57 protein-coding genes, 1 tRNA gene and 1 pseudogene (1 of these 59 cut by a window edge) are annotated in these 83,689 nt (G+C 71.1%); 17 read left to right on the top strand and 42 right to left on the bottom strand.

Going from position 1 to position 83,689, the window contains the following annotated elements:
- The 13 genes and pseudogenes from ACIOMQ_RS26600 to ACIOMQ_RS26540 form a co-directional block, all read right to left on the bottom strand.
- Window positions 1–181, bottom strand: a pseudogene (locus ACIOMQ_RS26600) (IS5/IS1182 family transposase); the annotation flags it as partial.
- 196 nt (window positions 182–377) lie between these two features.
- Complete coding sequence (locus tag ACIOMQ_RS26595; protein WP_362212814.1) at window positions 378–911, bottom strand: hypothetical protein; 534 nt, start codon at window positions 909–911, stop codon at window positions 378–380.
- A gap of 14 nt (window positions 912–925) precedes the next feature.
- Window positions 926–1,615 (bottom strand): NucA/NucB deoxyribonuclease domain-containing protein, encoded by a 690-nt coding sequence (locus ACIOMQ_RS26590; RefSeq protein ID WP_402190652.1) that lies wholly within the window; start codon window positions 1,613–1,615, stop codon window positions 926–928.
- Between the two features lie 312 nt (window positions 1,616–1,927).
- Complete coding sequence (locus ACIOMQ_RS26585) at window positions 1,928–2,431, bottom strand: hypothetical protein (protein WP_402190649.1); 504 nt, start codon at window positions 2,429–2,431, stop codon at window positions 1,928–1,930.
- Entirely contained in the window at window positions 2,428–13,050 is a 10,623-nt protein-coding gene (locus ACIOMQ_RS26580; protein ID WP_402190647.1) for a LamG-like jellyroll fold domain-containing protein, read from the bottom strand. The genes ACIOMQ_RS26585 and ACIOMQ_RS26580 overlap by 4 nt, the downstream gene beginning before the upstream one ends.
- 239 nt (window positions 13,051–13,289) lie before the next feature.
- Window positions 13,290–13,952 carry a BMP family ABC transporter substrate-binding protein gene (locus tag ACIOMQ_RS26575; RefSeq protein WP_402190644.1) on the bottom strand — a complete coding sequence of 221 codons (663 nt, stop codon included), beginning with the start codon at window positions 13,950–13,952 and terminating at the stop codon, window positions 13,290–13,292.
- A complete protein-coding gene (locus tag ACIOMQ_RS26570; protein WP_402190641.1) occupies window positions 13,949–14,308 on the bottom strand; it encodes a hypothetical protein in 360 nt (119 codons plus the stop codon). The genes ACIOMQ_RS26575 and ACIOMQ_RS26570 overlap by 4 nt, the downstream gene beginning before the upstream one ends.
- A gap of 221 nt (window positions 14,309–14,529) precedes the next feature.
- Complete coding sequence (locus ACIOMQ_RS26565) at window positions 14,530–15,312, bottom strand: HNH endonuclease family protein (RefSeq protein ID WP_401757363.1); 783 nt, start codon at window positions 15,310–15,312, stop codon at window positions 14,530–14,532.
- A gap of 571 nt (window positions 15,313–15,883) precedes the next feature.
- The gene (locus tag ACIOMQ_RS26560) at window positions 15,884–16,396 is read right to left on the bottom strand and encodes an Ig-like domain-containing protein (RefSeq protein WP_362199944.1); all 513 of its coding nucleotides are present in this window, start codon (window positions 16,394–16,396) and stop codon (window positions 15,884–15,886) included.
- A 168-nt stretch (window positions 16,397–16,564) separates the two neighbouring features.
- Complete coding sequence (locus tag ACIOMQ_RS26555) at window positions 16,565–17,581, bottom strand: IPT/TIG domain-containing protein (RefSeq protein WP_402190638.1); 1,017 nt, start codon at window positions 17,579–17,581, stop codon at window positions 16,565–16,567.
- Window positions 17,582–17,800: 219 nt separating this feature from the next.
- On the bottom strand, window positions 17,801–18,547 hold the full coding sequence (locus ACIOMQ_RS26550; RefSeq protein ID WP_401266572.1) for an IPT/TIG domain-containing protein: 747 nt from the start codon (window positions 18,545–18,547) through the stop codon (window positions 17,801–17,803).
- Window positions 18,548–19,240: 693 nt separating this feature from the next.
- The gene (locus ACIOMQ_RS26545; protein WP_362199935.1) at window positions 19,241–20,020 is read right to left on the bottom strand and encodes a GntR family transcriptional regulator; all 780 of its coding nucleotides are present in this window, start codon (window positions 20,018–20,020) and stop codon (window positions 19,241–19,243) included.
- Window positions 20,017–20,559, bottom strand: a complete 543-nt coding sequence (locus ACIOMQ_RS26540; RefSeq protein ID WP_402190634.1) for a GntR family transcriptional regulator — start codon at window positions 20,557–20,559, stop codon at window positions 20,017–20,019. The genes ACIOMQ_RS26545 and ACIOMQ_RS26540 overlap by 4 nt, the downstream gene beginning before the upstream one ends.
- 155 nt (window positions 20,560–20,714) lie before the next feature.
- Here ACIOMQ_RS26540 and ACIOMQ_RS26535 point away from each other — a divergent pair, with 155 nt between their 5' ends.
- The gene (locus ACIOMQ_RS26535; protein WP_401757367.1) at window positions 20,715–21,128 is read left to right on the top strand and encodes an ATP-binding protein; all 414 of its coding nucleotides are present in this window, start codon (window positions 20,715–20,717) and stop codon (window positions 21,126–21,128) included.
- Here the strand turns inward: ACIOMQ_RS26535 and mfd are convergent.
- Complete coding sequence (gene mfd, locus ACIOMQ_RS26530; protein ID WP_401757369.1) at window positions 21,106–24,636, bottom strand: transcription-repair coupling factor; 3,531 nt, start codon at window positions 24,634–24,636, stop codon at window positions 21,106–21,108. The two genes, ACIOMQ_RS26535 and mfd, sit on opposite strands and share 23 nt — an antisense overlap.
- Before the next feature lie 468 nt (window positions 24,637–25,104).
- Between mfd and ACIOMQ_RS26525 the strand changes: the two genes are divergently transcribed.
- Window positions 25,105–26,103, top strand: coding sequence for a LuxR C-terminal-related transcriptional regulator (locus tag ACIOMQ_RS26525; RefSeq protein WP_362200022.1), 999 nt, complete (start codon window positions 25,105–25,107; stop codon window positions 26,101–26,103).
- 69 nt (window positions 26,104–26,172) lie between these two features.
- On the opposite strand, the gene ACIOMQ_RS26520 is transcribed toward ACIOMQ_RS26525, so the two are convergent.
- Together ACIOMQ_RS26520 and ACIOMQ_RS26515 are read right to left on the bottom strand one after the other, a co-directional pair.
- On the bottom strand, window positions 26,173–26,466 hold the full coding sequence (locus tag ACIOMQ_RS26520; protein ID WP_389795634.1) for a hypothetical protein: 294 nt from the start codon (window positions 26,464–26,466) through the stop codon (window positions 26,173–26,175).
- Complete coding sequence (locus tag ACIOMQ_RS26515) at window positions 26,463–27,734, bottom strand: amidohydrolase (protein ID WP_401266563.1); 1,272 nt, start codon at window positions 27,732–27,734, stop codon at window positions 26,463–26,465. The genes ACIOMQ_RS26520 and ACIOMQ_RS26515 overlap by 4 nt, the downstream gene beginning before the upstream one ends.
- Window positions 27,735–27,949: 215 nt before the next feature.
- Here ACIOMQ_RS26515 and ACIOMQ_RS26510 point away from each other — a divergent pair, with 215 nt between their 5' ends.
- Window positions 27,950–28,126, top strand: coding sequence for a thiazolylpeptide-type bacteriocin (locus ACIOMQ_RS26510; RefSeq protein WP_073790073.1), 177 nt, complete (start codon window positions 27,950–27,952; stop codon window positions 28,124–28,126).
- A 218-nt stretch (window positions 28,127–28,344) separates the two neighbouring features.
- Here the strand turns inward: ACIOMQ_RS26510 and ACIOMQ_RS26505 are convergent, their stop codons facing one another.
- From ACIOMQ_RS26505 to ACIOMQ_RS26450, 12 genes are all read right to left on the bottom strand, one after another.
- Window positions 28,345–30,312, bottom strand: a complete 1,968-nt coding sequence (locus ACIOMQ_RS26505) for a TOMM precursor leader peptide-binding protein (RefSeq protein WP_362199923.1) — start codon at window positions 30,310–30,312, stop codon at window positions 28,345–28,347.
- Window positions 30,309–31,064: an ABC transporter permease gene (locus ACIOMQ_RS26500; RefSeq protein WP_362199920.1), complete on the bottom strand. Its 756-nt coding sequence runs from the start codon at window positions 31,062–31,064 to the stop codon at window positions 30,309–30,311. Before ACIOMQ_RS26500 ends, ACIOMQ_RS26505 begins: the two co-directional genes overlap by 4 nt.
- 70 nt (window positions 31,065–31,134) lie before the next feature.
- A complete protein-coding gene (locus ACIOMQ_RS26495; protein WP_362199917.1) occupies window positions 31,135–32,094 on the bottom strand; it encodes an ABC transporter ATP-binding protein in 960 nt (319 codons plus the stop codon).
- A gap of 23 nt (window positions 32,095–32,117) precedes the next feature.
- A complete protein-coding gene (locus ACIOMQ_RS26490; protein ID WP_402190631.1) occupies window positions 32,118–33,287 on the bottom strand; it encodes a site-2 protease family protein in 1,170 nt (389 codons plus the stop codon).
- Window positions 33,284–34,342: a lantibiotic dehydratase C-terminal domain-containing protein gene (locus ACIOMQ_RS26485; protein ID WP_362199910.1), complete on the bottom strand. Its 1,059-nt coding sequence runs from the start codon at window positions 34,340–34,342 to the stop codon at window positions 33,284–33,286. Before ACIOMQ_RS26485 ends, ACIOMQ_RS26490 begins: the two co-directional genes overlap by 4 nt.
- Window positions 34,339–37,056: a lantibiotic dehydratase gene (locus ACIOMQ_RS26480; protein WP_362199906.1), complete on the bottom strand. Its 2,718-nt coding sequence runs from the start codon at window positions 37,054–37,056 to the stop codon at window positions 34,339–34,341. Before ACIOMQ_RS26480 ends, ACIOMQ_RS26485 begins: the two co-directional genes overlap by 4 nt.
- Window positions 37,057–37,103: 47 nt before the next feature.
- Entirely contained in the window at window positions 37,104–38,678 is a 1,575-nt protein-coding gene (locus ACIOMQ_RS26475) for a SagB family peptide dehydrogenase (protein WP_401757373.1), read from the bottom strand.
- Window positions 38,679–38,692: 14 nt separating this feature from the next.
- Window positions 38,693–40,726: a TOMM precursor leader peptide-binding protein gene (locus ACIOMQ_RS26470; RefSeq protein ID WP_401942787.1), complete on the bottom strand. Its 2,034-nt coding sequence runs from the start codon at window positions 40,724–40,726 to the stop codon at window positions 38,693–38,695.
- Complete coding sequence (locus tag ACIOMQ_RS26465) at window positions 40,716–42,911, bottom strand: TOMM precursor leader peptide-binding protein (RefSeq protein ID WP_402190628.1); 2,196 nt, start codon at window positions 42,909–42,911, stop codon at window positions 40,716–40,718. The genes ACIOMQ_RS26470 and ACIOMQ_RS26465 overlap by 11 nt, the downstream gene beginning before the upstream one ends.
- Window positions 42,912–42,915: 4 nt before the next feature.
- Complete coding sequence (locus tag ACIOMQ_RS26460; RefSeq protein ID WP_362199893.1) at window positions 42,916–44,802, bottom strand: BTAD domain-containing putative transcriptional regulator; 1,887 nt, start codon at window positions 44,800–44,802, stop codon at window positions 42,916–42,918.
- Window positions 44,803–45,601: 799 nt separating this feature from the next.
- Window positions 45,602–48,187 (bottom strand): FtsX-like permease family protein, encoded by a 2,586-nt coding sequence (locus tag ACIOMQ_RS26455; protein ID WP_362199887.1) that lies wholly within the window; start codon window positions 48,185–48,187, stop codon window positions 45,602–45,604.
- A complete protein-coding gene (locus tag ACIOMQ_RS26450) occupies window positions 48,184–48,972 on the bottom strand; it encodes an ABC transporter ATP-binding protein (RefSeq protein ID WP_362199884.1) in 789 nt (262 codons plus the stop codon). The genes ACIOMQ_RS26455 and ACIOMQ_RS26450 overlap by 4 nt, the downstream gene beginning before the upstream one ends.
- A gap of 428 nt (window positions 48,973–49,400) precedes the next feature.
- Here ACIOMQ_RS26450 and ACIOMQ_RS26445 point away from each other — a divergent pair, with 428 nt between their 5' ends.
- From ACIOMQ_RS26445 to ACIOMQ_RS26435, 3 genes are all read left to right on the top strand, one after another.
- Window positions 49,401–51,005, top strand: coding sequence for an MFS transporter (locus ACIOMQ_RS26445; protein ID WP_401266538.1), 1,605 nt, complete (start codon window positions 49,401–49,403; stop codon window positions 51,003–51,005).
- A 300-nt stretch (window positions 51,006–51,305) separates the two neighbouring features.
- A complete protein-coding gene (locus tag ACIOMQ_RS26440; RefSeq protein WP_362199881.1) occupies window positions 51,306–51,770 on the top strand; it encodes a DUF485 domain-containing protein in 465 nt (154 codons plus the stop codon).
- Complete coding sequence (locus ACIOMQ_RS26435; protein ID WP_362199878.1) at window positions 51,767–53,386, top strand: cation acetate symporter; 1,620 nt, start codon at window positions 51,767–51,769, stop codon at window positions 53,384–53,386. Before ACIOMQ_RS26440 ends, ACIOMQ_RS26435 begins: the two co-directional genes overlap by 4 nt.
- A gap of 206 nt (window positions 53,387–53,592) precedes the next feature.
- On the opposite strand, the gene ACIOMQ_RS26430 is transcribed toward ACIOMQ_RS26435, so the two are convergent.
- The 3 genes from ACIOMQ_RS26430 to ACIOMQ_RS26420 all read right to left on the bottom strand — a co-directional run bounded on the left by ACIOMQ_RS26430 (window position 53,593) and on the right by ACIOMQ_RS26420 (window position 58,016).
- Window positions 53,593–54,486 carry a cellulose-binding protein gene (locus tag ACIOMQ_RS26430; protein ID WP_401266535.1) on the bottom strand — a complete coding sequence of 298 codons (894 nt, stop codon included), beginning with the start codon at window positions 54,484–54,486 and terminating at the stop codon, window positions 53,593–53,595.
- A gap of 180 nt (window positions 54,487–54,666) precedes the next feature.
- Window positions 54,667–57,033: an SUKH-4 family immunity protein gene (locus ACIOMQ_RS26425; RefSeq protein WP_402190623.1), complete on the bottom strand. Its 2,367-nt coding sequence runs from the start codon at window positions 57,031–57,033 to the stop codon at window positions 54,667–54,669.
- Between the two features lie 5 nt (window positions 57,034–57,038).
- Window positions 57,039–58,016: an SMI1/KNR4 family protein gene (locus ACIOMQ_RS26420; RefSeq protein WP_362199869.1), complete on the bottom strand. Its 978-nt coding sequence runs from the start codon at window positions 58,014–58,016 to the stop codon at window positions 57,039–57,041.
- 302 nt (window positions 58,017–58,318) lie between these two features.
- On the opposite strand from ACIOMQ_RS26420, the gene ACIOMQ_RS26415 reads away from it, so the two are divergent.
- Entirely contained in the window at window positions 58,319–58,843 is a 525-nt protein-coding gene (locus tag ACIOMQ_RS26415; protein WP_401757384.1) for a YwqJ-related putative deaminase, read from the top strand.
- Window positions 58,844–58,853: 10 nt separating this feature from the next.
- Window positions 58,854–59,387, top strand: a complete 534-nt coding sequence (locus ACIOMQ_RS26410; protein ID WP_362199863.1) for an SUKH-3 domain-containing protein — start codon at window positions 58,854–58,856, stop codon at window positions 59,385–59,387.
- A gap of 104 nt (window positions 59,388–59,491) precedes the next feature.
- Here the strand turns inward: ACIOMQ_RS26410 and ACIOMQ_RS26405 are convergent, their stop codons facing one another.
- Window positions 59,492–60,805, bottom strand: a complete 1,314-nt coding sequence (locus ACIOMQ_RS26405; protein ID WP_402190621.1) for a sensor histidine kinase — start codon at window positions 60,803–60,805, stop codon at window positions 59,492–59,494.
- Window positions 60,806–60,966: 161 nt separating this feature from the next.
- On the opposite strand from ACIOMQ_RS26405, the gene ACIOMQ_RS26400 reads away from it, so the two are divergent.
- The 6 genes from ACIOMQ_RS26400 to ACIOMQ_RS26375 all read left to right on the top strand — a co-directional run bounded on the left by ACIOMQ_RS26400 (window position 60,967) and on the right by ACIOMQ_RS26375 (window position 65,752).
- A tRNA-Gln gene (locus ACIOMQ_RS26400) sits at window positions 60,967–61,037 on the top strand.
- 109 nt (window positions 61,038–61,146) lie between these two features.
- Window positions 61,147–62,595 (top strand): bifunctional UDP-N-acetylglucosamine diphosphorylase/glucosamine-1-phosphate N-acetyltransferase GlmU, encoded by a 1,449-nt coding sequence (glmU, locus tag ACIOMQ_RS26395; protein ID WP_401986984.1) that lies wholly within the window; start codon window positions 61,147–61,149, stop codon window positions 62,593–62,595.
- Between the two features lie 120 nt (window positions 62,596–62,715).
- A complete protein-coding gene (locus ACIOMQ_RS26390) occupies window positions 62,716–63,690 on the top strand; it encodes a ribose-phosphate diphosphokinase (protein WP_362199854.1) in 975 nt (324 codons plus the stop codon).
- Between the two features lie 194 nt (window positions 63,691–63,884).
- Complete coding sequence (locus tag ACIOMQ_RS26385; RefSeq protein WP_362199851.1) at window positions 63,885–64,469, top strand: 50S ribosomal protein L25/general stress protein Ctc; 585 nt, start codon at window positions 63,885–63,887, stop codon at window positions 64,467–64,469.
- Window positions 64,470–64,587: 118 nt separating this feature from the next.
- Window positions 64,588–65,181 (top strand): aminoacyl-tRNA hydrolase, encoded by a 594-nt coding sequence (gene pth, locus ACIOMQ_RS26380; RefSeq protein WP_362199848.1) that lies wholly within the window; start codon window positions 64,588–64,590, stop codon window positions 65,179–65,181.
- A 100-nt stretch (window positions 65,182–65,281) separates the two neighbouring features.
- On the top strand, window positions 65,282–65,752 hold the full coding sequence (locus ACIOMQ_RS26375; RefSeq protein WP_362199845.1) for a hypothetical protein: 471 nt from the start codon (window positions 65,282–65,284) through the stop codon (window positions 65,750–65,752).
- A gap of 27 nt (window positions 65,753–65,779) precedes the next feature.
- Here ACIOMQ_RS26375 and ppc read toward each other — a convergent pair whose 3' ends face one another.
- Complete coding sequence (ppc, locus tag ACIOMQ_RS26370; RefSeq protein WP_362199842.1) at window positions 65,780–68,509, bottom strand: phosphoenolpyruvate carboxylase; 2,730 nt, start codon at window positions 68,507–68,509, stop codon at window positions 65,780–65,782.
- A 286-nt stretch (window positions 68,510–68,795) separates the two neighbouring features.
- Between ppc and ACIOMQ_RS26365 the strand changes: the two genes are divergently transcribed.
- On the top strand, window positions 68,796–69,797 hold the full coding sequence (locus tag ACIOMQ_RS26365) for an acyl-CoA desaturase (protein WP_362199839.1): 1,002 nt from the start codon (window positions 68,796–68,798) through the stop codon (window positions 69,795–69,797).
- Window positions 69,794–70,480, top strand: coding sequence for a TetR family transcriptional regulator (locus tag ACIOMQ_RS26360; RefSeq protein ID WP_401266518.1), 687 nt, complete (start codon window positions 69,794–69,796; stop codon window positions 70,478–70,480). Before ACIOMQ_RS26365 ends, ACIOMQ_RS26360 begins: the two co-directional genes overlap by 4 nt.
- Before the next feature lie 299 nt (window positions 70,481–70,779).
- Here the strand turns inward: ACIOMQ_RS26360 and ACIOMQ_RS26355 are convergent, their stop codons facing one another.
- Window positions 70,780–71,577: a trans-aconitate 2-methyltransferase gene (locus ACIOMQ_RS26355; protein WP_402190618.1), complete on the bottom strand. Its 798-nt coding sequence runs from the start codon at window positions 71,575–71,577 to the stop codon at window positions 70,780–70,782.
- Between the two features lie 87 nt (window positions 71,578–71,664).
- Here ACIOMQ_RS26355 and ACIOMQ_RS26350 point away from each other — a divergent pair, with 87 nt between their 5' ends.
- A complete protein-coding gene (locus ACIOMQ_RS26350; protein WP_362199830.1) occupies window positions 71,665–72,162 on the top strand; it encodes a MarR family transcriptional regulator in 498 nt (165 codons plus the stop codon).
- Here ACIOMQ_RS26350 and ACIOMQ_RS26345 read toward each other — a convergent pair.
- The 8 genes from ACIOMQ_RS26345 to ACIOMQ_RS26310 form a co-directional block, all read right to left on the bottom strand.
- Window positions 72,121–72,924 carry a response regulator transcription factor gene (locus ACIOMQ_RS26345; protein WP_362199827.1) on the bottom strand — a complete coding sequence of 268 codons (804 nt, stop codon included), beginning with the start codon at window positions 72,922–72,924 and terminating at the stop codon, window positions 72,121–72,123. The two genes, ACIOMQ_RS26350 and ACIOMQ_RS26345, sit on opposite strands and share 42 nt — an antisense overlap.
- A 313-nt stretch (window positions 72,925–73,237) precedes the next feature.
- Window positions 73,238–74,404: a galactokinase gene (galK, locus tag ACIOMQ_RS26340; protein ID WP_362199824.1), complete on the bottom strand. Its 1,167-nt coding sequence runs from the start codon at window positions 74,402–74,404 to the stop codon at window positions 73,238–73,240.
- On the bottom strand, window positions 74,401–75,381 hold the full coding sequence (galE, locus tag ACIOMQ_RS26335) for a UDP-glucose 4-epimerase GalE (protein WP_362199822.1): 981 nt from the start codon (window positions 75,379–75,381) through the stop codon (window positions 74,401–74,403). Before galE ends, galK begins: the two co-directional genes overlap by 4 nt.
- Window positions 75,378–76,421 (bottom strand): galactose-1-phosphate uridylyltransferase, encoded by a 1,044-nt coding sequence (gene galT / locus ACIOMQ_RS26330; protein WP_362199819.1) that lies wholly within the window; start codon window positions 76,419–76,421, stop codon window positions 75,378–75,380. The genes galE and galT overlap by 4 nt, the downstream gene beginning before the upstream one ends.
- Window positions 76,422–76,902: 481 nt before the next feature.
- Window positions 76,903–77,622, bottom strand: a complete 720-nt coding sequence (locus ACIOMQ_RS26325) for a LuxR C-terminal-related transcriptional regulator (RefSeq protein WP_362199816.1) — start codon at window positions 77,620–77,622, stop codon at window positions 76,903–76,905.
- 215 nt (window positions 77,623–77,837) lie between these two features.
- Window positions 77,838–79,886: a PQQ-binding-like beta-propeller repeat protein gene (locus ACIOMQ_RS26320; RefSeq protein WP_401757388.1), complete on the bottom strand. Its 2,049-nt coding sequence runs from the start codon at window positions 79,884–79,886 to the stop codon at window positions 77,838–77,840.
- Between the two features lie 133 nt (window positions 79,887–80,019).
- Complete coding sequence (locus ACIOMQ_RS26315; protein ID WP_402190614.1) at window positions 80,020–81,942, bottom strand: PQQ-binding-like beta-propeller repeat protein; 1,923 nt, start codon at window positions 81,940–81,942, stop codon at window positions 80,020–80,022.
- A gap of 363 nt (window positions 81,943–82,305) precedes the next feature.
- Window positions 82,306–83,689 carry the 3' portion of a PQQ-binding-like beta-propeller repeat protein gene (locus ACIOMQ_RS26310; RefSeq protein ID WP_402190611.1) on the bottom strand. It continues 506 nt past the right edge of the window, so only the last 1,384 of its 1,890 coding nucleotides appear in the window; the start codon falls outside the window, past its right edge; the stop codon is at window positions 82,306–82,308.

Raw genomic sequence — 83,689 nt, 5'->3', positions numbered from 1 at the left:
CTGCTGCGAGGCGGGCGTAGGTGTCGCCGCAGCGCAGGTGGGCCAGGACGAGCAGGGCCTGCCGGCCACAGGTGAGGCGACGCCACCGGGAGCCAGTCCGACGGCGGTGACCTGCGAGGAGACCGGAGAGGTGTTGCAGGACGCGGCTGGACAGATCGATACCGGACGGGTAGACAAGCACGCGAATGCTCCTGGCGGACTGGTGATCTTGGTCGTGAACCCGTCTACCAGGAGCTTTCTTCATGCCCGCCGTCGGGGTCACCCGTCCAACCACCCGGCAGGTTGGAATCGGCTCACTGTCGATGAGGGCTCGATCGCGCTCCTGCCAAATTTCGACAACGCACTTCTCGACCTATGGCAGGGCCGAGGCAGGGTAACTAGCCCACTACTTGCGCATACACCTCATCGTACAGATCCGGAGACATGGAAAACATGCCCTGGGAATTCACGAAGTAGGCCCCACTCTCGAAACAGCGATTGAAGAAAGTCACCATCTGTTCGATCGTCGAGAACTCGATCTCAGTTGGTTCACCGAGCAGGACCCCCGCAACCACGGCTTCCTCACCAGGAGACCAGACAGCCGCGTAGATGTCACCGCTACCACTTCCCAGGAGTGGCACCCAGTGATCCCCTAGCACCGAATCCCCTCTATAGGAGCCCATCATACGAACACCCTCTTCGATAGAGAGCGGACTATATCCGGGGATTACGTTGACATTGTCCTGGATCTGACCTCGAGCGCTGGCAACTCCATTACACCAGTGAAACCACCGGGCAACCGCGTTCGGAATGGGCTCACCAAGAACCGATGAAACGTGATCTGCTTCCGTTCCCGGCACCATCCACGCCAATACTGGCCTGTTCAGAGCCTCAAGATGGCCACCGAGACGCTCCAGCTCATTCTCCAGCATTCTCACCAAGCCTCCTAACGCACGTAGTAAGGATCACCGTTGTTCACCCCGTTATCACGAAGGAATGGCCACAAGGAATCTCGTCCATGCGTAGTGTTCTGAGTGCGGTTGATCAACCTCGTAGTCGCGCCAGCGCCACCCTGGGCCGTTGAGGCGAAAGGATATTCTTCCCAAGACAACAGCCCTCCATTCACGTCGGTCCCCAAACTATCAGGGCGTGGCAATCCCGCTTGCGCAGCGTTACGGTTCGACCTGATGTTGGCCCGACCGGTAAGGCGGTTCACAATCGGACTATTCCCATTGGCGATCGCGTCGTCGAAATTACTGGCAACATCCGGAAATCTTGCCCTGTCAATCGTATGGACCGGCATGGCAGTGGCTTCACCTGCGGAGTCGACCGTGAATATCCGTGGAGCGCCACATCCGCACGGCTTTCCGGCCGAGTTGTAACCAGTGCCACAGTTGTGAACCAGTACTGGAGTTTCCCCCGCCAGCACATAGTACGTGTGGAGGCCGTCGATGCTGAGGTCGTACGTGGTGCGACTTGCGGTGTATGCCTTGGTTGGGGCAAACCTCAGAACATCTCTGTCCCGTAGTCGGCGATAGCGCCAGGACCACACCACGGGGTTGCCGTGCTCATCAGTCGATACTGGAAGACTCAGCGCCCGTACACAGTTCCGACAGCAGGACGGGTGCCGCGCCATGCAGCACCTGTCCTCTGAGGTTGTCGTCACCTACAACTGCCGAAGTTCCCGAAGGTCCATCCGTCAGCGGAGTCCTTATCTACTGAACTGCATTCAGCCGCCGTCGCCGCCGAATTCAACGGCCGAGCACGCAAATCGCTCGGCTGGGGACCCCAGCCGAGCGTTTGCATAAACTACTCGCCGCCCAGCACAACCGATCGCCCGCCGCGACGATCTCTGAAAACAACCCCTTGCCGGACGGGGCTGCTTCAGTTCAGCGCGCCACTAGAGTTCCCAGTTGCGGAGAGCGAGCGATGTCACGGGGCACCCCTTTTACGCGTCTCCCAACTGACGCAACAGCTGCCACCACTGATCAGATTCCGTGGAACCCGTGATGCGCAGGTACCCCGGGCCGAGTCCGTACTCCGACACAAACTCGGCAAGACTGTCCGCCACTCGCTCGAATCGACGGCTCGCCCACCAGGAAGTCAGCATGTCGGGGTAGGTCCAGATCGAGCCATCTCGGCGATTGGCCAGCACAGGATTCTCGTTGACCTTCCCGACGACGAACCAGTTGCCTGGATCTTCGGGAACTTCGACCATGCCCGGCGAAATCAACGCCTGTGACTTCTTGGCAAACTTCCTGTCGAGGATCACCACTGACCCCATGATGGCTCCGTCGGCAGCCAGCAAGAAGTCCAGGTACTCCTCCGGAGCATCCAATTCCGGCCGCCGGGAGACGCCCGCCGGGACAGAATTGAAGATACTCCACTCCTCGCTGGAGTCGATGGCTTCACGAACCCTCGCGAGGGTCTGCCTGAACTCATCTGTAATCATTGGGGCCCCTGAATGTTGACAGATATGGGCGAATAGTCCGGCAGACGCATGATCTGCTGTCTAATCTGCCTACCTATGACTTGGTTGGTGGTGGCATCAAGCATATGGAGATTGCTCCGGATGTCGGGGCCGCCCAGCTGGAGTTCCCAGACATGATCCGGGTTCATGTCTCCGAAAATTCTCCTACGGGCCGCCGCAACGAATTCCGGGTTCTTGCCGTTGAACTGAGCGTAAACCCTCTTGAAGAAGTCTTGCTTGTAACCCTTCTCAATGCCGGCTCTCGCCGGAAGCGGATTGGGCGCCTTGACAAGCTTTCCTTCGTCGCCGAGTTGCTTGAGTGCGTCCGCCTTGAGCTTGAATTGAGACTTAGGCATTCCCGGCTCCCAGCTCACCGTGATGCTGGTCGGGCATACTTCGTTGTCATTGTGGACGAGCACCGGGACGCCGCCTGCCGCAACATAGTACGTGTGGAGGCCGTCGATGCTGAGGTCGTATGTCGTGCGATGTGCGGTGTAGGCCTTGGCGTCGAGCACCACGGTGGGTCCGCCGGAGGCGTTCTGGAGTTTCTGTCCGGCCTTGAGGTCGGCGGCCTGGGTCCAGGCGTCCTTCGTGGACTCGTAGAACTGGTGGTGCTGGGTGGTCTGGATCGTCTTCGGGCCCGACTTGGTGGCGACGACGACGTCGACGTAGTCGCGGTCGGTCTTGGTGACGATGACCGCCTTGACCTTGTGCTTCTCCTTCTTCTTCTTGCCGGGCTCGGCAGTCAGGACGTAGTCCCCGACCTTGACCTCGGAGATCGGCTTCGTCGTGGCGTTCGCCAGCAGCACCGGTGTCGTGCCGGTGAAGCTGTGCGGCGTGCAGCCCTTCCGGCCGAACCTGCTGGCCGCCGCACCGAACACGCCGCCCGTGACCGCACCCACCGCGGTGGCCTTCGCCGCGCCGCTGGCGCTGCAGCCTTCCTCGCTGGTCACGCACGAGACGCCGTAGCCGACCGCGCCTTCCGCCGCGCCGCCCGCCGCGCCCATCGCCGCGCCGTTCAGTGCCTTTCCGCCGACACCGCCGAGCAGCCGGCCCACCGCACCGGAGGCCGCACCGCCCGCCGCGCCGCCGAGCGCGCCGGTGGCCGCGCCCACACCGACCGCCAGGGCGAAGCCGCCCAGCGTCTTGGGGCCGTCACTCATCGCGTAGCCGACCGCGTTCGCCGCCGCGCCCGCCAGGGCACCGCAACCGATCACGCCGACGCCACCGGTCGCAGCTGTGCAACCCGCGAAGACCACGATCCCCGTGGCCACCGACGCGATCGTCGAGGCATGCTGCTTCACGAAGTTCGCGGTCGCCTTCGCTGCCTTCTTGACAGCTCTGCCGACCTTCTTGGCGGCCTTCACCACCTTCTTCGCCACATGGGCGGCGGCCTTGGCCACCTTCCTCACGGTCTTCTTGACCTGCTTGACGACCTTGTGCGCGTATTTCTTGACGCGCTTATACGTGCGTTTGACGTATCTCTTGACCTTCTTGACGCTGTCGGCCACGTAATGCACGGCCTTGCGAATGGTCCGCGTCGCCTTCTTGACGACCTGCTTGGCCGCCTTCTTCACCTTCTTCGCGGCGGCCTTGACCTTCTTCGCGACCGTCTTTACGGCCTTCTTGGTCTTCTTCCAGGCCGACTTGGCGACCTTCTTGACCTTCTTCTTGACCTTCTTGATGGCCTTGTCGATGAAGCTCGGCCAGTGACCGGTCGGGTCGGTGGCCGTCATCGGGTTCTGGTTCGCGTACGCGTATCGGTTCGCGGACACCGACGCCGGCAGCGGGTTGAGGCCCACCGTGTCCCGGCTGTTGAACTGGCCGGTCTCCGGCGAGTACCAGCGCGCCGCCATGTTCACCTTGGCGGTCTCCGGGTCCGTCCACCCCGACTGGTAACCGAGATGCCCCAGCATCCCCGTCGACTCCGACACCTTGCCGAACGGTGTGTACGCCGACGAACCGCTCAGCGTCTCCCCGCCCGCGGTGAACTGACCCACCACGTCGTCATGGATGTCGGTCAGCGCCAGCACCGACGAGACAGCGGACTTGACCCCCACCAACGAACCGTCGACATTCCGGCTGTACATCGCGGTGCCGTCGGATGCGACGTCATTGCCCGCCCCGCTGTACGCGAAGTCGTACACCGCACCGCCCTGGGCGTCCGTCGCCTTCAGCGTCCGGTCCAGACCGTCGTACGTGTACGTCCTCTCACCCTCGTTGATCACCCGGTTGAAGGCATCCGCCTTCAACGACGTCTGCACACCCGCCTCGTCCGTGACCGAACTCATCGTGCCGCGAGCCGTGTACCGGTACGTACTCTGCCCGTCCGACGTGAGCCGGTTACGGGCGTCGTACGTATAGGTGTCACCACCCACACGCGTCCGGTTGCCCGACGCGTCGTAGCCGTACTGCTCAGTCGCCGTCCCGTTGTTCCAGGACGTCAGACGGTTCGCCCAGTCATAGGTGTAGGTGTTGGTGCCCGCACCGGCCAGACCCGTCGTCGTCTTCGACGTCTCGTTGCCGTTGAGGTCGTAGCCGTAGGAGATCGACGACAGAGACTTGCCGCTCGGAGACGTCAGCCTGTCGGTCGACAGCTGCCCCAACGCGTCGTACGAGAACGTCCGCTGCGACTTGGAAGCCCCGTAGTCGATCGACGTGACATTGGACTCGATGTCGTAGCCGTACGTCATCGCCGCACCGGTGGCACCATCAGCGACCGTCTTCAGCCGGCCGGCGGTGTCGTAGCCGTACGTCGACGTGCCCGACGCGTCCTTGCGCGAGGTCATCGCCCCGTCGCCGTTGTAGGCGAAGGACGAGCTCCCGGACGGGCCGTTGGCCGACAACAGCAGGCCGCGGTCGTCGTAGGAGAAGGTGTCCTTCTCCTCACCCGCCCCCGCCACCGCGGTGACCTGGTCGTCTTCGTCGTAGGCGTAGGTGTGGTCGACCGTCTCGGCCTCCGCGCCCTTGCCGTGCTGACGGATCAGCCGGCCCCGGTCGTCGTACTCGTTGCTCGTGACCACACCGCCGGGCGAACGCTGCTCCTTCGGACGCCCGAGGGAGTCGTAGACCATGGTGAAGGTGCGGTCGGCGAGATCGGGGTGCGCCGGTGTGGACGGCTCGATCTCGGACTCCGGCATCCCCCACGCGTTGTACGTCGTGAGGAAGGCGTTGCCCCGGCCGTCCGTGAAGCGCGTCCGGTTGCCCGCCGCGTCGTATCCGAAGGTGGTCGTGATCGACTCGGTCGCCGATACCGGCTGCGCCGCCTTGGTGATCACCCCCGTCGCATCGGTGGTGAGCGTGACCGTGTGTCCCCGGTAGTCGGTCACCGAGGTCGGGTTGCCGACGCGGTCGTAGGTGGAACTGCTGGTGCGCAGCACCTTGCCCGTCGGGTCCAGGTCGCTGGTGGAGACCAGCTGCCCGAAGCCGTCGTAGGTGTTCTTCGTACTGCTGCCGTCCGGGTCGACCGAGGTGAGCGGCTGCCCGTCCATGTCGTACGTGAACCGGCTGGTCGAACCCGCGCCGTCGGTCACCTCGGTGGTCTCACCGAGTGCGTTGTACTTGTAGGACTCGCTGACGCCGGTCGGACTGACCGTCCGGGACAGTTCGCCGCCGGGAGCCTTGTACTCGTTGATGGACGTGTACGCCCGCTCGGTGGGCTGGCGCACGATGTCCGTGTCCGTCAGCGGCCGCCCGAGGTAGTCCCAGGTGGTCTCCTGACGGGCGCCGCCCGGCCGCACGGCCGAAAGCTGGTCACCGTTGGGGGTGTACGCGTACTTCGTCGTCGCCCCTCCCGGCTCCCGGACCGAGGCCAGGTCGCCGAGCTGGGTGTAGGTGTACTCGGTGCGCTTGCCCAGCGGGTCGACCTCCGCGGTGACCTGGCCGAGCTTGTTGTACTCGTTCCAGGCCGTGGCGGTGATGGGAGCGGTGGCTCCCGGCGGGGTGTAGTCCGGCATCGTCGTCGAGGACTCCTGGCCCTCGGCGTCGTATGCCGTCACGGTCACGTTGCCGAGCGGGTCGGAGGTTTCCGTGTCCTCGCCGAAGGTGTTGTACCCGGTCATCGACACCGGCCGGATCGCGACCGGCTTGCCGCCCGCGGACTCGCTGTCGACGGTGGGCTCGGTGACACTCGTCTGCTGGCCGGCCTCGTCGTAGCCGTAGTCGGTGGTGTCCCCGTTCTCATCGGTCATCGACAGCGGCAGACCGCGCTGGTCGAGCTTCCAGGTGGAGGTGCGGACCGAACTGCCCGCGGCCGGCAGCGTGCCGCCCTTGACCGCGGAGACCTGCGCCGCGGTCAGCGCCTCGCTGTAGACCTGGATGTCGCTGAGCGAGCCGTTGGTGTACTCGCCGTACTTGCCACCGGCCAGTCGGCGTCCGATCTGCAGCGGGCCCGTCGCGTCCCACGGAGTCCCGAACGCGGTGGAGGTACCGGCCTGCGTGCCGTTGACGTACAGCCTGATCTGGCCGGCGTCCTTGTCGTACACCCCGGTCAGATGTGTCCAGGTACCGGTGGTGACGGCGGCGGTGCCGGAAGTGGCCCGTGCGAGGACAGGCGTCGCGGAGTCGGCACTGAGCCGGTTGAACGTCCAGCCGTATGCCGTGGAGTAGTACAGCTGGAAGGCGCTGCCGATCTCACCGTCCTGTGCGACGAACGTGCTGTTGGCCGCCGTGGAGTTCAGCTTGACCCAGGCCGAGACGGTGAAGGAGCCGCCGGTGTTGACCGCGGCTTGCTTCGTCTGGCCGTAGGCGCTGGACGTGCCGTTGAAGACCGCCGCGCCGCCGTGCTCCGTGGAGCGGGTGACCGCGCTGCCCAGGCTGACTGTGGCGTTGCCGCCGGAGGAGTCGGCAGCCGTCGCCCCACTCGTCTCCGAGAGCTTCCAGCGGCCGACCGGGGCGGTGGTGCCGTCGTGGAGCGTGGAGCCGGTGACATTGCCCAGGTCGTCGTAGAGGGTGTCAGCGGTACTGGTACGGCCGTTGGCCGGGTCGAGGTCCGTCTCGGACACGACGTTGTCGTCCGGGTCGTAATCAACCTTGGTGGTGCGGGCGAGCCCGCCCGGGTCCATCACCGCCGACGTGGTGCGGTCGGCGGCGTCCACTGCGAGAGTGCTGGTGGTCTGGCCGTCGTTGGTGACCTGCTTGATCAGGTTCCCGGCCGCGTCGTAGGTGTTGGCCTCCTCGGTGAAGGAGGCGCCGGTCTGCGGGTCCTTGCGCACCACCGTGGCCGCGAGGCCGTCATCGGTGTAGGTGTACGCGGTGACCCAGCCCATCGCGTCGGTGATCGACGCAAGGCGGCCGGCCGGGTCGTAGGCGCGGGACTCCTGCACCAGGGTGGTCGGGGCCGAGGGGTTGTTCGGGTCGCCGGTGTACCCCAGCAGGTTGGTGGTGAGTGGCCGGCCCTCGCCGTCGAAGGTGTAGGTGTTGACGTTGCCGGCGGGGTCGGTCTCCTTGACCTTGTTGCCGTAGCCGTCGTACTCGAACGAGGTGGTGTCGCCGCCCGGGTCGGTGCGCGAAGCCATCCGGTTGTACGCGTCGTACGTGATCGACGTGGTGCGCGAGGCGTCGCCGCCGGTCAGGTCGGAGACGCTCTGGGTGAGGACGTTGCCGTCCGGGTCGTACTCCGTGGTGGTCCGCGCCGTGTGCACGGCCCCGGTGACCCGGTTGGTGACGGGCGGGTCGGTCTCGGTGAGGACCTGGTCGTCCTTGTCGTACGTGAGGGTCGTGGTCATGCCGCCCGGCTGGGCGTCCGAGACCTCGGTCCTGGTCAGCGTGCGGCCGAGGTTGTCGTACGTGCTGGACTTCTTGGCCCCGTTGGCATCCGTCACCGAAGCGAGGTCGCCGTTGGCGAAGTAGGCGTAGGTGGTCCGTCGGCCGCCCGGCGTGACCACTTCGGACACCAGGCCCGCCGGCGCCGTCGCGGTGCCGCCCTCCGCCGGGGTGGTGGCAGTGGTGTACGCGGTGGAAGCGGTCCTGCCCTTCGGGTGGCCCGGTACCGGAGGCGTCGTCACGGACGTGACGTTGCCTGCGGTGTCATAGGCGTAGCTGGTGAGATAGGTGTTGTCGGTCGGTCCGGAGGAACGGCCGTCGCGCTCGGTGAGCAGAAGGTCGTTGCGCGGGTCCATGGGCGGGAACGCCGTGGTCGCGTCCGGGTAGTAGGTGTAGTAGTCGGTGGCGCACTTGTCCGCCGCCGTGTCCTGGCACATGGTCTGGGAGACGGTGTTGCCGCGGATGTCGTGCCCGGTGATGGACCGGTTGCCGTTGGCGTCCGTCACCGTGTGCAGGAAGCCCGCGGTGTCGTAGCCGTACGTGGTCCGCTTGCCGTTGGTGTCGATCGCGGCCAGCAGACGGTTGCCCATCTCCGCGTCGTACACATAGGTCAGCGTCCGGTTCCCGGGGTCGGTGAGCTTCACCGTCCGCACCGGGGCTACACCCGCGGACGCCTTGTACGCGGACCAGTGCTGCTCGACCTGGTCCTCGGTGAGACCGCTCGCGTGCACGGCGACCTCGGCGATGGAGCCGGTGAAGTAGCTGGTGTCGGCGGGTGCGCTGATCCAGCCCTTGGCGAAGCCCGCACCGACGTAGGTGTGGGTGTTGGCCTGGTCGTTGGGCGCCCCCGTGACGTCGGCCTGCTTGACACCGTCGACGTACAGCGTCTGCGTGGTGCCGATGGCGGAGAGGACCGCGTGGTGCCAGGCGTTGTTGTCGACCTTGCTCTTGGAGCCGAAGTCCGTGCCGGCCGTTCCCGCACCGTTGTACCAGTGGCCGCGCAGCTTGCCGTCGGCCGCCACGTACAGGACCGGGCTGTAGTTCCCGCCCGGACCGGCCGGGTCGGTCAGGGACCGGGACTGGTCGGCCACCAGCACACCGGGTTTGGCTGTCTTGAACCACAGTTCGACGCTGCGGTCTCCCTTGCCGTGCCAGGGGCCGTAGGGGATCTCCGCGTAGGAGCTGGTGCCGTTGAACTGCGCGGCCGTGACATCACCGGTGCCGAACGGTCCGGCGCCCCCCTGGGTCACATTGCTGTACGTGCCGAATCCGGTGTGGACCTCGTTGGCGGCCTGCGGCGCGCCCTGGGTGTCGTCGAGGCGCCAGTATCCCGCCGGGGCGGTCCCCATCACCGCGGAGCGGTAGACCTGGGACGAGCCGGTGACGGTGGCCGGGTTGAGCTTCCAGGTACCGCCGTCACCGTCGGTGGCCTGGGTGACCAGGTCGTCGGTGGTGCCGTAGACGACGGCTGCCTGCGTCTTGCCGTTCGGCGTGGTGATCTTGTTCAGCAGGCCGGCCGACCGCTTGGCCGCCTGGTACTGCGCGGTGATCACCGACGGGTCGAGCGCCTCCGTGTAGATTGCGACCTCGGCGAGCTGGCCGGCGTAGTGGCCCAGCTTGTCGTTGGCGTTCATGGCGGGCCAGCCGTCGGTGTTCACGCCCGCGCCGAAGGAGATGTAGGGCTGCTCCCAGTCGTTGATGGTGCCGGCCAGGCTGCCCTGCTTGGCACCGTCGAGGTAGAGCGTCTGGCTGTTGCCCACACCGGTCAGGGCGACGTTGTGCCACTGGCCGTCGTTGACGGTGGAGGTGGAGGTGGTCGTGGTCATGCAGCCCGGCGACATGGCGAGGCAACCGCGCAGCTTGCCGTCCGTACCGACGTACACCGCCGGGGTGTTCTTCTTCGTGTTCGCAACCGGGTCGGCGTCGCTGAGCGGCTTGTCGCCGTAGTAGAAGAGGACGCCGCCGGCCTGGGTGGTCTTGAACCAGAGGGAGACCGTGGTGTACGAGGGCGTGGCACCGGGGGCACTGGGTATCTCGACGTACGACGTGGTGCCGTTGAACGTGGCGGCCTTCTGCGTGGACCCGGCCAGGGGGCCGGTGCCGCCGAGGGTCACGTTGCGGTAGAGACCGTTGTACTTGCCCTGGTTCAGGTCGACCGTGTCGGCGGCGACGGTGCCGCTGGTCTCACCGAGACGCCAGTATGCGTACGGGTCCGCGTCGAGGACGGTGGTGCGGTAGTGGTTGCCGGTGGCGTACCCGTAGACCGTGCACTTGGCCGAGTCCTGCGGCGGGCAGACCTTGGTGAGCTGGTCGCCGGTGTAGCCGTACTGCCACTTCTGGACGGTACTCGCGTCGCCCGCCTTCGCGGGGTCGGTGGTCACGGTGTCGACATGGGCGGCGGTGGCGCCGGACGGCGTCTGCCAGGTGAGGGTCAGCGAACGGTTGGAGGTCGTGTTGCTGACCTTGGTCAGCTTGCCCGACGTGTACGTGAAGGTCTCCGCGCGGTTCGCGTAGTCCTTGATCGCGGATATCGCGAAGGTGCCGGCCCGGCCCGTCACTGACTGCTGGAAGCTGTAAGCCGTGAAGTCCTTGTCGGTCAGCACGTATCCGCCGCCCGAAGCGGCCGGTGCCAGCCGGGCGTACCGTCCCATCGGCGGGACGAAGGTGCCGTCGGCGTTCCGCCCGAACGCGACCTGCTCGCCACCGGGATAGGTGACGATCACGCTGGTGAGCGTCCCGGAGCCGTCCTTGACCTCGGCGGCCTTCATGTCCGCGACGGTCGCCCAGCCCGCGCCGAACGCACCGTCGGTACGCGGATCGCGGCTGTTGTACGAGCGCTCCACGGACAGCGACGGGCCGACGACCTCAACCTCCGCGTCGGTGTCCTCGGTGGTGTAGTTGGCGTCACTGGGGTCGAATTCGTGGCCGTCGGTGTTCTGCGACAGTCCCGAGGTCACGGGTGGCTGAGGTACGGCCGTGGCGAACCGGCTGGCCGAGTACATCACCGAGTCGTATCCGTCGGTGACGCTGACGTACCAGGCGTAGTTCTTGCTCCACTTGAGCTTGCCGGCGGGTATCTTCCAGCTGCTCTTGGAGATCATGCCGGAGGTGGCCACGGGGGTTTCGCTGTCGCTGTCGGCGTCGTACACCTCGAAGGCGTAGGTCAGCGTGGCCATCGGCCACTTGTCGGCATCGCTCGCGTAGACCAGCAGTTCCGGCTGGAGGGTGTTCGCCTGGTAGTTCTCCGGCGGGTACTGGGCGTTGATCTGCGGGGGCTTGTTGGCCGTGTAGGTCAGGTCCAGGGCGGGCCGGAAGCCGGACGTGGTGCTGTTGTCGGAGTGGAACTTCTTCCAGTGCAGCCCGTCGGTGGTCGGTGCGGTCAGTGCCAGGCCGTAGTTGGCGCTGCCGGTGGCGACGGAGTCGAACCAGTCGGTGGAGAGCTTCACCGGCATCTTCACCCCGACCTTCAGGTCGTTGGTGCCGCCTGCGTTATTGGTGCAGGAGGCGCCGGGGGCGACCGTGGCGGTGCCGATGGCGGCGCCGTACGCCGGGCCCGGGTAGGCGGTGACGCCGGACGGGGTCCAGGACTTGGTCACCGGGTGCACCGAGAACGGTTCGGCGGTGCAGGTCGCGGACCAGACCGCGTACACATTGAGGGTGGCGGCGCTGACCCGCTGGCCCTTCAGCGTGGTGCCCAGCGAAGAGAACTGGAGGAACGAGTTCGCCTTGTTGGTGCCGGAGTCGTAGGAGCCGACCTTGATCTGATTCTCGGTGGAGTGGTCACCACCGATGGTGTTCTGTGCGTACGTCGAGTTGCTCGCGGCGATGGTCGGGTCCACGGTGACGGGGTAGACCCGGGCGGGGTCGTCCAGCCAGTCGCGGTCGGCGGTCAGCCGCAGCGCGGGCTTGTCGTCGTCGATGGTGGTCAGCTCGTATGTCACGGCCCGGGACAGCGCGGCGTCACCGGAGCGCGGGTCGACCTTCGAGTCCTCCATGAAGGCGTGCGGAATGGTGGCGGTCACCTCCCCGTCCGCGTCGGTGAACTGAACACTTCCGTCGTCCGCGATGCGCGGAGTGAGCCCCTTGAGGTCCAGCGGGAACAGCCAGGAGTTCGGCGCGTCGGCCGAGCTCAGCACGAGGCGTTCCTTGAAACCCTCGGTGAGCGGAGAGAACAGCAGGTCGGTGTCCGGCAGGACCTCCGCGTACTTCGCCGTGGAGTCGGCATCGACGGTGGGGACGACTTGCCGCGCACCGCGGAGGGAGTACGCCAGGCTACGGCCCGCGCCGAAGTCGACGGAGGCGAGCTGCTGGTCGTCGGCGGCGGGGGCGAACTCGACATCGAGCGAGTTGGCGCGCTGTTGGAGCCGCCCGCCGTCGCCCACGGCCAGCGCGGTGTCGATCGGCTTCCAGGTGCCGTCGGCGGCCTTGAAGTTGGACCGGCTCGCATAGTGCCGGACCGTGGTCGAACCGTCCGCGTTGACGTAGAAGTCCGAGGTAGCGGTGGACTTCTTCGCGTTCCGCTTGCTGGTCTTCTGGTTGAAGCTCTTGGTGGTGCCGGTGGCCGGATCAGTGACCGCGGTATCGGACTTGCCCTTGTACCGCTGGTAGGAGTCGAGTTCGCCCTTGCCCTTGCCGGGGCGGTGGCCGACGGCACGCTTGCCGCGGGTCTGCGCCGCCGACGCGGTGTGGCTCTTCCCGCGGGCGGTACCTCCCTCCTGGTCAGGAGTCCTCAGAGGGGAGGTGTCCAGCCACTTCCGCAGGCCCGACAGGGACATGCTCGGCATGGAGAGCGCCGGCAGAGTTTCTCCCGCTGCCACGGCCGTCTCGGTCGTCAGCATGCAGGAGAACGAGACGAGCACGGCAAGTGCCGTGCCTCGCGCCCTGCGACGCCCGGCGGGCCCGGGCGGAAATAGTCGGGGTGATCGGCGCCGTCTGGCACGCATCAGGGCTGTTCCTTCTCACAAGATTCACAAATAACCTCGCGAGATTGCCCTATGCCTCCACACAAGATCCACTCATCTCACACCGCGAGCAGCCTTATGCGACATTTATCTCATTGCATACATGTCAAACCAGGTCACGACGCAGCGGCCATGACTGCCTGTCTGATCGTCTCCGCGACGCTGTCCGGCAGCCCGTCGCCCGGCGCCAGCACCGTAACGTTGGCGTCTCCCTCGCCGCCCTTCCTGCCGGTCCGCGCGCCACCCGACTCGGCGCCCGGCGACGATTCTCCCGCGGGCCCGACCACCACGAACCGCGTCTTCGGATTGCCCTTTGCCACCTTCCGAACGGCCTCGGTCTGGCCCTGTCCGGTGGCCAGCACGATGTCGCACTGCCGCTGGATCAGTCCGTTCATGTGAGGCAGTGCGTTCGCCGTCGACTGCTCGCCCATCACCGGCACATGGGTGACCCGGGCCCGGGTATCGGCCGAGGCGCGCTGCATGCCCTGCCAGACGGGTGCGGCGGGCGTGCCCGCCGTGATGCCCCGGTCCCCGGTGAGCAGACAGGCATTGAAGTCCCGGTACTGGCGCGCCCGCGAGTCCGGCGGGCGCGCCGTGTCCTCGCCGCTCAACAGCCAGACGGCCACGAGCGCACAGGCCACTGCCAGCACCCCGCCCGCCGTCCAGGCGCCGCGTCGGCCGCGCAGGAGCGCCGCCGCCTCGGCGAACAGCTCGTGCGCGGGGCGCCGACGACCTGCCACGGCCGGTGCCTTCTTCCGCCAGGTACGACGGGTCTTCATTCCGCTTCCACCACATCGCCGTCGGGCCGATTCCGCGCCGGCCACGCGCACAGACTGTGTACGGCGGCTCCGAGCGTGGTGCCCAGCAGGAGCAGCAGGTCCACCGCGAACCCGGGCCCTTCGGTCTCGGCCGGGGTGAGTGCTATCCGCAGGCACCAGGCCGCACAGGCGACGGCGAACACCGCACACGCCAGCCAGTCGGCGGGGCGACGTCGCCGTGCGGCGATGACGAGGGCGGGGACGAACGCGAACACTCCCAGCGTGACCACGGGTACCAGGGCCAGCAGGACACGGGGGGCAACCGCCAGGGTCGCCGCCAGAGGTGAACGAGGGGGCGGGGCGGTATCGGCAGGCACGGCAGGCACGGCAGGCTGCACAGTCTTCTCCTTGCGGGGTTACGCACATACGGACTCAGTGACCCATAGGCGCCCGAGACCCGGAGGAATCCGGGCCTGCGGGATGGGCACTCAGTTAAATACCCGGACGAACGGGACGCCGTACGGTACATCGCGGACCTGCGGCAACGGATCGCCGCCGCATCGGAAGCTCCCGTCGGACGTGGTCTGCGTTGATGTGTTCAGCCGCCGCACTGCGCCAGCATCGCCTGCTTGTCCGCGCTGGTGACCGGAAGCGCGTACTTCAGCGAGACCTGCGCGAACCGCACCGCGTACGAGCAGCGGACCGGCTTGTACGGCGGCAGCCAGGTGGCCGGCCCCGAGTCCCGCTTGGCGTTGTTGGCCGGGCCGTCGACCGGGAGGAGATTGAGCGGGTCGTTGGCGATCTGCTGCCGCTTGGTCTCGTTCCAGTGGGCGGCGCCCATCTGCCAGTCGTACGACAGCGGCATGACGTGGTCGATCTGTACCTTGGTGGCCTGCTGCTTGCGCCAGTCGATGGTCGAGCCGGTGTACGGGTCCTTGAGGGTCATCGACACGACCACGCAGTCCGAACCGGAGCGGAACTTCACGTCCTTGCCGTCCCTGGCGAGGAGGTCGTTGCGGGTGTCGCAGCCGTTCCGCGCGAGCGGTATCCCGTCGATCGAGTCCTTCCAGGCGTAGCCGAACTTGTCACGCGCGTACCCGGTCTTCGGGCCCCGCCCCTTCGTCGCCACCTTCTCGATGATCTTCCGGCCGGCCGCCCGGTCCGCCTCGGAGGTGAGCGGCGCGAGCCCCGGCTTCGTACCGTCGGCGTTGTCGAGCGGGCTCGCCCCGAATCCGGTGACGGCCCGTCCGCCGCCCTGCGACCCGCCGCCCTTCTGCCCGGTCCCGGAGGACGTCTGCTCGGGGTCGCAGCCGGCCAGGGCCAGCACAGCCGCCACGCTGAGGGCGGGCAGCATTACTCGGTACGTACGGGGAGATATCACTCGAAGCCGTCCTGACGGGGAGAAAGCCGAACCAGGGAATCGTACGGATGTCTTCCCCCTGACGGGCATTCATGAGCGCGCGCCCGACCGGATGCGGCCGGAATCACACCGTCCGACTCCGTCCTGCCCGCGACGCCCCGCCCTGCCCCGCACCACACCGCCCCGCCCTGCCCTGCCCCGACGAGCGGCCGCGCGGCCCAGCGGGGTCTGGGCGTTGAGCTGCTCGACGATGCCGGGAGAGCCCGCTCCCCACGCGTCGCCCCGCTCCCGGCCGTGACCAACTCCCGGCAGGTCTCCCACGCATCCGGCCCGACCGTCTCCCCGGCCCATTCCCCCGTCACCACAAGAAACCGTCTGGCCCCGACGCCCGCCCGCCAGGGCCAGAACCCAAGATCTTCATGAGTCTTCTAAGGGCTGTCCTGTAATCCCTGGTGGATCGGCGTGCGGCGTCGGATGCGGTGCGTCGCAAGGCGGACGGACTCCCGAATACTGGAGGTATTCGGGCGTTCCGACAACGCGGCGAGGCGCCGTAGCTGCCGTCGCACGCCCGCCAGGGACTACGGGACAGCTCTTAGCGCAGGTGCCGCTGGTTCTGGGGCCTGTACTTGTGCCCGGAGATGTTGACGTTGTTGGTGATGTCACCGACGGAGAAGTTGATCAGTCCGCCGCAGGCGAGGAGACAGAAGCCGGGGGTCGGACCGGGCGGATTGGGGGCGGACGTGACCTGGACGGTCGTGGTGTTGTTGGAGGCGTCGCACTCCGCGTTGCCGTTGTAGGCGGCGGTGATGGTGTGCGCGCCGGCGGTGGTGAACGTGGCGGTGTAGCCGGCCTGGCCGTTGGCGTTGACGAGCACGGTGCCGAGCTCGTCGCTGCCGTCGAAGAACGTCACGCCGAGCCCGCCGGTGGGGTCGGCAGGACAGTCGACCGTGGCCTGCAGTTGCACCGCAGTGCCCACCTCCGCGGACTGCGGAGTGGCCGTCACCGTGGTGCTCGACGATACGGCCCAGGCGGGCGAGGCCAGCCCCAGTACGGTGGCCAGGGCTGTGGCGACGACCAGTTTCCCTCTGCGTTGTGCGATTCTCACCGGTTCGGCTCCTTGTTCTGTCGCCAGGCCCGCAGGGCGCGGGCGCCGTGGAGCTTCACGCTATGGCGATCTCTTTTGCTTTCCAGGGAGGCGGCGCCCACAAGTGACCTGGTTGGATCAGCAGCCTGGACCGGTGTGTGCGGTGCTTCTTTTCCCGATGTCCGGGTGTCAGATGCCGGGCGGGGCGACCCGGGTGTAGGTCAGCCCGGGGCTGGTGCCGCCCGCCGTGGTGACGGTCACCGTGGCCGGGCCTGCGGGTCCCGCGGGTACGACCGCTGTGATCTGTGTGCCCGACACAACGGTGAATGAGACGGCCGTACCCCCGAAGGTGACGGCCGAGGTGGTGGCCAGGTTCGTGCCGGTGAGGGTGACCACGGTGCCCGCGGACGTCGGACCGGTACTGGGTACCAGTGCCGTCAGGGTGGGCGTGGCGACATAGGTGAAGGCGACGGGGTTGCTCGTGCCGCCCGAGGTGATCACCGTGATCGGTGAACTGCCCGTTCCCGGTGGGGCGGTGGCCGTGATCTGTGTCGCCGACACCACGGTGAAGGAGGCGGCGTTGGTGGCGCCGAAGCGAACGGCAGCGGCGTTGAGCAGATTGCTCCCGGTCAGTGTGACCACCACGCCACCGGCCGTCGGGCCCTGGGCGGGGGCGACACTGTTGAGGACGGGAGGAGCGGCATAGAAGAAGAATGCGTCCGGGGCGCTGGTGCCCCCCGGTGTCGTGACGGTCACCACTGCGGCCCCGGCACTTCCGGCGGGTGTCACGGCGGTGATCTGGGTGTCCGAGTTCACCGTGAACGACGCCGCCGGGAACCCGGCGAAGGTGACCGCCGTGGCCCCGGTGAACCCGGTTCCCGTCAGGGTGACACTGGTGCCGCCCGACGTCGGACCGCTGCTGGGCGCCACACCCGTGACCACCGGCACCTGCGCCACGACATAGGTGAACGTCACCGAGTTGCTGTTGCCGGTCGGCTGGAGGACGGTCACCGCCGCCGCACCCGCGGCGTGGGGCGGGCTCACAGCCGTGATCTGGGTGGCCGAGTTGACGGTGAAGGAGGTGGCGTTGGTGCTGCCGAACCGTACGGCGGTGGACCCCGTCATCCCGGTGCCGGTGAGGGTGACGGTGGTACCCCCGGTGGTGGGCCCTTGCGAGGGATTGATGGTACTGATCGTGGGCGGCATGAGGATGCTCCTATGTCGGCCTGGGCGAAGCCCGGGGTGACGCGGATACCGGTCCGGGCTGGGAGAAACCGCCGCATCTGGGGCGTCGGCGGATGAGGGACGTCCGTCCATCGAGGATCACGTGGTCGGGTGGCGGAGAGGGTGAGAACTACCGCCCGGGAAGCGGTGGTCAAGGCACGCTGCCGCCCGGTGAAGACCGGGCGGCAGCGTGGGTGGGGGTCAGATGCCGGGAGCCGCGACGTAGGTGAAGGCGTCGGCGGCCGTGTCGGAGCCGGCCAGGTTGGTCACCACCACGTCGACCGCGCCGGCGGTGCCGGGCGGCGTCACCGCCGAGACCGTGGTGGAGCTCACCACGGAGAACGGTGCCGGGTTGCCGTCGAAGGTGACCGACTGGGTGGTGGCGAGGTTGGTGCCGGTGATGGTCACCCCCGTACCGCCGGACGTCGGCCCGGAGGCCGGTGCGACAGTGGTCACAGTGGGGACGTCCACGTAGGTGTAGGACAGACCGTTGTTCGTCCCGCCCGCAGTGGTCACGCTCACTCCGACGGGGCCCGCCACTGCGCCCGCCGGCACGGTGACGGTGAGCTGGGTGTCGGAGACGACCGTCGGCGTGGCGGTGTTGGCGCCGAAAGACACACTGGTGGCCGTCGCCAGCCCAACACCGTTGATCGTGGCCGTGTTGCCGCCCGCCAGGGGGCCGGAGGTCGGCGCGAGCGAGGACTTGAACGGGGCTCCGACGTAGAAGAACTGAATCGGGTTGCTCGTGCCGCCCGCGGTGGTCACGGTCACCCCGACGGGGCCGGTGCCCGAGGGCGATACGGCCGTGACCTGGGTCGGTGAGACGTTGGTGACGTTGGTGGCCGGCTTGGTGCCGAAGGTGACGGCGGTGGTGCCGGACAGGTTCGTACCGGTGATGGTCACCAGAGTGCCACCGCCGGTGGATCCCTGGTTCGGAGAGATGGGCATGGAGAGACTCCTCGCTGACAGGATGGGACAGAGGACACGGCGGAACCGGGGGCTGCCGGGTCGGCCTTCGCGGAGACCCTTGCGGGAGGACGGGCGGCTGAACCGTGCCGTCGGGTCGACGGAGTTCCCTCATAGGTGCACAAAGGAAGAACCGGCAGACACCGCCCTTTGTCGTGTTCCCCGGTCTTGGGATGGGCGGCCCACCGGTTCGCTGCTTCAAGTACTCCACAGGGAGCCATCCCTGACAAGGCGCCAATCACGGGACTTGGATGGCAAAACGCGCCACGGCGAGCGCCTGCGTACCACCGGCGTACTCCATCGGCCTCCGCCTGGCGCACAAAACAAGCCAGCCGGCACCGCGCAAGCGGCACCGACTGGCGATCCAACCCCTCGGAGTGCCCATCGCGATCCCGGCAGACCTGCACCCTCCCCACGTGTGAAGAGTGACAACCCACCCCGGCACCACGCTCCCCGAGCGGTACGGGCTGCCCATTGGTTGGATAACTTCAGTAACCCAGGTCCCGGCATATGCCACAAGCCCCAGGTTGCCGTGTCACTCGATCGGAGCAGTCGTGCGGGACAGGTGTGCTCGATGCCTGTCCCTGGGGTGACAACAAGGGCGCCCGTGTCTGGGCCGCCCACGACGTGCCCGGCCGGCCCGTCTCCCGGCTCGATCGAAATCCGGGGCACTGCTCACTCGGGAACGAACTCGTACTGCACCTCGTACAGATGGCCCGCTTTGACCATGACGGTCGCTTCGATGGGCCGTTCGTCGTCGCTGTAGACGACGCGCAGCGTCCGCAGAACCGGCAGCCCACCGGGCAGCCGGAGTGCCTGATACTGATCCTGCGTGGGCACCCGCGCGGACACGCGGTCCACACTGAGCCGGAGTGGGTAGCCCATTTCCGCGAGCAGGGTCGGCGTGCCACCGGGGATCTTTCGGTGCTCCGCCATCGCCGTGCCCCGGGCGATCTCCAGCGGGTAGTACGACGCAACGAGCTCGGCAGGTTCGTCGTCGACCATGAGAAGTTGTCGCCGCAGGAGTGCGGTGCCGGACTTCGAGAGCCGGAGCGCTTCGACAACGTCTGCCGGCGGTTCGACCTCGACGACCTCAAGGAGTGTGCTGTGCGCGCGGGAGCCGCTCTTGGCCGCTTCGGTCAGCCAGCGGTACGGCTCGCCCGAACCTGCCGGAGCCATGTACGAGGCCGGCCGCACGGTTCGCTGTCGGTGTTCGCGGACCGTCACCGCGGCACCCGCCCTGCCGACCACCAACTGTTCGTCCTTGAGCAGCTGCAGTGCCTTCTGCACCGTCGCGTTCGAGGCGTTGAACCGCGCCTTGAGGTGCACGGTGGACGGCAGACTGGCACCGGGAGCAAGGTCCCCGCCCATGATCTGATCCCTGAGGTCGGCCGCGATGCGCTCGTGCAGCGAGCGGCGGTCGACGACATCCGCTTCGGGTCTGGGCACAGTCATCCGATCCTGATCTCGTACCGCAACTTCTGGCGCCGTGGCGGCATGGCCATCACGTCGACCTGAATGGGACGGTCCGCGTCGTCCAGCGTGAGCCGGGTCAGTTGCAGTACGGGTTCACCGGCCGTCAAACGCAGTTGCTCCCGCTCGTACTCGGTCGCCTGCCGCGCGGTCACGTCCTCGCGTACACGTACGCCGACATGACCCAGCTCCGCCAGAAGCCTGATCGCCCCGCCCGGAATCTTGGCGGTCCCTGCCAGGCCGGTACCGCCCGCGATGCCCACGGGATAGTACGTATCCGTCAACTCGCACGGCTCACCGTCGAGATACATGATCCTGCGCCGGGCAATGACGCTCTGCCTCTCGGGCATACCCAGCAACTCCGCGACCGCCCCCGGAGCCTCCGCCTCGCCCGCCTGCACAATGCGCTGACTGCCCCGACGGCCCTCTGCGGCAGCCTCCGCAGCCCAGACGTCACCTCGGACTCCGGGAGACGCGGCGAGGTACGGCACCGAAGTGCTGATCCATTCACTGCCGCCCATGTCCTTCTCCTCCGTAGCCAACGCCCGTACCAGCCTGCCGCATCACTCGGTAGGCGATCGGGTCGCACCCCCCACAGAGTAAACCTTGCTGCTTTTCGTGAATAGCAGCACAGTCATCATCACCTTACGGCCCGCGAGCAAGGCGGTGAACCACCGTGTCCCTGTCGCAGCAACGACGCTTTCCCCGCAGGCGCACCTCCGTTGGTGCCTCACGCGACTTCGTCGTCGATGTCCTCATCGAGTGGGATCTCCATCCTCTGATCGAGGACATAAAGCTGTGCGTCTCGGAACTCACCACCAACGCGTTGCTGCATGGCGCGCCACCCGGGCGCGAGTTCTGCGTCGGACTCCACCGGGGCGAGGAGCTGGTGCGCCTGGAGGTCCGTGACAGCGGACCCGGTCGGCCGGTGGTCCAGTGCCCCGAGGACGACGTCTGTTCCGGGCGCGGGTTACACCTGGCGAGCGAACTCGCCGACGGCTCCGGGGTCGATGATCACGTCGTCGGCAAGACCGTGTGGCTGGTGTTCAAAACCGCGCCCGCGCCCCTCACGACCCCAGGATCGTCGTGAGGAACTCCCCCGTCCACGCCAGCAGTTCACGGCCGACCACCGGCTTGCCGCCGATTCTGCCGGTGGTGGGGCGGGGGACCAGGATCTGGTGGACGGCCGGCTTGATGACCGTCTTCGGGTAGAGGCGCTTCAGGCGGAGCTCCTGCGATTCGCGCAGCTCGACCGGGGCGAACCGGATGTTCGAGCCCTGGAGCACGATCTCGCCGACGCCGCAGGCGCGGGCCAGCATGCGCAGGCCCGCGACCAGGAGCAGGTTCTCGACCGGTTCGGGGAGCTTGCCGTAGCGGTCGGTGAGTTCCTCGCGGACCGCCCTGATGTCGTCCTCGGTGTTGGCGGAGGCGATGGCGCGGTACGCCTGGAGGCGCAGCCGCTCGCCGGGCGCGTAGTCGTGGGGGACGTGGGCGTCGACCGGGAGCTCGATCTTGACCTCCAGGGGCGGTTCCTCCTCCACGCCGCCTTCGAGGGAGGCCCGGTAGTCGGCGACCGCCTCACCGACCATGCGTACATAGAGGTCGAAGCCGACGCCCGCGATGTGGCCGGACTGTTCGCCGCCCAGGAGGTTTCCGGCGCCGCGGATTTCGAGGTCCTTCATCGCCACGTACATGCCCGCGCCCATCTCGGTGTGCTGGGCGATCGTGGCCAGGCGCTCGTGGGCCGTCTCGGTGAGGGGCTTCTCCGGGGGGTAGAGGAAGTACGCGTAACCGCGCTCGCGGCCACGGCCCACGCGGCCGCGCAGCTGGTGGAGCTGGGAGAGGCCGAAGTTGTCGCCGCGCTCCACGATCAGGGTGTTGGCGTTGGAGATGTCGATGCCGGACTCGACGATCGTCGTGGAGACCAGGACGTCGAACTTCTTCTCCCAGAAGTCCACCACCACTTGTTCCAGGGCCTGTTCGGACATCTGGCCGTGGGCGGTGGCGATCCTCGCCTCGGGGACGATCTCGCGCAGTCGCGCGGCGGCCCGGTCGATCGACTCGACGCGGTTGTGGATGTAGAACGCCTGGCCCTCGCGGAGCAGTTCACGGCGGATGGCCGCGCCGATCTGCTTCTCCTCGTAGGGGCCGACGAAGGTGAGGACCGGGTGGCGCTCCTCGGGCGGCGTGGTGATCGTCGACATCTCGCGGATGCCGGTCACGGCCATTTCGAGCGTACGGGGGATGGGCGTCGCGGACATGGTGAGGACGTCCACGTTGGCGCGGAGCTTCTTCAGCTGCTCCTTGTGCTCGACGCCGAAGCGCTGTTCCTCGTCGACGATGACCAGGCCCAGGTCCTTGAACCTCGTCTCGGAGGAGAAGAGGCGGTGGGTGCCGATGACCAGGTCGACGGAGCCTTCGCGGAGCCCTTCGAGAGTCGACTTGGACTCGGACTCCGACTGGAAGCGGCTGAGCGCCCGCACATTGACCGGGAATTGCGCATAGCGCTCGGTGAACGTGCCGTAGTGCTGCTGGACCAGGAGGGTGGTCGGGACGAGAACGGCCACCTGCTTGCCGTCCTGGACCGCCTTGAACGCCGCCCGCACGGCGATCTCCGTCTTGCCGTAGCCGACGTCGCCGCAGATCAGCCGGTCCATCGGGACGGACTTCTCCATGTCCTCCTTGACCTCGGCGATGGTGGAGAGCTGGTCGGGCGTCTCCGCGTACGGGAAGGCGTCCTCCAGCTCGCGCTGCCAGGGGGTGTCGGGGCCGAAGACGTGGCCGGGCGCCGCCATCCGCGCCGAGTAGAGCTTGATCAGGTCGGCGGCGATCTCCTTGACCGCCTTCTTGGCGCGCGCCTTGGTCTTCGTCCAGTCGGCGCCGCCGAGCCGGTGCAGGGTGGGCGCCTCGCCGCCGACGTACTTGGTGACCTGTTCCAGCTGGTCGGTCGGGATGTAGAGGCGGTCGCCGGGCTGGCCCCGCTTGGCGGGGGCGTATTCGACCAGGAGGTACTCGCGGGTGGCGCCCTGCACGGTGCGCTGCACCATCTCGATGTAGCGGCCCACACCGTGCTGTTCGTGGACGATGTAGTCGCCGGTCTCCAGTGTCAGCGGGTCGATCGTCTTGCGGCGGCGGGCCGGCATCCGGCCCAGGTCCTTGGTGGCGGTGCGCTGGCCGGTCAGGTCCGTCTCGGTGAGGACGGCGAGCCCGAGCGCCGGATCGATGAAGCCCTGGTCGATCGCGCCGCAGGAGACGTGGACCAGCGACGGGGAGATCTCCGCCAGGTCGGGGTCCAGGCGGGCGGCGATGCCCTCGCCGCTCAGCACCTCGACGGTACGGGAGGCGAGCCCCTGGCCCTCGGTGACGTACACCGTGCGCCAGCCGTCGGCGATCCAGCCCTTGGTGTCGGCGAGCGCGCGGGCGGTGTCGCCCCGGTACGACTCCGGGGCGTGCATCGCGAGCTTGAGGGTGTCCTCGTCGAGCTCGTCGTCCGCGGCGAACGGGGAGACCGACCACCACATCATCTCCAGCTCGCGGGCCCGGTCGCGGACGTCCGCGATGCCCCGCAGGGAGGCCGCGCCGACATCGATCGGGGCCTCGCCGCCACCGGCCGTCGCCGCCCAGGACGCCTGGAGGAACTCCTGGCTGGTGGCGACCAGGTCGGCCGCCCTGGTACGGACCCGCTCCGGGTCGCAGACCAGCGCCATCGAGCCCTTGGGCAGGACGTCGAGCAGCAGCTCCATGTCGTCGACGAGGACCGGGGCGAGGGACTCCATGCCCTCCACCGCGATCCCCTCGGCGATCTTGCCGAGCAGTTCGCCCAGCTCCGGGTGGAGCTCGGCGAGGGCGGCGGCTCGCTCGCGCACCTCGTCGGTCAGCAGCAGCTCACGGCAGGGCGGCGCCCACAGCCCGTGCTCGGCGATCTCCAGCGACCGCTGGTCGGCGATCTTGAAGTAGCGGATCTCCTCGACGTCGTCGCCCCAGAATTCCACCCGAAGGGGGTGCTCCTCGGTCGGCGGGAAGACGTCCAGGATGCCGCCGCGCACCGCGAATTCGCCACGCTTCTCGACCAGTTCGACCCGGGAGTACGCGGCTGCCGCGAGCGCCTCGACCGTCTTGCCGAGGTCGGCGCTCTGTCCGATGCGCAGCGCCACGGGCTCCAGGTCGCCGAGCCCCTTGACCTGCGGCTGGAGCACGGAGCGGACCGGTGCGACGACGACCTTGACCGGGCCGGTCTCCGGGTCGTCCGTCCGCGGGTGCGCCAGGCGCCGCAGCACGGCGAGGCGGCGGCCCACGGTGTCGGAGCGGGGCGAGAGCCGCTCGTGCGGCAGGGTCTCCCAGGACGGGAACTCCGCGATCGTGTCCGGCGGCAGCAGGGTGCGCAGCGCGGCCGCCAGGTCTTCGGCCTCCCGGCCGGTCGCGGTGACGGCGAGCACGGTCCGCCCGGCCTCACGGGCCAGCGCGGCCACGGCGAAGGGGCGGGCGGCGGGCGGACCGACGAGGTCGACATGCATCCGGTGGCCGTCGGTGGCGGCCTTCACCGCTTCGGAGAGTGCCGGGTCACGTACGACGACATCCAGCAGACCGTGCAGGCTCATGAAGGGCTTCCGTCCGGGTAACGAGGGCGAGGTCTGGCAGCCGGCTGCTGCCAGGGGGCAACGCGAAGGACCCGACACGTCTCACGGGCCGGGGGTTCAAGCCTACGACTCCCCCGTGGCAGCCGCGTGCGCAATCGCCCCGCGGCGCACGGCGCGCGGCCCGATTACGACGGCGGACGGCGCGCGGCCGCCGGTCCGCCCCGGGGCCGGCGCACTGCCGGGACCGGTCCGGTTCGGTCGGCGCCGCCCGTCGCGCGTCCGGCACCGCTCGTCGCGGACCACGCACCGTTCATCTCCGTATCCCACACAGTTGTGTCCGGGATCGTCACAGAAACGGTCCCAGCGTCTACGCTTTGGCCGAAGATTCCACAGACAGTTGCACGGGCAGCGAGTACGGCAGCCGTCGACCAGCACTCAAGGGCGACCCCCGGAGGTGCGCGGCCGCGCATGGACCAGGCGGGGGCACACGTGGGCGACAACGAGATGTCCGTATTCGGGGTCTCGGAGGCCGAGGAAGAGATCTACCGGCACTTCCTGCGCAACCCCGGCACCGCCACCGACGACCTGCACCTCCTGCTGCACATCGACCCGCAGGTCGCCCGCTCGTGCGTCGACCGCCTCCAGGAGCTCGGGCTGCTGCATCCGGAAGGCCCCGACCAGCGCATTTTCCCGACGGACCCCGAGGTCGCGCTGGCCCGGCTGATCGATTTACGCCTGCACGCCCTCCACCAGGAGCTGCAACGCGTCACCCGGTCCCGCCATGTCATCGACGGTCTACGCGCGGAGCAGGGAGCGCGAAGACCCCCTCCGCCGGGCATCGAGCAGCTGGAGGGGCTCGCCCAGATCCGCAACCGGATCGACGACCTCGCCTTCTTCGCCCGGGACGAGATCCTCTCCGTGGAGCCGTACACGAAGCTGTCGCCCGAGAACATCGCCCGCTCGCGCCCGCTGGATCTGCGCTGTCTGCGGCGCGGTGTGCGCATCCGGAACGTCGTCGCACAGGCCGCGCTGCGGGATCCGGCGACCGCCGCCTATCTGCGGGAGCTGGCCGCGCACGGGGCCTCGATCCGGGTGACGGCGCACACCGCCGAACGGCTGCTGGTGTACGACCGCAGAGCCGCGCTGGTCCCCCTGGACCCGCGCGACACCTCGCGCGGCGCGCTGCTCGCCCACCGCAGCGGTCTGGTCTCCAACATCATCGCCCTCTTCGAGAAGATCTGGGACCAGGCGGACGATCTCTCGCAGGCGAGCGGCGAGGACACCGGGACGGCGGACGACGGCCTGTCGGAGACCGAGCGGCGGGTGCTGGTGTCGATGTGCACCGTGGGCAAGGACGAGGCGGGCGCCCGGGAGCTGGGCGTCTCGGTGCGCACCTACCGGCGGTACGTCGCCGATCTGATGCAGAAGCTCTGCGCGGCGAGCCGCGCCCAGGCGGCGCTGCTGGCCCGGGAGCGCGGCTGGATCTGAGCGCGGGTCGCGGTCCCGGGCTCCTGGCGCGGGCCCGCCCGGACCGGCTTCCGCATCGCTCCCGCACCCTCACCGCTCCTCCGCCCAGCCCTCCAGTGCCCGGTCGGCGAGGGCACTGGAGACGGCACGGCGGACCGCCCGCCCGTCGACGGCAGGGGTCAGGGCGATGCGCAGGGCGATCCGGTCGGGGCCCACCGCTCGCGGCGTGCAGGCCCAGTGGGCGGGGAGCAGACTCAACAGGCGTACGACGGTGGTCTCGCCGGTCGGGGCGGCGCCGTCCCGGCGGACGGCGACCACATCGACATGGCCCGGGGCGTGCACGGCCTCCGGCCCGGGGGCGGCCTCCCTGTCGGGGCGGGTCACGGCGTGCCCCCTTCCGGGGCCAGCACCTGTCGGGCGGCCGAGGCCATCGCCGCGATCCCGGCCGGCAGGGCGGTACGCACGTCCGGGGCGAACTCCGGCGCGTGGTTGGGCGGTACGCGCGGCCCGCCGCCCCGGGCGGCGCGCCACTGCCGCACCCCGGTCACGCCGAGCATCCAGTACACCGTCGCCACGCCCCCGGAGCCGAACGCCGAGAAGTCCTCGGTCGCCGTGAGGGGACCGCAGTCCGCCACCCGCTCCGGGCCGAACAGCGCCTCGTGGGCCCCGCGTACGGACGCGGTGGCGGCGGCGTCGGTCAGCAGGGCGGGCGAACGCGCGGTGACGGCGAAGTCCGGTTCCCGCGGGCAGCCGGACGCCGCGCTCTCGGCCCTTACGATCCGCAGCGCGGCGGCCGTCATCCGGTCGAGCACCGGCTCGGACAGCGCCCTCATGCACAGGGCCAGTTCGGCCTTCTCCGGGATCACGTTGCCGCGTTCTCCGGCCCGCAGCATTCCGATGCTCAGCACCGCCTGCTCGGCCGGCGCGGTCTCCCGCGAGACGACGGACTGGAGCCGCAGGACGGTGGCCGCCGCCGCCAGGACCGGGTCGACGGCGAGGTGCGGGGTACCGGCGTGACCGCCGCGGCCGTAGAGGGTGACGTCCACCGCCGCGCTGGCCGCCATCAGCGGGGTGCGGAAGTCCGCGGCGTGCGCGAGGGTGCCGGCGGGCGCGGGCGAGCTGTGCTGGGCGAGGACCGCGTCCGGAGTGCCGAACCGCTCGTACAGCCCGTCCGCCAGCATGTCCCGTGCCCCGGTCAGCGTCTCCTCGGCGGGCTGGCCCGCCACCAGGACGGTGCCGCTCCATCCGGAGCGCGTCCGGGAGAGTTCGGCCACCGCTCCGGCGACCGCGGCGAGATGGAGGTCGTGGCCGCAGGCGTGCATCACGCCGGGCACGGTGCTCGCGTAGGCGAGGCCGGTGCGCTCGGTGACCGGGAGCGCGTCGAGTTCGGTGCGGAGCATGACGGTCGGACCGGCTCCGTTGCGCAGGACGCCCACGAGTCCGTGGCCGCCGCCGACCTTGCGGGTGACCGTGCAGCCGCTCGCCTCCAGCCGGGCGGCGAACCGGTCGGCGGTGCGCCGCTCCGTCCCGGAGAGCTCCGGGTGGGCATGCACATCGAGGTACAGCTCGACCGCGGGACGCAGCACCGCTCGCGGGACGGCCGGGGGCGGTACCGGCGGCGGGGGTTCGGGTGGGGTGGGGTTCTCCTTCATGTCATCTCACCTCGTTCCGCTGGGGCGGGTGGGGTCCGGTCCATGAGCCTGCGCCGCACCGGCTTCAGGAATTCGGCGTTCCGCTGTCATGGGGTGCCAGCGATCTGACAGCGGAAGCGCGGCCGATCTGACAGCGGCCCCCGCTGCAATGGCAATGACGCAGGGGAACAGCGCCGGATCGGCCGGCCGGTCCCCACGACCCAAGGGAGAACACCATGGCCCCCAAGACCGAGCTCGCCACCCTCGCCGACGAGATCCTGGAGCTGGAGTCGGAGACCTTCGAGATCTCGGACTACTCGGACGCGGCGGAGGTCGTGCTCGCCGGTTCGACGTCCTGCTCCTCGACGTCGACCTGCTCCAGCACCACCAGCACCACCTCCTGCTGCGCCTGACCCGGTCGCACCTCGCGCAGGTCCACAAGCCCTCTTCGCGGAACGCACGCGAAGGGGGCTCGCGGGCGTCGCACCCGCATCAGCCCCGCCCGCGCCCGTCGCGCCCGCATCCATCGCGCCCGCGTCCGCCCCGTCCACGTCCGTCGCACTCACATCCGTCCCGCCCGCGTCCGTCCCGCCCGCGTCCGCCGCTCCCACGTCCGTCACCTCGGCGCCGGTCACGGGAACGGGTGCGGGACGTGCTTGATCGCGGACTCCGGGAGATCGCCGTCCCGCCGCCCCGCCGCCCGCAGCGCGGTCCGCAGCCGGGGCATCAGCAGGGCGCGCTGCCGGGTCCAGCCGAAGTCCAGCGGCAGGAAGCCGGGGACGACGGTGGCGACGGTGTGCAGGCCCATCCGGCGCTGCTCGGGAGTGGTCTGGTCGACCGCGATGACGTCGTGCCCGGCGGCGGCGAGCTGGCCGCACAGCAGGTTCAGGTCGTCCAGCAGGTCTCCGGTGCGAGGGCGCCGCGGCTCCCAGTCGCCGAAGGTGCCGGCCAGCGGGTGAACGGCGACGGGCTCCAGGTACTCCTTGGCGTGCTCGGTCATCGCGGGCAGCCCGTAGAGCTGGGCATGGTCCTTCAGCTGCCGTACGAGGGTGAAGTCCTGGGACATGGCGGTGAGTTCGCCGTGGCGTTCGGCAACCTGGTAGGGCAGGTGGGGAATGTACGTGAGGACTTCGGACAGGGCGGACTCGACGGTGCTCTCCGGGTCGAATCCCGCGGCGGCGGCGAACGACAGCGTCCCGTACCCGCCGTCCCTGCGCACCGCGAGGGCCGTGACGACGGGGACGGCCAGATCCATCCGGGTGTCGAAGGCATGGACGTCGTAGCCGTGCAGCTCGGCCCGGTCGGTCATCGTGCGGACGGCCGGGGAGCGGCAGGTCCCGAGATCGATCGCGGCGAGGGGCGCACGGCCGTACCAGGCCAGGAGAAAGGCGTCCCGCTCGATGATTTCGAGGAGTCCGAAGAGGATCGCCTCCTCCAGACTGCCGCCGGTGGCACAGCCGTTGGAACACTCGAAGACGAAGTTGTCGGCCTCGACCCCGGCGCTGTAGTGGGCGAGCCTGGCGGGCACCAGGACGGGCCGGCCGTCGCGCAGGGAGTGGCCCCACACCCAGGGGATGGGCCGGTCCGGGTCGAACGGGGACACCATGGGGTCGCTCGCGTAGGTCTCGGGGGCGTAGAGACCGCAGTCGGCGGGATCGAGCGCCCGGTCGGCCAGCTGGGTGTAGGAGCCGACGACGGGCGAGGTGCCGCGTCTGCGCGTGGTGCCCGCGTACCGCTCCAGGCCCTCCAGGTGGGCGAGGACGCGGCTGGTGTCGTAGCTGTTGGCCTGGCCGCTCCAGGTGACGTCGTTGAGGCCGGCGTAGCCGCGTACGAAATGGGTGCCGGCGACCGGTGCCGTGGTGGTGGACGTCGGATTGATCCAGATGTCGGAGCCCAGGGTGCCGCACACCGGGTTGGCGAGGGCCGCGGTCGGCAGGGGGTAGGAGGCGAGGGGGCGCAGCCGGTAGCCGTCCGGGTCCGGTTTGGGTGTGGGGCGCAGGACCATGCGGGCCGATACGGCGGTGTCGGGGACCTCCTGGACGCAGGAGGGGCACAGGGGTTCCGGCAGGAGCGGGAAGGTCGCGGTGGCGAGGGTCACCAGGTCGATCCGGGTGACCCGGGGCAGGGCGCGGTCGGCGGGCGTCGCGTCCGGGGTGTCGTGGCCGCCGCCCAGTGCGGCGCGGTGGACGGCCCAGACGGCGTCGACCGCGTAGTCGGTGAGGACCGGCCAGTCGACGGCGCCGTGCGGCGCGCCGCCGAGCTCCAGGGCCTCGCGCTCCGAGCGGCTGCGCAGCCGCTGCCAGCGCATGGCCAGGCACTGACCGCAGGCCGCGGCGCCGGGCCCGCCGCCCCAGGGGCCGATGAGCACGGCGCGGGACGTGAGCTGGACGTTGGCGGCGGGCCGGATTCCGGCGTACGGGTCGGGGCGGCCGAAGCCGAGGGTGTCGGCCGCGCCCAGGGGGACGACGAGCGGGGCCGGGAGTCCCGCCGGTGCGGACAGCCTGCTGTACCGGAGGGTCAGTTCGTGCTGGAGGTCGGCGCGGGCGGCTTCCAGCGGGCTCTCGCCGCGTACGGGCGGGTCGGCGGTGGCGGTCGTCATGATTTGTCGCTCCAGCGGAAGGTCTTGAGCGCGATCGCGCAGAGGACGAGGGCGAAGCCGGCGAGCACCGCGCAGGACAGGCCGATGTCCGCGGTGGTGCCGTCGCCGGTCAGGGCTCCGGAGATCCCGTCGTTGAGGTAGCGCAGCGGCAGTACCCGGGAGAGGTTCTGCATCCAGGCCGGCATGGCGTCCAGCGGGAAGAACGAACCGGACAGGAAGGCCATGGGGATCATCAGGCAGTTGGCCACGGCGGCGACGGCTTCGGGCGTCTTCGCGTAGCTGCCGACGATCACGCCCAGCGCGAGGAACGCGGTGATGCCGATGACCAGCACCGGCAGGGCGAGCGGCCAGCGGCTGTCCAGCCGGAGGCCGAACGAGGGCAGCAGGGCCACGGCGACGAAGAGCGCGGCCTGCACCGCGCCGATGCCCAGCGCCAGGACGTAGCGGGAGGCGAGGACGGCGGAGACCGGCGTCGGGGTCATCCGGATGAGGCGCAGGATGTCGTCGCGCCGCCATTGCATGAGGACGAATCCGACTCCGAACACGGCCGCGTTGCCGACGCCCCACGACAGGACGCCGGGGGCGATGTAGTTGATGTACGGCTTGCCGCTCTCCTCGACCGTCTGCCCGTGGAAGATCAGTCCGAAGACCACCAGGAAGATGAGCGGGAAGGCGAAGGTGAAGAAGAGGGTGGTCTTGTCGCGCGTGTAGGCCCGGTATCCGGCCTGGCTCAGCGCCGCGTATGCGCTCATCGGGGGGTGTCTCCGTATCGCTGCTGGGTGCGAGGGTGATGGGGCTGCGTGTGGGGGGGGGTCCGGCCCCTTACGGCTGGGGGGCTCCGGTGAGCGTCAGGTACACGTCTTCGAGGCTCGCGGTGCGCGTCTGCACGCCCTGGAGTCCGGCCAGGGCGTCGACGGCGGCCAGCACCCTGCCCGATTCGAGGGTTTCCAGCACGAGCGCGTCCGGCTCCTCGGTGACGTTGTCGACGCCCTCGATGGCCCGTGCCTGGTCGACGGTCAGGCGGCCGGCGGGGACCAGCAGCCTGGTGGTGGGGCCGGCCGCGGCGATCAGGCGGGCGGGGCTGTCGAGGGCGGCGACGGAGCCGCCGACCATGATGGCGACGCGGTCGCAGAGCGCCTCCGCCTCGTCGAGGTGGTGGGTGGTGTAGATGATGGTGCGGCCCGCGCCCTTGAGGTCGCGCAGCACCTGCCACAGGGTCCGGCGGGCCTGCGGGTCGAGGGCCGCGGTCGGCTCGTCCAGGAAGATCAGTTCGGGTTCGTGGACGAGTGCGGAGGCGATGGCGAGCCGCTGGCGCTGACCGCCGGAGAGGTCGTCCACCCGGGTGTCGCCCTGCTCCGTGAGGCCGACGGAGTCCAGCGCGCGTTCGGCCGCGGCACGGTCCGTCCGGTAGAGGGCGGCCATGGTGCGCAGGTGCTCGCGGGCGGTGAGACGGACGAAGAACGCCGAGGTCTGGGTCTGCACGCCGAGTCTGGGCAGCAGGGCCGCGTTGCGCGGCCAGGGGCTGGTGCCGAGGACGGTCACGGTCCCGGAGTCGGCCCTGCGCTGCCCCTCCATGATCTCCACCAGGGTGGTCTTGCCCGCCCCGTTGGGGCCGAGCAGCCCGAAGAACTCGCCGCGCGGCACGGTGAGGGACACCCCGTCGACGGCATGCGTGTCGCCGTACCGCTTGTGGACGTCGTCGAGTACGACGGCCGCCGGCGGAGGGCCGCCGTCCGGGCCGGTCTGGTTCCCCGGGGAGGCGGACGGGGCGGTGGGGGTCATGGACTTCTCCTTGCGGTGGGTGGTCACACGGTCAGCAGGTGGTGGGCGCTCGCCAGGACGGCGCCGGCGATCAGTACGAGCACCAGCACCGAGCCCAGTCCGTAGGCGAGGTAGGCGGTCCGGGCGCGGCGCGGGTATCCGGCCGCCGCCGGGTCGCGGCGGGCGGCCAGGCGCAGGTACGTGCCGGTCGACGCGGCCAGTTCGGTGGCCCCGCACAGCTGGCTCGCGATCCGGTAGCCGTCCAGCGGCGGGAAGGGGACGAGCATGGCGAACGCCTGCACGCTGCCGAGGAGCAGCAGGGCGCCGAGCGCGTCGTGCGTGGCCGCGTCGAGCGGGGCGAACAGCCACAGCGCGCAGAACGGGAGCAGGAACAGCAGGTTCATCACCGCGCCCGCCAGCGCCGTGTGGATACGTTGCCAACGAGAGCCCAGGTAGAGGTAGTTGTCGACCGTGCAGTACATGATGACCACGGGCAGCCGCCAGCGCAGGCCGATTTCGGCCACGGTACCGCCGTAGTGCCGGGCGACGAGTCCGTGGGCGAGCTCGTGCAGGGCGGTACTGAACCAGAGCAGTGTGGCGGCGCCGACCAGAAGCACCGGATTGGTGAACAACTCCCGTGCGTTCACGAGAAGTTGACCGATGTTCAGCACGACGGCCGCCTCCATCGCCGCCACCAGGCACAGCAGGGGCACCAGCCACCCCGGAGCCAGCAGGAAGCCGACCGCCCGGTGCAGCCGGGCGGTGGTGGCGTCCGCGTCGGCGACCAGCCGGACGCTGCCGCGCAGCACCCCGCGTCCGGGTGGCGCGGGAGACGACGCGGAAGACACCGCGGAGGGCGCCGCGGAAGGCACCGCGGGAGATGGCGCGGAAGGCACCGCGGGAGCGGGTGCGCCGGCCGGGGCCCCGGCCAGCAGGCCGCGGGAACCGAGCATCCGCAGGATCTGCTGCCAGCGGGCGCCGTCCAGTCTGCGCCCGTACTCCCGCGCGTACTCCTCCCCGATCTCCCGCAGGCTGCGCTCCCCGTCCATCCTGACGATGAGGAAGTGCTCCTTGGAGCCGACCTTGAAGGAGCTGCCGTCGCCGGTGTCCTTGATCAGATGAACCGTCGCGGCACCGTGCAGCAGCGCGTCGCTGAGCAGGACCCCGGGCCGCAGTGCGGGCCGGTACTCGGCGAGGGCGTCGGCGGCGCTCACCCCGGCTCCCGCAGGGCCCGGCCGAGCACGTGCGAGAGGTACGCCTCGTCCCTGATCGTCACGTGCAGCCGGTTGTTGGTCATATGCATGTACGGGGAGAGGAGCAGCGGCAGGGAGGCCGCCGGATCGGTGACCAGCTCGTCGCGCTCGCCGTCCCAGGAGCGGAAGGTCAGATCGCCCTTGAGGGTCAGCGCGACGGCTCTGCTGCGCAGCTCGGCGCAGTGCTCGGCCCAGCCGGCGAGGTATCCGGGCAGCCGTGCCGCGCCCTCCTCGCCCGCCACGGCGGCCCGGATCCGGGCGAAGCGGGCGGCCAGGCCGGGTGCCATCGAGGCGTAGTTGCGGTCGTACTCGTCGCTGCCGATGAAGCCGGTCCCGGGGAAGGCCCGGTGCCAGAACTCGTAGTAGCTGTCGAGGTAGTCCGCGAGCTCCTGCCGGTCCGGCAGGAAGGCCGCGGCCATCACCATCATCAGCTGGGCGGAGGTGCCGAGCAGCACGGTCCGCAGATGGAGGTTCTTCGTCCGGAAGGCATCGATGACGAGGTCGCTGGAGTGCCTGAAGTGCCATTCGGCGAGCTCGATCCCGGCCGGGCCGCCGTACTTGCCGTACTCCGGTTCGTAGCGCTCGTCGCTGCGGGAGTTGTTGGGGCGCAGGTTCATCCGGCCCTGGTCGTCCAGGTAGTGGCCGCGTTCGGCGCCGGGGAACTCGATGTCGAACAGGGTGTTGTAGAAGTCGTTGAGGAACCCGGAGTCGACCTCGTACAGCGCGGGCCGTTCGGCCAGGAACGCGTCGACGGCCGCCTCGGTGCGGCGCCGTACCTCGGCCTCGGCCTCCGGGGCGGCGGGCCTGATCCGCAGCCGCACATGGGGGCCTTCGAGCCAGTAGTTGATGAAGAAGTAGCCCGCGAGCAGGCCGTCGGCCTCCAGCTCCGCCACCAGGGGGCGGATGCAATGGGTGAGCATCGGCCGGGGGTTGGCGGCGTAGAAGATGTGGGTGGCCTGCCAGGCCCCGGCCCGGCGGGTCCGTTCGGCGGCCCCGGTGGGTGGTGCTGTGCTCATGACTGGTCTCTCCTTCGGACGGGGGCGGCGGTCTCCACCGCGAGTTCGGCGACATGGCGGCCCCGGCCGGAGACGGTGTGCAGCCCGTCCTCGTCGGGCAGCATTTCCCGGAACACGACCCGGGCCCCGGCGCTCCTGATCAGCGCCTCGAACGCGGACAGGGAGAGCGGGCTGTCGAAGTCGACGTAGCCCGGCTTGGCGCCGGTCGCCCCCCGCGCCCCGCTGTCGGCGACGGTGGCGAAGACCCGGTCGGGCAGCCCGTGGGCGCGGCGGAACGCGTGCCAGCCCAGGAACCAGGCGTCGTCGCCGGTCCCCGGCCCGCGCAGCGGCAGCACGGCGGCGGGCGCGCTCCAGCTGCGCCTGCTGAGCACCACACTGCCGTGCCGGACCCGCGGCCTGAGGGTGACGCCGCCCGCCGAGGCGCCCTCGGGCACCCCGCCCCACACATTGAGCGGGGACATGGAGGTCGGCGAGAGCAGCAGCAGGGTGCGGGGCAGTTCGGGCAGGGCGAGCGGGACGAGGTAGCCGAGGTAGACGGGCACCACCTCCTTGCCCAGCCGGGTGGAGCGCAGCACGAGCCGGTCGGAGGCCCGGTCGTGGGCGAGGTGGAGGTCGTCCAGCGGGATGCGGTGGGCGGCGGGCAGGGTGCCGCGCTCGCCGGGGCAGACGATCTCGTACTCGGTGAGCCGGCCGTGCAGGTTGAGGTTGCTGGTGACGGGCCCGCCGGTGACCTCGGCGAGGACGGCGCCCTCGGGGAGGAGTCCGGCGGTGGCGGCGAGCAGTTCCTCGTCGAGGCCGTCGAAGAGGTGCGTGAACCTGCTGAACGGGAAGGAGACACCGCCGTAGGAGCGGTTGAGGACGACCAGCGGGTCGACGGGCCGGTCCACGATCTGCACATGGTGCGCGAGCGGGGTGAACTCGGCGGCCAGCGGGTCCAGTTGGGACGCCACCTCGTCGAGGAATTCCTCGTCGACCTGGATCTCGGCGCTGGTGCAGCCGCCCTTCTCCCAGGCGGACCACAGGGCGCGCATGCGCTCCACGAAGGTCTGCCGGGCCGTGTCGAGGGCCTTGAGCTGCGGCAGGGCGAGCCAGTTCTCCTCCGGTACGTAGTTCCCGTCCGCGTCGAACGTGGTGTGCTTCGCGGTGAACGACATGTACTGGTCGAAGAAGTCCTCGTGGAAGTCGTGGACCAGCTTCAGCAGGTCGTCGCAGCGGCCGCCCTGCCCGTACCGGGCGAGGAAGAACCCCTTGAACGTGACGCGCTGCGGCAGGGTCAGGTCGAAGGCGGGCAGCACGCGTTCCACCGCGCCGAGCGGCCCGGCAGCCAGCGCCTCCCAGTCCGGGGCGGAGAGCGCGGTGCGCTGCCCGGCCGCCACGTCCTCGTACAGCAGGGTCTGCGGGATCCTCGCCCGGTCCGCGCCGAGCTCCTCCTCCTGGACGGTGCGCAGCGCGGTGCGCAACTCCTCCATCAGGGCCCGCCGTTCGGCCGGGCCGGCGTCCGCGAACCGTTCGACGCAGGACGCCGGTGCGTCGAGCCGGTCCGCGAGCCGGTCCGCCCAGGGGCGGTCCAGGCCGCGCAGCGAGGTCTGGAAGGCACGCAGCGGATCGGTGTCGTGAACCTCGGTCCGCAGACAGGGGACCTGCACCATGCCGAGGTCGAGGAGCGCCTGAAGGTAGTGGGCGCACTCCTCCTCGTCCGCGCCCCGGTCCTCGGCGAGCCAGCCGGCCAGCTCCCCGTAGCGCAGGGTTTCGCGCTCCTCGAACAGGCCGAGGAGGCGTTCCAGGGTGCCGCTGCGGCGGAGGAAGAACAGCCGGTCCTTCACCGCGTCGAAGGTGACGGCGGTGTCCTCGTCGCCCTGGGTGACCCAGCGGCGCACATAGCGGACCCGGTCGTCGTCGCGGTTCCAGCCGGAGGCCGGGGCGACCGGCAGATCGGCGCGGCGGACCGGGTCCGCGATCACCGCCTCCGCGAGCCTGCCGACGGCGACGACGTTGAGCCGCAGCCGCCCGGACCACGCGTCGTCCACCCGGACCCGGAGCCCCGGGCCGTCGGCGGGTTCGCCGAAGGTGCCGAGGGCGACCCCGGTGAACGTGGAGAAGGGGCTGGTCTTGCACGCCGTGCGGTAGAGGTACGAGAGCAGCGAGCGCTCGATCTTGCGCTGCTTCTTGTCCGGGCGCGCGTCGCCACCGCTGCGCGCGTACGCGTCGAGCTGCGCGTCCAGCGCCGGGGACGCCAGCAGCAGCGCCTTGCGCAGCCGCTCCTCCCCCGCCAGCCCGCGCAGCACACCGCGGGCGCGCCGGGTCTCGTCGGCGAGCAGGCCGGCGCCCTCCGCCCGGTGCTCGTCCAGCCGGCGCCGGCCGGTCAGCCAGTCCGCCAGCGCCGCGCCGGCCGCCGCGTCGAGGTCCCGCACGAGGGCCGGCGCGCGGTCGGCGGTCCCGGGGCCCGGCAGCCGGTTGTTGAAGACGTCGCGGCGCAGTCCCAGGAGCGTGCGGCGCAGCGCCTCGTCCTCGCTGCCGCCGATGAGGTCGTGGATCAGGTCGCCGAGCCGCTCGCCGTCGGCGCGCAACCGCTCGGTGGCGTACAGGACTTCGTCGGCCCAGCGGCGGCTCTCCGGGCAGCGCAGTGCCCGGACGCTCTCGACCGGCAGCCCGGCGACCCGCAGCATGAAGCGGGAGCGGGTGGCGGTGGCGGTGGGTGGGTGGTCCGGGGTCATGGCGGGTCTCCCCTTCTCGTTCCGGTGGTCGTCCAAGGTGGCGGCGCTCAGGCGATCTCGTACCGGAAGTCGGCCGGGGCGGGCCGCTCGTTGCCGATCATCATGATCAGCAGCGGCGCTTCGCCCGTCCCGGCGAGCGAGAGTTCCTCGATGTACGAGATGTTGTCGAAGCCGAGCGCCACTCCGCAGCCGACGCCCACGGCGGACGCGGCGGTGTAGGCGGTCTGGGCGATCGCCCCGACGGTGGCGTTGACCAGGCGGTATCCGCGGTCCCCGACGGCGTCGAGGACGGCTTCGGTGCGCACGGTGGGCACCAGGACCGCGCCCGCCTGCTCCAGGTTGTAGTTCGACAGGAAGTAGTTCTTCTGCAGGAACTCGCCCGGCCGGCCCGGTTTCACCAGCCGCAGACCGTGCGCGTCGGGGTCGTACTCGTACGCACCGGGCGCGATCCCCTCGACATGGCCGACGAACGCGTAGAGCTTCGCCAGCCGCTGCCCTCCGGTGTCCCCGCCGATCCGCGATCCGGCCACGGAGGCCGCCAGGCAGGCCGCCAACTGCGCGGCGCCGACCGGGCGCTGGGCGTCGAAGCGGCCGAAACTGCTGCGGCGGGTGCGCAGCGCGGTGCGTACGTCCGTGTCCAGCGGCGGAGCGGGCGGCAGCGCCACCTCGGGGCGGGTCCGGTCGGCGGGGTGCGCGGCGGCCGGGGCGAGCGCCGCCGGGTCGGGGCGGTCGGTGGCACCGGCGGCGGTGACGGCCTGCATCCGCCGGAGCGCGTCGAAGGCGAGGACCGTGCGCGAGCGTTCGCGGTCCCGGTGGCGCACGGAGACCGGGGCGGCGGGCGCCGTGCGGGAGGCGGCCCCGGCCCACTTCAGCGGAACGACGGCGAAGACGCCCTCCGCCTCCGCGTCCACACCGAGCAGCCGCTGGAGCCGCTCCTCGTCGAACCAGAGCGCGGGCTCCACCTCCAGTCCCCGGGCGCCGGCCCACATGCGCCAGGTCTGTACACAGGCCCCGAGGTCCATGGACACGGCGTGGAAGGAGAAGTTGTTGTACTTGAAGGCGTTCTGCCAGTACTTGATGCCGAGCACCAGGTACTGATCGGTCTGCGGGCCGGGCGCCCCGTCTCCGAGCGCCGCCCGCACCTCGCCCGACACATCGCCGGTCAGCAGCCGCTGCATCGCGTGGTGCCGGGTGGAGTAGTAGTGCACCCCCGGCGGCACGGGGCCGCTCGGCCCGGACACCCAGTAGAGGCTGACCGGGTAGAGCCCGCCGCCGGACGCGGAGCCCCGGGACCAGTTGGCGAGCGGGTAGTGCGGCAGGGCGCTGAGGTCGGTGTTGGTCTGGACGCCCAGGCGGCGGCCGGTCAGCCCGTAGGAGTCACGGAGCATCCCGGAGAGCAGCGCGAGGTCGAACTCCGCCTCCCCGTCGGTCTCCTGGGCCAGGCCCCGGTCGAGTGCCGCGTCGGCCGGGTAGTCGCAGCCGGGCAGCGGGAGGCTGTCGACGCCGGGGTAGAACTTGGCCTTGCGGGGGCCGTCCGACCAGTTCGGTACGTAGTCGGCGGGGTCCATCGGGACCCGGCCGCGCTGAAGGATCGCGGCGGCGTATTCATGGGCGTACCCCATGGCGGGCTCCTCGGTCACGGGAAGGGGTGCGGGGCGGGGTTGAGGTCGGCGTCGGTGAGGTCGCTCTCGCGCAGCCCGGCTTCGCGCAGGGCGGTGCGCAGCCGGTTCATGCCGAGCGCGCGCTGCCGGGTCCAGCCGAAGTCGATCGGCAGCAGTCCGGGCACGATGACGCCGACCGTGGTGAGGCCCAGCTCGCGCTGTTCGGGCATGGTCTGGTCGACGACGATCACGTCGAATCCGGCCGCGGTGACGGCGTCCACGCAGCGGGTCAGGTCGTCTCGCAGGTCGTCGGAGACGGGCAGCACCGAGCCGTCCCCGTACAGCTGGTCGAAGGAGCGCAGGGGCGGGCGCGGCGCTCCCGGTTCGCCGAGCAGGAAGTGCGCGTGGCGGCCCATCTCCGGGATGCCGTAGGCCAGGGGGTGGTCGTGCAGCGCCTCGACCCGGTGGAAGTCGTCCGCCATGGCGCGCAGCCGCTCGTGGTCGCGCTCCGTGCGGCGGCGGAGGTTCACCGCGTCGGTGGCGATCTCGCACAGCGCGCCGGCCAGGGCCGCCTCCGGGTCCAGTCCGGCACCCGCGCCGAAGCACATCAGGCCGGGGCCGCCGTCCGTCCGCACGGCGACGCCCGTGACGACCGGGATCGGGAAGGAGATGCGGGTGTCGAAGAAACGGGCCTCGTAGCCGTACATCTCCAGCCGGTCGGCCATCTGGCGGGTGGCCGGGCGGCGGCTGGTGCGCGGGTCGATCTCCGGCAGGGCGGCCCGGCCGTACCAGGCGAGCAGGAACGCGTCGCGCTCGACGACCTCCATCAGCCCGAAGTAGGCGGCCTCCTCCAGGCAGCCCCCGGAGGCGCAGCCGTTGGAGCTCTCCTGGACGAAGCGGTTCTCCAGGCCGGGCGCGTGGTAGTACGTGAGGACCTCGGGCACCAGGACCGTGCGCCCCTCGCGCAGGGACCAGCCCTGGACCCAGGGGATCGCACGGTCCGGGGAGAACGGGGTGACGCGGGGGTTGGCGCGGTAGAAGGCGTCCGAGTACAGCCCGCACACCCGCGGGTCGAGCGCGTGCTCGCCCCGGGCGCGCAGGGCGTTCAGGGAGTCCCGCGTCCGCGCCTTCCTGGACCGCGACCGCATGCCCGCGTACCGCTCCAGGCCTTCGAGCACCCCGATGCGCATGCTCTCGGCGAAGGTGTCGGCGTGGCCGCCCCAGAAGGTCTCGCGCAGGTACTCCCCCGAACGCATGGAGAAGCAGCCGATGGTGGCGGAGGTGGAGGTGGAGGAGACGTCCTGGACGACGGACGGGCCGAGCGAGCCGCACACCGGGTTGGCATACGGCTCGACGGGCAGCTCGTACTCCTCGATGTCCCGGACCCGGAAGCCGCCCGGCCGGCGTTTGGGCGCGGGGCGCAGGGTGAGCGCGGCAGCCTCGGCGGTGTCCGGCTCCGTCACCCCGCAGCGCGGGCACTCGGGGTCGGGGACGAGCGGGTAGTGGCGGACCAGCAGGGTTTCCAGGTCCACCAGGTGCACGGCGGGCAGGGCACCGGTGTCCGGTCCGCCGCCGCCGAGCCGCGCGGCGACGACTCCCGCGAGCGCCTGGGCGGCGAACGGGGTGAGGTAGGGGGACTCCCCGGCGGTCCGGGTGCCCGAACCGAGCTCCAGCGCCTCGCGCAGCGCGACGGAGCGGACCGCCTGCCAGCGCCGTTCGAGACAGTGCGCGCAGACCCGCCGGCCGGCGGGTCCGGGGGGCGCGAAGGGGCCGACGACGACGTGCCGCCCGTAGAACCGGACCGGCACGGCGGGCACGCCGGGCGCAGCGGCTGCCCCGGATGCGGCGCCCGGACCGGCCGCGGCTCCCAAACCTGATGCGGCGCCCGGACCGGCCGCGTCGGCCGCGAAGGCGTCGCGTACGCCGAGCGGCGCCACGTCCAGCGGGGACGGGGTGCCGTGGTGGGTCAGCGCGTCCTGGAGGAGCGCCGCGAGGGTGCGCGCGGAATCCGCCAGCGGGGCGGGGTCCGTCCGTGCGCGGTGTTCACGGGCCGGGGTCTCAACGGGCATCGGGCCCGCCCTCGCCGTCCGCCGTGAGCAGCACCCGGGCGGTGCTGATGCCGCCGGCGGCGAGATCGGCCGGAGTCGTGGGCACGTACAGCACGTCGCGTCCGGCGAGCCGGAGCCGGTCGAGGACCGCCGCGAACGTCGTCGCGGGCCCGTCCGCCGTGACCGGGGCGCCGGTCACGGCGATGCTCCCGGCGGCGAGGTCGCGGACCAGCGGGTCGCCCGGGTCGACGTCCGCGCCCGGGTCCTCGGCGGCCAGCTGCGCCCGGCCGAGCAGGTCCCGCAGCGCGGCGCAGGCCGCCTCCCGGCGCGACAGCCCCGCGCAGGCCGCCCAGCGGCCCTCGCCCCTCCCGCCGCCGGACTCCCGGGCCAGCACCACCTGGGCCGAGGTGCGCTCCCCCTCCCCCAGGTCCAGCAGTTCCACGGCGAGATCCAGGTTGGCCGCGGACTTCAGCAGGAACACCAGCTCCGGGTCGTCGCCGTCGGCGGCGACCGGGCTCACCCCGGTCGTGCCCCGGACCGCCCGCAGCAGCGCGTCGTGCGCCAGCGCCGACATCAGACCGACGCCCGCCGCCTCCCGCGCGTCCGCGCCCGCGCCCGAACCCGCGGCCGTCGCGAGGTGGGTCCGGTCCCGGTTGTGCGCCCCGAAGCTCCGTACGGCCGCGGCCGGCACCCGGACCCGTTCCTTGCCGATCAGCGAGGTCGCCACGGTCCAGGCGCCCGGCAGGGCGCCGCTCCCGCCGCCGGTCGTCAGGGCGTCCGGGCCCAGGATCCGGTCCGCCGCCGGCTCGGCGGCCGTGTCGAGGGGCACCAGGTGCTCCACGTACGCGGTCGCCGCCGCGTACAGCGCCCGCATCCGCGCGCCCGCCAGGTGGTGCACGTCGAAGGCGGCGATCCGGCGCCGCGTCCCGGCGCCGAGCGCCACCTCCACCCGGCTGATCTTCAGCGGGGTCTGGGTCAGCCCCTCGTCGTCGTAGCGGCTGAAGATCCCGGTGTACGGGCGCACCAGTGCCGTGCTGATCCGGTTCAGGTCCTCGACCACGGCCTCCGCGTCGCGGGCGGTCTCCACGGTCGGGGTGACCGGAAGGGCCAGTCCGTCCGGCGGTGCGGCCCCCGGCTCCCGCGCGTCCAGGGCGGCACAGCGGACGCAGCGGGGGTGCGGCTGGACCGGTTCGGACATGACGTCCAGTGAGGCCAGGTCCTGGACCAGGACCTGGCCGTCCGTCTCGGCGGGCAGCGCCCCCGTGGTGAGGCGGAAGATCTCGTAGCCGAGGAGGTTGCCCACCATCGCGGCGACCGGGCCGGACAGTTCGTCCCGGGACACCGGGACGGCGCCCGCCGCCTCGCCCCAGAGCTCGGCGGCCTGCCCGGCGGCCACGTTGCCGCCCAGCCGCAGCACGGCACAGGACCAGCAGCCGGTGGAGGACGCGGTGGAGAGCGGGCCGACGACCAGACGCTCGCCGAACAGCCAGGCGGGGATCAGGGTCCGGCCCTCGGGCACCCCGGCGGCCAGCAGCCGGTGGGTACGCGCGCCGGCACCGGCCCCGGTCACCACGACGACGTCGTAGCCGTCCAGGGCCTCCCAGCCGGCCTCCGTACCGGCGCCGATGGGGTCCACCCGGGCGGCTGTCCGGCCCGCCTCGGCCGTGACCTCGCCGGACTCCGCGGCCGTGCCGATCCGCACGCATCCGTTGCGCAGCAGGCTCAGCGCGCACCACCGGGCGACCTCGTCGTCCCCGAGCACGGCGACGCGGGTGGCGCGGAAGCGGGCGAAGCGTTCCGGCGCTCCGTCGGCGTAGTGGTCGACGTAGGCGATCTGTGCCGCGAACCGTTCCGCCACCTCGTCCGGCACCGGCCGGTCCCCGGTGCCGGCCGCGGGCACGTCGCGGGCGAAGCCCCGCTCGTACAGCGTCTTGACCAGCTCTGCCGCCATCGCCCGCTGCCCCGGTCCGAAGCCCGCGCAGACATCGGCGAGCCGGTGGTGACCGGCGAGGTGCGGGACGACGAGGGAGGCGAAGCGGTAGGCGGTGCGGCCGGCCAGATGGAACCCGCCGTCGGCGTTGTGGAAGAGCACGCCGCCGGGCGTCTCGGTGAACAGCACGTCCCGGCGGATGCGGGGCCGGGTCGCGGCGAGCGCGTCGAACGTCCCGGTCGCAGCGGTTGCGGCAGTCTGGGCACTCTCGGCCATGGGGTCACACCTTCTCTGTGCGGTGGATGCGTTCCTGGTCGGTTCTTCGTACGTAGGCGCGGAGCAGTCGGTGGATGCGGTACGGGCCGGGCGGGCCGTCCTCCAGCAGTCCGGCGTCGGCCAGCTGTTCCAGTACCGCTTCGGTGGCGGCCGGGACGTCCTCGGCCGTGAAGGTGTCCCCGGGTGCCGCCGCGACGCGCAGGAACGCCTCGGAGAGCCGTGGGCCGAGCCGGTTCAGCGCGCCGTCGAAACGGGCCGTCACGGAGAGGCCCGGGGAGTCGGTGAGGGTGAGCCGGGCGAGCGGGTCCTCGCCCAGCCAGCCGACGGCGTCCCCGAGCCGCAGTCCGGGCCGGGTCAGCAACCGGGCCGTCAGGATGCGCAGGGCGAGCGGGAAGTGACCGCACAGCGCCGCGAGCCGGCGTGCGGCGTCCGGTTCCGCCTCGACGCGTTCGGTGCCGAGCACGGACAGCAGCAGCGCGTACGACTCCGCCCCGGTGAACGCGGAGAGCCGGTGCACCCACCCGCCGTGCGTGGCGATGAGCCCGGCGAGCCCCATCCGGCTGGTGACGATCACGGCCCCCTGCGCCCGCGCGACGACGGGCAGCAGCGGGCGCACCTGGTCGGCGTCGACCACGTCGTCGAGTACGAGCAGGGTGCTTCCGCCCGCCTGCCCGGGGCACAGGGCCGCCGAGACCTCCGCCGCGACGTCGGCGGCGCCCCGGGGTCCGCCGTCCGGCCGGGTCATCCGGACGAGCCGCCGGCCGGCCGGGAAGCTGTCCCGCACCAGGTGCGCGACGTGGTGGGCGAGGGCCGATTTGCCGATGCCGGGCGCCCCCGACACCAGGACGGCGAGCGGGTGCCGGTCGCCCTCGCCGGGCGCGGCGGGGGCGGTGAGGCGGGCCACCATGGCGGCGGTCTCGGCGTCCCGCCCGGTGAAGTTCGGTACCGCGGGAACCGGCGGCGGGACGGGGGGCGCGGTCACGTCCGGCGCGGCCGCGGCGCCGGACGTCCCCGGCGGGCGCGTGGCCGCGGCCGGCTCCGCGGGCCCGGGGCCCCGGACCGCGACCACTTCCCCTTCGACCACCCGCGCGGCGGCGCCGGGCAGTTGAGCGGTGCCCGGCCGTCGAGGGGCCCGGCCGGGCGCCGCCTCCAGGTCCTCGCCGCGCAGGATCGCGAGCTCCAGCTGCTGGAGGGCCGGAGAGGGGTCGACGCCCAGCTCGTCCAGCAGGAACTCCTTGATCCTCCGGTACTCCGCGAGGGCCTGGGTCTGCCGTCCCGTCCGGTAGAGCGCCTCGATCAGCTGCTCGTGGAGCCGCTCATGGCCCGGGTATACGCGCGTAGCGGTCCACAGTTCGACGAGGGCCTCTCCGTAGCGGCCCAGTCCCAGCAGCAGATCGCAGACCCGCTCCACACTGCGCAGCCGTTCCTCGGCGAGGCGCGGCACCTCGTCCCGGTGCAGCACGTCGGAGCGCACATTGGCCAGCAGCGAGCCCTGCCACAGGGACAGCGCGTCCTTGAGCGCGCAGAGCTCCGCCTCCGGATCGTCCGACAGGACCAGCGCCCGGCGCACCTGGTCCCGGAAGCCGAGCAGGTCCAGGGAGTGCGGCTCGGCGGTGATCCGGTAGCCGCCCGGCACCGCCTCGATCGAGGTCTCCGTCACCCCGTGCTTGGTGAAGAGCCGGCGCAGCCGCAGAACACAGGTCTGGAGCGCGGCCTTGGCGGTGGCCGGCTGCTCCTCTCCCCACACGGCCCGCTGGAGGTAGTCGGCGGACACCACGGCGTTGGCGTGCAGGAGAAGCGCGGCCAGCAGGATCGTCGGCTTCGACGGCTGGAGCACGACGGCCTCGGGACCGTCCGTGAGGGTCAGCGGCCCTAGCAGCTGAAACCGCATCACGGCGGTCTAGTCCCAGCCGTTGACCAGCGTGCACACCTCTGCGGGTACGGCGGGCAGGGGGAGCCGGTCCACCACCGCCTCCAGGTATGTACAGAGGGTCTGGACGGCGGGCGCGGGACCGTGCCGCTGCGCCGAGGGGGCCGCTCCCGAGGCGGTGGCGGCACCGGCGGAGAGCGCGAGCGAGACGAGGGCGAGACCGGTGACGGCGGCGGTGCGTGTAGCGCCGGCGTACTGCCGCGAAAGCGAAGACCTGAGCACGTTTTCCCCTTCGGCTGTTGCGTCCTGCCGGGGGTTCCCGGCAGGACGACGATGCCAGCGGGGAGGGCGCGGGGGCGTGCCCGGCCGTGTCAGCTTGCTGCACGGGCCACGGCAGCTTCGTGCAAGGGTCCAGGCCACGGTGTCCGGAACGGCACCCCGGACCGCACGGACGCGGATCCGTCCACCGCGCGCCCGCGACCCGTCCCCGGTCGCACGGACCCGAATCCGGCTGTGGGGTGTGGGGAGGGACACCCCACGGACCCGAATCCGGCCCGGGGTGTACGGACACGAATCCGGCCCCGGGGTGTTTGGAGGAACACCCCGGGGCCGGATCAGGTCATCCTATGTCGGCCGTCGGGCCGCACCGATGCCTGCTAGGGCCTCTCGTCTGGATCACGCCGGGCTCGCGGGGTCCGGCACGCACGCTCGCCGCGTTGTCGTCGGTCGCCGACGCTCCTTCCCCGAGCTCTCGGCTCCGCCTTGCGATCGCACGCACCGGACCCCGCTCCCTGATCCGGCCTGATCCAAACGAAAGACCCTAGTCCGCGGCGATCGCGTTCAGGACGTTCATCCTGCCCGCCCGGAACGCCGGGACCAGGGCCGCGAACAGGCCGACGAAGGCCGAGGCGACGAAGACCGTGAGGATCGTCGGCCACGGGATCTCCAGGACGCCGAGGCCCTCCAGGGCCAGCAGCTTCTGGGCCGCCGTGCCCCAGCCCATGCCGAGGCCGAGGCCGAGCAGGGCGCCGAAGACCGCGATGACCACCGACTCCAGGCGGATCATCCGGCGCAGCTGGCGGCGGGAGAGGCCGATGGCGCGCATCAGGCCGATCTCACGGGTCCGCTCGACCACCGACAGGGCCAGGGTGTTCACCACACCCAGCACCGCGACGATGATCGCGAGCGCCAGCAGGCCGTAGACGATGTTCAGCAGCTGGCCGATCTGGTCCTTCAGCTGCTGCTTGAAGTCGGCCTGGTTCTGCACCTCGTACTGCGGGTAGCCGTCGAGCGCGTCCTTGAGGGCGGCGTACGCCTCCTTCTCCTTGCCGTCCGCGGCCTTCGCGAACATGATCATGTCGTCCGGCAGGACGTCGGCGGGGACGTAGCGCTCGGCGGTCGAGATGTTGATGTACATCGCGCCCTTGTCGATGTTGACGTCGTCCGAGGTGATGGCGGCGACCTTCAGCTTCGCCGTCTCACCGCCCTTGAACGCGACGGTGATCCGGTCACCGACCGAGACGTGGTGCTTGGTGGCGTACGTCTCGCCGACGGACATGGCGTCCTTGCCGTACGCGTCGGTCAGCTTCCCGGAGACCGTCTCGCGTCGGACGTCGTCCTTGTACGTGGGGTCGACGGCGGTCAGGCCCTCGTTCCCGGTGGTGCCGTCGGGGGCGGTGAGGGAGGCACTGACGTACTTGTAGTCGGTGAAGTGCTCGATGCCCGGCACGGCCTTGAGGGACTTCGCCGCCTGATCCACGATCAGCCCGCCGCCGCCTCCGGTCGGCTGGACGATGAAGTCGGCGCCGACCGACTTGTCGAGTTCCTCGGTGGCCGAGGCGACCATGGAGGAGCCGACGACGGAGAGGCAGGCCACCAGGGCGAGGCCGATCATCAGGGCGGCGCCGGTCGCTCCGGTGCGGCGCGGGTTGCGCAGGGCGTTGCGCTCCGCGAGCCGTCCGACGGGGCCGAACATCCGCAGCATGACCGCGCTCAGCACCCGGACCACGAAGCCCGCCAGCAGCGGGCCGATCACGATGAAGCCGATCAGGCTGAGCACCACGCCCGCACCCAGGTAGAGCGAGCCCTCGCTCGACTTGTCGGCCCGCGTCGCGGCGTAGAGCGCGGCGCCGCCGGCGAGGGTGAGGACCAGGCCGATCGCGGCCCGGACCCGGCCCGCGCGGCCGTCCGCCGGGGTTCCGGAGTCGCGCAGGGCGGCCATCGGGGAGATCTTCCCGGCGCGGCGGGCCGGGATGTACGCGGCGACGACGGTGACGACGATGCCGAGCGCGAGGCCGGTCACCGGGGTCGTCCAGGCGACCGTGAGGTCCTTGGTGGACAGGTCCATGCCCGCGGCGCCCATGAGTTTCATCAGGCCGACGGCGAGGCCGACCCCGGCGCCGACGCCGAGTACGGAGCCGACGATGCCGAGGAACAGCGCCTCGATCAGCACGGACCGGTTGACCTGCTTGCGGCCGGCGCCGATGGCCCGCATCAGGCCGATCTCGCGGGTGCGCTGGGCGACCAGCATCGAGAAGGTGTTGACGATCAGGAAGATGCCGACGAGGAAGGCGATCCCGGCGAAGCCGAGCATCGCGTACTTCATGACGTCGAGGAAGGAACCCATCGAGTCCTTGCTGTTGTCCGCGGCCTCCTTCTGGGTCCGGAGCTCGTACGCGGAGGTGTCGCCGAGCGCCGCGGCGACGTTCCGCTTCAGCTGCGGGTCGGTGACGCCCTCTTCGGCGGTGACGGAGATGATGCTGAAGACGTCCCGCTTGCCGAGCAGCTTCGTCTGCGCGGTGACGGTGTCGAAGTAGACGATCGCCGCACCGGGGTTGGTGACCTTGAAGGTGGCGATGCCGCTGATCTTCGCCCTGATGTCGCCGGTCGCGGCGATGGTGCGCAGCTCGTCACCGAGTTTCAGGTGGTGCTTGTCGGCGGTGTCGGCGTCGACCATCACCTCGGTCGGGCCGCGCGGTGCGTGGCCGGAGGTGATCTCCATCGAACGCAGGGAGTTCTTCGTCCAGTTGCCCGCGATCGTCGGGCCGCCCGATGTCGAGCCCATGTTCTTGTCGTGGCTGTCGACGACGGTGACGGACATGCTGGAGACCGCGCCCTCGGCGTCCTTCACGCCGGTGGCCCCGGCGATCTGCTGGACGGCGGAGGCGGGGAGCGTGACGGGCTTGCCGTTCTCCGGAAGCCGGTCGTTGTCCTTGGGGCTCTTCGGGGTCACGGTGACATCGGCCGACGTGGCGGCGAAGAGCTTGTCGAACGTGGTGTTCATGGTGTCGGTGAAGACGAGCGTGCCGCACACGAACGCCACCGACAGCAGGACCGCGACGGCGGAGAGCGCCATGCGTCCCTTGTGCGCGAAGAAGTTGCGCCTCGATGTCTTCCAGACGGTCATGACGTCCGCCCGCGCGAGTCGAAGTCCTTCATGCGGTCGAGGACCTGATCGGCCGTCGGGTTGTACATCTCGTCGACGATGCGTCCGTCGGCGAGGTACAGCACCCGGTCCGCGTAGGAGGCGGCGACCGGGTCGTGGGTGACCATGACGATGGTCTGGCCCAGCTCGTCGACGGACCTGCGCAGGAAGCTCAGCACCTCGGCGCCGGCCCGCGAGTCCAGGTTTCCGGTGGGCTCGTCACCGAAGATGATCTCCGGCCGGGCGGCGAGCGCCCTGGCCACCGCGACGCGCTGCTGCTGGCCGCCGGAGAGCTCCGTGGGCCGGTGCTTCAGCCGCTCGGCGAGACCGACCGTCTCCACGACCTGCCGCAGCCAGGCGGCGTCGGGCCTGCGGCCCGCGATGTCCATCGGCAGCGTGATGTTCTCCAGCGCGTTGAGCGTGGGGAGCAGGTTGAACGCCTGGAAGATGAAGCCGATCCGGTCGCGGCGGAGCTGGGTGAGCTTCTTGTCCTTGAGCCCGGTGATCTCGGTCTCGTCGAGGAAGATCTGACCGGAGGTCACGGTGTCGAGGCCGGCCAGGCAGTGCATCAGGGTCGACTTGCCGGAGCCGGACGGGCCCATGATCGCGGTGAACTGCCCGCGCGCGATGTCCACATCGACATGGTCGAGCGCGACGACCCGGGTCTCCCCCGCCCCGTAGGCCTTGACGACCTGTCGTGCTCGCGCAGCGACGGCCGTACGCCCTCCAGTGCCCTCGTGCCTGGGAATGGTTACAGCCGTTGTCACGGTTTTTCTCCTATGTCGGTCAGTGTTCGGGATGTCGTGGAGTACGCGAGAAGTCTGGTGTCGCGGGGAGGTCCGGCGCACTGGTGCCCAGCGCAGTCTTGGGGTGAGGTTTTCCCCACCCCGCCCTCTGCGGCCGTCCGCATGCGCGGTGGGAATCGGCCGCTTTTCGCGGTGTAGGAACAGGTTAAGGAACGGCTCCCCGCCGTCACGTCCTCCGCCGGGAGGAACCGCCCCCGGGCGGAAGTAGGGAGCGCCCCCTAGGGGTCTCGGCCCCCAGGTGGAGGGCCGTGTCAGGGGCTGCGTCCAGGGGTGCACGTGCCGGGGTCCGCAGCGCTCGCCGCAGCCGTCGGCCGGCAGTGGCCCCTCCCCGCCGCGGCCCCCGGGTGAGACAGTGTCCCGAGAAAATACGTGCAGGGGGAAGGAATCTCGTGAGCGGCGCGGGCGGCAGTACGGGCGGCAGTACCGAAGCGGTGTCCGGCTCCGGGGCGGGCCCGGTCTCCCCCTCCCCCGCGACACCGCGCGGGCGCGGCCCGGTGGTCGCCGCCCTGATGCTCGGGATGGCCCTGGCGGCCATCGACGGCACCATCGTCTCCACCGCCGTTCCGCAGATCGTCGGCGATCTCGGCGGCTTCTCCGTCTTCTCGTGGCTGTTCTCCGGCTATCTGCTGGCCGTGACGGTCTCCCTGCCGGTGTACGGAAAGCTCTCCGACACCTTCGGCCGCAAGCCGGTCCTGATCGCCGGCATAGCCCTCTTCCTGTTCGGCTCGGTGCTCTGCGCCGCCGCCTGGAACATGGCCGCGCTGATCGCCTTCCGGGTCGTCCAGGGTCTGGGCGGCGGCGCCCTCCAAGGAACCGTGCAGACGATCGCCGCCGACCTCTACCCGCTCAAGGAGCGCCCGAAGATCCAGGCCAAGCTGTCGACCGTATGGGCCACGTCGGCGGTCGCCGGTCCGGTGATCGGCGGGCTCTTCGCGGTGTACGCGGACTGGCGCTGGATCTTCCTGATCAATCTGCCGATCGGGGCGCTCGCGCTCTGGCTCGTCGTACGCCACCTCCACGAGCCGTCCCGCAACCGCCGGGCGGCCGGCGCGCCCCGCCCCCGCATCGACTGGGCGGGCGCCCTCGCCGTCTTCGCCACCGGCACCCTGCTGCTGACCGCGCTCGTCCAGGGCGGGGTCGCCTGGCCCTGGTTCTCCGCCCCGTCCCTCGGGCTGCTGGCCGGCAGCGTCGTGCTCGGCGCGCTGACCGTCGTCGTCGAGCGGCGGGCCGCGGAGCCGATCATTCCCGGCTGGGTCTGGCGGCGGCGGACCATCGCCTCGGTCAATCTGGCGCTGGGGGCGATGGGTCTGCTGATGGTCGCCCCCACGGTCTTCCTGCCGACGTACGCCCAGTCGGTGCTGGGCCTCGGCCCGATCGCCGCCGGATTCGTCCTGTCCGTGATGACCCTGAGCTGGCCGGTGTCGGCGGCGTTCTCCAACCGCGTCTACAACCGCATCGGCTTCCGCCGCACCGCGATCATCGGCATGAGCTGCGCCCTGCTGATACTGCTCGCCTTCCCGCTGCTGCCGTATCCGGGCGAGCCCTGGCAGCCCGCCCTGATCATGCTGCTGCTCGGCGCGGCGCTCGGGCTGTTCCAACTGCCGCTGATCGTCGGGGTCCAGTCGACGGTCGGCTGGGCCGAGCGCGGTACGACGACCGCCTCCGTGCTCTTCTGCCGCCAGGTCGGCCAGAGCGTCGGAGCCGCGCTCTTCGGTGCCGTCGCCAACGGGATCCTCGCCTCCCGGCTGGCCGCCGCCCCGGTGCCCGGACTGCCGGACGACCTGGACGCGATATCGCACGCCCTGGACGACCCGGGCAGACTCTCGGGCGCGGCGACGGACTATCTGCGGCGGGCCGTCGACGCCGCCGTCGACCATGTCTACCTGGGCGCCGCCGGGGCAGCCGCGCTCGCCCTGCTGGTACTGGTCTTCGTGGCCCCGCGCCGCTTCCCGGTCCTCCCCGAGGAGCCCGGCGACGACGCCCCGGCACGGTAGACCGCGGACGTACGCCCGGCCCGCATCGCGCTCCGGCACCGGGTGGGGGCGGACGACGGACGACGGGGCTCCACCGGCCCCACGGGTGAACAGGTGCCGTCGAATGCCTTTCCGCCGGACTCCTGCCGGGCTTCCGCCGGTCGACACCTCATGCAACTGAGCCATTACCATGAGGAGTTCCGGCCAATGTCTCCCCAACTCCCCATACCCGCGAGTAATGTTCGCGCTTCCTACAGCACCACCGCACTCCTGCCTTGCCGTCCAACCCAGGACCCGAGCCATGCAAGGAGCAGCACCCAGATGTCGTACGGAAGCCCACCCCCTTCCCCGTACTCCTCCTGGCCCGAACGGCTGCCGAAGCCGTCCCGGCGGCATCAGCCCCCGCCTCCGCACCAGCCCGACTACCTGCTGCCCTGGCAGAGTTCGGCCCTCTCGCCGCTCCCGGAGCGGCAGGACCCGCCCGCCACACCCGTCGCCGCCCCCGCCCGCCACGGCGATCTGCGCCGGCTGCGCACCGCGTACCGGCTCCTGCGGCGCATCACGACCCTCACCGCACTCGGCTACTTCGTCGTCTTCCTGCTGCTCTCCGGATTCGCCAAGGACCTGATGGACCGCGCCCTGTTCGGCGGTCTCACCGTCGGCCTGACACTGGGGCTCTGCCAGTTCCCGGTGACGCTGCTCGCCGTCGTCCTGTACGAACGGACCGCCCGGCACACGGTCGACCCGCTGGCCGCCCGGATCCGAAGAGCGGGAGCGGCCCGGTGAACGGATTCGACAACTCCGCGCAGTCGATGTCCCTGGTGGCCTTTCTCGCCGTGGCCACCGTCGCCCTGCTCCTCTGCGTGATGACCGGTCCGGACCGCGACGACCTCGACGAGTTCTACACCGGCTCCCGCACGCTCTCGCCCCTGCAGAACGGCCTCGCCCTCGCGGGCGACTACCTCTCCGCCGCCACGGTTCTCGGCACCACCGGCATCATCGCCCTCACCGGCTACGACGGGATGATCCTCGCCCTGAGCATCACCCTCTCGCTCGTGCTGCTGATGTTCCTGCTGGCCGAACCCCTGCGCAACGCGGGCGGGTTCACCGTGGGCGACCTGCTCGTGCGCCGCGCCCCCGGCCGCGCGGTCCGCATCACCGCCTGCGCGACGACCCTCGCCGCACTCGTTCCGATGATGGTCGTCCAGCTCGCCAGCAGCGGCGACCTGCTCGCCTTCATCCTGGGGTTCGACAGTTCGGGATTCCGTACCGGCGCCATCATCGGGCTCGGCATCCTGATGATCGGCTACGCGGCGATCGGCGGCATGAAGGGCACTTCGCTGATCCAGATCGTGAAGATCCTGGTCCTCCTGATCGCCGCGTTCACCATCTCCGTACTGATCATGAACCGTTTCGACTGGAACACCGGCGCCCTGCTCTCGGCCGCCCGGTACAGCAGCGGCGCGGGGGCCGCGTACCTGCGCTCGGGGCTCCAGTTCGAGGGCAGCGGGCTCGACATGGTCAGCTCCGAACTGACCGTGGTACTCGGTGCCGCCTGCCTGCCGCACGTGGCCATGCGCATGACGAGCAGCCGCTCCACCCAGGCCGTCCGCCGCTCGATGTCCTGGGCGGTCGCGGTGGTCGCCACGATCTGTCTCCTCGTCGTCGTGATCGGCTTCGGCGCGGGGGCGCTCGTCGGCCATGACCGCATCACCGCCGCCGGGGCGTCCGGGAACAGCTCGATCCTGCAGGTCAGCGGCGAGGTCGCGGGCGGCGGCCAACTGGGCGCGCTGGTGGTCACGACGATGACGACGGCGATCTTCCTGACCCTGCTCGCCTCGGTCGCCGGAATGATTCTGGCCTGCGCCAACTCCCTCGCGCACGATCTCTTCGCCCACGGTCTGCACGGGGTGCGCGACCCCGACAGGAAGCCGCTGCCGGGTCTGTCCGAAATGCGTACGGCACAGGCCTCGGCGGTCGCCGTCGGGCTCCTCGCCACCACGCTCGCCGTCGTCGCCAGGCACTGGAACGTGCAGGCACTGGCGACGCTCGCGTTCTGCGTCGGCGCGTCGGCGCTGGCCCCGGCGCTCGTCTACAGCATGTTCTGGCGGCGCTTCACCCGTACGGGACTGCTCTGCACCCTGATAGTCGGCACCCTCACCGTCCTGGTGCTGATCACCGGCACCAATCTGGTCTCGGGGTCACCCACGTCGGTCTTCCCCGGGTACAACTTCAACTGGTTCCCGTTCACCACGACCGGACTCGTCTCCATCCCGGCCGGATTCCTGGCGGGCTGGCTGGGAACGGTCCTCCCCCGCCACACGGCACCCGAGGCACGGCGGCTGTACCAGGCCGAGGAGCCATGCCTCCTGGCGGGCGCACCCCCGGCAACGCGGCACTGAACACGGCTGCGCGACAAGGCCGTTCGGCTGCCCGGCGGGCAGGGCCCGACCCCGTACGGGCCGCCGCGCCCGCGCGGCGCCGGCCTCCGCCCGGTCGCGCAGCAGCCGCCAGAGGCTGGCGGCTGACGGTTTTCGGCGAGCGGCGGGCGGCGGGCGGCTTTTCGGCTCTCGGCGGGCGGCGGGCAGGTGGACCGGGCGGGCGGGTCTCAGTCCTCCGCCGGGGCCACCCGGCCGGTGAGCGCCGCGAGTGAGTTCCGTACGTGCGCCATGTGCGCCTGCACCTCTTCGCGGCTCTCCTCGTGCTCCCGCAGAATCCGCTCCGTCTCCCTGGCCACCCGCTCCTCACGGACCCGGGCCGCCGCGATCAGCTCCGCCCCCTGCGCCTCGGCGTCCTCCTGGCCGTGCCGTGCGGCCTCCTCGGTCTCCGCCAGCGCCCGCCGCGCCTCGGCCAGCCGGGCCTCCGCCTGCTCGGTCAGCTCGTCGTGGTGCCCCGCCTGCGCGGCCTCGGCCTCCGCCACCTCACGCTCGGCCGTCTTCCACCGCTCGGCGTGCTCCTGCTCCTGGTGCGCGAGGACGCTCGCGGTGCGACGACGCGTCTCGGCCATCGCGGACTCCGCCTGTTCCCGCACCTCCGCGGCCTCCTCGCGGGCCTCGGCGACGGTCGTCTCGGCGCTGCCCCCGGCCGCGGACAGCGTCTCGTCGGCGTGCTTCTCGGCCGCCGCCCGCATCGCTCCGGCATCCGCGCGCGCCGACTCACGGAGCCCCCGGCCCGCCGCGTCCGCCGCGTCCCGCAGCGCCTGCGCCTCCTCCTGGGCAGCGCCCCGGACGGCCTCGGACTCACCCTCGGCGAGCGCCAGGATCCGCTGGGCGCGCTCACCGAGCGATGCGTAGTCCTGCGGGGCGAGCCGGGCAACGGCCTCGTTCAGCCGGACCGACTCGGCCGAGAGCTCCTCGGCCAGCGTGGTCAGCCGGGCCACCTGCTCCCACGCCTCGTCCCGCTCCGCCGAAAGCGCGGCCACCGTGCGGTCGACCTGCTCCGGACGGTAGCCACGTCCCCGTACGCCGACAAAGCCATGAGCGGACACCGGTGCAGAACTCATCCCTGAAGCCTCTTTCGATTCTTCGACCACCTGCGGTAAGTCAAGGATGCGGCAATTGACACAGAAGTCGGAATCGATCAGCAGCTTTCCGGACGGAAGCGACAGGCATCACAGGCCGCACACAGCACGGTGCCCGGCCCCCTCTCGGGGAGCCGGGCACCGTCCGCAGAGCCTGCCGGGTCAGATCAGCCCGTCCCACATCTGCTCAAGGAGTACGGACCACCAGCTCTCCGGCGACGCCAGCGCCGCCGCGTCCAGCGCCACCAGCTGAGCCTGGAAGTCGACCGTCCAGCGGCCCGCCTGCTCCGGGTTGAGTCCGAAGCGCAGCCGCCACATCCGGCCGAGCAACGCCATCGAGCGCTGGAACTCCGGCAGCCCGGTGTTCACGAACTGCGGCGCCACCGACTGGCTGTGCCCGCCCGCAGGGGAAGCCGCCTCGACCGGCACGGCCACGATGTTCGCGGTGCCGTACTGGACACAGATCGCCCGCCCGAAGTCGGAACCCATGACGAGGTACGACCCCGCGTCGGGAGCGGCCTGCACCTGCCGCTGCACGGCCAGCTCAGCCAGCGTCGGCACCACCGGGTGGCCCGGCTGCGCCCAGAAGAACGGCCCGAAGTCGGCGGGCAGCCCGGCCCACACCAGCGTCTGCGCCACGGTGTCGGGCACGCCCTGACGGGACACCGCGCGCTGGTCGAAGCGGAGGATGCCCTGCGGTCCGAAGGCCTGCAGCAGCTCCTGGGCGACGGCCTCCGGCGGCACCGGGGCCGCGGGCGGCATCTGCGGCAGCGGTGCCCGCACCGGCGCCGGACGCGCCGGCCCGTCCGCCACCTGGTGCAGCTCGCCCTGATGGGTGAGCAGATGCTGCATGCCCTGCTGGCGGCTGGCGTGATCGGTGCCGTACGGGGCGACGCTGGTGATCCGCACCTGCGGCCAGGTCTCCCGGATCATCCGCGCGCAGTACCCACCGGGCAGCTCGCACGACTCCAGTTCGGTGTGCAGCTCGATGACCTGCTGCGGCGGCACGTTCATGGCCCGCAGCTCATGCAGCATCTGCCACTCGGGGTGCGGGGTGCCGGGCGCCGAGCGGCGGATCAGCTGCTGCTCACTGCCGTCGGGCGCGCGGTAGCGCAGCACGGCCTGGTAGCCGGGGCCGACGGTCGGCTGACCGCTCGGCGCCTGCGGATACCCGTACGCCGGGGGCGGCGTGGGGGCGCCGCTCTGCGGCCTTCCGGGAGGGCCGGGAGGACCGGGCGGCTGCGGCGTGCCCGGACCGCCCATGCTCGGGTCGGCAAGCATCGTCGCCGCATGATGCACCCCACCACCGAGCGGCGGAGGCGTCGAACCAGGCGAACCAGGCGAACCGGGAGGACCGGGAGGACCGGGCGGACCAGGAGGCGCAGGCTGCTGCTGCGGCGCACCCGGGACTCCGGGCGGGCCGGGCGGACCGGGCGGCGGGCCCTGCTGGGAGACGAGCTGCGTCGGCAGATACCCGCCCGCCGGAGCGCCGGGCGCACCCGGGCCCGAGGGCGGCGGCAGGGGCGCACCCGGCCGGGCTCCCGGAGTGCCGGGGACACCGGGCGGCGGCGGGGGAGCCGAACCAGCCCCGCGCGTACCGCGCGGGGGCACGACGGCCTTGCTGGTGGCCGCGTCCGCGATGTCACCGGGGCCGGAAGCGCCGGGAGCACCCGGAGCACCCGGAGTGCCCGGAGCGGGCGCACCGGACGCGGGCTCACCGGACGCGGGCGCACCGCTTCGCCGCGGCTCCAGGCCGGGGACGACCGCCGTCGTGGGCAGTTGGCTGCCGCCGGACATCAGGGCGGTCGGCGCGTCGGCCGGTACGACCGGCGGCGGAGTGCCTTCGTCGTCGGCGCCCGAGAGCGGCGGTGCGAACACCGTGGCCGGCAGGGGCACCGCACCGTCGTCGGAACCCCCGTTGGTGTCGGTCCCGGCCCAGGGGGTGGACCCGGCAGGGACGTTCGGCGGGGAGACCGGAACGGAGGACGCCGGTACGCCGTCGTTGGCGGTCGGCTCGTACCCGACCGGCCCGCCCCGCGAACCCTGCGCGGGCGCGGGCACGACAGGGGCGGCGGGAGGCGGAGTGTCCGCAGAGGCCGAAGGAGCGGAGGGGACCGGAGGCGGCGCGCCCCCGTCCCGGCCCGCCCGATGGTCCGGGATGCCCAGTTTGTCGGCCGCTTCCTGGAGCCACTCCGGGGGGCTCAGCAGGAACGACGTCTGATTCAGATCGATGCGCTGCGGCGGCTCCGGAGCGGCCGGCGCCGCGTCGCGCGCGCCGTACTCCTCCTCGTACCGCCGGATCACCTCGCCCACCGGCAGTCCCGGCCACAGGGTGGCCTCCCCGCTGTCCCGGGCGATCACCAGCCGCTGCCGGCCGCCGTCCGAGACCGGGCCCTCGGCGCGGTCCTCGCCCCACGCCACGAAGCCCAGCTCGAACTCCCGTACCCGCACCTCGCGGTGCTGGTACGCGGGCATGTCGCCGTTGATCCACTCGTCCGCGCGTTCCTGCGCCTGTGCGAAGGTCACCATCGCGCTCACCCCTCCACCGGGACGGCCCGCGCGAAGCCGCCGTCCACCATCAGGTTCGCCACGGTCTCCAGCTCCGGCGGATTGCCCGCCAGCCGCTGCAGGAAGGCGTCGAAGTCGCCGCCGCACGGCAGCAGCAGCCGGTCCACCCGCTCCTGCACGCTCCAGCCGTCCTGGTCCCGGGCGTCGTCGTACGCGCAGAACCAGACCGAGCCGACCCCGTTGCCCTTCACCTTCACCGCGAGGATGCCGCCCTGGACGAAGCCGACGCCCAGGTAGTCCTTGGTGAGGTGGTCCCGCAGGCACTTGTTGACGTACACGAGGTCGTTCACGGCGGCCTCTTCACGCACCGTGAAGAACGGCTGGTCGACCAGGAGACCGAGCTCCGCGTCGAGCGCCGCGCCGACCGGGGCCGAACCGCCCGCCGCCTTCAGGAAGGAGCGGTACGCGCCGGGCAGGCGGTAACCGAGGTCCTCCTCGACGCCCAGGATCTGCTGCTCGCTCACCGCGACGGCCCCCTTGGGCAGCCGGAAGTGCGCGGGCCGGGTCTCCTGCAACGGGCGGGTGCCGCGCTTGTTCTGGTCGACCGCGGTGGCGGCGAGGCCGCCGTGGTGCCTGAGCAGCGCCTTGACCTCGACCGGGATCAGCTCCATGCGCCGGCCGCCGGAAACGTGGTGCCAGGTCCAGCCGTGCGGGGTCGCGACCGCGGGGATCGTGTCCCACAGTTCGTGGCCGCTCGCCGCCAGCGCCGCGTTGGCCGAGACGTAGTCGGTGAGCCGCAGCTCGTCGACACCGAAGCCCTGCGGGGGCTCGGCGATCTCGGCGGCGGCGCGCGCGTACGGCGCGAAGTCCGGGCTGCCGTTCTCGTCCATGCGCACACCTCTGGGGTGGCGGGACGCCCGGACCGGGTCCGGGAAATGGACGAGCTGCCCGGCGTAGGCCGCGTTCGGTGGCGCGGCTTGCTGACCGAGCCGACCTGTCGTCATGGCGGTTGCCCCCTGCTGCGTCTGACTGGTGAGGACCGACCTGCCCAAGGGGGCGGTCCGGGCACAGCCTATGCGGTGGCGCAAGAGCGGGTCTCGCCCCTGCGCCACCCTCTCCCCCTACCGTCACGAACCGTCACAGCGGCGTGACGGACGAGCGACGCTCCTGCCACCGCGCGGCGACACGGAGGCGCGTTTCCCCGCCCCAGCTTCCCGACCAGCCGGGACATTTGGCAGGCTGTCACCGCAACTCGGGGGCGTGCACATCGCGCAGCTGCCGCTGCGGGCACGGGAGGGAAAGCACCATGCACACTGCACAATCAGTCACATCCGGGGACCCGCGCCTCAGCTGGAGCAGCACCGGGACCAGCCACACGCCCCGTCTGCAGCACCGCCGCGACGGCATCCTGCCCGCGGTGGCGGCTGCGCTGTCCGTACGCGGCGAGACGCTCACCTGCACGGCGGGCAAGGGCGACCAGCCGCCCGTCCTGCACCCCCTGATCCAGGACTTCCTCGACACCCTCACCAGCGGCCAGCGCGAACGCTTCACCGGCCGCTGCCCCGAGGCGATACTGCTCTCCCGGCAACTGACGGCGGCGGAAGCCGGCCGTTCCAAGCGGGCCCAGCGCAAGCCGCTGACCAACGGCGAGGCCCGCCGCGCCCTGAAGCACTCACGGCTCACCGCACGGCGCATCCGTGAGGACGGCGACCCGATGCACGACAGCTACGCACCGCCGTGCCGCTCCTGTACGGCGATGCTCGCCCATTTCGGCGTCCGTCCCGTCGACCTCACGACCACCGGGGCGGCGACCGCCGCCGAGAAGGGCTGACCGGGCGCCGATGCACGACCGAACCGACCTACCCGAACAGGCGGGCCCCGCAGGCCGGGACCGCCATGCCTCGACCCGCTTCCCCGTCGCCGTCGACGCCGCCCTGCGGGCCGCGGGCTGGCAGCCCGGCCGCTGGGACATCCGGCAGGCCGAGGAGTGGGCCGACGCGCTGCGCTCGCACGCGTCACCCGCCGGCCATCAGCACGCGGTCTTCCCGGCGGCCGTGGAGGCGTGGGCGGAGTTCGGCGGGCTGCACATCACGGCCTCCGCGCCGGGCCGGCAGATCGCACCGGCCCCGGTGCGGATCGACCCGATGAGCGGCCTGCATCTCGCCCGTACGCTCGGCGACCTCGGCCGGGCGCTGGAGACCGAGGTCAGCCCGCTGGGCGAGGAGGGGGACGGGCAGGCGGTCCTCGCGATCGACACGGAGGGCCGCGTGTACAGCATCGACCACACCGGGGACTGGTACCTCGGCCCGGACATCGACCAGGCGCTGGCGACCCTGGTCGGCGGCATCCAGCCGGACCGCCTGATCCCCGGCTGAGCAGCCGAGCGGCTGAGCACCGGTCCGCCCGGCGACCGCCTCGTTCCCGCCGGACGGGCCGGACGGACCGGACCGGACGGGCCGGACCGGCCGCCCCCGTAGCGTCAGGCCGCTCCGCGGTCCGGCAGGACGGCCGAAACCCGGAAGCCTCCCGCGTCCGTGGGGCCGGAGACGAAGACGCCGCCGAGCCCCAGCACCCGCTCCCGCATGCCGACGAGCCCGTTGCCCCCGCTCGGCAGCCCCGCGTCCGCCGTGGCGGCGTCCGACGGGCCGTTCTCCACCTGCATCGCGACCTCCGCGTCCCGGTGCGCGAGCCGTACCCACGTCTTCGCGCCGGCCGCGTGCTTGTGCACGTTCGTCAGGGCCTCCTGCACCACCCGGTACGCGGTCTGCTCGACCTCGGGGGCGTACGGGCGGGCCTCGCCGTCCACCGAGAGCTCGACGGTCATACCGGCCGCCCTGGACTCCCCGACCAGGGTCTCCACCTCGTGCAGCCGGGGCCCGTCCTCCGCCGCGGCGGCGGCCACGGCCGCGGCCGCCCGGCCGACCGAGGCGAGCGGCACCTGCGCGGACCGGGCCGCCACGGGATCCCCGCTGCGCAGCACCCCGAGCATCTCGCGGAGCTCGGTCAGCGCCTGCCGGCCCATGTCGCCGACCAGCGCGGCGTTCCGCACCGCCTTCGCCGGGTCCTTCGGCGCGACGGCCTGGAGAGCGGCGGCGTGCACGACCATCAGGCTGACCCGGTGGGCGACCACGTCGTGCATCTCACGGGCGATCCTGGTGCGCTCCTCGGTACGCGCCCACTCGGCCCGTTCCTCGGCCCGGTCGGCGAGCAGCGACAGCTCCCGCTCCAGCGAGTCCGCCCGCTCCCGCAGGCTCTCCATCAGCCGGCGCCGGGCTCCTATGTAGAGGCCGAACAGCACGGGCGGCGCGGTCAGCCCGAGCGACATGAACAGCGAGATCAGCGGTACGTACCAGTCGTCGCGCCCGAAATCGGCCTGCTCGGCGACGCTCTGCCGCAGCCGTACGTACGTGACGATGAACGTGCCCGCGAAGGACATCCCCATCAGCACCGCGGTGATCCTCCGCGGCACCTCGGAGGCGGCCAGCGTGTACAGGCCGACCAGGCCCATCAGGAAGCCCATCTCGGCGGGTGTCGTCGCGATCGACACCAGCACCACGGCGATCGGCCAGCGCCGCCGCACCACCAGCACGGACCCCGCGAGCAGCCCGAACACCACGCCGACCGGCACCGGCAGCGCGGTGTTCCCGGCGAATTCCACCCCTTCCAGTGCGCATTCCAGCGCCGACAGGAGCGCGAGCCCCACGTCCAGAACGACACCGCGCCGCCGTTCCCACCACCCATAGCCGCGGGTGGTCGCACCCGCGGCTTCCCGGTATGCCCCCGTTGTGGTCATGCCGTCCAGCCTACGGGCGGGCGCATCCCATTTTCGGGCGACCTGGACAGCAAGCGCGGATCGGGGCGCCGTGACCCGTCGCGTCGGGGGCCGGTGGTACGGCATAGTGTTGTCTGCCCGATCGACGACCTGACGGTATGTCCAGTCGATCGGCTTTGCTGTCCCCTGTGGTGTAACGGCAGCACAGTGGCTTTTGGTGCCATTTGTCCGGGTTCGAATCCTGGCAGGGGAGCTTCTGCGCGCGGGCCCCGACCACTGCGGTCAGGGCCCGCGCCCGCGTCGGTCCACAGGTGCCCCGGTATCCTGCGGGTGTCCACCACCCGAAGCCGAAGGGCATTTCCGTGAGCTCCGAACGCCCGGCAGCCGTCGTCGTCCTCGCAGCGGGTGAGGGCACCCGCATGAAGTCGAAGACCCCCAAGGTCCTGCACGAAATCTCCGGGCGTTCGCTCGTCGGACATGTCGTCGCCGCCTCCCGCGAGCTGGATCCAGAGCACCTCGTCGTGGTCGTCGGCCACGAGAGCGAGCGGGTCACCGCGCATCTCACCGCCGTCGACGACCGGCTGCGGACCGCCTACCAGGCCCAGCAGCGGGGCACCGGCAGCGCCGTGCGCGTCGGCCTCGACGAGCTCGGCGGGACCGTCGAGGGCACGGTGATCGTCGTCTGCGGCGACACCCCGCTGCTCTCCGGCGAGACCCTCACCGCGCTCGCCGCCACCCACACGGCCGACTCCAACGCCGTCACCGTGCTGACCGCCGAGGTCCCGGACTCCACCGGCTACGGCCGGATCGTCCGCGACCCGGGCAGCGGCGCGGTCACCGAGATCGTCGAGCACAAGGACGCCACCGAGGCCCAGCGCGCGATCCGGGAGATCAACTCCGGGGTCTTCGCCTTCGACGGCCGACTGCTCGCGGACGCCCTCGGCAAGATCCGTACGGACAACAGCCAGGGCGAGGAGTACCTCACCGATGTGCTCTCCATCCTGCGCGAGGCCGGCCACCGCGTCGGCGCCTGCGTCGCCGGCGACCACCGCGAGATCCTCGGCATCAACAACCGGGTCCAGCTGGCCGAGGCCCGGCGCCTGCTGAACCAGCGGCTGCTGGAGCAGGCCATGCTGGCCGGTGTGACCGTCGTCGACCCGGCGTCCACGCTGATCGACGCCGGCGTCACCTACGAGCGCGACGCGATCGTGCACCCGGGCACCCAGCTGCTCGGCACCACGCATCTCGCCGAGGACGCCGAGGTCGGCCCCAACTCCCGCCTCACGGACACCGTCGTGGGCGCGGGCGCGCGCGTAGACAACACGGTCGCGGACCGGGCCGAGGTCGGCGAGGGCGCGACGGTCGGCCCGTACGCCTATCTGCGGCCCGGCACGAAGCTCGGCACGAAGGCCAAGGTCGGCACGTACGTCGAGACGAAGAACGCCACGATCGGCGAGGGCACCAAGGTCCCGCACCTGAGCTACGTCGGCGACGCGACGATCGGCGATCACACCAACATCGGTGCCGCCAGCGTCATCGTGAACTACGACGGCGAAGCCAAGCACCACACCACGATCGGCTCCCACTGCCGTACCGGGGCGGACAATATGTTTGTGGCGCCCGTCACGGTCGGGGACGGCGTCTACACCGCCGCCGGCTCGGTCATCACCAAGGACGTACCGCCCGGTTCACTGGCCGTCGCCCGCGGCCAGCAAAGGAATATCGAGGGTTGGGTGGCCCGCAAGCGCCCGGGAAGCGCCGCCGCGCAGGCGGCCCAGGCCGCCGCGTCGGGGCCCGAAGACGAAAGCTGACCGGAAACAGGTGCGTCGCCCACGGCGTACCGTGATAGATGCTCACCCCATTTCGGCTGGCTCGTTGCACATCGGGACACATGCGTGCAGCGCCAGGAACACGTCTGAGGAGACTGTGCTGTGACCGGGATCAAGACGACCGGCGAGAAGAAACTGATGCTCTTCTCCGGCCGCGCCCACCCCGAGCTGGCCGAGGAGGTTGCACACCAACTGGGTGTCGGCCTCGTGCCGACGAAGGCCTTCGATTTCGCCAACGGTGAGATCTACGTCCGCTTCCAGGAGTCCGCCCGCGGCGCCGACTGCTTCCTGATCCAGAGCCACACCGCTCCGATCAACAAGTGGATCATGGAGCAGCTCATCATGCTGGACGCGCTGAAGCGCGCCTCGGCCCGCTCCATCACGGTGATCGTGCCGTTCTACGGCTACGCCCGCCAGGACAAGAAGCACCGCGGCCGCGAGCCGATCTCGGCCCGTCTGGTCGCCGACCTGATGAAGACGGCGGGTGCCGACCGCATCCTCACCGTCGACCTGCACACCGACCAGATCCAGGGCTTCTTCGACGGCCCGGTCGACCACCTCTTCGCGCTGCCGATACTGGCCGACTACGTCGGTGCCAAGGTCGACCGCTCGAAGCTGACGATCGTCTCCCCGGACGCCGGCCGGGTGCGCGTCGCCGACCGCTGGTGCGACCGCCTGGACGCCCCGCTGGCGATCGTCCACAAGCGCCGCGACAAGGACGTCGCCAACCAGGTGACCGTCCACGAGGTCGTCGGCAACGTCAAGGGCCGGGTCTGCGTCCTGGTCGACGACATGATCGACACCGGCGGCACCATCTGCGCCGCCGCCGACGCCCTGTTCGCGCACGGCGCCGAGGACGTCATCGTGACGGCGACCCACGGTGTGCTCTCCGGCCCGGCCGCGGACCGTCTGAAGAACTCCAAGGTCAGCGAGTTCGTCTTCACCGACACCCTGCCGACCCCGGGCGAGCAGGAGCTCGACAAGATCACGGTGCTCTCGATCGCCCCGACGATCGCCCGCGCGGTGCGCGAGGTCTTCGAGGACGGCTCGGTCACCAGCCTCTTCGAGGAGCAGTAGGCAGAGCGGCAGGCAGTACGGGTCGGAAGATCCACTTGGGGTGCGGCCTCCCCGCCGGGTAGACTCAGCGAGTTGCTCGGCGAGGGAGGCCGTACTCATGTGTACGGCGGTCCGTTATCGACGCGCTCTTCGTAGCAGGCCTGTCGTGGGCCGGGTGACCGTCCAAGTTCCGTCACCCTACGAGGAGTGCAGTCATGGCTGAGGTCAAGCTCGCCGCCCAGGTCCGTACCGAGTTCGGCAAGGGCGCCGCCCGTCGCACCCGCCGCGCCAACCTGGTTCCCGCGGTCGTCTACGGCCACGGTGCCGAGCCCGTTCACATCACCCTGCCGGGCCACGACCTGATGATGGCGCTCAAGACCGCCAACGTCCTGATCGGTCTGGAGATCGACGGCAAGGACGCCCTGGTCATCCCGAAGGCCGTGCAGCGCAACCCGCTCAAGGGCAACATCGAGCACGTCGACCTGCTGACCGTCAAGCGCGGCGAGAAGGTCAACGTCGAGATCGCCGTGCACGTCGAGGGCGACCTGGCCCCGGGCGGCAACCTCCTGGAGTACGTGCAGAACACCCTGCTCGTCGAGGCCGAGGCCACCCACATCCCCGAGTCCGTCACGGTCTCCGTCGCGGGCCTGGACGCCGGCGACTCGATCCTCGCCAAGGACATCCCGCTGCCCAAGGGCTCCGTGCTGGCCGGTGACGAGGACGCCGTCGTCCTGCAGGTCGTCGCCGCGCAGGCCGAGGAGCCGTCCGCCGAGGCCGAGGGAGAGGGCGCCGAGGCCTGAGCCTCGCCTTCACTGCTTCACTGACGGGGCGGCGGTTCCTTGTTCGAGGGCCCGCCGCCCCGTTCCCCTGTGACAGGGCCATCCGGAACCACCCGTACGCGAAGGAGACCGAGCGCAGATGTCCGACGCCACCGAACCCTGGCTCATCGTGGGCCTCGGCAACCCCGGTCCCGAGTACGCGGCGAACCGGCACAATGTCGGCTTCATGGTCGTCGATCTCCTCGCCGAGCGGATCGGCGGGAAGTTCAAGCGGGCGCAGAAGGCCCAGGCGCAGGTCGTCGAGGGCCGCATGGGCCCGCCCGGACCGGAGAACCGCCGGGTGATCCTGGCCAAGCCGATGTCGTACATGAACCTCTCCGGCGGCCCCGTCACCGCGCTGCGCGACTTCTACAAGGTGCCGACCGACCACATCGTGGCGATCCACGACGAGCTGGACATCGACTACGGGACGCTCCGGCTGAAGCTCGGCGGCGGCGACAACGGGCACAACGGGCTCAAGTCGATGACCAGGTCGATGGGCGCCGACTACCACCGGATCCGGTTCGGGATCGGGCGCCCGCCGGGCCGGATGCAGGTCGCGGACTTCGTCCTGAAGGACTTCTCCGCCACCGAGCGCAAGGAGCTCGGGTACCTGGTCGACCGGGCCGCCGACTCGGTGGAGTGCCTGCTCGCGGAGGGCCTGGAGCGCGCGCAGAGCGCGTACAACTCCTGACCTCCGCAGCGCCGCACAACTCTGACATTCCCGCCGGTACCCCGGCGTTTTTCGGCCATGAGTTGACCGGGCGCATCGCTCTGCCCAAGGATCGCTCCCCATGAAGCGGAGATCCTCCCACCGCGCCCTGATATACGCCCGCAACGCAGCCATGGGCGGTGTCGTCCTGCTGCTGCTCGTCGCGGGTGTGCTCTCCTCCTGGAGTGCGGCGCACCACATCGTTCTGGCCAAGGGCCGCGAGCACGGCACGATGACCGTCACGGGCTGCGGTGCCGATGTCTGCACCGGTCCGTTCGCGCCGTCCGGGCAGGCCGCCGCGCGCTCCCGGGTGACGGTCGAGAAGTCCGTGGCGGCGCGGCGCGGCGACCGCTTCCCCGTCGTCGTGAAGCCCGGTACGGACGACGTCGTACGCACCGGGGCCGCCGGCTTCCTGCATGCCTGGGTGCCGCTGGGCGGGGCGCTGGTGCTGGCCGCCCTGGTGATCGGCGGCGGTCTGCGGCTGCCCCGGATCGCCTGGGGCACCGGGATCGCGGGCGCGGTCCTGCTGGGGGCGACGTTCATCGCCCTGTGAGCGGGACCGCGCCCGCGCTCCGGCGGCTCAGCCGGTGTTGCGCAGACCCGCGGCGACACCGTTCACGGTGAGCAGCAGGGCCCGGGCGAGCAGCGGGTCCGCCGCCTCGCCGCGTTCCGCCGCCTCGCGCTGGCGGGCCAGCAGCGAGACCTGGAGGTAGGAGATCGGGTCCAGGTAGGCGTCCCGGATGGCGAAGGTCTGCTGGAGCACCGGGCTGGTGCCGAGCAGTTCGGACTCGCCGGTGACCTTGAGGACCTCCTGGACCGTGAGCGCGTGCTCGGCCTCGATGTCGGCGAAGACGTGCTTCAGCTCGTCGGGGACGAGCGTGTCGACGTAGTGGCGGGCGATCCGCAGATCGGTCTTGGCGAGCGTCATCTCCACGTTCGAGATGAAGTTCCGGAAGAAGTGCCAGTGCTCGTGCATCTCGTCCAGAACGGTGTCCAGACCGGCCTCGCGCAGTGCCCTGAGGCCGGAGCCGACGCCGTACCAGCCGGGCACGATCTGCCGGGACTGGGTCCAGCCGAAGACCCACGGGATGGCACGCAGCCCGTCCAGGCCCGCGCCGGAGTCCGGACGCCGCGACGGGCGCGAGCCGAGGTGCAGCTCGGCGAGCTGGTCGACCGGGGTGGAGGCGAAGAAGTACGCGGGCAGGTCCGGGTCCTCGACCAGCCTGCGGTACGCGGCGTGCGCGGCGTCGGAGACGGTGTCCATCGCCGCGTCCCAGCGGGCGAGGGCCTCGTCGGACTGGCGGGGCGCGGTGTGCAGCGCGGAGGCCTGGAGGGTGGCCGCGACGGTCAGCTCCAGGTTCTCCCGGGCGAGCGCGGGGATGAGGTACTTGTCGGAGATGACCTCGCCCTGCTCGGTCACCTTGATCTCGCCTTCGAGGGTGCCCCACGGCTGCGCGAGGATCGCGTCGTGCGAGGGGCCGCCGCCGCGGCCGACGGTGCCGCCGCGGCCGTGGAAGAGCCGCAGCCGCACGCCGTAGCGGTGCGCGACGTCACGCAGCCGGCGCTGGGCCCGGTGGATCTCCCACTGCGAGGTGGTGATGCCGCCGAACTTGGAGGAGTCGGAGTATCCGAGCATGACCTCCTGCACGTCGCCGCGGAGCGAGACGAGCCGGCGGTACGAGGGGTCGGCGAGCATCTCGTCGAGGATGACGTCGGCGGCGCGCAGTTCGTCGGTGGTCTCCAGGAGCGGGACGATCCCGATCTTGGCCCAGCCGGCGTGCAGGTCGACCAGGCCCGCCTCGCGGGCCAGGACGGCGGCCGCGAAGACGTCGTCGGCGCCCTGGCACATGGAGATGATGTAGGACTCGATGACCTCGGGGCCGAACCGCTCGAAGGCTTCCTTGACGGTGTGGAAGACGCCGAGGGTCTTCTCGCCGGCGGCGTCGAGGGGGGCCGGGGTCGGGGCGAGCGGGCGGCGCGAGCGCAGCTCCTTGGCGAGCAGCTTCTGCCGGTAGTCGCGCGGCATGTCGGCGTAGCGCCAGGACTCCTCGCCGAGCCGGTCGAAGAGCTGGCCGAGGGCGTGGTGGTGGGCGTCCGCGTGCTCGCGCACGTCCATGGTGGCGAGCTGGAGGCCGAACGCGGCGAGCGTCCGGATGGTGCGGTCCATCCGGCCGTCGGCGAACAGGCCGCCGCGGTGCTCCCGCAGGGAGGTCTGGATGAGTTCCAGGTCGGCGACGAGTTCGGCGGTGCCGAGGTAGTCGCAGCCGGGGCGGTGCGGGGTGCCGCCGGCGAGGCGCTCGCGGGTGTTGACGAGCTTCTGCCGGATGCAGGTGGCCTTGAGGCGGTACGGCTCCTCGGCGTTCAGCCGCTTGTAGCGCGGGCTGATCTCGGGGAGCCGCTCCAGGTCGGCCTGGAGCGAGGTCAGCAGCTCGTCGGTGGCGCCGGTGTAGCGGATGGAGTTGGAGAGCTGTCCGCGCAGGTGGTCGACGAGCTCCAGCGCGTCGGTGATGCCGTGCTCGTGCTGGAGGATCAGCACTTCCCGGGTGACGGCGGGCGTCACGTTGGGGTTGCCGTCGCGGTCACCGCCGATCCACGTGCCGAAGGTGAGGGGGCGGGTGCCCGCGGGCAGTTCGACGCCGACCCGCTCCAGCTCGGCCGCCAGGTCCTCCAGTACGTCCCCGACGGCGCCGGTGTGCAGTTCGTCGAGGTAGTAGATGGCGTTGCGGGCCTCGTCGGCCGGCTCGGGCCGGACCACGCGCAGTTCGTCGGTCTGCCAGATGAGGTCGATGTTCTCGGCGAGCCGCAGGTCCTGGCGGCGCCGGTCGGCGTCGATGACGGGCGTCTCCAGCAGCTCGGCGATGCGGCGGAGCTTGTTCAGCACGGAGCGCCGGGCGGCCTCGGTCGGGTGCGCGGTGAAGACGGGCCGTACGTTGAGGTTCCGGACGGTCTCGCGCAGGTGGTCCGGGTCCGCGTCCTTCAGCCGGTCGGCGGTACGGGCGAGGAGCCCGCCCTCGGCGGCGCGGCGGTCGCGCATCTCGTGGGCGCGGTGGACCTGTTCGGTGACGTTGGCGAGGTGGAAGTAGGTGGAGAAGGCCCGCACGAGCTGCGCGGCGGTCTCCAGGTCCGTGTCGCCGAGGAGTTCGGCCGCGGCCTCGCCGTCGGTGCGGGTCAGGGCGCGGACCCGCTCGACGAGGTCGAGGAGTTCCTGGCCCTCCTGGCGTACGAGGGTCTCGCCCAGCAGGTCGCCGAGGCGGCGGATGTCGGCGCGCAGCTCGGGGCTGGCGGCAGGGGTCTGGTCGGCACTGCTCACAGTGTGCGGCTCCTTGCAGTGGTGGTGCACGAGGTTTCCGGGGCCGCGGTCGGCAGCGCTGCTGACGCCACCCCGGGAAAGCAGAGTGCGGACCGCGCTGTCCGACCCCACCAGGATAGGTGTCCACGCCTTCGGCGACGCTCGCGCCCCGTTCGGGTTTCCCTTCACAGGCGGTCCGCCGCGCTCTCGTGCCGCAGGCTTCCGCGCTGCCATACTTACGTAGCCGTAGGTTACGGATGCGTAGCCAGAGCTATCCGTCGTACTCCTCATCCCCAGGGGACCCCCCATGAACACCAGCCCCGCCGCGATCGACGACGACCAGCCACCCCCGGCCCACGGCCAGGCCCTCCCCTCCGCCACGCTCGGCGGGGACAGGAAACGGTCGGTCGAGCAGCTCGCCCTCCTGCTGTTCATCGTGGTGCCGTTCGCGGCACTGGCCGCCGCGGTCCCGCTGGCCTGGGGCCGGGGCGTGAGCTGGCTCGATGTGGGCCTGCTGGTGGCGATGTACTTCATCGGCTGCCACGGCATCACGATCGGCTTCCACCGCTACTTCACCCACGGCTCCTTCAAGGCGAAGCGCCCGCTCCGCATCGCCCTGGCCGTCGCGGGTTCCCTGGCCGTGGAGGGTCCGCTGGTGCGCTGGGTGGCCGACCACCGCAAGCACCACCGCTTCTCCGACGCGGCGGGCGACCCGCACTCGCCGTGGCGGTTCGGCGAGAGCCTCCCCGCCCTGCTGAAGGGCCTGTGGTGGGCGCACATCGGCTGGATGTTCGACGAGGAGCAGACTCCGCAGCAGACGTACGCCCCCGACCTGGTCAAGGACCCGGCGATCCGCGGGATCTCCCGCCACTTCCTCACCTTCACGACCGCCTCGCTGCTGCTTCCGCCGCTGGTGGGCGGTCTGGTGACGATGTCGTGGTGGGGCGCGGCGACCGCGTTCTTCTGGGGCTCTCTCGTCCGGGTGGCGCTGCTGCACCACGTCACCTGGTCGATCAACTCCATCTGCCACGCGGTCGGCAAGCGCCCCTTCAAGTCCCGTGACCGGTCCGGGAACGTGTGGTGGCTCGCGGTGCTGTCCTGCGGCGAGTCCTGGCACAACCTGCACCACGCGGACCCGACGAGCGCGCGGCACGGGGTGCTGAAGGGGCAGATCGATTCGAGCGCGCGGCTGATCCGCTGGTTCGAGAAGCTGGGCTGGGCGTCCGACGTGCGCTGGCCGGACTCCGCCCGCATCGCGTCCCGCCGTATCGACGCCCGCCGCGACCGCCCCCGCGTCGACGCGGCATGATTGACGACGTGGCGACCGACTCCAGTACCAGCAGCCAGAACAACCGTCCCCCCTCCACCCGGCGCACCCGCCGGGTGCGGATGACCGGCAAGGAACGCCGCGAGCAGCTGCTGGACATCGGCCGCACCCTCTTCGCCGACAAGGGCTTCGAGGGCACCTCGGTGGAGGAGATCGCGTCCCGCGCGGGCGTCTCCAAGCCGGTCGTCTACGAGCACTTCGGCGGCAAGGAGGGCCTGTACGCCGTCGTGGTCGACCGCGAGATGCGCCAGCTCCTCGACATGGTCACCGGCGCCCTGACCGCGGGCCATCCCCGCGAACTCCTGGAGCAGGCCGCGTTCGCCCTGCTCGACTACATCGAGACGTACACGGACGGCTTCCGCATCCTGGTCCGCGACTCCCCCGTCGCCCAGTCGACCGGCACCTTCGCCTCCCTCATCAGCGACATCGCCACCCAGGTGGAGGACATCCTGGGCCTGGAGTTCAAGGCCCGCGGCTTCGACCCGAAGCTGGCCCCGCTGTACGCCCAGGCCCTGGTCGGCATGGTCGCCCTGACCGGCCAGTGGTGGGTCAACGCCCGCAAGCCGAAGAAGGCGGAGGTCGCGGCACATCTGGTGAACCTGGCCTGGCACGGCCTGGAGAACCTGGAGTCGAAGCCGCGGCTGATCGGGCACCGCAAGAGCTGAGCGGGACAGCCGCTCACCGGCAGGAGCACGAGCCACGGAGCTCAGCCGCCGGCAGGAACACGGCCACGGAGCCCGGCCTCCGGGCAGGAGCACGGCACGGGGCTCAGCCGCCGGCAGGAGCACGGGCCGTGGGGCTCGCGCTCAGCCGCCCGGCAGAACCACGGGCCGTGGCGCCCGGCCACCAGCAGAAGGTTTCCGTCCTGCCCGGGGTGTCCGCACGGTCCGTGCGCGGTCCGTGCGCGGCGCGTGCTCCGAGCCTGCCGGGGCGGCCGGTCGGACGTGGTCGGCGGCGGCGGTCGTCACGTCTCCTTGCGGGCCACGGCGAAGATGCGGCGGAACGGGAAGACCGTGCCGTGCGGGCCCTCGGGGTAGGCGGTGCGCAGCAGGTCGCGGTAGTCGGCGAGGAACGCCTCGCAGGCCCCGGGGTCGTCGGCCAGTGCCGTCAGGACGGGGCGCAGCCCGGTGCCCTTCACCCAGTCGAGCACCGGATCCTTTCCGGGCAGCAGATGCAGATACGTGGTCTCCCAGACGTCGGCCGTGATGCCGGGGGCCGTCAGCGCGTCGAGATAGGCGGCGGGGCCGGGCACCGCGTCGCCGTGGCGCAGTACGCCGCCCAGGCGGTCGCGCCAGCGCGGGGAGCCGGCGAGTTCCCGCATCAGGACATGGCTGGGCTGATCGAAGTTGCCGGGGACCTGGAGGGCGAACGTCCCGCCGGGGGTGATCGCGTCCAGCCAGACCGGGAAGCGGGCGATGTGGTCCGGGACCCACTGGAGCAGGGCGTTGGAGACGATCAGGTCGTACGGCTCCCCGGGGGTCCAGGTCGCGGCGTCGGCCTCGGCGAAGTCCAGGAGGGGGCCGGCGTGGGCCCGCGCCCGCTCCAGCATCTGCGGGGAGTTGTCGTAGCCGGTGATCCGGGCCCTCGGCCAGCGGTCGGCGAGGAGGACGGTGACGTTTCCCGCGCCGCAGCCGAGGTCGGCGATGCGGGGCGCGGGGGCGGCCGGAGGCTCGGCGATGCGGGCCAGGAGGTCGCGGAAGGGGCGGGTGCGATGGTCCGCGTGACGCAGGTACTGCTGCGGATCCCAGGTGGGTGCGGTCATGGGGACAGGATCACCGGAGGGTATCTTGATGTCAAGACACTTGAATTCAAGAGACTTCATGTCGACAGACCCTCTACACTGATCCACATGGAGGACGAGGTCGACCGACTGGTCGCTGCATGGCGCCGCGAGCGCCCCGACCTCGACGTGGAACCACTCGAGGTGCTCAGCCGCGTCTCCCGCCTGGCCCGCCATCTGGACCGGGCCCGCCGGATCGCCTTCTCCGAGCACCATCTGGAGCCGTGGGAGTTCGACGTGCTGACGTCACTGCGCCGCGCCGGCGCCCCCTACCAGCTCTCCCCCGGCCAACTGCTCACCCAGACCCTGGTCACCTCCGGCACGATGACCAACCGCATCGACCGACTGACCAAGAAGAACCTCGTCGAGCGGCTCCCCGACCCTAGCGACCGCCGCGGCGTACTGGTCCGGCTCACCGCCGAAGGGCGCGACAAGGCCGACCAGTCACTGGCCGGGCTGCTCGCCCAGGAACGCGCCATCCTGAGCGAGCTCTCCACTCAACAGCGAGGCGAACTGGCCGGACTGCTACGCCAGTTGACCGCCCCGTTCGACAACGTCCCCGGCTGACACCCGGGCCGGTTCCAGGTCGGCCGGCCCGACACCCGCCCGTCGGGCCAGTGCGACCGCCGCCAGCGTCGAGTGCACACCCAGCTTCCCCAGCACGTTCTGCATGTGCGTACGCACCGTGTGCGGGGAGAGGTAGAGCCGTTCCGCCACCGCCTTGCGCCCCAGCCCCGCCACCATGCAGCGCAGCACCTCGCGCTCGCGCGGGGTCAGCGACTCGACCAGCCGCTCGCTCTCGGTGCGGTGCTTGCGCGCCGCCGTCAGTTCCCGCAGCACGCCCGTGAGCAGGGCGGGGGGCAGATGTGTCTCGCCGCGCAGCACCCCCCGGACGACCGTGAGCAGCCGTTGCAGCGAGCAGTCCTTGGCCACCCACCCCGAGGCCCCGGCCTGCAGCGCCAGCGCGGCGCGGACCGGGTCGTCCTTCTCGGCGAGCACCACCGTGTGCACGGAGGGGCGGCCCGAACGGACCCCGGCGACCAGCGAGATGCCGTCCACCGGGGCGTCCTCACCGCCTCGGGGCACCGGAACGGGTGCCCGGCGGCCCCTCGCCCCGGACAGGATGCCCAGTTCGGCGTCGACCAGCATCACGTCGTAACCGCGCCCTTCGGCGGCGGCCCGGTCCAGGCAGCGCAGCGCGGCGGGGCCACTGCCCGCCGCCGCCACTTCGACGTCCGGCTCGGCCGCGAGCGCCGCCGCGAGCGACTCGGCGAAAATGCGATGGTCGTCCACCACGAGAACCCGGATACGAACCACAGGCACCCCCATGTCGCCTCTGTTCCTGGGCCACCCCCGGCCCGACGAAGGGACGCAACGGCGCGGGTACGGCCGCCCGGATCGGGGAGATGGACCGCAGCCCCACGACCGCCGCCGTGTGCCGACCGCCACCCGCCCCGGGCGCCGTACCCGACTGTCCCGTACCCCTGAATCGGCACCGGCCCCCACCGGTACCACCCATCAGCGTACGGCCGTACGGCCGATGCGGAAGGCGATTGGCAGAACTGGCCTACTCCGGCCCGCAGTTGGCCGGTGCCGGTCGATTCTCGGGGCGTGGCCCGGGTTCCGCCCGAGGCGGAGAACCTCAGTGGAGGCGCCGGGCACCCGCCGAAGGAACCGCGGGGAAGATCCGCGGCGCCGCGTACCCCGCCGAAGCGAACGCCGCCAGCACGGACGCGGCGACGGGCTCCGCCCGCTCCTCCTCCACCAGGACGATCGCCGAGCCGCCGAAGCCGCCGCCGGTCATCCGCGCGCCGAGCGCGCCGGCCTCGCCCGCCGCCGACACCACCAGGTCCAACTCCTGGCAGGAGACGCGCAGATCGTCGCGGAGCGAGGCGTGCCCCGCGTCGAGGACCGGGCCCGCGGCCCGCACCTCGCCCGCGTCGAGCAGGGCGATGACCTGCTTCACCCGCTCGTTGTCGCTGACCACATGGCGTACGCAGCGCACCACGGACTCGTCCACGCCGGCCTCGGCCAGGGTGTCCAGGGCCGCGCCGAGTCCGTCGTACGGCAGCTCGCGCAGGGTACGTATCCCGAGCGCCGCCGCACCTGCCTCGCAGCCGGCCCGCCGCTCGGCGTACGCGCCGTCGCCGAGCGCGTGCTTGACCTGGGTGTCGACGACCAGCAGCCGCAGTCCGTGGGCGGCCAGGTCGAAGGGGACCTGGCGCTGGGTGAGGTCGCGGGTGTCGAGGTACAGGGCGTGGCCCTCGGTGCAGCAGGCGGAGGCCATCTGGTCCATGACCCCGCACGGCACACCGACGAACGCGTTCTCGGCGCGCTGGCCGGCCACCGCCAGCTCCGAGGCGGAGAGCCCGAGCCCGAAGAGGTCGTTGAGAGCGAACGCGGTGACGACTTCGAGGGCCGCGGAGGAGGAGAGCCCGGCGCCGGTGGGGACGGTGGAGGTCAGCTGGATGTCCGCCCCGGTGACCGGGTGGCCGGCCTCGCGCAGCGCCCAGACGACACCCGCCGGGTACGCCGCCCAGCCGTGCCCCTGGTGCGGGGCCAGCTCGTCGACCCGGAGCCGGACGACGCCGCCCGGTACGTCGGTCGAGTGGAGCCGCAGCTCGCCGTCGGTGCGGCGGGCGACGGCGGCGCGCGCGGCGTGCGGCAGCGCGAGCGGCATCACGAAGCCGTCGTTGAAGTCGGTGTACTCGCCGATCAGGTTGACCCGGCCGGGCGCCGCCCAGACTCCTTCGGGGGCGTTCCCGTAGAGCTCGGTGAAGCCGGCGATCAGCTCGCTGTTCCCGGTCATGGGGCGGTGGGTTCCTCTCGGCGGGCGAACGTCCAGGCGTCGGAGACGATTCCGGTCAGGTCGGCGCGGGACGGCGTCCAGCCGAGCCGCTCCCGGGCGGTGGCGGCGGAGGCGACCAGCACGGCGGGGTCGCCGGCGCGGCGCGGCGCCGTGGTCTCGGGGACCGGGTGGCCGGTGACGGCACGGACGGTCTCGATGACCTCGCGCACGGAGAAGCCGTTGCCGTTGCCGAGGTTGCAGATCAGGTGCTCGCCCGCGGCGGCCGCGTCCAGGGCCAGCAGGTGGGCCTCGGCGAGATCGGCAACGTGGATGTAGTCGCGGACGCAGGTGCCGTCGGGGGTCGGGTAGTCGTCGCCGTACACGGAGATCGACTCGCGCCGGCCGAGGGCGACCTGGAGGACCAGCGGGATGAGGTGCGACTCGGGGCTGTGCCGTTCCCCGCAACCGCCGTACGCGCCGGCCACGTTGAAGTAGCGCAGCGAGACCGCGGCCAGTCCGTGGGCGGCCGCCTCGCCGGTGATCATGTGGTCGACGGCGAGCTTGGTGGCGCCGTAGGGGTTGGTGGGCGCGGTCGCGTCGGACTCGGTGATGGGGGACTTGACCGGTTCGCCGTAGGTCGCGGCGGTGGAGGAGAAGACCAGGGTCCGGACCCCGGCGTCCCGCATCGCGGCGAGCAGTGCGACGGAGCCCCCGACGTTGTTCAGCCAGTACTTCTCCGGGTCCGCGACGGACTCGCCGACCTGTGAGCAGGCGGCGAAGTGCAGCACTCCGTCGTAGGAGGCGTCCAGCCACTTCGCCGCGTCCTGGACGCGGCCCTCGACGAACTCGGCCCCGGCCGGGACGCCCTCCCGGAACCCGGTCGACAGGTCGTCGAGGACGGTGACCGCGTGACCGGCCTCCAGCAGATGCTGGGCGACCACGCTGCCGACATATCCCGCGCCGCCCGTGACCAGGTACTTCTTCTGGGGCTTGCTCACTCGCTCGCTACCTCTCGCAGTCGCTGGGCCGCGGCTTCCGGCGGCACATCGTTGATGAACACGTTCATGCCGGATTCGGAACCCGCGAGGAACTTCAGCTTGCCGGAGGTACGTCGGATGGTGAAAAGCTCCAGATGGAGCCCGAAGTCCTCCCGGCCGGGGGCCCGGAACGGGGCCTGGTGCCAGGCCGAGATGTACGGCGTCGGCGGCTCCCCGGGGCCGAAGATCCGGTCGAATCGCCTCAAGAGTTCCAGATACACCTGTGGAAACTCCGTGCGCGCGGCCTCGTCCAGCCCCCGCAGGTCGGGAACGCGGCGGCGGGGGTGGAGGTGCACCTCGTACGGCCAGTGCGCCGCGTACGGCACGAAGGCGACCCAGTGCTCGCCGGCGATGACGATCCGCGAGCCGTCCTCCTCCTCGCGGGCCACGACGTCGTCGAAGAGGTTGCGGCCGGTCCCGGCGCGGTGGGCCTCCATCGAGCGGAGCATCAGCTCGGTGCGCGGGGTGACGAAGGGGTACGCGTAGATCTGCCCGTGCGGATGGCCGAGCGTGACGCCGATCTCGGCACCGCGGTTCTCGAAGCAGAAGACCTGCTCGACCTGTGCGAGCCCGGCGAGTTCGGCGGTGCGGTCGGTCCATGCCTCCAGGACCAGGGCGGCCCGGTCCTCGGTCAGGTCGGCGAACGACGCGTCGTGGTCGGAGGTGAAGCAGACGACCTCGCAGCGGCCGGAATCGCCCGCGAGCGAGGGGAAGCGGTTCTCGAAGACGGCGACGTCGTAGTCCGCCTCGGGGATCTCGCTCAGCCGGCCGTCCCGCGAGGGGCAGAGCGGGCACTCGTCGGCCGGCGGATGGTAGATGCGGCCCTGGCGGTGCGAGGCGATGGCGACGCTGTCACCGAGGAACGGGTCACGACGGATCTCGGACGAGGTCGAGACGGGGCCGAGGGGCCGCCGGTCGACGGCATCGCGCACGGCATCGTCACGGCTGTCGTAGTAGAGCAGCTCCCGGCCGTCGGCGAGCGTCGTAACCGTCTTCTTCACCAAGTTCCTCCAAACATAAACAAACACAATGAACCACAAGTCAACAGGCACGTCAATGAGACTGCCGACGGCATGAGCGGTGGGCACGGAGCACCTGCGATCAGGGCCTCCGCGCGCGTGTGTCCGGGGGCTGGGGGGGGCGGGGCAGGGCGGCGTCCGGTGAGGGCCAGGGGCCGGGGGCTGGGGCCGGCGACCGGACCACGGAGGCCGGGGCCGGGCGCGGGTGTCATCGCCGCGATGGCAGATCTCTTCGTGATCTATGAACAGGGGGTCATCGAATCCCCACGGGCCGGGACGCCGATTCCGTCCCCGTGGCCGTGGGCCTCGTCACCGCGATCGTCGGCTTCGTCGCCGGTGCGGTGGTCAGGGTCGCCGTCACGCTCTTCAGGGCCCCGGACCCGACCGACGGCGGACGGTGGACGGCGGACGGCGGACGGCGGACGGCGGACGGCGGACGGCCTTCGGCAGGGTCCGGCAGGCATCACCCGATGCCGCCGGGCCCCTTCTCGCCGACGGGGTCGTCGAGCGGCCGGCCCAGCGGTGCCGCCCGGTCCAGCAGCCCCGTGCGGGCCGCGAGCGCCGCGGCCTCCAGCCGGGAGCCGACACCCAGCTTCATCAGCACCCGCTGCACATGGGTGCGCGCGGTGCTCGACGCGATCCGCATCCCGGCCGCGATCAGCCGGGTGTCCTCACCCTCGGCGACCCGCACCAGGACCTCGATCTCGCGCGGGGTCAGCAGCTCCAGCAGCCGCTGACCCTCGTCGTCCGGCGCCGCGGCCGGATTGAGCAGCTCGGCGAAGGCGCCCTGGAGCAACTGCGGCGCCACCGCGGCCTCTCCCGCGCGCGCCTTGGCCATCGCCCGTTCGACGCCCTCCATGCGCTCGTCGTGGCGGACGTATCCCGCGGCGCCGGCGGCGAAGGCCGCGGCGATCCCGCGCGGACTGGGCACCGGACCGAGCACCACCACGGCCACCTGCGGGCGCTCCCGCCGGATCCGTACGATCGGGTCGAAGGCCCCCGGTTCGGCGGGGGCCGCGGTGCCGAAGAGACAGACCTCCGGCGCCCTGCTGACCACGAGTTCCGCCGCCCCCGTGGTCGGCGCGGCCGCCGCGAGCACTCGGTGACCGCGCAGTCTCAGCGCCGAGGCGAGCGCCTCGGCGAGCAGTCGGTGATCATCGACCACCATGAGCCGCACGCCCATCGAGCACACCCCCGTAGCACCGGCACCAGGCCCCCCGGCCCGCCCTGACCCGGCAAGCTACACGCTTGTTCGACGTTGCGGACCCCTTACCCGGCAGAAGGGCCCCGGAGTGTCGGATTATGTGCCATTCAGGGCTGCTCGGCGGGCGGAAAACGATCGGCCCTGCCGGTCGAATGATCGACCGGCAGGGCCGGGTCACAGGTACCGCGGAGGGATCAGCCGGTGGCGAAGGAGACGGCGAGGTACTCCTTGTCGTCCAGCGAACTCCCGCTCGGCTTGCTGAGCATCGTCTGCGAGATGAACAGATGGCCGGCGGAGTAGATCATCTCGGAGTAGTCCCCGGAGAAGCTGTTCTCGGCGTCGCGGACGGACTCCTCGCCCGGGTTCTCCATCAGCAAGGTCTGCTTGAAGGTGGAGCCGTCGATGGAGACGATCTGGCCGCCCTTGTCGTAGGGGGGCCTCTTGTACGCGATGATGTTGCCGCCGTCCATGCGGAGCGGGTACATCGTGTAGCGGTCGCCCGCGTCGGCCCGGTCACTGGTCGGCTTGCCCGTGGTGAGGTCGAAGGAGACGATCTCGTTGGTGTCGCCGTACTCGCCGGTGCCCTCGTGGTCCTCGGTCGGCACGTAGATGCGGTTGTTGCCGACGGCCAGCTTCTGGCAGCTCTCGACCTCGGTGGAGGCGCAGCGCGCGGCGTACTTCTCGCCGTCCGCCGCGATCCGGGTGAGCAGCTTGCCGGTGGAGGCGTCGATCGAGAAGAAGTCCGAGATGCCGCTGCCGTCACCGGCGGTGTCGCCGACGTCGGCCGCGACGACCAGCGGCTTGGTGGAGACGATGCTCGCGAAGTCGACGCCGGGCGGCATCTTGTACGAGGAGAGCGGGGCGCCGCTGGTCGGGTTCAGCGCCTGGACGACGAGCTGCGGGTCGTCGTACGTGCCGCACTTGCGGACGACGGCGAGGGCCTCGCCGCCGGCGTAGCCGGCGTCGTAGCAGCCGTCCGCGGAGACCTTGGGCTTCCAGCGCTCGGCGCCGGTGTCGAGGTCGAACGCGGCGCCGCCCTCGGTGCCGGCCGCGGCGACCGTGGTGCCGCTGAGCGTGACCTCGCTGTACCTGACCGGCTCGTCACCGCTGGTGGCGGCGGTCACCGACTTGCTCCACATCAGCTTGCCGGTGTTCAGATCGAGCGCGCCGACCCGGTTGCACGGCTGGTACTTCTTGGCCTTGGTCGGCTTGCCCGCCTCGAAGGCGATGGCCGTCTTGAAGTCCTTGGACATGTGCCGCGAGGCAGCGCAGAGCCGGCCGGCCAGCGGGATGGACCACAGCTTGGTGCCCTTGGCCAGGTCGTAGCCGACTATCTCGTTCAGGCCGCTCTTCACGTACGCCTTGTCGGTCACCCAGGAACCGTCGACCTTGGTGACGTCGGTGACCTTGGGCTCCGGCAGCTGGAAGGCGAGCTTGGACTTGGGGTCTGCCGGTGCCTTCTCCGTGCCGCCGCCACCGACCGTGCCGCCCGTGCCGCTGCCCTTGCCCTCGGCGGTGCCGCCGCTGGACGAGGTCGCCTTGTCCTTCTTGCCGTCGTCACCGCCGCTGGAGGCGAACCAGACGCCCCCGGCGACGATCAGCACGACGGCGACCGACGCGGCGACGATGATCTGCATCTGGGTGGAGAACTTCTTGCCGCCGTTCCCGTTCCCGCCCCCGTTCTGCTGCGGCGGGTACTGCTGCTGCGTCGGGGTGGTCGGGTAGCCGTACCCCTGCTGGGGCGGCTGACCGGGCGGGAGCCCCTGCGGGAAGCCGTAGCCCTGCTGGGGCGGCTGACCGGGCGGCAGCCCCTGCGGGAAGCCGTAGCCCTGCTGCGGCTGGCCGGGGACGGGCGCCTGCGGATACCCGTAACCGGGCTGCGGAGGCCCGGCCTGCGGGTAGCCGTAGCCCGGCTGCGGGGGCCCGGCCTGCGGGTAGCCGTACCCGGGGACCGGCTGCTGCGGGACGCCCGCGGGCGGCGGGGTCTGCGGGTTGCCGGCCGGCGGGGGGGCCTGTGGACTGCCTGCCTGCGGCGGGGGCTGCGGGGCACCGAACCCACCCGCGGGCGGAGTGTCCGGCTGCTTGCCGAACGGGTCGGCGGGCGGCGGGGTCGGGGCACCGAACCCACCCGGCGGGGGGTCCTGCGGAGCACCGAACCCACCAGGCGGGGGGTCCTGCGGAGCACCGAACCCGCCCTGGGGCGGCTCGTTGGGCGGCTGGGGCGGCTGGGGCGGCTGCGTCATGGCGTACGTACCTCTGGGGGGAAAGGGAGTCGGTGGGTCGGGACCGGCAGCGGTCGGGAGTGGTCCGGCCCGCTGCCGGTCGTGAGCCGTCGGGCACCGACGGCCCGGTGCCGTCGAGAGCCTTGGTGAGCCGTCAGTTGCCGAAGGCCAGCATGGTCTTCGTCTCCAGCTCTTCCTTGTCGTTGCGCGCACTGACCCGTCCGCTCGCGATGAAGGAACGGCCGCCCGCGTAGACGATCTTCGAGCTGTAGAAGGAACTCTCGATCTCGGACATCGACACGGGGTGCCTCAGCACCATGTTCACCGTGCCGCCGGTCGGCGCGAGGGTGGCGATCCCGCCGCCCTTGTTGTAACCGGCCTCCACGTAGAGCAGCACGTTGCCGCCCTCCATGCGCAGCGGCTTCACCGTGCGCTCGGCCGGGGCAGCGGCCTTCCACTTGGGCTTGCCGGTGTTCAGGTCGAACGCCACGACCTTGTTCGTACGGGTGAGGCCGCTGGATTCCGGCGAGGTCGACATGTAGAACGTGTTGGCGTCGGCGGCGACGCCGGTGCAGCCGTCCAGGGACTTGCCGAAGATGGCGAAGGTGCTGCCGCAGTCCGGCGCGAACTTGTCGCTCTTGTCACTGGCGAGTCCGGAGCGGAGCGAGCCGTTCTCCCTGAGCGCGAGGATGCTCCACTCCTTGTCCTTCTTCAGGGAGACCACCAGCGGGCTCACGGAGTAGACCCGGTCGATCTCCCAGCCGCGCTTGGGCTGGTACGTCCACCGGGGCTTCCCGGTGACCGGGTCGAGCTCCTGGATCTGGTGCTGCGGATTGTTGACGTCGTCGGTGCGGCAGCTGGAGGCGGCGATCAGCTTGGGCCCGCCCGCGAAGGCGAACGGCTGGCAGTTGCCCGGCTGCTTGCCGAACAGTTCCTTGCCGTCGCTGACCCGGTAGGCGTTGGAGTTGCCGGTACGCCCCACCGTCACGGTGTCTCCGCTGATGGCGAGCGAGATGTCCGACATCAGGTCCCAGACGCCGTTCTGCTTGACCGACTTCTTCCAGCCGGCCTTGCCGGTGTTGAGGTCGATCATCTGGAGGTCCGCGCAGCTCGCCTTGTCGGTGGTGCCGTTCTCGACCCCGATGACGATCTTGCCGTCGGTGGTGGGCTGCGAGGGCGCCGCGCACAGGTCGGCGGGCAGCTTCAGTGTCCACTTCTGCTTGCCGTCGGCCGCGGAGTAGCCGGAGACGGTGCGGTACATGCCCTTGACGACGGTGTCACCGACGACCCAGGGGCCGTACACGTCCGAGCCGTTGCGCGGCAGGTCGATGTCGTTCTTCTGCAGCCAGAGGACCTTCGCCTCGCCCTCCTTGCGGCCGGCGTTGAGGTCGTCGTCGGCCTCGCGGCCGTCGCCGTTGCCGTTGCCCTCGTTGGCGGAGGGCGAGTTGCTCGGCTTGGCGTCGCCGCTCTTCTCCGCCACGGGCTTCTTGTCGTCGCCGCCCCCGCTCGTGGCTATGAAGACGCCGCCGCCTATCACGAGGAGCGCGACGACCGCGGCACCGATGATCAGCGCGGGCTTGCGCTTGGAGGAGTCGCCTCCGCCGGGGCCGGGGACCGGTGCGCCGGGGTACTGCTGCTGCGGGTAGCCGTAACCGGGCTGCGTCGGCTGGCCGTACGGGCCGGACTGCGTCGGCTGGTTGTACGGGCCGGGCTGCTGCTGGTTGTACGGGCCCGGCTGCTGCTGACCGTACGGGCCGGGCTGCTGGGCATAGGGGCCCGGCTGCTGGTTGTACGGGCCGGGCTGCTGCTGGTTGTACGGGCCCGGCTGCTGGGGATGGCCGTAACCGGGGGCCTGGCCGGGGGCCTGGCCGGGAGCCTGGCCGGGAGCCTGCGGGTAGCCGTAACCGGGCTGGGCGGGCGGCGGCGGGGGCGTCTGCGGGGCGGCCGGCGCCTTGGGCGGCTGCGCGGGCGGCGGGGTCTGCGGCGGTCCCTGGGGCGGCTGAGGACTTCCCTGCGGCGGCTCCTGCGGTGCGCCGAAGCCTCCCTGCGGCGGTTGCTGGCTGGGCGGCTGGGTCATCAGCACGTCCCCCTTCGTGCGGTCCGGTGCCCGTTCCGGTCTCCCCCGCGATTCCACAGGGCTCACGGGGTCCGGCAAGACCCCCGAATTCCCCTGGGAAAGGAGCGAATCGGGCATGAGTTCCGCGGCGTCAAGACAGTCGAGCGGGGCTTCTTTGTACCACCCGCGACACCCCGGGCACCGGGCCGGTCCGCCCCCTGTTCCCAAGGGAGAACCGCCCCGTGATGCCGCCGTTACGCAGTTGGGGGCCGGTTCCTGACGGCAGCTGCGGTGACCGTCGGTCAACTCGTCACGGACGGACGCAGGTTCGCGCGGAAGCGCCCGTACCGGCGCTCCGGAGCCCGTCCGGCCCCCTCCGGCCCCTCACCCACTGAAGACGATCATGGTCTTCGCCTTCAGCTCCTCCTTGTCGCCCTGCTCCCTCACCGCCGCGCTCATGAGGAAGGAACGGCCGCCCGTGTAGACGACCCTGGGAAGGAAGAGGCTGCTCTCGACCCGGGACGTCGAAGCCGGGTACCGCAGCACCGTCCGCAGGGCGCCGCCGGAGGGCGCGACGGTGGCGAGCCCTCCGCTCTTGCGATAGGTCGCCTCGATCTGGACCAGCAGGTCGGAGCCCGCCATCCGCAGCGGCTGGACGGTCTGGCCGGCCGGGGACTCCACACGCCATTTCTGCTTGCCGGTGTCCAGGTCGAAGGCGACGACCGCGTTGTTGGGTGCCGTGTCGCTCGTCACCTGCTTGGTCGCCAGATAGAACGTGTTCGCGTCGGCCGCCGCGCCGATGCATCCGTCGATGTTCCTGACGGTCGCCGCGTACTCGTCCGCGCACCTCACCGCGTAGTCCCCCTTGCCCGTCATCTGGGACCGGTAGGTGCCGTTCTCGTTCAGGGCGACGATGCCCCACTGACCGCGTTTCTTGAGCGACACCACGAGTGGGCTGACCGAGTAGAAGTGGTCCACCTGCCAGCCGGTCTTGACCTTGTACGTCCACTTCGGCTTGCCGGTGGCCGGATCGAACTCCTGCACCTGGTCGTTGTGCACATCGGCGTCGTCCGTCAGGCAGCTCGTGGCGGCGATCATCCGGGGGCCGCTCGCGAAGGCGAAGGGCCGGCAGTTGCCGGGCTGCTCGATGTTCAGTTCCGTGCCGTCCGCGACCCGGTAGGCGTTGCTCACGCTGGTGCGGCCGAAGGTGACGACATCGCCGCTGATCCCCATGGCGAGGTCCGACAGCAGATCCTGCACGCCCTTCCGGTCGACGGACTTCTTCCAGCCCGCCTTGCCGGTCCGCAGGTCGACCATCTGGAGTTCCGCGCAGTCGGCTTTGTCGGACGTGCCGTTCATGAGGCCGATCACGAGCTTGCCGTCGGTCGACGCCTCGTTGGGCACCGCGCAGATGTTCGCGCCGAACTTCAGGGACCACCGCTGTTCACCGTCGGCCACGGAATAGCCCGAGAGCGTGCGGTACATGCCCCTGACGACCGTGTCGCCGAACACCCAGGGGCCGTACGCGTCGGCGCCGAGGCGCGGCAGGTCGACGGTGTTGGTCTGGAGCCAGTCCACCCGCGCTTCGCCCGGCTTGCGCCCGGCGTTGAAATTCTTGGTCTCCCGCGCGTCGGCCGCGGCCCGTTCCTTGATGCGGTCCGCGCCGCTCGGTGCCTTGGCCGGCGGCGGCGTGCTCGGCTGCCCGCCATCGGTGCTCTCCGCGCTCGCCTCGGCGAGGGGTTTGTCGTTCCCGCCCCCGCCCGTGCCG

Origin of the sequence: Streptomyces sp. NPDC087845 (assembly GCF_044742755.1) — a bacterium.
Classification (GTDB): domain Bacteria; phylum Actinomycetota; class Actinomycetes; order Streptomycetales; family Streptomycetaceae; genus Streptomyces.
This window is presented reverse-complemented; position numbering and strand designations above follow the sequence as displayed.

What these genes read in the sequence shown, in the direction of transcription:
- ACIOMQ_RS26545 (WP_362199935.1), bottom strand. Translation starts at nt 20,020, where the DNA reads ATGACTGTGCCCAGACCCGAAGCGGATGTCGTCGACCGCCGCTCGCTG.
- ACIOMQ_RS26505 (WP_362199923.1), bottom strand. Translation starts at nt 30,312, where the DNA reads ATGACGACCGCCACCGCCGACCCGCCCGTACGCGGCGAGAGCCCGCTG.
- ACIOMQ_RS26440 (WP_362199881.1), top strand. Translation starts at nt 51,306, where the DNA reads ATGTCGTACGGAAGCCCACCCCCTTCCCCGTACTCCTCCTGGCCCGAA.
- ACIOMQ_RS26585 (WP_402190649.1), bottom strand. Translation starts at nt 2,431, where the DNA reads ATGATTACAGATGAGTTCAGGCAGACCCTCGCGAGGGTTCGTGAAGCC.
- ACIOMQ_RS26320 (WP_401757388.1), bottom strand. Translation starts at nt 79,886, where the DNA reads ATGACGCAGCCGCCCCAGCCGCCCCAGCCGCCCAACGAGCCGCCCCAG.
- ACIOMQ_RS26405 (WP_402190621.1), bottom strand. Translation starts at nt 60,805, where the DNA reads ATGACCACAACGGGGGCATACCGGGAAGCCGCGGGTGCGACCACCCGC.
- mfd (WP_401757369.1), bottom strand. Translation starts at nt 24,636, where the DNA reads ATGAGCCTGCACGGTCTGCTGGATGTCGTCGTACGTGACCCGGCACTC.
- ACIOMQ_RS26315 (WP_402190614.1), bottom strand. Translation starts at nt 81,942, where the DNA reads ATGACCCAGCCGCCCAGCCAGCAACCGCCGCAGGGAGGCTTCGGCGCA.
- ACIOMQ_RS26470 (WP_401942787.1), bottom strand. Translation starts at nt 40,726, where the DNA reads ATGCCCGTTGAGACCCCGGCCCGTGAACACCGCGCACGGACGGACCCC.
- ACIOMQ_RS26375 (WP_362199845.1), top strand. Translation starts at nt 65,282, where the DNA reads ATGAAGCGGAGATCCTCCCACCGCGCCCTGATATACGCCCGCAACGCA.
- ACIOMQ_RS26420 (WP_362199869.1), bottom strand. Translation starts at nt 58,016, where the DNA reads ATGACGACAGGTCGGCTCGGTCAGCAAGCCGCGCCACCGAACGCGGCC.
- ACIOMQ_RS26590 (WP_402190652.1), bottom strand. Translation starts at nt 1,615, where the DNA reads ATGGCGCGGCACCCGTCCTGCTGTCGGAACTGTGTACGGGCGCTGAGT.
- ACIOMQ_RS26580 (WP_402190647.1), bottom strand. Translation starts at nt 13,050, where the DNA reads ATGCTGACGACCGAGACGGCCGTGGCAGCGGGAGAAACTCTGCCGGCG.
- ACIOMQ_RS26415 (WP_401757384.1), top strand. Translation starts at nt 58,319, where the DNA reads ATGCACACTGCACAATCAGTCACATCCGGGGACCCGCGCCTCAGCTGG.
- ACIOMQ_RS26385 (WP_362199851.1), top strand. Translation starts at nt 63,885, where the DNA reads ATGGCTGAGGTCAAGCTCGCCGCCCAGGTCCGTACCGAGTTCGGCAAG.
- ACIOMQ_RS26455 (WP_362199887.1), bottom strand. Translation starts at nt 48,187, where the DNA reads ATGACCGTCTGGAAGACATCGAGGCGCAACTTCTTCGCGCACAAGGGA.
- ACIOMQ_RS26410 (WP_362199863.1), top strand. Translation starts at nt 58,854, where the DNA reads ATGCACGACCGAACCGACCTACCCGAACAGGCGGGCCCCGCAGGCCGG.
- ACIOMQ_RS26515 (WP_401266563.1), bottom strand. Translation starts at nt 27,734, where the DNA reads ATGAAGGAGAACCCCACCCCACCCGAACCCCCGCCGCCGGTACCGCCC.
- ACIOMQ_RS26430 (WP_401266535.1), bottom strand. Translation starts at nt 54,486, where the DNA reads ATGAGTTCTGCACCGGTGTCCGCTCATGGCTTTGTCGGCGTACGGGGA.
- ACIOMQ_RS26355 (WP_402190618.1), bottom strand. Translation starts at nt 71,577, where the DNA reads ATGACCGCACCCACCTGGGATCCGCAGCAGTACCTGCGTCACGCGGAC.
- ACIOMQ_RS26365 (WP_362199839.1), top strand. Translation starts at nt 68,796, where the DNA reads ATGAACACCAGCCCCGCCGCGATCGACGACGACCAGCCACCCCCGGCC.
- pth (WP_362199848.1), top strand. Translation starts at nt 64,588, where the DNA reads ATGTCCGACGCCACCGAACCCTGGCTCATCGTGGGCCTCGGCAACCCC.
- ACIOMQ_RS26350 (WP_362199830.1), top strand. Translation starts at nt 71,665, where the DNA reads ATGGAGGACGAGGTCGACCGACTGGTCGCTGCATGGCGCCGCGAGCGC.
- ACIOMQ_RS26540 (WP_402190634.1), bottom strand. Translation starts at nt 20,559, where the DNA reads ATGGGCGGCAGTGAATGGATCAGCACTTCGGTGCCGTACCTCGCCGCG.
- ACIOMQ_RS26425 (WP_402190623.1), bottom strand. Translation starts at nt 57,033, where the DNA reads ATGGTGACCTTCGCACAGGCGCAGGAACGCGCGGACGAGTGGATCAAC.
- ACIOMQ_RS26475 (WP_401757373.1), bottom strand. Translation starts at nt 38,678, where the DNA reads ATGGGGTACGCCCATGAATACGCCGCCGCGATCCTTCAGCGCGGCCGG.
- ACIOMQ_RS26485 (WP_362199910.1), bottom strand. Translation starts at nt 34,342, where the DNA reads ATGAGCACAGCACCACCCACCGGGGCCGCCGAACGGACCCGCCGGGCC.
- ACIOMQ_RS26460 (WP_362199893.1), bottom strand. Translation starts at nt 44,802, where the DNA reads ATGCGGTTTCAGCTGCTAGGGCCGCTGACCCTCACGGACGGTCCCGAG.
- ACIOMQ_RS26510 (WP_073790073.1), top strand. Translation starts at nt 27,950, where the DNA reads ATGGCCCCCAAGACCGAGCTCGCCACCCTCGCCGACGAGATCCTGGAG.
- ACIOMQ_RS26555 (WP_402190638.1), bottom strand. Translation starts at nt 17,581, where the DNA reads ATGCCGCCCACGATCAGTACCATCAATCCCTCGCAAGGGCCCACCACC.
- ACIOMQ_RS26595 (WP_362212814.1), bottom strand. Translation starts at nt 911, where the DNA reads ATGCTGGAGAATGAGCTGGAGCGTCTCGGTGGCCATCTTGAGGCTCTG.
- ACIOMQ_RS26500 (WP_362199920.1), bottom strand. Translation starts at nt 31,064, where the DNA reads ATGAGCGCATACGCGGCGCTGAGCCAGGCCGGATACCGGGCCTACACG.
- ACIOMQ_RS26550 (WP_401266572.1), bottom strand. Translation starts at nt 18,547, where the DNA reads ATGCCCATCTCTCCGAACCAGGGATCCACCGGCGGTGGCACTCTGGTG.
- ACIOMQ_RS26465 (WP_402190628.1), bottom strand. Translation starts at nt 42,911, where the DNA reads ATGGCCGAGAGTGCCCAGACTGCCGCAACCGCTGCGACCGGGACGTTC.
- ACIOMQ_RS26480 (WP_362199906.1), bottom strand. Translation starts at nt 37,056, where the DNA reads ATGACCCCGGACCACCCACCCACCGCCACCGCCACCCGCTCCCGCTTC.
- ACIOMQ_RS26345 (WP_362199827.1), bottom strand. Translation starts at nt 72,924, where the DNA reads ATGGGGGTGCCTGTGGTTCGTATCCGGGTTCTCGTGGTGGACGACCAT.
- ACIOMQ_RS26325 (WP_362199816.1), bottom strand. Translation starts at nt 77,622, where the DNA reads ATGGGCGTGCGGCTCATGGTGGTCGATGATCACCGACTGCTCGCCGAG.
- ACIOMQ_RS26360 (WP_401266518.1), top strand. Translation starts at nt 69,794, where the DNA reads ATGATTGACGACGTGGCGACCGACTCCAGTACCAGCAGCCAGAACAAC.
- ACIOMQ_RS26575 (WP_402190644.1), bottom strand. Translation starts at nt 13,952, where the DNA reads ATGAAGACCCGTCGTACCTGGCGGAAGAAGGCACCGGCCGTGGCAGGT.
- galK (WP_362199824.1), bottom strand. Translation starts at nt 74,404, where the DNA reads ATGACCGGGAACAGCGAGCTGATCGCCGGCTTCACCGAGCTCTACGGG.
- ACIOMQ_RS26495 (WP_362199917.1), bottom strand. Translation starts at nt 32,094, where the DNA reads ATGACCCCCACCGCCCCGTCCGCCTCCCCGGGGAACCAGACCGGCCCG.